Consider the following 115,343-nt stretch of genomic DNA (forward strand, 5'->3'; position numbering starts at 1 on the left):
AAGGGAACATGCTTCGAAAAATATAGAGCTATGATGAAAGGGACCTAATCGGGTTCCTTTTTTAGTTTAGCGATATTATACAAGTAATCAAATTAACGACAAATATAATACGCTTCTTTTTTGCGTTTTTCAATAGTATGAAAAATAATAAAAAAATTTTAAAAAACCCATCGATTTCTAAAGGTTATGTATGTTATTATGACAAAAGACTTTTTGAAAGAGGTGGATACCAATGTTACAAGCGCTACTTATTTTTGTGCTTCAAATTATTTACGTTCCAATTTTAACAATCCGTACGATTTTGCTTGTAAAGAATCAAACAAGATCCGCTGCTGGTGTTGGATTGTTAGAAGGAGCTATTTACATTGTCAGTTTAGGTATTGTGTTTCAAGATTTATCAAATTGGATGAACATCGTTGCCTATGTCATTGGCTTTAGTGCGGGACTGTTATTAGGCGGTTATATAGAGAATAAATTAGCAATTGGTTATATTACGTATCAAGTTAGTTTACTAGACCGTTGTAATGAATTAGTAGATGAGTTACGTCACTCTGGATTTGGCGTTACAGTATTTGAAGGCGAAGGTATTAATTCTATACGTTATCGCTTAGATATCGTCGCAAAGCGATCTAGAGAGAAAGAGCTTTTAGAAATCATTAATGAAATTGCACCGAAAGCGTTTATGTCTTCGTATGAAATTCGTTCGTTTAAAGGTGGATATTTAACGAAGGCGATGAAGAAAAGAGCGTTAATGAAGAAGAAAGATGAACATGCATCGTAAAAAAGAGGAATAGTGCTGCATTAAAAGCGCAGTATAAGTCCAAATGTAAAAGGGAGGAATCTATTTTGATGTAGATTCCTCTCTTTTTTTATGAAAAATATTCATCTATTAATTCAAAAAAACTAAATCGTATAATTATGTTTTTTACTCATTCTCAAATTAATGATTAGCCATATAATTTGAAAAAATACCGGTATGATAAACGTGATTAATAAAACGATAAGTGATATTGATTTAATTTCAGGTGTTTGAATAACACCAGCACCATCAACATTTCGTAGCCAAATAATAGCGGCCCATATTCCAAAAACGATAATCCAAAATATGTTACCAATCCACCAAGAAATCCATCGTTTTTTCATGTTAGCACCCCCTACATTTATCTACTGTTAAAAGTATATTTTCTTTTGTTACATTTATAATGAAACAACTTTAAAATCAGTTTTTAACTGTATATCTAACTTGTTTGAAGGTTACTATTTCTCCATCATCATCATCGTCTTTCGTTTGTAAAAGTTGAACTTTTGGTTTGTAGTCCGTCCTATGAGCGTGTTCGATATCTTTAATGTTAAGTTTGTAGGATTCACCATTTTTTAGTTTTTGTTCCAACACTTTTTTATTAGCAACATAAATAAAAGTTACTTTATTTTCATCAATGCCTTTAGTTTTAATTTCTAATTCATTATCTTTTGCTGTAATCGTTGGTGTTAATAATTCCATACTGCCTTTCCCGCTTTCTAAAGAATTCTCTGTTATAGTTGAACATCCTGATAATATGATTCCAGTGAATAGAAGAACAGCTAATTTCTGTTTCATAACATCCCTCAATTCCATGTGATTTTTGATTTTGGTATTGCTAGATTACTAGTGTGGAGCGTAAATGTTTAGTTAGTACCCTCTTAATTGTACCATAATATGTAAAATGAAACAGGATGTATATCCAATTTAAGGGAGAATGAAAGTTTACTTATTGCCGTAAATTAGTATTTTTACAGTAGGCCTATATCTTCTTTAGGAAATCCTTTTTCATATTTAAAATATGTAATGAAATAAAACCAATAAGTCCTATTCCAGCGAAAATAAGCCATGGTGTATACATTCCGCTTGAGTTGGCTGTAAAAGATGTACCGGTATAATTACCGATGATAAAGCCAAATGCGAGTGATAGTTGATAAAATCCGAAGAAAGTGGCTGTATATGATTCATTACTGTAATTTGCAATAGCGATATCAGCGTTAGGTAATACGAGTGTTTCACCGATTGTAAATAAAATTACACAAATAAAGAGCCAATATGGGTGTTGAAATAAAGGAATGAGTAAAAAGGAAATACTCATTAATAAAACACCGTATTTAATAATCGAAAGTGTGTTGTATTTGTGGAATAATTTTCGGAATAATACCATAAATATGACGCCTGTTATCGCATTTATCGTAATAACGAGTGTAGCAAGTTGATTGCTATTACTAATGTTTTTCATATGAAGTGGAAGTGCGACAGTAAGCTGAGTAAACATAATGTAGAAGAAAATCATGATAAAGGAAAACAGAAGGAAAGACTTGTTTTGTAAGATGGCCTGTATTCCTAATGTAATAGACGTGTTTTCAGTAGTGACTTGGAAGTGATTTTTAAGTAAGTAAAAGATAAAAGCGAATAACAGCATAAGTGATCCTGTTAGAGAGAAGGCATAGATTGGATCAAGTAAGAGTAAGAACCCTCCTGCAATTGGTCCGATTATTGCACCGCAATTAAAGCTAAGGTTTAAATATGTAAATAAATTTTTTCTCAAATGAGCTGGTTGTGAACCGAATATGGCGCGCGTAGCAGGTTCGTAAAATGCAGTTCCGAAGCCAATAAGTGCAGAAGAAATAGAAATTGTATAGAAATCAGAGCATATTCCTAAAGCGATAAATCCGATTCCTCTCAAAAATAAACCGGCTATCATCATAATGATATAGCCTATTTTGTCAGCAATTAACCCTGAGAATAATGGGATAACTCGTGATGTAATTGTCATAACCGTCAACACTGTTCCTACTTGGACAGCAGAAAAATGAAGAAAGGTTAATAGATAAATAGCTAAAAATGCGTATACTGCAAAATACCCAAAAGACATAAAAAATGAAGAAATAAGCATGAAACGTATCGGTGTTGAGAAACTTTTCATAGAAATCCTCCTAATTATGTAACCAGTAAAATTATTTGATGGTTAACTATTTTATACTATAATTATACATAAAGTCAGAAAAAAGTAAATTTTAAGAAGAAGGTGGATCGAATTGAATCAAAACGCTCCAAATGAACTAGAATATATTCGGGAATTTTTAAATACATGGAGAATACCAAACGATACGAGAGAGCCAATTGATTTGCTGCAAACAGAAGAAGACATAAAGCTCTTTATGAAAGAATATTTTGATGAAGAGTTTCCATTTCATACAATAGAGGAATTAAGAGGTTTTCGGGAAGATATTCGGATGACAATTGAAGGCGAAGGATCATTGCAAAAATGGTTAGAGAAATACCCATTTCATGTACATATAAAGGATGATATGAAAGGTATTACATATGAACCGGTATATGAAGAGAATGTGTATACAAAAGTGTTAAGCATTGTGTTAATGTCAATTCAAGAAAATGTGTGGGGAAGGTTAAAAGCATGTCCAGATTGTCGCTGGGTATTTTATGATCATTCGCGAAATGGAAGTAAAAGATGGTGCGGCATGTATGCTGGAGAAGAAGGAGGAAGAGCATGCGGTACGATTGCGAAAGTGAAAAACTACCGGGCGAAGAGAAAAGGGCGATCTGGTTATGATATGTAATTAATATTAGAGAAAGAAAAATGGATGGGGGAATGTAGAATATGAAAGGTACGCAAATGTTAGCTTTAAATAAAAAGTGTTGGGATACAGTTGCACCTTATTTCTTTCAAGTGGATTGTTTACCTAAATATGGTCCGTATACGGCGTCTGAAGATGAGATTCGTTTGTTCGATTCAATCAGAAAGAAAAAGGTTCTTGATATTGGCTGTGGAAGTGGGCATTCGTTGCAATATATGGCGGAACAAGGGGCAGAGGAATTATGGGGGCTTGATCTTTCGAGTACACAAATTGAAATAGCGAATAAGACGTTAAAGGATTGGAATCCAAAGTTAGTATGCGGAGCAATGGAAGAAGAAGGAGATATTCCGAAAGGATATTTTGATATTGTATATTCCATTTATGCATTAGGTTGGACTTCGGATTTAAGAAAAACGTTGGAACTGATTTATTCATATGTAAAGCCAGGGGGAAGTTTTATTTTTAGTTGGGAGCACCCAGTATATTCAAACTTACAGTATGGTACGGAAGAAGTTGCTATAAAGTCTTCTTATCATGAGGAAACGCCCATTACGTTTGAAACATTTAAAGGAGAAAATGTACAAGCGACATTATATAAGAGAAAAATAAGTACATACATAAATGAGTTAAATAGAGCGGGATTTAAAATTGAGAGAATAGAAGAGCCTGAACCATCGAGCTCGTTTGATGAAGAACTAACTGAGCTGTCTACGAAATATTATTCTTTATATAAAGCTAGGATGGTGCCAACTACTTTTATTATGAAAGCTAGAAAGTAAACTGTTTTTATAAAAGAAGCCTATCATTTCAAACAAATGATAGGCTTCTTTATTTTAATAAAATTGAGGTTAAATGTGTACTTTTGTTATAAAAATGCATTTCATATAAAAAGTGTAATTATTTTTGGGGAGGGGGATTGTTGTGCGTCATCATAGAAATTGCAAAAAATTCGGAGTGGCACTGCCTCTTCCACTTATAGGAGCAACTGGTCCGACAGGTAATAGTGGTCCAATCGGTCCAACTGGAGGGCATGAAGGTCCTGTTGGTCCTACAGGGGTGACTGGACCGACGGGAGCAACTGGGCCCCAAGGTCCTCAAGGTATCAGGGGGATACAAGGTCCCCGAGGGACAACAGGAGCACAAGGAATACAAGGAGCTATTGGTGATACAGGAGAGCAAGGTATAACTGGCCCAACTGGTCTCCAAGGTGCTCAAGGATTAATTGGAAACCAAGGTTTAATTGGTGATATTGGAGTACAAGGATTAGAAGGAATACAAGGAGCTACGGGTCCTGCTGGTAGTCAAGGTATACAAGGCACACAAGGAATACAAGGGGAAATAGGTGAGCGAGGACAAACGGGAGCACAAGGAATGCAGGGAGAGAGAGGCATAACTGGAGTCTCGGGTGTAACTGGTCCACAAGGTCCTCAAGGTGTTCAAGGAATACAAGGAGAGCAAGGGGCTATTGGTATACAAGGAGAAGACGGCCTCCAAGGGATACAAGGAATTACTGGAGAGGAAGGGCCACAAGGAGCTCAAGGAATACAAGGTGAAGTGGGTCCAACTGGTTCTACTGGAATACAAGGTGCTCAAGGGATAAGTGGAATAAAGGGGATAACAGGTGCAATAGGTTTACAAGGCCCACAAGGTGTGCAAGGAATACAAGGTATAACGGGAGCAACAGGCTTTCAAGGGATAAAGGGAATAAGAGGTATAACGGGAGCGACGGGTAGTATCGGTATTCAAGGCTTAGAAGGACCACCGGGCGGTCCGACGGGAACAACCGGTCCAATTGGTCCATCTAGTGGAGTGACTGGTCCATCAGGTCCACCAGGTCCACCAGGAGGTCCAACAGGTCCAACGGGAGCGACTGGTTCAACAGGTGTAAGCGGAGAGATAGGTCCAATTGGAGCGCAAGGAGTGCAAGGTATAACCGGTCCAACAGGTCATCAAGGTGTAAGGGGAGCGCAAGGTTCCCAAGGTGTAGTTGGAGCAGTTGGAGTACAAGGTGCACAAGGTCCTCAAGGTAACCAAGGTATAATAGGTCCAACTGGTGCAGAAGGTTCTCAAGGAATACAAGGTCCGCTGGGAGTAACTGGTCCAACTGGTGCAGAAGGTCCTAAAGGTATTCAAGGTATTCAAGGTGTAATAGGTCCAACAGGTGCACAAGGAATGGTGGGAATACAAGGCGTATCCGGTCCAGTTGGTGTTACAGGAGCGGAAGGAACTCAAGGTGCACAAGGAATCCGAGGAGCAACCGGTCCTGCTGGAGCACAAGGAATCCAAGGCGTACAAGGAATTCAAGGGGAAGCAGGAGCAGCTGGAACACAAGGTCCTCAAGGGGTTCAAGGGATACAAGGGACTACCGGATTAACAGGTACACAAGGTGCCCAAGGTTCTCAAGGAGTGCAAGGAATAATAGGACCGACTGGAGCTATTGGTTTGCAAGGTCCTCAAGGAATACAAGGAATAACGGGTCCAGCAGGAGCTCAAGGAGTGCAAGGAATACAAGGTGTGCAAGGAATTATCGGTCCAACAGGAGCACAAGGAATTAGAGGCCCCCAAGGAAATACAGGGGAAATTGGTATAACAGGACTTCAAGGAGTCCAAGGGGCACAAGGTAGTCAAGGGCCCCAAGGTCCACAAGGAAATGTTGGAATTACAGGTGCAACGGGTGAAACTGGGGCTACTGGAGCAACCGGGGCAACTGGACCACAAGGAGTGCAAGGAGAGCAAGGGATTACGGGAATACAAGGAATAACGGGAACGACAGGCAATACAGGTGCAACGGGTCCGCAAGGAATACAAGGTATACAAGGAGTTCAAGGTTTGCAAGGCCCAACTGGAGCAAGTGGAGTGACAGGTGCTAGTGGTAGTATAGGACCAGTTGGAGCGCAAGGTAGTCAGGGGCAAAACGGAGCGGTTGGACCTACAGGTGCAACTGGTAGCGTAGGAGCAATAGGCTTCTCGGGAATAGTAGGAGCGACTGGAGCGACTGGTTTACCTAGTGGGGGCGGTTATTTCTTTTCCACTGCAACGAGTGCAATTGCAGCGAATGCGCTAATACCAATCAATTCTGGTTCTACAATTTTTGGATCAGGAATTAGTTTAACAAGTGCAACAACTGTAACGTTGAGTACGCCGGGAATATATTTAGTAAGTTATTATTTTCAAGGTGATCCAACTAGTGGGAATGAAACGATTTCAGTAAGGCTGACGTTAAACGGAACACAAGTCGCAGGGAGTTTTATTTTTTATGTTACAGCAGGTTTTTTATTGGAACCAGCGATTTCTAATACGATGATAATTCAAGTTACTTCTTCAAATTCCACCTTGTCATTACAAAATGGTCCATTAGCTATTGGGCATGTAACGACATTAGCAGGAGTAATAACAGCTAGCTTAAACATATTACAAATAGTTTGATGCGTTACAAACGGGAGGAGATGCTTGTGAAGAATCAAGATAAGTGTAGTAAGTTTCAAGCACCTATTCCTTTTCCACCGCCAGGTATTACGGGGCCCACTGGACCAACCGGTCCAACCGGTGCTTTAGGTGGACCGACTGGACCACAAGGAATACAAGGCGTACAAGGTCCAATCGGTCCAACTGGTCCTCAAGGAATACAAGGAGTGCAAGGGGTGCAGGGAGAAAATGGTCCAACAGGCCCAACGGGTTTAACTGGACCACAAGGTTCTCAAGGTAATCAAGGACCTATGGGAGAACGAGGGCCACAGGGAATACAAGGTGTTCAAGGAATTCAAGGTGAAAGAGGTCCGACTGGTCCAACTGGTATTCAAGGGATACAAGGAATTCCTGGCCCAATAGGTCCAACAGGCCCAACAGGAATACAAGGTATACAAGGAATGCAAGGTGAAATCGGGTTAACAGGTCCAACAGGAATACAAGGTATACAAGGAGTACAAGGTGAAATCGGTCCAACGGGACCAACTGGAAATACGGGTATACAAGGTGTTCAAGGGAATTTAGGGAGTAGTGGTTTACAAGGGGTAATAGGTATACAAGGTATTCAGGGACCAATTGGCCCGACAGGTCCAACAGGATCTCAAGGAATTCAAGGAGAACAAGGTCCAATGGGACCAACAGGGGTAACTGGGGTCCAAGGTTTACAAGGTCCACAAGGTGAGATGGGGCAGGTCGGTCCAACAGGATCTCAAGGAATTCAAGGAGTGCAAGGTGAAATCGGTCCAACAGGCCCAACTGGTTTACAAGGTGATCCCGGTCCAACAGGCCCGACAGGAGCAACTGGGATAACTGGTCCGACTGGTTCTGCAACAGGTCCGACGGGAGCAACAGGTCCAACGGGGCCACCGGGAGGCCCAACAGGTCCAACAGGTCCAGCAGGATCACCAGGGGGCCCAACAGGTCCGACGGGAGCAACAGGGGCAACAGGGGCGACCGGAGCAACTGGAGCAACTGGAATCCAAGGAGTGCAAGGAGTACAGGGACCAACAGGAGCAACAGGTTTAACAGGAGTGCAAGGAGTACAGGGACCAATGGGGGCAACTGGTCCAACGGGTGATCAAGGTATTCAAGGACCTCAAGGTGTAATGGGAGTAACAGGTCCAACCGGTCTACAAGGTTTACAAGGGATACAGGGGCCGGTAGGAGCAACCGGCCCAATCGGCCCGCAAGGAGTGCAAGGAGCACAGGGACCAATCGGTCCAACCGGCCCTCAAGGGATACAAGGCATACAAGGTGAGCAAGGAGTAAGGGGAGCGACCGGTCCAACTGGTTTACAGGGGCTACAAGGAATCCAAGGTCCGAGTGGTCCAACCGGTCCTCAAGGAGTGCAAGGCGTACAAGGTCCGAGTGGCATAACAGGTCCAACTGGTCCTCAAGGAATACAAGGTATTCAGGGACCACAAGGAAGTATAGGCCCAACCGGTCCTCAAGGCATACAAGGAGTGCAAGGTCCACAAGGCCCAACCGGCCAGACGGGGGCAACGGGGCCTCAAGGAATACAGGGAATCCAAGGTCCAATTGGTCCAACCGGTCCCCAAGGAATACAGGGGATACAAGGCGTGCAAGGTTCCCAAGGCCCAACTGGTCCAACCGGCCCTCAAGGTCTACAAGGAATAACCGGTCAGTCGGGCCCAACCGGTCCAACCGGAGTAACAGGTTCGACTGGAGTAACGGGGCCTCAAGGTCCCCAAGGAATTCAAGGACCACAAGGAGTAACAGGGCAGACGGGAGCAACTGGAGAGACAGGAGCAACGGGCTCACAAGGTCCACAAGGAATCCAAGGACCACAAGGGATAACAGGTCCAACTGGTGCAACCGGCCCGACGGGAGCGACGGGTCCAACCGGTCCACAAGGAATCCAAGGTCCACAGGGTGTGACAGGAGCAACCGGAGCAACCGGCCCGACGGGAGCGACGGGTGCAACTGGACCGACCGGAATACAAGGCATACAAGGAATAACTGGAGCAACAGGGGGAACGGGGGAAACGGGTCCAACAGGTGCCACGGGTCCAACTGGCTTGACAGGAGCAACAGGATCATCTGCTATATCGACAGGTGGCGGATATTTCTTTTCTACATCAACAAGTACAATTGCTGCAAATGCCAACATTCCAATTAATTCAGGGTCCACTGTATATGGCACTGGTGTATCTTTAACTAGTGCTACGACAGTCACAGTAGCGACGCCAGGAATATATTTAGTAAGCTACTATTTTCAAGGGGATGCAAATGGGGGGAATGAGACAGTATCTGTTAGATTGCTATTAAATGGAACGCAACTAACAGGAAGTTTTATACAAAACGTAACGACATCAACTGTCGTAATCGAACCAGCCATTTCAAATACACTTCTTGTGAATGTGACGAGTGCTAATTCAACATTAATATTACAAAATGGCCCGTTAGGTGTAGGGCATGTGACTACTATAGCAGGTGCGATTACAGCAAGTTTAAATGTAGTGAGAATTTTATAAAGAATATAAAAAACACAAGGAATGTCTTTGTAAGACGCACCTTGTGTTTTTTAATATTAAATAAATATTTTCTTTATCTTTTTGGTTGAAAAATATGTTGAAAGAAGTATTTGTGATGTAAGTTATCTACAACTTTATTTGCTTGATATGTGCGGTGTTGTTCTAATCGAAGTCTTTGCTCCATCATTTTTATTGCGTGATCAGATAAACGTAACATAATACATTCTCCTTTTCTATAAATATAGGTTACTATTTGATATCGATCCCATATTTATAATTAAGGAGGCAAAATGTGTAACATAGGCAAAAAACACCTTCCTCTCCCATTACGCTTACGAGGTTAGCTGTCGGACTCGGGAAGTGAGAGTTTCCCTACTTAAAAAAGATTCGCCCCAAGTAGCATAGCTACAAAATTGGTTCCCCCGCTCCAAAATTTGGACTCAGCAAAAGGTTTTATAAAGTAAAAAATAACATAAAGGAGCGAACAAGTCAAATTATTTTGTGTATTCTGTCTTTTTTAATTGCGTAAGAATCATACCGTCAGGAAGTATTGTATCTGATACTGTAATGAATCCGTGTTTTTTATATAAAGTAATAGCAGGGGTATTCGCTTTACCCGTTTGTACAATATATGTCATAGAAGAAGGGAACATGTTAAATATATAAATTAGGAGTTTCGTTGCGATTCCTTTTTGGAAAAAATCGGGCGATACAACTAACCTGTGGATATCGATTAATTTTTCTTCTTGTACAATAGAAATAAAACCGACAAGTTTATTTTCAGAAAAATATCCATAGAATGTTTCAACACAACTTTGAATATCGTTTACAGTATCATATAAACGAGGTATGGCAGTACTATTTAAATAGTCTGCTTCAACTTTATAAGCTGGAATTTGAACCTGTAAAATGGATGTTGCTACTTCAAAAGAAGTGGAATTTAACTTAAGAATCATAGATAATGAAGCCTCCTTTAAATATGGTATATGAATATAATTGCTTTATGGGTGAGTTTGACAATATTTTTCTTTTTTGCATATAATATATGTATCTCCATATGTAAAATAGTAGTAAATATATTTCTATAGTGAAATATGATTAGCAATGATAAATACATATGTTTGTATTAAATCATACAAACTATAATAGAAATGGAGGACTAAAAATGGGATGGATTATCACATTAATAGTTGGTGCTATTATAGGTGCAATTGCTAGTTCTATAACAGGTAAAAATTTCCCAGGTGGTATGTTCGGAAATATTATCGCAGGTTTATTAGGTGCTTCGTTAGGTGGTAGATTATTTGGATCCTTTGGGCCATCATTTGGTGGGATTCATGTCGTGCCAGCATTATTAGGTGCAATCGTGTTAATTTTTATTGTATCATTTGTAGTGAAAGCTGCAAAGAAATAGATATATAGATTATGATGAAGAGCCCTGAATAAGGGCTTTTCATCATTCGAAGAGGTGGTTTCATTGGAGAAAATAAATATAAGAAAAAGAGATAAGTTAAGAAAGTTTTTTAGAGAACAAAATTATTTGGCGGTATTACTTGGATTTGCGTTATTGTTCATTAATATTTTATTGCTAACAAAAATATCATTTGTTTTTACACCGTTTATCGTATTTTTAAAAACAATTTTCTTCCCAGTACTATTAGCAGGCGTGCTATTCTATATTTTACATCCATTCGTTTCGCTTTTAGAAAAGAAAGGTGTTTCAAGAATCGTATCGATAGCTTCCATATATTTAATCGTACTAGGATTATTTGTATTTTTAGTTGTAACGGTTATCCCTATTATTAAAGATCAAATTGATGCATTAATTGATAACTTACCGTATTTTGGCCATGAGATTGAACAAGCAGCACGTAGATTCGGGGAAAGTAATTTACTCGGTAAAATTCAAGAGAATTTAAATATTAATGTTGCGAATATGGTAAAAGAATACACAGTTGATTTTACAAAGTCATTATCATCAGTAACTGGGAATGTAACTGGATTTTTGAGTACTGTTACAGAGGTTGTTTTAACATTTGTAATGGTTCCATTTATATTGTTCTATCTTTTAAAAGATGGTGAGCAATTGCCGAATCACTTTTTAAAGTTTATTTCAGAGCAAAGACAACCAGCAGCAATGAGAATACTAGATGATATGCATTATGCGATTAGTTCGTACATTAGAGGGCAAATTATAGTTAGCTTGTTTATCGGTATTATGCTATTAATCGGTTACCTTATTATCGGTATTAAATATGCAGTACTACTCGCTATTTTAGCGATGATTGTAAATATCGTTCCGTACGTAGGACCAATTATCGCAATTACACCAGCGTTAATTATTGCGTTTATTGATTCGCCAGGGATGGTTTTAAAGGTAATTATTGTAATGATGGTTGTACAATTAGCAGAAGGTAAATTTATTTCTCCGCAAGTTATGGGTAAGAAGTTAGATATTCACCCAATTACAATCATATTTATCATTTTAACTGCCGGAAACTTATTCGGGATTATGGGCATTATTTTAGCCATTCCAGGATATGCGATATTAAAAGTGTTAGTTACACACGGTTATAGATTTGTTAAGTTGAATACATGAAAAAAAGAGCTAAAACAGTGGGAACTGTTTTAGCTCTTTTTTATTAACAATTCATTTGCATATTGGCGTGCCCATTGATCCGCTTCCAATATAGCATCAAGTGAAGGATCTTTTACATTATGATGAGCTTCAACTGTTTTGTAAATTGTTTTTTCAATATCGAAAAAGGCAATTTCATTTTTTAAGTATAGTGCATTCGCAATTTCATTTGCTGCATTTAATACAGCGGGAGTAGTACCACCGATTTTGCCACATTCATATGCGTATTGTAGACAAGGGAACTTCTCTAAATCTGGTTTTTTAAAATGTAAACTACCGATTTCTAATAAATTTAATTTTTCATAGGAAGAAGGTAGCCGAGTAGGATAGTGAAACGCATATTGAATCGGCATTCTCATATCAGGAGCACCGAGCTGTGCCATAACTGATCCATCAATAAATTCTACTAAAGAATGAATGATACTTTCTTTATGAATCATTACATCAATTTTTTCATACGGAATATCAAATAGCCATCTCGCTTCCATTACTTCAAAGCCTTTATTCATTAATGTGGCAGAATCAATCGTTAGTTTTGCACCCATTAACCAGTTTGGATGTTTTAAAGCGTCCTTAGCTTGTAATGTTTGCATTTCTTCACGTGTTTTATCACGAAAAGCACCACCGGAAGCTGTTACAATTAACTTCTCAATCTCTTTATTATTTTCTCCGTTTAAACATTGGAAAATAGCTGAATGCTCACTATCTACTGGAATTAAGCGACATCCGTTTTGTTTCGCTAGTTCAGTTACGATATGTCCAGCTGCAACCAAAGTTTCTTTATTAGCAATAGCGATATCTTTCTTCGCTTTTAATGCTTCAATTGTTGGGAGTAATCCTGAAACACCTACAACAGAGCTTAATACAAGATTTGAATCAGGGTGAGTAGCTACTGCAATTAAGCCATCAGTCCCGTGTGTGATTTTTGTATTTGCTGAAATACGCGTACGAAGCTTGTCTGCTAAGTCTTTTGTCGCAACGCTTACAATACGAGGTTGAAACGTTTTGATTTGTTGCTCAAGAAGATCGATATTATAATTTGCGGTTAAACCAACGATTTTAAAATGTTCAGGATGAGCTGAAACGACATCTAATGCAGATGTGCCGATGGATCCTGTTGAACCTAAAATTGCTATATATTTTACCATGAAAAAACCTCCAAAGTTGTTTCGAATATTTCTGCAAACCTATATAACATTAGACAATTGAAGTGGAAATTCCTGCTATATAAAATAGAAAATTAGGGTTTATTTGGAAGTGAAATGTGATAAACTGTAAAAAATAACGAAAAAGCAATGAAAGAGAAGAGTACATATTCGAAACTTTTTAGAGAGCTGATGTGTGGTGGAAATCAGTAAGGGATGAATATGGAATGGGCTCTGGAGCTTCTAACTGAAATGAGTAGGTAAAGACGGTTACTTCACGTTAAGAAGTTGAAGTGAGCTATAATGATAGCTAATTAAGGTGGTACCGCGGGAGTCTCTCGTCCTTTTTTAAGGATGAGAGGCTCTTTTTATTTTGAGAAAGGAGGAGTTAGTGTGAGTGAGAAAATAATGTTAACAGGAATTAAGCCGACAGGTTATCCGCATTTAGGAAATTATATTGGTGCGATTAAACCTGCATTACAAATGTCAAAGAATAATGAAGGAAAAGCATTGTACTTTATAGCTGATTATCATGCATTAAATGCTGTTCATGATACAGAGAAGTTCAGCAGTTATACGAAAGAGGTAGCAGCTACTTGGTTATCGCTTGGACTTGGAGAAGATGTTATTTTTTATCGGCAAACAGAAGTGCCGGAGATTCTAGAATTAGCTTGGATTTTAGCTTGCCTAACTCCGAAAGGTCTTATGAACCGTGCTCATGCGTATAAAGCGAAGGTGGAGCAAAATAAAGAAGCAGGGTTAGAGGTCGATGCGGGAGTGAATATGGGGTTATACACGTACCCGATTTTAATGGCAGCTGACATATTATTATTTCAAGCTACTCATGTACCAGTTGGAAAAGACCAAATTCAGCATATTGAAATTGCGCGTGATATTGCGACTTATTTTAATCATACATTTGGCACGACATTTACACTTCCAGAGTATGTCATACAAGAAGAAGGAGCTATTTTACCTGGTCTTGACGGAAGGAAGATGAGTAAAAGTTACGGAAATGTGATCCCATTATTTGCAGAGCAAGCAAAACTACGAAAGTTAATATTTAAAATCAAAACAGATTCTTCACTTCCAAATGAACCGAAAGAACTAGAAATCTTATTTACAATTTATAAAGAATTTGCGACAGAGGCTGAAATACAGTCGATGCGTGAAAAATATGAGACTGGAATCGGATGGGGCGATGTGAAAAAAGAGTTGTTTCGCGTTGTAGATCGTGAGTTAGCTGGACCTCGTGAGAAATACACTATGTATATGAATGAACCAAATTTATTATATGAAGCGTTAGAAAAAGGTGCTGAGCGAGCAAGAAAAATCGCGAGGGTAAATTTAGCGGAAATTAAAAAACGGATTGGATTTGAGAGGGGATGCTGAGCGTTCCCTTATTTTTTTATAAAAAAATCGAACGAAATTTTAATTTGTTACCAATATAGATTGAGGGAGGGATAAAAATGGTTACAATTCTCGAATTAAAAATGTTACTCGTTCAAATAGGAACAGAAATTGTACCACCTAGTAATCTAAAAGAAAAAATTTTAATTCAAGTTAATCTAATGGAGGAAATAACATTTAATCATGTTGAGGTGAATAAAGATGAGTGAAATTGTGTTAGCAGTTCAAGGTTTAAGTAAGACATATGAGAGTGTAGATACAAATGTTAGAGCCTTACAAAATGTATCTTTGGAGTTAAATAAAGGAGAACTCATTGCCATAATGGGAACGAGTGGATCTGGAAAGAGTACATTACTGAACACTCTTGGTGCTCTAGATAAGCCTGATGAGGGGGTTATCTATGTAAATGGTGAAGTACCTGAAAATATGTTCATTGAACCGTATGCGACAGAGTACAGAAGGGATAACATAGGATTTATATTCCAGTCATTTCATTTATTAAAGGATTTATCTGTAGAAGAAAATATTGCGTTACCCCTCATATTATCAGCTGATTCAGAAGAGGAGATACGAGAAAAAACAAATAAAATATTAGATGTTCTAGGTTTAGTAAATTGGAAAAATCATCAACCAGTGCAGCTTTCTGGGGGACAACAACAACGTGTTGCAATTGGTAGGGCGTTAATAACATCTCCTCCAATTGTTCTTGCAGATGAACCTACTGGAAATTTAGATTTCAATACGTCTAATGATATTTTACGAGTACTAGTCGATATGAAACAAAAATTTAATCAAAGTATGATTCTTGTTACTCATGATCCCCACATTGCTACGTATGCAGATCGGGTTCTCTTCTTTCATAATGGAGAAGTGGTTGATGATTATACGTGTTCTCATGGAGTAAATGATATGAATATTATTTTAGATAAATTCAGAAAATTAATGGAGAAATCAAAATGATAAAATCAGTACGAGGATTAAGTTTACGCTTTTTTAAGACGAATAAATTCACTGCTATTTCCTCTATCGTTAGCGTTATGTTGGCTGTTTCTCTAATTGTTACGATGATTGTATTTTCGAGTCATGCGAAACAGTCTGTTATAAATGAAGTGAAAAATGTATACGGAGATATGGATTTATCTGTCGGATATAATCCTGATCAAAATAAGTTGATGGATAAATCTTTACTGCAAAATATTAAGGAACAAGAAAATGTTGAATACATGTCAAAAGTATTAGTAAATCATTTGCAAGTAAATAAATTGAATTCAGCTATTTATACAGTAGGTGTTCAAATTGATTCATTATCTAAAAGTCGATATCACTTTTCTAAAAATATATCAAATGAAGAAGTAACATTAAATGATGGATTAGCAGAAACTTTACAAGTAAAAGTTGGGGAAAAGATTGAAATCGAAAATAAATCATATGTAGTAAAAGAAGTGTTGCCTGATATAGAAGCTGGAGGTTTAGCTCCAGATATACTTATTTTATCTGAAGGTGTGGTGAAACAGCACGTATATGAAAAAACGGGTAAACACAATGAAGCTACTTATTTGTTAATAAAAGCAAAAGAGAATGCAGATGTACTAGCATTGTCTAGTGAAATTCATAAAATAGACAAAGAATTAAGAATCGATATTGCGGAGGAAGACGAGTTTTTAAAAAGTAATTTAGCATCATTACATATTTTTATAATCGTTTTATCTACATTAATACTTATTATTACTGCGTTATTGTTGGTGTCTAATTTTGAAGTGTTTTTATATAAATATAAAAGTCAATTTGCTATTATGCGATCAATGGGAGCAACAACGAAACAAATGTTTAAAGTTATATTTATTCAATGTAGTGTAATCAATTTCTTTGGTGGAATATTAGGTTTGTTACTAGCTGTAATAAGTAACCGTTTTTTACAAAGTTGGCTAGAGCGTGTATTTGCTTTTCAAATTAATTCAATGAATTTTGACTATACAATAGCAATTGTAACAGTGATTTTTAGTATCTTTTTTATTGAACTGTTTATGTTATATCCGTCATACAGAAGTTCGAAAATATTGCCAGTAAAGCTTATGCGGGAGAATGAAGAATCCGATTTTTCTAATAAAAAAACACGCAGTATTATGGGGAAATTTCTTTTAATGAGTAGCGTATTTTTAACTGTTTTAGGTGGGTTTGTAGCAAATACGGGAGATACGCAGGCAATAGTGATATTAATAGGAGCTATATTTCTCGTTTTAGGAGTATATATTTTATTTCCGACTTATCTCTCTTCGATATTAATAGCATGTCTACCTATAATGAAAAAAATATTTGGAAGGAATACATTTGTTGCTATTAAAAATGTAATTCCGCAAGTAAGAAAAAATACATTTGTTATCTTAATGATAAGTACAATGATGGTGATAGTTGTCTTCGGTTCCACTATATTTAAAACGATGCAAAAAAATAATGAAAGATATTTAAAAAGAGAATTTCCAACACATATTGTTGTGGAAAATCGTTTGAATAATGATTCAACAATTTCCTCACCTCATATACAAAATATATTTAAAGAAATAAGTAGTGTAAAAGGAACTAGTACGATTAGTACGAACTCACTGGCAGAATTAAAGCAAGGTGAAAAATATATTACTTTTGACTATAATTTAGGTGATGTAAAGGAAATGGAAAAGCAAGGGTTACTGCCAGAAGTACCTGCAAATTTAGAGAATAGTATAATTGTTACAGAAGAGTTAGCGGGGCGATATAAACTTCATGTAGGGGATATCGTTCAATTGGGTCTATTTTCAGAACAGGAACAAAAAGTTAGACCGACTGGTAAGGTAGAAGTTGGATTAATTGTTAACGAGCTACCGAATTCTCCTTCGGTACTTATGGATTGGAGTAATGTAACATATAAACAAGATTATACAGTTTTTGAGCGTGCATTTATTAGTTCAAATAATGAGAGAGAGACGTTGGAGCAATTAAAGAAAGTGAAAGGTCAATATCCACAATTAAAAATAAGTAGTTATACTCAATCGTTAAAGCAATCTAATTTAATGTTCCAGCAAAGGTGGTCTATATTCATCGTTGTTATTGTAGTAATTTTGTTTAGTGTAACATTAGGGGTATGTAATACACTTATAAATAATATTCAATCTAAAAGAAAAGAGTTTGCTATTTTACGAGCGATAACAGTTAAGAAAAAGGGGATTGTACAAGTTATTTTGACGCAAGTTAATTTATATGTACTTATCGGATTAGTACTTGGGGTTGTTATAGGAATATTATTAACCTATATGGTAAGTATAATAGATCGTACACCTTTATTTTTTGATTTCAAACTTATCGTAACGGTAGTAGCGGGGATGTTCGGAATAGTCCTTATTATTTTTATCCCTTTTGCTAATAGAATAGGAAAAAGGGACATTGTAGAAGAGTTAAATAAAGATAATAAATAAAAGAGGTTAACCCAAGTAGCTATTCAGCTACTTTTGGGTCAATCTCTTTTTTATTAACAATTGATTTCCATATTGGTGTGCTCATGAGCGCCTAAAGGAGGGGATTTTATGTAATGATGAGTCTTAACGGTTTTAATGAAAAACAATGTATAGTGCGTGATATAAGTTAAATGCCATCAAGTAATATCATTAGGTGAAGTAAGGAGTTCGCACTTCTTTTCCGAACTTATTAGTTGCATATATGAAAAAATATGCTAATATAGGGTTACTTATTAAACATGTTTAATAAGTAAAATTAAAGTCACTTATTAAAGGTGTTTAATAAGTTGGCCCTATTCAATAAAAAAGGAGATGAATGTATGAAAACGGAGAAAGAAAAGATGGTGGCAGGAGAAATGTATATTGCGGATGACGAAGAATTGGTGGCTGATAGGGTGGAGGCAAAACGTTTAACACGCCTTTATAACGAGGCGATGGAGACAGGAGATGAGAGGCGTTTTACGTTATTAAATCAGCTTTTAGGTTCTTCAACTGATGGGAAAGCACAAATTAATCCTGATTTTCGTTGTGATTACGGCTACAATATTCATGTCGGAAAGAGCTTTTTCGCAAATTTCAATTGTGTGATTTTGGACGTTTGTGAAGTTCGAATCGGTGATAATTGTATGTTTGCACCTGGTGTTCACATTTATACTGCTACTCATCCATTACATCCGGTGGAACGAAACTCTGGCAAAGAATATGGAAAACCGGTAAAGATAGGTAACAATGTCTGGGTTGGCGGAGGCGCTATTATTAACCCTGGTATTTCAATTGGAGATAATGTTGTAATTGCTTCAGGGGCAGTTGTGACAAAAGATGTACCTAATAATGTAGTTGTTGGTGGAAACCCAGCTAAAGTTATTAAAACGATAGACTTATAGAAATCGTTTTTTATGAGTGCATGAATAAACAGATGTCGTATCGTATAGAAAAGGTGAAAGATGTTTCATATAAAGAAAAATAGTACGGAAAATCGTACGAAGACATTACTTACTTCTTGAAACGCTCTTTTTCGTATTTGTTTTGCCGGTTTTCTCGTTTGCTGTAAGTTTCTATCATGCCTTTCGAGAGGACTCCCACCTCTAAACGTAAGTGAAGGTGGTGAGGTGAATCGAAAGAAATATTTTATTTTCAAGAAAACAATAGAAACATACGTTCTGTTTTGCTATAATATCCTTAACAAGGAGGTGAATAAAATGACAAAGGAAAATCCGTCAAACTATAAAACTCTTCAAATTTGGATTAAAAAAGGGCATCGTATGTATTCTTATTTTCAAGAATGTTGTCATAACGCTAAGAACATGTACAACACCACAAACTTTTATATACGCCAGGTGTACACTGGATTAACACAAGAAAAAGAGTTGCAGCCTTTGCAAAAAGAAGTTCTGGATAATATTCATAAAAATATTGATAAGATGAATGACACACAACTTCTTGCCTATCAGAAGAAATTGGAAAAAGAGAAATTAAAGCCTAAAGAAGAACAGAAAGAGATTACATGTAATTTGTTTTCAGAACCTAATTTTGAAAAACCTTATGTAGATTACAACTTTCTAGATGCACTATTTAAGGCTATGATTCAAAATGATTATCGAGCTTTGCCTACGCAATGTAGCCAGTCAATCATGAAGGGTTTGTTCCAAAATTGGAAATCTTTTTTTGCTAGTTTAAAAGACTATAAAAAGAATCCAAACAAATATGCTGGAACGCCTAGGATTCCAAAGTATATTCGTTCTTCTGAAAAAGAGATTCTGTATACAAACCAAGATTGCATCATTAAAAACGGTAGATTTTTAAAGTTTCCAAAGACGAAATTGCAATTAAATATTGGGAAACTAGGTTTCACTGAAGGTAAACTGAAACAAGTTCGTGTGATTCCAAAATACAATGAATATGTAGTGGAATTGGTAATTGATGTTCCTTCTGAACAACAAATGATTGAAGAGAATGCTCGTTATATGAGTATTGATTTAGGGATTGATAACCTTGCAACCATCGTAACAAACACAGGTATGAAACCTGTCCTTGTTAAGGGCAAACATATCAAAAGCATAAATCAATATTACAACAAAATGAAGAGTCATTTTACAAGCATTCTTAGAAATGGAAAACAAACGAATGAAGGACCTTTTACTTCTAAAAGGATAGAAAAACTTCATCAAAAACGTTACTTGAAAATAAAAGACGTCTTCCATAAAGTTAGTCACCATATCGTAAAACTAGCTCAAGAAGAAGTTTGTAAAATCGTTATTGGTCAAAACAAAAGTTGGAAACAAGAAACGAATATGGGAAAAAGAAATAACCAATCGTTTTGTCATATCCCGCATAATTTACTGATTCAAATGATTACATACAAAGCAAATGCTGTAGGCATTCAAGTTGTTGTAACTGAAGAATCATATACATCGAAAGCAAGTTTTCTGGATAACGACTTCATTCCAACGTATGGAGAAAATGACCAAAATACAACTTTTTCAGGAAAACGAATAAAGCGCGGCATATATCGTTCAGCAAATAAAACTTTAATTCATGCAGATGTAAATGCTGCGGCTAACATTTTACGAAAGGTAATCCCAAATGCATGGACAAATGGGATAGAGGGGTTAGGCGTGAAACAGCTCGCTAATGTGTTAACTCCCCTGACGTTAATCGTCCGTTAGGTCGAAACGTTAGAAACCCCCACTTCAAGCTTTGCTAAGTGGGGGAGTGTTCATTGCTTTAGAAAATGATGTATGATATATTGTCAACGCAACTTATTAAAAGTGTTTAATAAGTATGTTGATTAAGGTGGTGAGCGATTTGAGTGAACAATTTGTTACTCAAAAATCGATTAAAGAGACGATCCTTCGCGGCATTCGTACAGCTCTTCTAGAGCGAGGTAGTGCAACGAAAGTTGAACTTAGTAATACATTAGAAATCAGTTTTCCAACGATAAGTAAATTTATAGAAAAAATGAAACAAGACGGTGAAGTCACTTTAGCCGGTTTAGATGATTCAAGTGGTGGAAGAAGAGCAAAACGATATGAATATAATCCAGAATATATGTTAGGTTTAGCGATATTTTTAGAAAAAAATGAGACGAACTATACAATTTTTAACTGTTTAGGGGAAGTAAAAGAACAAGGCAGTACTTCAAGTGCATTAATCGATACGGGTCTAAGTGTATTGACAGAACATATAGAAAGTCTTATAGCTACGTTTCCAAAGATAAGTTCAATCTCAATTGGTGTTCCTGGTGCTGTCGATAATGGGCGTATTTTCTATATTCCTGGATATGAAAAGTTCCAAAATTTTAATTTGAAAAGTCACTTGGAGGAACTGTTTTCTATACCAGTAGTAATAGAAAACGATATGAATGCTGCAGTACTCGGCTATCATAAAAATACTGGAAACAATGAAAATTCCTCTCTTGTATATTTGTATTCAGGTCAAAATGGCCCAGGTGCGGGGATTATGGTAAATGGAGATGTCGTACGCGGAAGCACATTTTTCTCAGGAGAGATATCTTTCGTCCCGCAGTACGATAATAAAAATTTCTTGCAAGCTTTGAGAAGTGAAGATTCGAATAATCCAGAGGAATATAATATAGATGCTATTACTCGTTTAATAGCTACATGTATAGCTATTATTAACCCTCATGGATTCATCTTCTGTGATGATGAAGTGAACCAAATTGTAATAGATCAGATTGTAAAAAGTTGTCCGCAGTACATTCCGGCAGAACATATTCCGAAAATAACAGTGAGCAACTGGAAAGAAGATTATTTATATGGGTTAAAAAGCCTTGGACTTGATCTTATGATTACGAGAACAAATAAAGAAAATTAAATGTACTGGCAATGAAGCATCCAATTGCCAGTTGAATAACATAAAAGAAAAGGTGTCGATTATGAAAATTGAACATGTAGCAATTTGGGTGAATGATTTAGAAAGAATGCGTGATTTTTATAAACAGTACTTCGGTGGTGAAGAAAATAGCTTATATCACAATCCGAAAAAGCAGTTTGAATCTTATTTCATAACTTTTGAAGGCGGTGCGCGTCTAGAACTTATGAAGCAGGTAGGGATAGACGAGAAAGTACAAACACAAACAATAGGATATGCGCATATTGCTTTTTCAGTAGATAGTAAAGAAAAAGTGAACGAATTAACTAATACATTAAGAGAAGCAGGATACTCAGTGTTAAACGGGCCGCGTACTACAGGGGATGGTTATTATGAAAGTGTAGTAAGTGATCCTGAAGGAAATCAGATTGAGATAACAATCTAACATTATATTTACTAATAATTGATAAAAAGTAAAATTTTGCTGTTCCCCAAAATGTGTACGAGAAACCTATTATTTCTGCAGAAAGGGGGACATAATGTTGAGTGAAATCATTTTTATTTTCTGTATATATCCATTGCTTGTTTGTATTGTTTCAATAGCTGGAGCATATAAAGTAGGTACATTTTATGTGATGCCAATAGTAACATTTCTTATTTTTCTTATGTTAAATGTTACAGTGCACGATCCAGCATTTTTCTTTTGGGTGGGCATGTATACTATTCTTTCATTTATTGTTTCTTATATAACTATCCTTTTTATAAAGGGATATAAAGTTGTAAAAAGAGAGCGTTAATATCATTTTGGGAAAATAGGGATTTACGGTGAACGATAACAACCTCATTTCACGTTGTAATGACGGGAAATGAGGTTGTTTGATTTCTATTTTTTATTGGAGTGATGAAAATCGCGAAGAATCTTCTCAATGACTGGATGAAGAGTACTAGGTAACTCATCAAGCGGAAAGAAACGTAATTCTTTTGACTCAGTTTTATCACATACAAGCTCCCCATAAAATTCTCGGCAAATATAAACAACGAGTACACCGTGTACTTGATCGCCATTTGGATAGATTTGAAAGAAATCTGGCCCTGAGTATGTACGGAATAGTTCTGGATTTTTAATAATAAGTCCAGTTTCTTCATATACTTCTCGCTTTAAAGTGTCTTCTAATGTTTCGTTATATTCTAAAGCGCCGCCAATAATGCCCCAGCGGTTAAAGTCTGTACGGAGCTGCAGTAATACTTCACCTTTTTCATTTACTATAATGGCGTGCGAACCTATTAAAATAAGTGGATGATTTCCTACTAAATTTCTCATGTCTTCAATATAACCCATGTTTTGACTCCTTGTTTTTAATAGTAATTAGGAAGTTCTTTTAACATTCTTTCTGTTTTACGTGCTGTAAAGGCTAAGTTATGATCATCTTTCGTTCTGAAAAATAATGTGCGTAAAAAGGTTTTAATGTTGGCACATAAAATACAATACTCATTAAGCGAAAGGCGTTTTCTAATTTGAGGAAGCCTTTTTATTTTTTTATGAATAATAGAAATTAACTCGTTTTGAGGAAAATCATGATACAGCATTGCTAGTAATGGAGTAACAATGCGTTCATCTTCGTTATTATGAAAAAGGTCAGATGGAATAAAGATTTTATTTAATAAACAATGAATTAATTCTTCGTACCACTCAAAGGTCGTATACGTATTATGAACAATTTCGGTAAAAGCATCAGATATGTGAGCAAGACAATGAGCCCATCCTTTATTTTCGATATAGCCCCGAAAATCCGTTTCTAAGTTTGTGTATGTAATGAGTTTATTTTTTATTTCTTCGATATCCTCCTCTGTACAAAAGTAGTGCGAATTAGCGAATTGGAGTATTAACGCAATTAACGAAACAGTGTAAGAACGTGTGAAAACCCCATCTGTATGTGGGGAGTAAATGTCACAATATAAATACTCATCACTTAAACAAGTTTGCAGAAGTAATTTCAGCTGATCGTCCATAAGGAATTCATGATGAATGAAATGCGCAAAACATTTATATATAAGTTGGTAACGAACGTAGCTATCAGTCGTTCCGATATACTGAAGCATGTTCAAAGTTAACTCATTTACGTCTATATGTTGCAGTTGCGTATAGTCATTTTGTTGTATAAGCTCTAACTGTTGTTGCAATGCTGTAATATCCAATGGAGAACCTCCTCCGCACTTTAAAGATGCGATCTTTTCTAGTATTCTATATATTCAAGGACAATCCTGCTCATGCAAGGAGAACGATTAGAAATTCGAGTATGATATAGATGAGGGAAGAATATGACGACGATAGAACAGTTAGAAAAACATTTTAAAATAAGAAGAAGTGCTTCTTCTATTATGATAAAAGAAAATAATGCAGAGGTTTTTACAGAAGAGCAATTAGAAGAGATGTTGCAATATTGCGTTGCTGAAGCTCAAAAAGATGGATTAGAAAAACTACATTTTGAAATCTCTTCAAAAAGTCCAAATTATGATGTGTATAAAAAATGTTTTGAAACGTATTCATTTGAATATATTACTGAAAACATGATTGTATTTAAAGATATATACGAAGTAGAAGATGCAGAAAGTGAAGTTGATTTTAAGTTAATTGAAGAAGTAGGGGAAGAGGCTTTTTATTCACTGTGGAATGAAGCGACGGGAGAACCAGTCGCTCATGATCAATTTGTGCATATGATGCTACAAGAAATTGGTGAGCAATGGAAAGAACATTGCTTAACAGCGAGTGTCGATGAAGAGCCGATAGGAATTGTAATCCCGCATATTGAAAGAGGTACGTTAGAAGAAGGGAAACTTATGTACTTCGCAGTTACTCCAAATATACGTAACAAGGGATATGAAGCTGCACTATTTGCAGGTGCGATGTTTGTCTTAAAGGAAATAGGTGCATCTTATTATATTGGTGAGACAAATATACAAAATGAGTGGATGAAGGATGTTTTTGAAAAGAACGGATGTCAGTTGCTGAGTTGTACTGAGCGGTATGTGAGGGAGTTTTAAGATATACCCTGGGACACATCTAGTGGGAACCCGTGTACAAATTTTGAACAAGTAAAAGAACTTTTCGCCTGTTTGTAAGATAAAAAGAAAAATGAGAACGACAAAGTAGATATTTGTATAATAAAATAGAGTAAGATTTGACTATAAGAGAAAGCGTTGGTGAAAGAATGGAGCAGCAAAGAAATTGGCTACAAGCAACTGTAGAAAGAATTGAAGATAATACGTTACAAATAAAGTGGGAAAATAATATAGAAGAAGTTCGTATTTATTGGAGTACTTCACCAGATCATATTGAAGAAAATGGAGAACTACTTGCAACTGTAAATGGAGGATTATCATATACAATTGAAAACCCGAGTGAAAATGAACGTCCATATTTTAGACTAGTAGGAAGTAATGGACAAGCAGTGACAGTAGCTGAGCGTAGATTGCCATTACAAGGTGCGTTTAACTTCCGTGATATGGGTGGATATGAAACGACAGATGGACGTAAAGTGAAATGGGGCAAATTATACCGTTCTGAAGAATTAGCAGGACTAACAGAGTGGGATATCGACTATTTACAAAAGTCTGGTTTAAAGTTAATTTGTGACTATCGTACAGACTTTGAGGTAAAGCATAAGCCAAATCCTGAGATTACAGGTGCTCGTCAAGTGTGCTTACCAGTTATGCAAGACTTAGCGAAAGACTTAAATATAAATGAGTTTTTCCAAGTTGGTGACCTTTCTATGTTAGGAAAACCAGGTGAGTATCTTGTGAAAATGAATCAAGATTTCGTAAGTGGTAACGAGGCATTCGTGAGCTTCTTAAACTTAGCGCAAAACCCGGAAAACTTACCGTTAGTAAACCATTGTACAGCTGGGAAAGACCGTACTGGATTTGGATCAGCATTATTATTACTTTTACTAGGTGTACCGGAAAAAACAGTAATGGAAGATTACTTATTAAGTAACGGATTCCGTGAAAAGTTAAATGAAAAAATGATGGCCTTTTTAGGTGCGAAATTACAAAACGATGAGAGCAGAGCGATATTAGGTGCAATGTTTGAAGCACGTGCTGAATATTTACAAGCTGCGATTGGTGAAATTCAAAAGCAATACGGATCAGTTGAAGCATACGCTGAAAGGGCTCTTGGCTTTACGAAAGAGTCGTTAGAGGAAATGAAAGAGTTATTACTAGAAGACTAATAAGTAAAAGGAGGCTGAGCGGATTAGCCTCCTTTTACTATTGTTGCTATAATTTTGTTAATGAGGATGTTGTGCACCGAGGAGAAAATGGATGAAAAGAACTTAAGAATCGGGGGATAAAATGATTTATACACGTGTAAAAGCAGAGGGGTTAAGAGAAAGGCTGGCAACAATACTAAGTCAAGAGTATAAGGAACTAGCTATTCAAGATTTAAAGGTGATTGGAACGGGAGTGCAAAATATTGTTTTTCAAGGAGATTCAGAAAAGGGGTCTTTAGCATTTCGAGTACCGTGGGAAAGGGAAGTGGAAAATATAAATGAAGACTTATTTAACAGTCGGATTTCGTTGCAAAAGGAAGCGGAGCTGTCTAAGTATTGTCATTCAAAAGGTATTCCAGTACCAAGGATACACGGATTGCATCTTTCAACCGAACTTGACTTTTTAATTTCGGATTGTGTGTATGCTGATCATATGCCAATTTCCGCATGCAAAATAGGGGAGTTAGTGAGCAAGCTTCATAGTATGCCAATTGATGGTTTGTATTACAAACAAAATATTAGAGAGCCCATTAGTAAGTATATAGCAGAACGAATTGTGAAACGGATAGAAGGGTTTAATACAATCACAAACTGTAAAATTAATCTTCCGGATACAAAAACAATTGAATATATTCTTAGTACAGCAGATCATGTAAAATGTTTATTACATATGGACATTCGACCAGCCAATTTAATTGGGTATAATGGAGAAGTTAAAGCAATAGTTGATTGGGATAACGCTTTAATTGGTCATCCATTGCTGGAGCTTATGAGAATAGCTGAAACAAATGAGGTTAGTTGGGATGAATTTAAAGATGGATATAAGAATGATAGTATCTTTAATGTTACTCCTCATATTGTTAGTTTATTTTATAGACTAGATACAGCGGTCATGCTAGCAAACTTATTTATAGCACATTTGAAAATAAAAGATAAAGGTGTATTCTATAAAGAGCGGGTTAAAGCGCTTCATCACGAAATATATAAAAATTTATAAGCAATGAGAACGAAGCTTTTAAAATAGGAATTGAGGAGAACATCATGAAATACAAAGTTATATTATTCGACGTAGATGATACATTATTAGATTTCCCAAAAACGGAAAGACACGCATTACATAATGCGTTTGTACAGTTTGATATGCCTACAGGGTATAATGATTATCTTGCAAGCTATAAAGAGATTAGTAATGGATTATGGAGAGATTTAGAAAATAAAATGATTACGCTAAGTGAATTAGCAGTAGATCGATTTAGACAATTATTTGCACTTCATAATATAGACGTAGATGCACAGCAATTTAGTGATGTATATCTTGAAAATTTAGGGAAAGAAGTACATCTTATAGAAGGCGCAGTACAATTATGTGAAAATCTACAAGATTGCAAGCTAGGTATTATTACAAATGGATATACGAAGGTGCAACAATCAAGAATCGGAAATTCGCCTTTAAGTAATTTCTTTGATCATATTATTATTTCTGAAGAAGTTGGTCATCAAAAGCCAGCACGTGAGATTTTTGATTATGCATTTGAGAAATTTGGAATTACGGATAAATCAAGTGTACTAATGGTCGGAGATTCGCTAACTTCTGATATGAAAGGCGGAGAAGATTACGGCATTGATACGTGTTGGTATAATCCGAGTTTGAAAGAAAACGGGACAGATGTTAACCCGACTTATGAAGTGGAGAGTCTGCTACAAATTTTAGAAATTGTAGAAGTGGCGGAAGAAAAGGTAGCTTCATTTTAATCATGCTGATATTTGTCGAAAAATCGATATATTGAAAAAATCGTTGATATATTGTAAGTTGTGATAGATATATTTGAAAAATCGTTGATATATTGTAAGTTGCGATAGATATATTTGAAAAATCGCTCATATAAATTCATATACTAAGATATAGAACAAAAAAATAGAGCTACTATACAAGGTCATTCACGTGTTATAATGCGTGAATTAAATATGCGTATATAAATAGTTTCCTAGCGTGATGCGATGTCATGTATGATTAGTGTAACAACTAGAGGTGAATAAAGGATGTTAACGTTTTTATTTGAGTTAGACAAGAATCTCCCGCAGAAGGATGAGCCACGGTATGTTGCTTATACAAATGGTTTTATCGAAGGGGATTTAACAATTTGTATGGGTGACAGAGTATTTTTTCAAAAATCATGTATGAAGGTTGCAGAGCTGGGCATTTATTTAGGTCAGTGGATGGAACAAGTTCAACACGGGCAAAACGTGCCTATGAAATATGAAACGGCTGACCGTGAAGAGGTAATTCTTGGCTTCTTCTATGAAGAGGATCATAACCAATGGAATGTTTCTTCCAGCTGGCAAGAATTTGAACTTCAGGAGAGTATCTCGACTACAACATTAGTAGAGAGCGTTCAACGCTATTTATATGAGTTAAATAAGGAACTGCGCGTGATAGAATATCCTGTGACGTTTGATCAGTACTTAAGAGGAGAGCGAATGATGCAGCTCTCTTACAAACGACCGTGTGATAGCAAAGCAGATACGACGCCGATAGAGTTTTATAATGGAAGTGAGCAAGTAGGCGTAGTACGGGGTTATTATAAAAATACGTTGATGAGAGTGCTGGACTTCATTCCGAAAATTGGTAGTAATATCATTTATGAAATAAAGGATAGTAAGGACAATATTCGCGTCATTGCAAAGGATGTAAGTAGGCAGCGCCAAAGAAAGATTTTAGTAACGTACATCGATAATAATGATGCAGAGCATGAAATACTTGTATGTGACGGAAAGTTATTGGATGCAAATTTTATATTTACCTTTACATATAAGGCAGAAGAATATGTTGTTCATAAAACTTCATTTGGAATGGGAAAATTATTACGAAAAGGCTATTTAATCGCAGATTGGAATATTCGTCTTGAGGAAGATATGTATTACATCGAGATGAATGCATATGATGGAGATTACATGGAGGATCAATACTTACTATTAGGCGTATTTCATGCGGTTTTATATGGATAATCGATGAGAAATACCGTCATTCTTCTTGGAAAGAATGACGGTATTTTTTATTTATCCTCAAAAATAAAAATCTCATCAATCGTACTATGTAATGCCTTCGCTATATCGTGAGCAAGCTGTAAGGAAGGATTATACTTACCTTTTTCAAGGTGGCTAATTGTTTCACGGCGTACACCAACTTGCTTCGCTAAATCTTCTTGTGTCATGTTCAATTTGGCGCGGTATTCTTTTATCCTCGTTACGAACGCCATGGTGCATCTTCCATTTCATCAACAGGTTTATCATAAAAGAACATAGAAAAACCGAACGTAAGAATGAGTGTGCCGAAAATAAGAGCGATATCAATTTCTTGTAGCGCCGGGTTTGGAAATAACATTTCAATAAACATAATGATTGCGGCACGATTTATTGACAATTTGTTCAAACAGTTCATCGTGTTGAACTGTTCTATACGATGTGAAAAAGGAGAAGAAACAGAACATAGTAAACAATCCTTTTTCATAAAAAAATCCGAGGAAACCGAAGAAACCGAGAAATCCTAAATATTTTATCCAAGTTGTTTTCATGATAGGTCCTCCTTACGTTGTTAGAAATAAGTCACGTTATGTTACAAATATATCACAATTGGATAGGAATGGTAATAATAGTTTTCCAGTTTGCTTCATAATAATAGTAAAAAGAGGAAATATGCTGCGAAATAAAGAGGATAATATTGTAAAATGGTTGTAAGGAGGGGGAGGAAGAAATGCTAACTTGGATCATGATCGTTGTATTACTTGTAGTGATTACTGTCATTGCGACGGTGTTAATTGGGCGGAATGGTGATGCAAATTATAGCAAAGCGACAAAGGGGAATATTAAACGATTAACAATGATTTATATTATACTAGCTGTCGTTTTAGTTGTTGGATTAGGGGTGTATATTTATTTTAAAGGTTAAATAAACTGAAAAATGTAAAAATCTTAAAATAGAAGTATGCTATAATATCAATATAGTTATTTGGTAATTAAGGAAAGGATTGGATGGAATGATTGAAATTACGAATGTGTCAAAAAGTTATAATGGGTCTACCTATGCAGTAAAAGATTTAAGTTTATCTGTACCTAGCGGCGAAATCTTTGGATTTTTAGGACCGAATGGTGCGGGTAAATCCACGACAATTAAGATGATTACTGGCATTCACGGGGTGGACAAAGGGACTATTACGATTAACGGAAAAAATATTATGGAAGAGCCGATGGAAGCGAAGAAGACGTTTGGTTATGTGCCGGATAGCCCAGATATGTTTTTACGTTTAAAAGGAATTGAATATTTAAACTTTATGGCTGATATGTATGAAGTGCCGAAAGAAGTAAGACAAGAACGAATAGAGTCTTTAGCGAAGAAGTTTGATCTTTATAATGCATTATCTGATCAAATTCAAAGTTATTCGCACGGTATGAGACAAAAAATCGTTATTATTGGTGTGCTCGTGCATGAGCCAGATGTATGGATTTTAGATGAACCGTTAACAGGGCTTGATCCGAAATCTGCATATATTTTAAAAGAAATGATGAGAGAACATGCGGATAAAGGAAAGATTGTATTTTTCTCTACACACGTACTAGAAGTAGCAGAAAAAATATGTGACCGCGTTGCGATTATTAATAAGGGGAATTTGCAGTTTAAAGGAAATTTAAATGAAATGAGAGATCATTTTAAATCCAATGAATCACTTGAAAAAATGTTCTTGGAGATGACGGGCAATGAGTAAAATTTGGACGTTAACGAAAGTATTATTGAAATTAAATTATGCAGATTTCATAACAGATAAGAAGAAGCGATGGGCGTATGTATTTTCATTTGCAGCTATTTTATTTGTTGGCTTTTTAATGTTTGGTTCTATAACGCACGCAATGTATGAGGGAACGAAACAATTAGGGCAAGACCCAGGAATGATTATCGCAATGGGACTTGCGATTGCGAGTATATGGGTATTTTTAATGAGTATTACGAACATTTTAACTGTATTTTATTACAGTAATGACATTGAAATGTTACTACCATTACCATTAAAACCAGCGCAAATTATTTCGGCAAAATTTTTAACAGTATTAATTACACAATACGTAATGAGTTCATTCATTTTATTACCAATCTTTATTACGTACGGGTTAAAAAGTGGCGCATTTATTACATATTACATATACATGATTTTGATTTACTTACTCTTCCCGATTGTGCCGTTAGTATTAGCTTCGTTACTTATGACAGTAATCATGAGATATACAAATATAGCGAAAAATAAAGATCGAGGCAATATATTTATCGGAATCGTAAGTATACTATTTATTGTAGGAATTAACGTATTTATGCAGTGGAAAAATAAAAGTGCGTTTTCTGAAGATGCAATTGCGAGTTATCTTGCGAATAATCAATCCTCTCTTTTAGTACAAATGACAAATTATTTTCCAACTACATATTTTGGAGCAGTGGCATTAGTAGAAAATGCAAATTGGAAGGGACCTTTATATGTAATAATCTTTGCAGTTATTTCATTTGTCTTCTTTGTGTTGTTTTATTACATAGCAGAGCGTACATATTTAAAAGGGGTTATTGGACTTTCAACGAGTACAGCAAAGAAACAAGTTATTTCGGCGGAAGGTTTAGAGAAATCAACAGTACAAAGTTCGCATTTAAAAGCGTATGTGAAAAAAGAATTTAAAACGTTATTCCGTACACCACAATTTTTCTTAAATTGCATTGTACAAACTTTCGTTATGCCAATTATGTTGTTCTTTATTTTATTTGTGCAAGATGGAAACTTAAAGTTTATTACAGAGTATATTAACAATCCAAAGACAACAGGATTTGCAATTGGTGTTGGTCTTTGTGCATCGTTATTTTTAATGGGTAGTAACGTCATTGCAACAACGTCATTTTCGCGAGATGGAAGCTCTTGGTTTGTGAATCGTTATTTACCAGTAAAGGCTTCGGATATCTTTTTTGCGAAAGCAATCACTGCTTGGTTAATTAATGTAATCATTTTAGCAGTATTCGGTATTACGATGGCAGTTGTAGCTGGGATTTCTCCAGTCTTCATGATACTGTGGTTTTTACTAAGTGCGAACGGGTTACTGTTAATTAATTTAATCGGAACACGCTGGGACGCACAAACTGCAGATATTCATTGGGATACAGAGCAGAAATTATTTAAAAGTCGATATACAACTTTATGGAATTTTTTAGCTAATATTTTAATAGCTTTAATTATTGTGGGGGGAGTAAGTGTATTATACTTCTTCCTTCATGTCGGACTGTGGGTTATGTTTATCGTTTTATTTGTAATGTTTACGATTGTAAATTATATCTTTATTAAAATGTTAAAATTAGGTGCTGAACGTATACTGTCAAATATTCAATAAGAAGATAGATCCTCTGTATTCATGCAGAGGATCTGTGTATAGATGGAGGAGAAAAAGGTGAAGAAAATAGCAATTGTAACAGGGGCAACTCGTCTGAATGGAATTGGTGCAGCTGTATGCAAGGTGCTTGCTCAAAAGGGGATAGACATTTTTTTCACGTACTGGCCAAAGTATGATAAAGCGATGCCATGGGGAATGAGTGATCAAGAACCCTTTTTGCTGAAAAAGGAAATTGAAAGTTACGATGTACGATGTGAAATGGCAGAAATCAATTTATCGCAGTCTTATTCGCCAAATCGTTTGTTTTATATGGTATCAGAACGGTTAGGTGATCCATCTATTCTAGTTAATAATGCAGTATATTCTACTCATACGAGAATTGAGGAATTAGATGTAGAGCAGTTGGATAAACATTATACAGTTAATGTTCGGGCTACTATGCTATTAAGTTCATTGTTTATAAAACATTATTCACTTAAAACGGGCGGGAGTATTATTAATCTTACTTCAGGACAGTCAGTAGGTCCAATGCCAGATGAACTAGCATATGCAGCAACGAAAGGGGCAATTGAAGCATTTACAAAGTCAGTAGCACCAGTTGCGATGGAGAAGGGGATTACAGTGAATGCTGTAGATCCAGGACCGACGAATACAGGATGGATTACAGAGGAGCTGAAGCATCATTTAGTATGGAAGTTCCCGCAAGGTAAAGTAGGAGAACCGGTGGATGCTGCGCGCTTAATTTCTTTTTTAGTAAGTGAAGAAGCGAAATGGGTTACTGGGCAAGTCATTCACTCGAATGGTGGTTATTCATAAAAATATTATGTTAACAAATGTTGAGAAACAAAAAACGAAAGAAAATTTTATTTTTTTGTATAAATAAAATGTCAAGAAAGATAAAAATTTGATAGAAGAGTATATCGTCATATGAAGATAGTAATTCTTAATGTGACAATATACTCTTTTTCTTTTACTTGCGAGTAGAAAAATGAAGTAGAAGAAACTCGAATATTAAAATGAGTTTATCAGTTTTTGTACGTATTATTATGAAGATTACTGTCGGAAAGATGATAATTCGTATGAAAAGGGATTTTTTAAGGGGGAATCGAATCGTAAAGGGGAGGATAAATTATGTAAAACATAGGGGGATTTATATGAAAATGAAAAAGGTCGCTATCGCATCGATAACAATTGGTACAATGCTTACTATGGCAGCTTGTAGTCCTTCAGCAGATAAAGAAACGGAAAAGAAAGAGCAAGTAACTGCGCAAAATGATGGAGAAGCAAAAACGACAAGTGCAGATGAAGCGTCAAAAACAACGAAAGATACTGAAAAAGAAACAAATACTTCTTCAAATGAAAAAACAGATAAGGATGCAAAAAATACGAAAGAATCATCAGGAACAGAAAGTAATGGCAAAACGTCAACTCAAAACGAGAATGTAAAAACAAAAGAAAAAGAGACGACAGGAAAAACGAATGATCAAACGACTAGTGGGAAAACAACAGATCAAAGCACAAGTACAAACAATAACGGAAAGACAACGAAAGATCCGAAGAAAAGTGTTGCTGTGAAAACGAATGTTAAAGAAGTTGTAGCATTAATTGATAGCTTGGACAAGCAGTTAGCTGCTAATCCGAAATTGGAAACAGTGAATAAGCTTGGCAAACAAATTAATGAAAAGTGGGATGTAATTGAAAAAGAGCTAGAGGCATCACATCCGACGGATTCTAAAACAATCGGTCAAAGTATGTATCCGTTAATTGTAGGAGCGGAGAAAGAAAAAATCGATATTAATAAAATGAAATCTTTAACGACGAAAACGAAAAAAGATTTAAATCAGTTATTGACGAAACTTTCGTAGTTTCAAAAGCCTACTCGTGTCAGTAGGCTTTTTTGGTTGTTATACTGTGCACAGTATAACTTATTTATTTTCATTTTCAATTACGATGCGAAAGGAACTAAATGCTTGTTGACTGATATAATCTTCTTCGCTAACTTTATAAGGAAATGGAAAAGCGACGAGTTGAAAATTACTTTCCTGATCCACTGAAGGCAATATGAAATTAAAGATTTGCCTCGTTTCAGGTGCAACTTTAGTATAAACGACTTTTCTATTGTTAAATATTTCAACTTGTTTCCAATCTTTAAAAGCCACGATTGCGTAAGTCATTTCATCATTCGTTTCATTACCGTTTGATAGGGTTAATTGCTTGCCTTCCTTTTCAAAGAAGACAGTTTGTAAGTTCTCTTCACGGTTCGTAACAAATAATGGTTCGTAAAGACCATCTTTTAAAATAGCATCTGGATCTATATGGGAGAGTTTTATTTTTTCGCTTTCTTTCTGAGGAAGACGCATTGAGTATCGCATACTTAGAATATCTTCTAAAATGGCTGCTTTATTTAAGTTATTATCTTTTAATTTGTATTCAGGTTTTTTAATTATTAAAAAGGTTAATTCACTTGCATTAGGAGAAGTGTGTAAAGAGATTTTCGTAGTCATTGAACTGTTTGGCTTCATATCAAAAAAATAGTGTGATATTTCATTAGTAGTATCTTCTATTTTAAAAGGTTTTTGTTCGTAATCTTCTAGAACAATTAATCCATATTTTCGGTTTTCGTTAATAGTATGTACGAATGATAATGATACATTAATTTTATTATCCTCACTAGTAATTGTACTACCGTTGTTAATATGTTGGCCTTGATTATCCTTCAATCCGTAAGAAATAGTATTGGTTTGTTGCCCTCTCTTATTTTCTTTAGAAGGTGGATGAGGTTGTATGATTGAAGTATTGAACAAAATATAAATTGTAAGTAATGAAATGAGTAAAACACCGATAATAATATATATTTGTTTCATAAATAGCACCTCAATATATGTAAAGTATTAGAGAAAAAAGATATGCAAGATGCATATCTTTTTTCTCTTTCTTACCAGAAGGCTTTTGTTTCGTGATTCACATCATTATAACCACTTAATTTATAGGTATGATTACCGATAGCGTAATCATCTCCATAATAAACGCTTGTGTTGGTCGCTGTAGCACTGACAAAGGATGATTTTTTTGCACTATTACTTTTCGTATTTACTAATGAGCCATCGCCATTGAAAGTTCTTGCTTTTGCATAAACATAGTCTTCGGTCGTAGTTGATTTCGATTTAGCAACTGCATATGGGTTACCAAAAAAGGGAGTATATACGCTAATGTTAGAGTCATTCTTAGGTGCAGCTGCAACAGTCAAACTAGGAACACTAGATGTTTTTGTTGATTGAATTGTATCAAAGTCAACTAAAACGGGCTGCCTGTCTACAGTATTGACCTCTGAAGCACTTGCGTTATTAGTAAAACCAAAACCTAAAACCGCTAACCCTAAAGTTGTCACCGATAAAGATTTTTTCATATTCACTAATTTTCCCACCTTTTTAAATTTTTGAGTTCGAACTCAATTCATACAATATATGAAAATTTCGAAACTCTCAATGGTTTATCCCATACTTAACTTTTCTTTTACTTTCGATTCAACATGTCTTCATTTGCAAAAAAAGCGAATATATCTTCTAATGCTTAGCCAGCAAGGGATACAGGTTTAATTTTATGAAATTCATGTAAATTTAAATCTATTCATGTCAGAATCTCTATTATTTTTAAGTTCATATGGGAAACTTATTAAAAAAAGGATGGTGACAAAAATGACAATCGATCGAATTTGTACAATTGGACCCGCAAGTAATAATAAAGAAACATTAGCACAGTTAATAAAGAATGGTATGAAAATTGTTCGACTGAATTTATCGCATGGCACGCATGAAAGTCATAAAGACATCATTCGTTTAGTGAAATCATTAGATGACTCTATTAAATTTTTGGGTGATGTACAAGGACCTAAAATAAGATTAGGTGAAGTGAAGGGAGGGCAAATTACACTTCAGGCAGGAGATTCTTTTATTTTACATACACAACCAGTTACAGGGAGTAATACAGAAGCGAGTGTTGATTATGAAGGAATTGCGAATGATGTGAAAGTAGGCAGTAGAATTTTAATTAATGATGGAGAAGTTGAATTAATTGTTGGAAAGATAAGTACGGACAAAATAGAAACGAAGGTAAAAACAGGTGGCAATATCTCATCTCATAAAGGAGTTAATTTACCAGATGTGGCTGTTCGTTTACCAGCTATTACAGAGAAAGATAAAAAAGATATTCAGTTTCTTTTAGAGGAGAATGTTGATTTTATCGCATGTTCTTTCGTAAGAAAACCTAGTCATATAAAAGAAATACGAGATTTTATACAACAGTATAAAGAAACGTCACCTAATTTAATTGCAAAAATAGAAACGATGGAAGCAATCGAGAATTTTCAAGATATATGTAAAGAAGCAGATGGAATTATGATTGCAAGGGGCGATTTAGGAGTAGAGTTACCGTATCAATTCATTCCGCTTTTACAGAAAATGATGATTCAGGAATGTAATCGAACGAATACATATGTCATTACAGCAACACAAATGCTTCAATCTATGGTAGATCATTCTATTCCAACAAGGGCAGAGGTGACTGATGTGTTTCAAGCTGTACTGGACGGGACGAATGCAGTTATGCTTTCAGCTGAAAGTGCATCAGGAGAACATCCAATCGAAAGTGTGAGAACATTACGTCTCGTTTCAGAATTTGCGGAGCATGTTAAAAAAGATGGACCTTTTGCGATGAAAGATGTACTGGAGTTACTGCATAAATCACTGAATGAGTGATGAGTAAAAAAAAGAGGGTGGATATGCATCCCCCCTCGTGTTTACTCTTGTTCTTGTTCATCTAAAATCTTATCAAAAGCAGCAGATACTTTATCAAACTCTTCATCATTTTCAATGTATGAAAACTCATTATCTTCTTCTACTTTTAAAAAGAAAATATCAATGTCTTCCTCAGTTTCTGTTTGGATATCTTCAACAAAGGCAACTGCAATATATTCTGCACCTTCGACATCCATTGCTCCAAGTACTTCTACTTCCTGATCCTCATTATTCTCATCACTAAGTGTAAACACTTCGCCAACTTCAATATCAGACATATTCATTCTCCTCCTGTTCGACTCTAAAAATAGAGCACTCAAACTGTATACATACTAACATATCTTTCCATGAAAAACCAAATTCATACGTAAGAAAACAATTGATTCTTCTTTAGTATGAGTATACAGCTATTAGGAGCATTATTTGTCTGTGCTATATTACTTAATCCATTCAACAATTGTATCCATAGTCTGTCTTGTTTTATCACGCTTTGGCTCTTCTTTACGGTAACCAAAGGCAACCATAACTGATACTTCAAGATTATCGCCTTGTATAATGCCTTCTTGACGAAGTAAAGAATCTACTTCCTCTTTATCAAATCCTTCTATTGGACAAGAATCAATACCGATTTGAGCTGCACTCGTCATCATATTACCTAAAGCAATATAAGTTTGTTTAGATGCCCAATCAAATACAGCACGATCGGATTGTAATAAGTTAAAATCTGTTTCCTGGAACTTTTTGAAGAATTCATATCTAATTTTTTGAGTGTCTTCAGGCAATCCAATAATATCGTTCATCATATATTTAATATACTCTGCATCATAATGCATATCTTTAATGTTTCTTGAAAGAACAATAATAAAATGACTAGCTGTTGCAAGTTGCCCACCAGCGCCCCATGAATACGGTTGTAGTTTTTCTCTTAATTCTTTATTTTGTACGACAATAAATTTCCAAGGTTCATATCCAAAAGAAGAAGGAGATAATCTGCCTGTTTCTAAAATGAATTTGAAATCCTCTTCTGAAATTTTGTGCATAGGATCGAATTCTTTACATGCATGTCTGAAATGAAAAGCCTCCATAATTTTTTCTTTTGTAATTTCTTTTGTATTTGTCATAAAAGTTCCTCTTTTCATGAATTTATTTTTGTAAGTAAATTATATTTTTAAAGTAACATAGATACAAGTACGCACATTTATGTGGTATAGTATCAAAAAAGATACTAATGTTAAGGGAAGGGATTTATTATGGATTGTCCAAACGAAAATAATATAAATTACCCATTTTTAAATAAATATTCTTGTCCAGTTGAAGCTATGGTTGAGGTGATTGGAGGGAAATGGAAAGGGGTAATTTTGTATCATTTATTAGATGGTACAAAGCGGTTTAATGAATTAAAAAGATTAAAACCAAATATCACACAAAGAATGTTAACACTGCAGCTGAGAGAACTTGAAGCAGATGGCATCATACATCGCGAAGTATACCGTGAAGTGCCGCCAAAAGTAGAATATTCATTAACTGAGCTTGGTGAATCACTACGTCCAATGATTTTATTAATGATGGAGTGGGCAACTCATAATATGGAGAAGGTTTTGGAGAGTAGGAATAAGAAAGATAATAATTAAGAGTTGAAATTGGTATAGATGAGATATGTGAAATAGTTGTAGAAATAAAAGGTGTTTCCATACGTGAAAACACCTTTTATTTCTATATTTTTACTTTTTAACTTCAACTGCTGAAGTTGGAAAGTTATTTAAGTTTGCAATTTGACCATACCAATCAGCATGTTTAAAAACAACACCTTTTCCATATCCTTCAGTTGAAGTACGTTCCCATAGTGTTGTTGAATAGCTAGCGGTAGGGGATGCTGTACGTACAGAAACAATTTGATTTTGCCAACTAGCAGACAAGTTTTTATAACCGCTACTTAGAGAAAAATACTCGCTACCTTGATTTGTGCGTTTATAGAAGTCTGTACTACCAGGTCCGCTTCCTCCAACACCAAGGGGAGTGATTGAATTATTCAACCTTTGTTTATCTTTTTCAATAAAAGCCTCTAAACTTTCTTTGCTCGAAAATCCATAAGATAACCAGTCACCATTTTGATTTTGTTTCGGTAGAACTAACGTTATTTTTACGTCTTCATTTAATGGAGCACTCAATTTGTTAAACGAATCAACAGTCTTTTCATCTACAGTTACATATTCGAAAGAGGAAATCGTATAATCTTTTTCGGTACTAGCTGATACTAATCCCATTCCTCCAGTTAACGACGAAACAGTTAATAATGCACCTGCTACCAACTTTTTAAGCATGGATTCATCTCCTTAAAACTTAGATTTTTTACATAACTAAAATGTATGTTAATTCGAATGTATTATAAATATTTAGAAATTTATAAAAATTAAACAGAATATTCTTTTATTAGTCTTGAGTAAGGAAAGTAATTAAAAATGAAAAAAAGGTTTACTTAAAAAGTAAATCCTTTTTGCCGACCTATCTCAAAACTCTATGGATTAAAGTTTCATTTTATCCATCTATGAATCATACACTTCTTTTGCATTCATAGAAACAGCATCTAATAAAAGAAAAATGGCTGCTATAATATGTAGAAGGATTTCTATATAAGGAAAGAAGGCAACTAGAGTAACGATAATACCTATATAATGAGCGTACGTATTCATCCCTGCTTTTTTAGCTAATAAAATAGTAGTGATATGTAAAGCAATCAATAGTAGTAAAGGTAATCCATCTAGGTTAACAAGACTTGGAAATAAATAATAACAAGGAATTAATAAAAGATGATAGATTCCTGTGATCCACTTTAGTGCTTGTATGTAAGTTTTCAAAGTGAACCCTCCTAAAACAATCCATATCTGTATATTACCAAAAATAATAGGTGATTGGATATTAAATACTTGTGGTTTTTAGTTGAATATAATCTTTTTATGTTAACTAATTGTTTCTTGTTCTATAAAATAGAAAAACCACCCAAACGAGGGTGGTTCGTATTATAAATAACTACTTAAAGAAGAAAGGGAGACCTTCACCTCACTACCTTCCTTCATATTTCGCAGCATAACGGTTTCTGTACTAAGTTCGTCTTCATCAATGATAAGCACATAAGGGATATTCTCTTTATTGGCATAATTAAGGGCACGTTTTAATTTGCGTCCTGCTAGTTCAAGTTCAACTTTTAAGGAAGTGGTAGAACGTAATTGCTGGGCAATTTGTAAGCATTGTAATTCTGTCCCGAGTGGGATGATAAATAGATCCGCTGTAGATGAGATTGTTTCTTTCTGCGATAGTGCTGTATAAATAACGTCTAAACCGAATGAAATACCGACTGTTGGATAGTTCATATTATCACCACGGAATGCTCCGATAATGTTATCGTAACGGCCGCCACTACCTATGCTAGATGTAATTGAGCCATCTTTTAGGAAGATTTCATATACAGTCCCTGTATACATTGTGAGTCCTCTTGCTAAAAACGGATTGAATATCGTATTTTCATTTATTCCGAGAGCGATTAAATATTGCTGTAATTGTTGTAATTCGTTTACGCCATCGGCAACGAGTTGGTTATTGAAAGCTTCTTTAAAGTCAGCAATTGTAAGCTTTAGACAAGATAATACAGTATTACATATTGTATCAGCCATTTCTTCAGAAATTCCGCGCTCTAATACATCTTTTCGTACACCATCAATCCCAATCTTTTCGATTTTGTCTAATGATAAAATGACGTCACTCGTTAGTTCAGTAGGGATGTTAATGGACTCGAGAATACCGTTTAATAATTTTCGGTTATTATATTGAATCGTTACTTCTAAGTTTAACGTTCGGAATAGTTCAAACGCCATGCTCATAAGATCAGCTTCTGCCATGACGGATTCTACACCGACTATATCAACGTCGCATTGTATAAATTCACGGAATCTCCCTTGTTTAATTGGCCCATCTCGAAATACTTTCCCAATTTCATAACGTTTAAAAGGGAGGCGAATATTCGGATTCATCGCCACGACTTTTGCGAATGGAATGGTTAAATCGTATCGTAAGGCAAGGTCGCGTTTTCCTTGATCCTTTAGCGTATATATTTCTTTTAATATTTCATCGCCACCGCCGTACTTGTAAGACATAAGCTCATACATATTTAACGTTGGTGTCTCTAACGGTTTGCATCCGTATCGTTCAAACGTATCTTCACAAGCCCTTTTAATTTTATTTCGCAGCACTTGCTCCTCTGGTAAATAGTCTTTCGTGCCTTTTACATTTTTCATTTCCATTGTAATCACTCCTTTTTTAAATTAAAAAAAGCTATGCAGGTATAAAAATACCCACATAGCTTTATGAACGCTTCGTGGGTCAACAGGAAAAGCCCTGTACCCACGAAGAAAAATTTTTCTTCGGATACACGGCGTTACGTATGATGATGAAGTTGGAAAGAAGTATTAAAATTTCGCATTACAAATCTCTCCTTAACATAAGTTTTTCCAAATTATATCAGATGATTTTTGAATTATCAATATTTTTAGTTTTGAAATATACGTGAAGTTATGTAGGAGAAATGGAAAAGGGTGTATAATAAAACTTAATAATATGAAATAACCTTTTAAGGAGAACGTTATGAAAAAAGATAAAACAAATGCGATGCGAATATTAGATAAAGAAAAAATTGAATATTCGATGATGTCATATGATCCAGACGATGGGAAAATTGATGGCGTATCAGTAGCCGAGAAAATTGGACGAGAAGTGAGAGAAGTATATAAAACGTTAATCGCTCAAGGGAATAGTAAAAATTATCATGTGTTTATTATTCCGGTAGATGAGGAACTAAATTTAAAAGCTGCCGCAAAAGCAGTAAGTGAAAAGAAGATTGAAATGATTGCTGTGAAAGATATTACGAAAGTGTCAGGATATATTCGTGGTGGTTGTTCACCAGTCGGAATGAAGAAGTTATTTTCTACATGTATTGATGAAAGTGCCCAATCACTTGAAACGATGATAGTAAGCGGCGGGAAAATTGGTATACAAATTGAGCTTAAAGTAGATGACTTGGCGAAAGTGACGAGAGCGCAGTTTGGAGAGGTAACGAAGTAAATATACATAGGAAAAGAAGTTCTTGTTTTATTAAATTTAGATAAAGATTTATAGGATAATTAGTCCATTATGAGGACGGATTATCCTTTTTTCTTGCTACTGATCATGAGACGTTATGTTAACCGAGTGTGTATACAATATTCAACCGAAAACAAACAACATATCAACTCTATAAAATGGTAAAATAGGGAAAAGGGCATTCTGAATAATACCTTTAGAAACCACTATTTATCACATAGGGGTTTTCAAAAAAAGTAAAGGGGGGGATAAATGAAATATATTAATGGATTGTACATAGCACTTATATTGATGATGTTCATTAATTTACTTAATTTCACAATTTTTGATAATAAATACTCAGGGATAACAATGTATCTTTCTTCCGTTATATTCATAATTGGGAGCGCATTTTTTGGAAGTGCAAAACGGCTTAAAATGAGTGAGAAAAAATAAACCTTTTAGGAGGTTATAATCATTAATGAAACAACAAGAACAAGTAATCTTTCGTGAGGTTCAGCGATCCCCAATTTGGGTATGGATACTCATATTAGGGATCTCCATGCTGATGTGGTATGGATTTATTCAACAAATTATTCTTGATATCCCGTTTGGAGATAAACCAGCTTCTAATGGTGTCTTAATTGTTATGTGGTTGTTGTTCGGGATTGCCTTTCCTGTATTAATGCTTGGAGTATTGAAACTGATCATTGAGGTCCGTGAAAAAGGTCTTTATGTCCGCTTTGTTCCTTTTCATTTTCAATATAAGCAGTACCTTTTCAAAGATATACACCATTGTGAATGCATTACTTACAGTCCAATAAAACGATTTGGAGGATGGGGAATTCGTTTTAACCTTAAGAATGAAAAAGCCTATAACATGAATGGAAATAAAGGTATAGAGTTAAAGTTGCAATATAACACAGTAGTAATCGGCACTCAAAAATCAGATGAATTAAAAAAAGCACTGGACTCAGTACAAAAAGTATAATGAAAATTAAACTTTAACAAATGGGCACAATTCAACAATTTCTACTAGGTATACCTACTTTAAAAACAACTTAAATTTACTTCCAATATCGAAAATTATGTAAATAAGTTGTTCACTGGATTCCCATAGAAAACTGTGATGAGATGAAATGTTTGATTTTGAAGCACTTCAAAATCTTAGCTAGATGGCTATGTATCGGTACCGACATTAAAAAGGCAGGAACATATCAAATATGTTCCTGCCTTTGATTTTAGACAGATGTTTCCTAACAGTTGATTTTGTAAATGAAAGTCGAATTTAAATCCATATTTTGTGTGAAATATAAAACATATAATAAAAGTATGAGGTGATACAGTGAGAGAGATTCATATTCATAAAATCATTGCGAATAAGAGAAAAGAAAAGGGAATTACGCAGGAAGAGTTAGCGGCGTATATCGGTATTACGAAGGCATCTGTTTCCAAATGGGAGACGGGGCAGAGTTATCCGGATATTACATTTTTACCACTATTAGCATCATACTTTAACATTAGTATAGATGAACTAATTAGTTATACACCACAAATGGAGCAGGAAGATATTAAAAATTTATATCATCGACTAGCCGAAGCTTTTAGTGAAGAACCGTTTGATGAAGTAATGATGGAGTGCAGGGGAATAATCAAAAAATATTATTCTTGTTTTCCATTATTAATTCAAATAGGAATACTTTTTATTAATCATCACATGTTAACAGAGGACACGGATAGAGGAATTGAAATTTTAGAAGAGGCAATGAATCTCTTTAGCAGAGTGCAGGAAGAAAGTGACGATGTTTCTCTTGTGAAAGAGGCGGCATCGTTTCAAGCAACTTGCTATCTTATACTCAATAGACCAAATGAGGTGCTTCAATTACTTGGCGAAACGATACGTCCTAACTTTCCAGAGGAAGATCTAATCGCACAGGCGTATCAAATGCTTGGAAATACTGAGAAGGCAAATGAAGTGATGCAAATTAGTATGTATCAACATTTAATACAACTCGTTGGGACAATACCGAATTATGTAGTAGTAAATGCTTCAAGCGCTGAAAAAGTAGAGGTAATTTTGAATAGAGCTTTTATGTTAATAGATATATATGAATTAGAAACGTTACATCCCAATATGACTTTAAAAGTATACTATGCTGCTGCACAAGTATATTGCATGCAAGGGAATTTTGAAGGTTCATTAGAAATGCTACGGAAATATGCAGCGGTTTGTACGAATAGCTTCACAGTAAATAGCCTGCATTTACACGGCGATTCCTATTTTGATGCGATTGATGGATGGTTTGCAGAATTTCCACTTGGTGCTAAAACAGTTAGAAATGAAGAGATTATAAAGCGAAGCATGCTACAAAGCATTGCAGAGAACCCGGCTTTCGTTCCGATGAAAGATGTAAGAGAGTACAAAAATATAATAGCGAGTTTGAAATTCAAATTAGATATAACGGAATAGAAGGAGGATTAATATAATGATCTTTGATGAATATGAAGTAGCGGTAAAAAGTGAATTAACTTTGCAAGGTACGATTACAAAGCCAAAAGCTGGTGGGAAGCATGCTGCTGTTGTAATTATCGCTGGATCTGGAGAAGTTGATCGTGATGGAACGATAGTACCGCTAAAGCTTGAGTCGAACATATATAAAGATTTAGCACATGTAATGGCGCAACTTGGAGTAGTGACGCTCCGTTTCGATAAGCGCGGAGTAGGAAAGAGTAACGGAGAAATTCTGAAGACTGGAATGTGGGATTTAGTTAGTGATATAGAGGCCATGATAACGTATTTAAAAGAACAACCATTTGTTGATCCAGAAAATATCATTTTAGCTGGTCATAGTGAAGGGTGTATGTTAGCCACTGTAGTAAACGCAAGAACACCAGTTAATGGACTCATACTTATTACAGGAGCTGCAGAATCATTAGAAGAAGCTACAAAAAGACAAAGAGAAATTGCTTATAAAGAACTAAAAGAGCAGAAAGGAATAAAAGGAAAACTAATGCGTCTTCTTAATGTAGAGAAACGCGGAGAAAAACAGATGGAAAAAATAAAAGAGAAAATGATGAACACAGAAAAAGATACGATTAAAGTTGGTTTTAAACCGATGAATGCAAAGTGGTTTAGAGAGCATTTTCAGCATGACATCTATAAAGACTTACAACAAGTAACATGTCCAGTACTAGCTATTGCTGGTGATAAAGATATTCAGGCTGACCCTGAAAGAGCGAAGCGGATCGGTGAGTATGTGAAGGGTGATTCTGAAGTACGTGTAGTAAAAAATATGGATCATAGTTTAAAAAGTTTTGAAGGTGAATTTAAAGCATTAGAGTTTAAAAAGAATTATGAAGAAGGGGCAGGAAAGCCACTTCATCCAGAGTTGGAAGAAATAATTGTGAATTGGATGGAAGCACATTTTATCCAGGGCAGTAAGGCTTTTACATCAAAATTAGGTGAGGAAGTTGGGAAAGAAAGAAACTGCTTGTAAAAGATTGGTTGTTGAGTGGGAATCTAGTTTAGTATATAAAATTTTTAAATGAAAAAAATCTGTTAAGAGATAGGTTTTTTATCCTATTTTCATTTAAAAACGAACATTTTGAGTTATTTAATCGAAAATGTTCACTTTTTTCTTACGCATATACTAGTAGTTTGTTATATTATCCATATAATAATTTTGAATAACATCACTCGTATATACTCGGTAATATGGTCCGAGCGTTTCTACCTAGTTCCCAATGAAAGAACTGGACTACGGGTTAAAGTATTCGGGCGCTCTATGTAATGTGCGCTACCGATTTATAATTTTGCATGTGCTTAATTAACTTTGACTACCGTAGTTCTAGAAAGTAGAGATTCTTCTACAATTTCTAGAACTTTTTTTGTTTGGACCAAATGCATCGAGTATAGAAAACAACAAGAGAAAGAGGAGATTATTTATGAAGAAGAATATGTTGAAAAAATGTGCTGCCCTAGTAACTACTGTTGCATTGTCATTCTCGATACTTGCGGGATGTGATGCGAGTCCGAAACAAGTTGAGGCAAAAAGCAATCAAAAACCAATCTTAATTCAAGGGCCAATGCCGATAGAAGCAGAAAAGTTTGCGAAAAGGCTAAAAAATGTGAAAGAAGAAAAGTCTGGAACTTTTGTATTTTATAAAGGAACTGTCGACAATTATCCTGTAATCGTTGCGAAAACAGGTAAAGGAATGGAGAATACAGCAGCTGCTACAGCGGTGGCTATTGAAAAATATAAACCTACAGCAATTATTAACCAAGGAACATCAGGTGGACATGATCCAAATTTAAATGTATTTGATATTGTGTTAGGAAAACAAGTTGCAAATATAGGTTCATTAAAAACGACCAATATGGATGAGAACAAAGGAATTGAGCCGACAAAATGGATATCTATGGACTTAATGGCTTCTGAAGGAAGTGCAGGAGAAGATCCAAATGCTGAGAAAATCCGATACTACGAAGGAGATAAGGAATTACTTGCAGCGGCTCATGCAGTGAAAGATAAATATACAAAAGGTAAAGTAGTTGAAGGTACGATTGGTTCAGCAGACGTTTGGAATAACGAAGTTGATAGAATTAAGTGGTTCCATACAAAATACGGTACATCTGTAGAAGAAATGGAAGGAGCTGCTGCAGCTCAAATCGCAAAAGCTTATGACGTCCCGTTTTTAGGGATTCGAGTATTATCTAATAATAAAACAAACGGTGGGAAATACAACCCAAATACAGCAGCGGCAAATCAAGAATATGTATATGAAGTAGTTAAAAAATATATAGGTTCAATGCAAAGTAAATAGTAGTAGTTCTGTTCCAGCATAAACGTCAAGTAACTGTAAATGTTTTCGAGACGGATAAACTTGTCTTAGGAATGGTAGTTGAAAAAGAAAAGCTTGTTTCTTATAGAAAATATAAGAAACAAGCTTTTTTATTTAAAATAAATTGGGTAATTAAACTATAACATCAATATATACCGTTGAATATCATAATAATATAATGGAGGTGATGTTATATGGCTCTTACTACAGGACCAATTGAAAACGTAGGAAATCAACCTGCTAATGCAAATAGAGTTAGGGTAAAAATCCTTAACCGTACTGCGGGCCCACTTACTGGAGTAGCTAGAGTTTTTAGACTTGACGGTTCATTAGTATTAATTGAACAGGTAAACTTCAATGTAAATTCTAATGCTTCTACTTTTGCAACTCTAAGTTTAGTTCATCCTGCTCTTGGACAAGCATTTGAATATGAAGTTCAAATTGTTCCTAATCAACCTGGTGGACTATATAGTGTTTATGGACTAACAGCTGACAGTGTTATCATTACTGCACAACGTATTGTGAACTCAGAATTGACACAGTTTCTTTAATTAAAATAGATTGGTGCCTACATGGTATCCAATCTATTTTTGTACGTATTATTCAGAGAAAGAAAGGTTTTACACAAAAATAAAGACAGTTATGGAAAAAGGAAAAGTCGAGCTATCATCTTGATTTTTATCCCGCTATTTGCCGGGCAGTAAGACCACCACCTCAAAATTCAGCGGAAGCAAAGAAGTTAGGTGAGGGAGGAACGAAATCCCACTGATTAAAGTTTCACTTTATCTGTTTTGTGGCACGGTTTTCTTTGAATGCTTTTTATTCAAACTGTTTTTTTAAGTATTTATCAAATATGCATTATTGCATAAATAAATTTAAATTTATAAGTTAATATTAAACTACTTTTTAATTGTAAAGAATATTTTAATAATCTTTACGGGAGAAGGATATTTCTTGTTAAAAGTAAAATTGTTTGGAAAGTAGATAAACAAAAAGTTTGGAAATGATATAAACTCAATAGAGTTTTGTATTAAATAAAAAGAAAAGGGTGGGTATGGGTTTCTAAAAGTTTTGGGGGGAGAAAGCATTTTTTAGTTAGTAGCTTCAAATTATATTTTAAAGGGGAATGGGTATATGAAGTTTCGAAATACAAAGATTGCTATGATTACGCTATCTTCATTTTTTATTTTAGGTTCTGCATCTCTATCATTCACAGATACTATACACGGTGAAGTAGCTTCTGCATCAGCACAAGAGATTATTGTAAAAAGTTATGACGATACATATTATAATAACGCAATAGGAAAAACGGGCTTAGAATTAAAGAAGGAACTGCATAATATTATTGATAATCATACAAAGTTATCATACAGTGCGGTTTGGGAAGCACTAAGAGATACTGATGAAGATCCAAATAATAAAAATAATGTGATACTCTTATATACTGGTCGTTCGCAAGGGAAGCTTACGAATGGATCAGGAGTAAATAACTGGAACCGTGAGCATGTTTGGGCAAAATCTCACGGTGACTTTGGAACGACTGCAGGACCTGGAACAGATCTACATCATTTAAGAGCGACGGATGTATCTGTAAATAGTTCACGAGGGAATTTAGATTTTGATAATGGTGGTGTGAATCATTCTGAAGCGACAGAATGTAAATATGATAGTGATTCTTGGGAACCTCGTGATAGTGTAAAAGGAGATATTGCTAGAATGCTGTTTTATATGGCTGTTCGTTACGAGGGGGACAACGGCGAAATAGATTTAGAACTAAATGAAAAAGTGAATAACAATAAAGATCCATACATGGGGAAACAATCGGTTTTATTAAAATGGAATGAACAAGACCCGGTCGATGATTTAGAGCGAAAGCGTAATGAAGTGATTTTTACAAAATATCAACATAACCGCAATCCTTTTATTGATCATCCTGAATGGGTAAATAAAATTTGGAACTAAGATTTTTAAAGGTATTATATTTTGATAGAAGGGATTGATCATTATGATCAATCCCTTCTTATATTTTTACTAGAATAAATGATTTTTATAGGATTGAAGAGGAGAATAGGATAGATATTTTAACAAGTTAATTATATATGGGTATTTTAGTACGGTCCCCACTCAATATTCACCCCAACAATAAGAAAAACAAGTCCAATGATAAACCAAATGAGTGCAAGTGGAGCCATGAAACGAATCCATTTTCCATAAGAAATCCCGCTCGCTGCGAGAACGCCCATTAAAACACCAGAAGTTGGATTTAAGCAGTTTACTACACCTTCCCCAAGCATAACAGCCTGTACTGTAACTTGGCGTGTAATGTGCATGAAATCAGCTAATGGAGCTAATATCGGAATAAAAATAACCGATTCTCCTGTCCCGGATGAAATAAGGAAATGTAATGCGGCACTACTTACGTACATACCGATAACGCCAAATACAGGGCTTTGTCCTTCAAGAGCTTGTGCGAGTTGGTTAACGATTGTATCAAGTAATTTGCCTTGTTCTAAAATGACTGAAATACAACGAGCCATTCCGACGATTAAAGCACCGTATATGAGATTTTGGCAACCTGCTAGAAAAGTAGAAGCGATATCGTTTGCTTTCATACCACCTATTATTCCGGCTGTAATTGCTATGAAAATAAAAGTAGCGGTCATTTCTGCGTCCGTCCAATGTAGACGAAAAGCGCCTATTAAAAATACAATTAACGATAAAGCTGAAACGAGTAAAATTAATTTATGACGTATCGTCCAAGGAACTTCTTTTTTCTCTGTTTCTTTTTCGCTTGAAAGAGCGTTACTTGGAAACCAGTTGTCGCCAAGAATGCTTCCTTTATTCGATTTTTTCAAGCGCTTTACATACCAATTAATATAAAGGATAGTGGCAAGTAAAAAAGATATATAGATTGCGGTGCGTAAACCAATCCCGGAAAACATCGGAAGTTCTGCGATCTTTTGTGAAATGCCTAAAGGTGAGGGAGATAAAATAGTAGCATTAAAACCAGCATAAGTGCCTAAATAAATAATTGCTACACCGACGATAGCGTCCCATTTTAACGTGCGTGCAACGATGATACCGATGGGGATAAAACCGATAACTGAGTTAACGATAATACCAGTCGTTCCAAGAATAGAAAAGAGCGCAGCAACTATACAAATGAAAAGTAATTGCTGATTCCGAAATTTGTTAATAACATGATAGATTAAACCGTCAAGAGCACCTGTTTTTTCAAGAATTGCAATAGCTCCACCTGTAAATAAAATTAGAAAGATAATAGGAGCAGCAAGTGTCATTCCTTTTTCAATAGCGGTAAAAAAAGAAACAAATCCTACGGGTGATTGCGGAACAGAATGGTAGCTACCTGGTATTGTCGTTGTAACGGTCCCGTTTGTAACCCTTTTAAATTCTCCAGCAGGAACGAAGTACGTAGCAATGGCGCAAAGTAAGGCAATAAAAAATAGTAGTACGTACGCATCAGGCATTTTAAACTTTTGTTTACTAGGTTGTTTTTTTGCCTCAGTTTGTATTTGCATAAAATCCCTCCTTCTTCACTTGATTAATTTTTAATATTCTGAATTTAATCTGTGAAATAGATTATAATAAAGGTAGCTTCTTAAGGCAATAGTTTTTGTATCCTTTTCCCGCACATACAAATTATTGCAATATTAGACAGGGAAACGATAATAAGCCAAGAATATGTTATGTAGAAAGAAAAAGGAAAAGAGGGAACAAGATGTGGAAAACTACTGATTTATGTGATGAATTTGAAAAGGAATTACAAATATGTCGACAGTCTTTTCGGTCTTTTGGGAAGAAAGAACAATTCTACGGAAAAATTGCAACTGTAAAAGTGAAAGATGATAATGTACTAGTGAAGGAAGGATTGCAGACATTACCAGAAGGAACAGTATTAGTTGTTGATGGCGGAGCGTCTACGAATTGTGCGTTACTCGGTGATAATTTGGCAGCTATTGCGGAAGAAAGAAAGCTAGCAGGAATTATTGTGAATGGGTATGTTCGTGATTCTAGTGAACTAAAGAATATTAATATTGGTATTTTAGCATTAGGAACGATGCCAAATAGAAGTGTGAAAGAAGGAAAAGGAGAACGAAATATTTCATTGCACTTTGGACAAGTAGAATGGAATCCAAATGAATATGTCTATGCGGATGAAGATGGCGTCATTATTAGTGAAAAGAGTTTACATAGTTAAGAGTTAATAAGTTATTATTCTTAGAAAATAAATCCGATAAAGCATGGACAAAATTCTTTGTCAATAGTAAAATAATACAGAAATTTAAAATTTACAGAATGTATAGGTTTATCGTTTTACGATAACTTAAATGGAAGTAAGTTGTGCCAAGAAAAGTGAATGTTATCACAATGATACGTTCATAAACAAAATTATTTTTCCTATACAAATATAGCCGCGAATAATGCGGGTAGGAGGTGTTGTACATTTTTGTTCGACACTTACAAAAAGAGAGTGTCAATCGCACGCCTTTGAAGGGCCTTTTTTTGTGTAAATGGTAGTAAGGGAGGAAATTTTGGGATGGCAATGTTGAAAAAATGGCTGCTTACGTCTTTAATGGCAGTGACACTTGTATTTGTTTCTTTTGCGAATACAGTACATATTACGTTTGCTGAAGGAAATACAGCAAAACTTGCAATTATTGGGGAATCACAAAAAGGCATTATGTTATGTCCGAAAGAAGAGCAAATTAAAGATGGGGAAACAGCTTTAAGTTTGCTGCAAAAGGTCATGGGGGACAAAGTAGAATCTGAAACGATGTCGTTTGGAACATATGTAAAAGGCATCGATGGTTTAATGGCCGGAGCTACAAGTGGTTGGACATACGATGTAAATGATACATCTGCACAAGTTGGGGCAGATAGTTATAAATTAGAGTCTGGTGATGTGGTTGTATTCCGTTTTGTTTCAGACTGGAGCAATATGAGCCAGGAAACATTGAAAGAAACGTTAGATAAGTTCGGAACGTGTAAAACAGAAGAACCTAACGGTGGCAAACCAGAAGAACCAAAGACGGATGATCCAAAACAAGAAAAACCAGAAGAACCGAAGACGGATGATCCAAAACAAGAAAAACCAGAAGAACCAAAGACGAATGATCCAAAACAAGAAAAACCAGAAGAACCAAAGACGGATGGTTCAAAACAAGAAAAACCAGATGGTACAAAAACAAATGATGAAAAACCAGAACAACCAAAGCAAGAGAACATTCAAGATCCAAGTGCACAATTAAACGAAGCCATTTCTAAAACATCAGACAAGATGTTACAAGATGGAATTGAAAGTGATTGGGTAGCTGTAGCGCTTTCTCGTTCTGGAAAGAATGTGCCAATTGAGGCAAAATTAAATTATGTTAAGTCAGTAACTGAAAAAGTAGAAAAGCGCATTAATCGTTTTTCAGCGACAGATTTAGCTAGAACAATTATTATGATGAATGCAATGAATGCAGACCCTAAAAATGTAGGTGGACATAATTTAGTTCAAAAATTGTATGAGTCAGATAAAGTGAATTCTGTTACAGGTTATGCATTTGCTTTACTTGCATTTGATACGAAGAAGTATGAGATTCCAGTTGAATCAAAATGGAACAGAGTTGCTCTAGTGGAAGCACTGTTAAATAATCAGCATACAGACGGTGGATGGACTTATAATAGTTCAGGTAGTAAAGATAGTGCTAGTAGCGTTGATGTAACAGGTATGGTTTTATCAGCATTAGCTCCTTATCAAGAGCGATCAGATGTGAAACCAGCTATACAAAAAGCTGTTGCGTATTTATATAACGAACAGCTGCAAAATGGCGGTTTTTCAGCTGATGGACAAGAAAATTCAAATAGTACTGCGCAAGCAATTATTGGATTATCGCTTGTTAAAGATGTAGATCAAGATCGTCTTCATAAGGCAATGCAAAACCTATTATCATATCAACTTTCAAATGGTGAATTTAAATGGTTACCAAGTGATCAAAATGGTAACGGAATGGCTACAGAACAGGCTCTTTTAGCATTACTTCAATTTAAGGAAATGGGAAAATCTATTTATGATTGGTCTAATGTAGACGCTGGTGATGTAATTAAGCCAAAACCGATTGAAGAGCCAGAAAAGGTCGTTGAACCAGAAAATAATGTAGTAGAAAAAGAAGTTACTGAAGAACCGAAAGAACAAAACCAAGTACAACAAGAAACAAAAGATGAAAATCTAAAAGTAGTTGTAGATAACGAACCGGTTAAGAATAAAAAAATCGGAAACGGTAACAGTCTACCAAAAACAGGAGCATCTTCTCATAGTGCAGCAACAGAAGTAGGTATGGGTGTATTATGTATTGCTTCTGCATATGTATTATGGAGACGTAAAGCAGCTTAACAAAAAATTAGGAGCAATTATTTGCTCCTAATTTTCGTATGAAAGGTGAGAGATAGGATGAGTAAGGTGAAATGGTTCATTTTTTTACTGCTTTCGCTTGGGCTACTTGCCGGATGTGAAGAGGCAGCTGTAAAGCCTGAGAAGAAGGTAGAACCGAAGCAAGAAGAGGTAGCGAAACAAGAAGAACAAAAAGATGAAGCGAAGCCGGAAGAAAAAACAGAAGAAAAGCAAGCTGAATCAGAGCAAAAGCAGCAAGAAGAGCAGAAAGAGAAACAAGAACAAAAAGTAGAAGAGAAGCCGAAAGAGGAAAAGCCGCAGGCACAACCAGAGGTAAAGAAAGAAGAGAAACAACAGGAACAACCGAAAGAACAGCCGGCTGTAAATAAGCAACCAGAGCAGCAACAAGCACAAGAAGAGAAACAACAACCGAAAGCACCAGAAGTAAAAGAAGAAGCAAAGGTTGTGAATCAGCCGAAAGAAACACCGAAGCAGGAGCAAAAGAAAAAGTCAGAGGAGAACAATAGTGTACCAGCTCCACCAACACCGGTACCACCACCAAATCCAGTGCCACCACCAGTACCACCAGTACCACCAGTACCTAAAGCAAAACAAGTAACAATCTCGGTAAAAGGAAATAACGGATATATAATGGGTGCGAAAAAGATGGATGTACAAGATGGCGATACTGTGTATAAAGTATTACAACGTACAGGATTAGATGTTGATGCAAGCGGATCTAGAGATAGTATTTATGTAAAAGGTATTAATGATTTATATGAAAAAGATATTGCGGATACTAGTGGATGGAAATATCGTGTGAACGGTGCTTTTCCAAACCATAGTGCTGGTGTAGCTACGGTAAAACCAGGAGATACAATTGAGTGGGTATACGTATTACAATAAGAAAGGCATTCGGTAAAGGGCTATGAAAATAAGTTTTTCTTCTTTACATCCTTTTGTGAATTTTTTCTATTATATCGGGGTGATGATACTATGTATGATGTGTCTTCATCCTCTTTTTTTAATTGGAGCAATAGTATTAATTATTATGTTAAATGTGATGCAAGGAAATAGCGAAAAGATAAGAAAGATGTTACCGAGCACAATTGTTTTCTTTTTTATGGTAATTTTATTTAATTCGTTATTAACGCATAGAGGTCGAACTACGTTGTTTTGGTTAGGTGATAGCCGTATTAAGCTTGAGGCGATTATGTTTGGAATAGTAATGGGGTTATTACTAGTTGCAGTTATGTTTACGTTTGCGTCATACAATGATATTATTTCCAGTCATAAATTTTTATATTTGTTTTCAAGAATTTCACCGAAAGTTGCATTGTTAACGATGATTACAGTGAGATTTGTTCCTTTGTTTATAAGGCGATTAAAGAAAATCACACTTGTTCAAAAGACGAAAGGTGTGCAGGTAGATTCAGGTTCGATAATTGAACGCGTCAAAAATGGTATGCAATTGCTGCAAGTATTATTAATTTGTTCATTGGAAGATGCACTGCAAACGGCAGATTCTATGCAAGCTCGTGGATTTGGTGTAACGAAACGTACGACATATATTCGCTATAGAATGGAAAAACGAGATTGGTATACGCTCAGTTATTTAAGTATTCTATTTATAATTGCTATCATATGTAGTACGTATGGCGGAGGAAAGTTAATCATTTATCCGAAAGTCGAATCTATTTTATTTCAGCAATACGATGGGATGATGTTTATCGTATTTACGATGTTTATTAGTTTACCAATTATAATGGAAGGAAGGGAATGGTTATGGTGGCGCATGCAGAAATAAACAATTTATCATTTGTATATGCTGATGAAAACGAAAAAGCGTTACAGCATATTTCTCTTTCTGTTCAAAAAGGAGAGTTTATTGCACTTGCCGGCGGATCAGGATCCGGGAAGACGACTTTATTAAAACATTTTAAAAAAGAATTACTTCCAATTGGTAAGCGTACTGGGGATACATATTATGATGGTACTTTATTAGAAAATGTACCTGATTTGTTATCTGCTCAAGAAATTGGTATGGTATTTCAAAATCCAGAAAATCAACTCGTAATGGATACAGTTATTCAAGAATTAGCATTTTCTTTAGAAAATATTGGGTTACCATCACATATTATTCAAAAACGAATAGCAGAGCTTATTAGCTTTTTAGGATTTCAAGATTTATTGCATCAATCTGTTCACACGTTATCTGGTGGGCAAAAGCAACTTGTTAATTTAGCTGCGGTATTAGTTATGCAGCCAAAGTTATTATTATTAGATGAACCGACAGCACAATTAGATCCAATTGCTGCAAAAGAGTTTTTAGGATTATTAAAACGGATTAATGAAGAACTTGGAATTACGATTATTTTAAGTGAACATCGTTTAGATGAAGTTATCCCGCTTGCAACACGCGTTGTTTGTATGGATAACGGCTGTATTATGTATGATGGTAGTCCTAAAACTGTTATTACGAATATGTGGGGAGTAGAAACATTCCGTCCATTTATTCCGCAAATTCCAAGGCTATTTTTAGAGTGGAATGTGAGAGATATTCCGTTTACGGTGCGAGAGGCGCAAATGAAAATGAATAATTTTTCAGCGATATCATATGTAAATGAGCCAATAGCACAAAGTGAAAAGCAAGAGGTAATTTTAAGCGCAGAGCATATTTCATTCCAGTACGAAAAAAATAGTCCGCTTATTTTACGTGATTTATCAGTTTCGATTGAAAAAGGAAAATGGGTAGCGCTCGTTGGGAAGAACGGTACAGGTAAGTCTACACTGTTAACAATTTTAGCAGGATTACAAAAAGCGAGAAGAGGGAAAGTAAAGTGGAACGGGAAAGTGATACATAAAATCGATTCGAAAGAACGGTTTAAAAGTATTGGGTATGTATCGCAGCATCCATATTATCATTTTACATTTGATACAGTGTGGGATGAGGTGTATGAACGTGCACGTGAATTATATGGAGAACAAGGAAAAGAAATAGCAGAAGATACGCTAAAACAGTTTTGGTTGTATTCGCTTAAAGAACGCCATCCGCATGATTGTAGCGGAGGAGAGCAACAACTTCTTGCATTATGTACAACGTTATTATCAAAGCCAACGCTATTATTACTTGATGAACCGACAAAGGGGTTAGATCCATGGAAGAAAGAAAGAGTAGGAGAACTATTTAGGGAGCTGCAAAAAGAAGGTACAACAATTGTAATGGCAACGCATGATATTGAGTTTGCAGCGAAATACGTGGATCAATGTATGATGTTATTTGATGGAGCAGTTATTATGAATGATGCACCGAAAGAATTTTTTAGTGGTAACTTCTTTTATACAACATCTATTAATCGATTCATTCGAAAAGAATTGCCATATGCATTAACGTGGGAGGATGTGTACGAAGCGTGTCCAAACGATATGTTGCATTCATAATAGGTATTTTTGCAGTAATAATAGGCACATTACTCTTTACTACATTTATTATGGACGGTTATTACATGTTAAGTAGTTTGTTTTTATTAGTTGTTATTATGTTACCTTTCTATATCCGTTTTGAAAGGAAGGCGTTTGTTTCACGTGAAATTGTTCTCGTTGCTGTATTAGCGGCAATTGCAGCAGTTAGCCGCGTACCATTTTCTATTTTACCGAGTGTACAACCAACTTCTTTTGTTATTATCGTTTCTGCAATTGTGTTTGGAAGTGAAGCGGGTTTTATGATCGGTGCAACAGCAGCGATTGTGTCTAACATCTTTTTAGGGCAAGGTCCGTGGACGCCGTGGCAAATGTTTTCATGGGGTATGATTGGTTTTATAGCTGGATTATTGCGCAATACATTTTTAATGAAAAAGCTATGGGGAAGACTCCTGTACGGATTGTTTGTTGGATTTTTATTTGGCTGGATTATGAATTTCTGGGGACTTCTCGGTTTTATACGAGAGGCAACGTGGGAAACAGTCATTTCGTATTACATCGCAAGTTTTTATTTCGATTTGAGCCATGCAATTTCGAATGTTGTCTTCTTACTATTATTTAGTACTTCTTGGATTACGATTCTCACAAGATTTAAAAAGAAATACGGTATATTAGATAAGCATAACATAGCATAGAAAAGCATACTCATATAAGGTAGGGTCGCGACTTACATATTCGTTTGCCTCTTTCATGCTTCTTACATATTGTAAGGAGCATTTTTTATTGTCAAAAAATAGTCCAATATATATCCGTTACTATATAAAATTATTCGTATAATAATAGGTGAGAACTATTTTCAAAAGGGAGGTGTATAGTTAATGAAGTTAGTTATTCCGAAGCAACATGGTGCATGGGCGATGCTTGCTATACCATTTCTATTAAGTGTCATACTTGGAAAACCTACTATATATCACATTCCATTGTTTATAGCTTGGTTCTTTATCTATTTAGCTACGTATCCATTCCTTATGTACATAAAGCAAAAACGAAAAAAAGAGTATTTACATGCTTCAATTGTATATTTTATTATTGCGTTCGTATTTGGGATGATTTCTCTATTATATGAATGGCGCATTCTTTTATTCGTAATAGTCATGATTCCACTATTTATAGTAAATATGCATTATGCTCGTCAAAAAAATGAAAGGGCACTATTAAATGATATTTGTGCGATCATTGTGTTTTGTGTTGGTGGGTTAATTAGTTATTATTTTTCAATGAAACAAATCGATCATACAGCATTATTCATTGCACTTATTTCATTCTTATACTTTTTAGGTAGTACGTTTTATGTGAAAACGATGATACGTGAGAAAAATAATCCGAAGTATCGTTTTATATCTTGGGGTTATCATATTCTATTAACAATCATTGTATTTGCAATTAATCCGTGGTGCTCCCTTATTTTTATACCAAGTGTCATTCGAGCCATTATATTGTATGGCAAAAAAATTTCTATTATAAAAGTAGGGGTTTTAGAAATTGTGAATTCTGTATATTTTTTAATCATAACGGCAATAATTATGAAGTATGCCATTTGAAAAAACTTCCCACCTTATGATGGGAAGTTTTTTCAATCTTGTTCTAAAATGTGAACGGTGTAATCGCAGCGTTGAATAGCTTGTTCGATCGCATAAAGGGATTGCTCAATACGAGCGCGATTAAAATCTTTTTCAACAGTCTGTAGTGCTTCTTCTAAACAATGTTTTGCTTCTTGTAATGATTGAAAAGAATCTTGTACATATCCGCGAGCATTTTGATGCATTTCATAATCCTCCTTGCATATTCATATATGTATAGTATGAACAGTAAAGAAGAAAATATTATTTGTTATATTTGTTTGACAATTAAAATGAAATTACGTATAGTAAGAATTAAGTGAATATTTTCTTATCCAGAGAGGTGGAGGGACTGGCCCGATGAAACCCAGCAACCGCGATGCAGGTGCTAATTCCAGCAGAACATATTTGTTCTGGGAGATAAGACGAAGATATATACGTAACTTCTTCTTATCGGAGAGGTTTTTTTGTTGCAAAAAAACCGATTACGAAAATTTATATTAAGAAGAAAGGGGTTGCGCATTGCTGTGACACTCGAAAAATACGTAAAACTGCGTAGTACAGTTTATGAATATATGATAGAGCAAGATAAGCCAATATCATTGTTAGATATTCAAGAACATATCGTTTCGCATCATGAAGGAAAATTCACGAAAAAGATGTTACATCAATTTTATTTATCAAGACTATTAGATGAACTGAAACTGGATGGGAAAATTACATTAGCTGATGAATATCTCTATACTGAAAAAGGGGTATTTTATAAGGCGAGAAAAGGGAGCTAAGCTCTCTTTTTTTTTAAAATAACGGAGTATGTAGAGTAAAAGACTGCTTAAGCAGCCTGATACAGGGAATGGTGTTGAGTGTGTAGTGTCAAAAATTGAATGTGCCTGAAAGAGGCAATTCGTATCGGCTGCAAATGAAAAGAGACACCTTCGCCGAATAGGTGTCAGTCGTTTTGCAAAATAGACTTGCTATTTAACAGTTCTTAGAATAACATGCAGGGTTTTGGAAGTCAAAAGGGAATTAAAGGAAGGGATACAATTATGTACGCTTACTTATTAAAAGATATAACGAAATGGATCCCAAAGTACGTTGTAGATAAGGGATATGAATATTATGAAGATGGACATGTAGAAGATGTTGAAATACAAGATAACAAAGTGTTTGCTTTCGTTACTGGAAATGCAGGGAATTATGAAGTAGTTATCGATCTCGAAGATTTTTCAAAAAGTAGTTGCGAATGTCCTTATGAAAATTATTGTAAACATATGGCGGCAGTTGTTTATGATATTCAAGGTGCTGGTGAGAGTGCAGTTAAAGAGAAACTGAAAGATTTAGAAAAAGAAGAGTTACTTACTGTATTAAATCGACTGTTGCAAAGTTCGAAAAACGTACAAATTGTAGAGAAGTTATTAAAGAAGGGGTAATTTTAACGATAGAGGGAGTTGTTTTGTAGTGAACGTACTGATTATATACGCTCATCCTAGTCCTTCAAGTTTTAACGGGGCAATTTTAGAGCATGTGCAAAAAGGGCTACAGGAAACAAATCATTCGGTTACGTTGCTTGATTTATACAAGGAACAATTTGATCCGGTACTTGTATTCAATGAAGAGAAGAAAAGACGTGATTTAATAAATGAAGAAGAGACAGCGCGGTATAGAAAATTAGTGGAAGAAGCAGATACACTTCTCTTTATATATCCGATATGGTGGTGGGGGATGCCAGCTATTTTAAAAGGTTTTATTGACCGTATTTTCGTAGCTGGATTTGCTTATAAATATGAAGGGGCTCTGCCGAAAGGATTATTGCAAGGGAAAAAAGCGTGGGTTATTAATACGTTAGACTCACCTCTATGGTACGTCGCATTGTTATATCGATCAGCAGATTGGATTATGATGAAGAGAGGTGTTTTACGTTTTTGTGGCATTCGTGATATAAAACGGTCAGTGTTTCAATCTGTGAAAACGAGTAAAGTATCAAAGCGTGAAAAATGGTTATTACAAATAGAAGAAAAGGCTCGTACATTATGAATGAAGTCGATCGTATTATAAACTGTTGTCAGTATGATAACGAACTTTTTCGAAAGTATATTACGTGTTTACTTCAATTGAAAAAATGCAGCGATACATTTCAACAAATTCAAATAGAGTTAAGAAATGATTATTTAATAAGAGGGATTTGTGAAAGAGAAGTTGATGAGGTAGTACGGGGAAGTAAAGAATATGAAATGCATTTTCTTCCTAAAGTATTACAGTGGAATTTCTTGAGGGAAAATCCACATTTAATTGAAAGAGTGTGTGAAGATTTTTTTGCGTTTGAGTCATTACATCTTACGGACATAGAGTGGAAGACAGTTATAAAATTCATGGGAAATGAATGATTTATTATGTAAAAAAGCTAGTATAAAACTAGCTTTTCGTTTAAATAAATAAAAAGCATAGACTAATGATGAAACCTGCATATAGTAAGTTAATAACGCAAAATCCCATAATGTCACGAGCACCTAAACCAGCTATCGCTAATGCTGGTAATGCCCAGAAAGGTTGAATTAAATTCGTCCAAGCATCGCCCCACGCAATGGCCATTGCAGTTTTTGCAGCAGGTACACCAAGTTCAGCGCCAGCTGGAATCATAATTGGTGCTTGCACGGCCCATTGACCGCCACCAGATGGAACGAAAATATTAACGATACCAGCACTTAAAAAAGTAAAGAGCGGGAAAGTTGATTCGTTTGAAATGCTAATAAAGAAATTAGAAATAGCTCCTCCAAGTGAAAGTCCTTCACTATTTGCTCCAATCATCATGCCCATAATTCCTGCGTAAAACGGAAATTGAAGTAAAATGCCAGAGGCACTTTTCGTAGAGTCTGAAAAAGCGCGAATATACTGAATCGGAGTGCGGTGGAAAATAAGTCCAGCAATTAATAACATAAAAATCACGATATCGAGAGTAAGATTAAATCCTTTCGTATAAAAGTAATTGAAAATATAAATGAGACCTAACAATCCAACACAAAGTGTAATAATGATGCTATTTTCCATTTTTTCAGCGAATGTATTTTTTTCTACTTCTTGAGCAGCAGCTTCTTCATGGAACACGCTAGGATCTACAGTTATCGTATGTTTTTCATCTGGATGCATCGCTTTATTAATGAGAGGCATCGTAACGAGAAAAATAATAACTGGAACGAGAGCGTATGGTGAGAATAACGTTTCTGTTATCGGAATTGCCTCTTTAATACTTCCAGCAGTCGTTTTAATTAACGTTTCACCGCCTGTTGCTAACGTAAGAGGGATAGAGGCAGAAAGACCGGCATGCCAAATGAGAAATCCAGAGTAAGAAGAGGCAATTGCTAGTCTATAATCTAATCCGTCCAGTTGCCTTGCCACTTCTTTTGCGTATAAAACAGATACAACAATTCCAAAGCCCCAGTTTATGTATGCACCAAGTAAACTTACAATGGAAATGGCAATAATACCTTGTCCATTCGTTTTCGGTAGTCTGGCAGCTTTCGTTAATCCTTTTTTAATAAGAGGAGCATTTGCTAAAGCAGATCCAGTCACGAGTACAAGTGCCATTTGCATAGAAAAGGCGAGGAGTCCCCAAATTCCATTACCCCAGTGATTAATCATTTCTACAGGTGTTTGGTGAGTCGCAAACATACCAAAGAAGATAACGAAAACAGTTAGTAAACATGATAAAATAAACGGTTCTGGCAAGAAGCGCTGCACTAAGGCGACGCAACCATTTGTAAAGGAACGAAACAAAATAGATCAACCTCCTTATGTATATGTATTACAATTATTCGAGGTTGTTTCGTTCATAACCTTTTAGAATCGGAAAATTCTGATATTTTAAAAGGGATTGAAATATTTTCAATAAGAGTAGTACCATCATCACCCTGACAAAAAAATGATGGTAGCGGCATATAAGCAAATATTCTATACCGTAAGTGCTGAGCTACCTAACAATCCATCCAATTTGTTTGATAATAGTGTTTACTTTTGATGAGTTAACTCGTAAAGGAGTAAGTCATTCAGCTCCACCTGTTATGGTTTCAAATGTAGCTTATGGTAGAACGATTTATGTAAAATTAGAAACAACATCTAAGAGCAAAGATGTACAAGCTGTTTTTAAATCCTTACTTAAGGATAACAGCGTTGAAACAAGTGGACAGTATAAAGATATTTTTGAAGAAAGTACCTTTACTGCTGTAGTATTCATATTTCTTATGGCTGTATCAATGTTTTTAATGATTGCATTTCCCATTATTAAATCCCCATAAATATAGTCTATCTTAGGTTGATAGTGATGCATGGTGCCTCCATGTATGTAAATGCATCTTGTCGAAATTATTAAAAAGGGGAATCTTTCTATTTGAAGAACTAATAATTGATTGTCAATATGTATTAGAAATCTCAATCTAAACTAAAGGAGAACAAAATGGGACAAAACAATAAGGGCTTTTCTGAAACAGGATTGCGCAAAATGCGCAATATATTGGCGCGGCATGTCGATTCTGGAAAGATTCCTGGGCTCGTCGCCTTAGTCAGCCGAAAAGGCGAGACGCACGTTGAAGCACTTGGAACAATGAGGCATGATGGTGGTGCACCAATGCGTCGGGACACGATTTTTCGATTGGCGTCCACTAGCAAGCCAATCGCAGTTTCACCAGTAATGGTTTTGCTCGATGAGTGCAAACTGCATTTAGACGACCCAGTAGACAAATGGCTACCGGAACTCGCCGACCGGCAAGTGTTGAAACGACCCGATGGCCCGCTAGAAGAGACCGTCCCAGCACGGCGTCCTATCACTGTACGAGACTTGTTGACCTCCACATTCGGGCTCGGAGTGGATCTCACGTTGATGGGTTCTCCAATCATGAACTCGTTCTTCGAGAGTGGGATATTCGACACGCCAGGGCAGGATATGCCCGATCCAGATGAGTTTATGCGTCGCCTAGGTGCACTTCCGCTAAGCTATCAGCCCGGAGAGCGGTGGCAGTATCATATCAGTATAGAGGTAATCGGCGTTCTTGTTGCCAGGGTCACGGGTCAGACGTTCGAGTCGTTCTTGCACGAACGCATATTCGATCCGCTAGGAATGAAGAACACTGGATTCTACGTACCTCAGCTCAAGATTGATCGGCTTCCACCAGCCTTCACCCCCAATCCGGAGACAGGTGAATTCATCGTGTGGGATGAGGGGGCGGGTGGACGTTACAGCAAACCTCCAGCATTCCAAGCAGGCGGTGGTGGACTGCTTGGAACCGTCGACGATTATCACGCGTATTTGCAGATGCTTTTGAATAAAGGGATGCACGGCAGTAAACGGATCCTGTCTAGGCCCGCAGTACAGCTGATGACCACCAACCGTCTTACTCCGGAACAACAAGTATACCGAGACGATTTGGCCAAAAATAACGTCCATTTGTCGTTCGGACAAGGGATCCAAGGTGGCTGGGGCTTTGGGATGGCGGTGCGTACCTATCTTGGAGACTACGCGTCTATCGGTCAATTCGGCTGGGATGGTGGAACCGGTACTTCAGCTTACGCTGATCCAGATAAACAGTTTATTGGAATTCTGTTCACCCAGGTTGGGATGTCGACTCCGGCCCCATCGCATCTTATCCAAGACTTCTGGACCACGGCCTATCAAGCGATCGAAGACTAGGGTATCGTTTAAAGGAAAACGCCAAAACGGATAGATAATCATAGGCTTGATGGGCATGATCACCACCATGGTTAAAAGTGAAGTACTGCGGTAACAGTTAGGCATTATTAATAATAGCACAACAAAAACTCCTCTTGAATGCAAGAGGAGTTTTTTATTGGGAATAGTAAGGATGAGGGGAGGTGCATTACATATGGGAAAAGGTAGAAGTAATAATGCAGGTAAAAAGCAACCAAATTTCGATGATTCATCTAATTTCGCTAAACAAAGCCAACCGACAGAAAAGAAGAAGAAGTAAAAAAAGGATCTCTCTTTATCAAGAGAGATCCTTTTTTATTATATTGACGTTTTAGCACAACAGATTGAGTGTTCAATTAAATAGCCATAACTGTGCAAGGTTTAAACTCCTGCTTCCACTACCGTGGAAGCTTCTCCAAATGATGTGCAATATCAATATACATATTTGAGTAAACTGAATGTATTTCATTACTTGGCATAGCGTTAGAAGAGAAGTGGACAATTACCATATTTGCTTTCGGATCGATGTAAAGTGTTTGTCCGTAACTACCTAACACTTCAAAAGCACCCTGTTCATTGTGGGGAATCCACCATTGATTATGATAAGAAATGGAAGCTCCAGGGCTAATTGCAAGTTCACCTTCTTGGACATTTTTTATATCTTCAGTAATAGAAGAAGGGAGAATTTGTTTTCCGTTATATTCCCCGTTGTTTAATAGTAATTGCCCGAATCTCGCCATATCTCTAGCAGTTGCATTTAAGCCAGCGCTTGCTTGTTCTATTTTCGTTTCATCTGTAACGTAATACGCGTTTTCTTCCATACCAATTTGAGACCAAATTCGTTCGCTAACATTTTTAGCTAATGATTTGCCAGTGATAGTTCGAATAACCCAAGCGAGCGTTTCTGTTGATCCGTTATTGTAAGAAAAGGCAGAACCAGGCGGTGCAGTTTCTTCGGCTTCTCGTAACATATCATAAATTTTCATCGGACCATCGTAATTTTTGCCGCGGGGTAAAATATTGCTAGCTAAATATAATTGTGCATCTTGATTTTCTAGCCCAGGTTGCTCATATCCATGAGTAGGATATTCAGCTGAAACTTGCATGTCCATTAATTGCTGAAGTGTGGCATTACCGAACGGTGTATTTTTTAATTCTTTTATATATGTGTCAGCTGTTTTTTCTAAGTTAATACGTTTTTCTTCAGCGAGAGATTGTATAATTGCCCCGGTAAAGACTTTTGCTAATGATGCCATACCATGAGGTTCATTCTGTTTATACCCATTGAAATATCGTTCATAAACAAGTTGTCCATTATGTACAACGACAAAAGCATCTGTTTTGTTATCGTCTAAAAGTTTTTTTAGAGGAGTTGTATTTCCGAATCTACGCTCCACAGCAAAATCGTCTAAGTTTTGCAATGCGAAAGGGAAGTGAGCAATTTGGTCAGGCTTGTTTTTTACGTCATTAACTAAAGTGAATTCTTTCATATGGGTATACGACCAACGTAAGTAAGGGTCATTTAACCAGTTTTCTTTTGTCACATTATGTTTTGATGGGGTCGTTTTATTTTGTTTGAAGTAAGTAAACCCAAGCCCTGTAATTACAAATATGAATGTTAGTAAAAGTAAGAGTAGGGGAGATTTTTTTAGTTTCATATATGGCCCTCCTTTTTATTTCTACTATAAGTATACGCTCGTCTTGAAGGAAATACAAAATAAGGAAAGTAAACGGGGAAGTTTACTTTCCTTATTAACGTTAAGCGGAAATTTTTCCGTCTGTAGGTTGTTTTTTGAATTTTTGTTTTCGTCCGTGTAATCCATAATATAAAAGTAAAGTGAAGGCAACGATAATAGCTGCGATAAAATACATATTATGATAACTAGATTTCGCTGCGACAATACCTAAAATGAAAGAACCAAAGCCAATACCACTATCAAAGAATGAGAAATACGTAGCTGTCGCAGAACCACGTCTATGGTTTGGAGCAGCAGAAATCGCAATCGTTTGGAAACTCGGAATTAATGTTCCGTAACCTAAACCGATTAGCATACCTGCGCCAAGGAACCAAAATGAAGTTTGTGCTTGGCTTAATATGAACATTCCGATTGTGAAAATAATGATAGCAGGGTAAACAAGTACATTTTCACCGAAGCGATCAAAAATCTTTCCTGTAAATGGACGAGAAATGACAACGACAAGTGCATATACAATGAAGAAATAACTTGCAATTTCACTTAAACCGAGTTCTTTCGCATAAATAGGAATAAAGGATAAAATACCACTATAAGAAAAGGCTAAAACAAATCCTGTAAGTGCAATCGGAATAGAAGATGGTTCGATTAAGTCTTTCCATTTCATTTTTTCACGTTTTTGTTTGCTCACAGGTGCTTCATGCGGAATATTTACAAGTAGTCCTAATAAAAATGCAAGTAATGAAAATACGGAACAAACGATAAATAACACAGTAAACGAAAAATGAGAAATAATTGTTAAACCTAAAAAAGGACCAATTACCATCGGCAGACTCATAAATACGCCGAAATATGCAAGTGCTTCGCCTCGTCTATGAGCTGGCGCAACATCAGTTACAATCGTACCAGTAGCTGTCGTTGCCATCCCGAACCCAATACCGTGCAAGAAGCGAAGGGCAAGTAATAAGAATAAACTTTGCGCACCGAAATACATAACAGTAGCGGCTAAAAATAATGAAAGTGAAATAAATAATATTTTCTTTCTTCCTAAATCATCGAGCCATTTTCCTGTGAATGGTCTACATAAAACAGAAGAAATAAGAAACACAGTTGCAACTAAACCAATTTCCTCAGGTTTTCCTTTTAGGCCGTCTATTACATAGACAGGCAGAGTAGTCATAAGCATGTAAAATGTTAAGAAGAGAAATAGACTACTAAAACAAGTTCCGAGGAAATCCTTCGTCCAAAGTTTCTCACTTTGCATCGTCATCCCTCCAATTTAATCTAAATTTTTAATAATTTGTTGTAACACTTGAAATGCTTGATGTAAATCATCTTCATTAATACCTTCTAGCGTTTTTTCTTCGAAAGTATCAACTTCTTCTTGCCATACTGGAATCATCTTTATCGCTGTTTCGGATAAAGAAATGAGCTTCTCGCGGCGATCTTTACCTTCTGTACGAATAATCCATCCCATCGTTTCCATACGTGTTAACGTACGAGTCATCGTTGGTGATTCAACATTTAAATATTGGCATAATTCTGTTTGCGTACAAGAACCAGTTTGATTAATGCGGAAAATAACAGCCCACTGCGCACTAAATAACCCAGTTGGAGATACACGTTCATTAAATTTCTTCGTAAACTTTCGAGAAGTCTGGCTGACGATATGAAAAAAATGTTGTTTTTCGTCCATGTATTTTGATCCTTTCAAATTAGTTACCTAGCTAACTATATACTTTTTTATAATAATTGTCTAGTAATAGACATGTTGATTTATGTAAAAAATTCTTATAGGTTTTATGTTGCGAACGTATATTCTACGTGCTATTCTTTAATTAAGTAAAGAATTTTCTTTCTATTAAATAGAATGGGGGAACTTGTGATGATTAAGCCTGCAACAATGGAGTTTGTTTCACTATCGAACGGAGAAACGATTGCATATCAGGAAGTTGGAAGGCGAAATACAGATATTCTTGTACTCATTCACGGGAACATGACATCGTCACAACACTGGGATTTAGTCATTGAAAAGTTGCAAGATCAATATCATATTTACGCTCTTGATTTAAGAGGATTTGGACAATCAACATATAATAAGTCGATAGATTCATTACAAGATTTTGCAGAAGATGTAAAATTATTTATCGACGAGTTAAAGCTAGAGAAATTCTCATTAATGGGCTGGTCAATGGGCGGTGGTGTTGCGATGCAATTTACAGCGAATCACCCAACTTTTGTAGAAAAGTTAATTTTAGTAGAATCAGTAGGAATGAAAGGATACCCAATCTTTAAAAAAGATACGAATGGGCAGCCAATCGTATCAAGTTTAGTAAAGACGAAAGAAGAAATTGCGCAAGATCCAGTACAAATCGCTCCAGTATTAGACGCGATAAAAAATATGAACAAACTATATTACCGTACAGTATGGAATCTATTAATATATACACATAATCAACCTGAACCGGACCGTTATGAAAAGTATTTAGATGATATGTTAACGCAACGTAATTTCGTAGATGTGAATTATGCGCTCATTACATTTAATATTTCAGATGAACATAATGGGGTTGTAGAGGGAAGTAAGCAAATTCATCATATTAAAGCTCCAACGCTTGTCATACAAGGTGATAGAGATTATGTCGTACCGCAAGTAGTCGGTGAGGAATTAGCGAAACATTTGCCAAATGCAGAGTTGAAGGTGTTAGAAGATTGCGGACACTCACCGTTTATTGATTGTTTAGATGTATTTATAAAACATGTAGAAGATTGGCTAGAATAGAAAGAATCCCCAAAATGAAAAGTTTTGCATATACTATAACATTTGTATGTATAAGGGGAGATTATCAATGCATAAACCATCCTTAATCGCTTATTCGCCATATGATCATCATATCTATACAAAAATAATGATAGATCCGATGTATATGCAAGTTTCACCAGCTGTAGTCCCTTTACAAATGCAGCAGCCACTAACAGCTCATATGCAACATTACTTATATGGATCTTCATTTTATGAAAATCCATATTTTAAACACTTTCATTACAATGTGAAAGCGCAAGTTTGGGAAGGGTAGGAAGCTAAAAGGTTCATTCTTTTAGCTTCTTTTTTATTGTGAATATTCGTACACGCATTTGAAAAAACAGTTTATAATGAAAAGTGGAAGCGTGAGAAGGAGAGGGACAAAGGATGTCAATGCGTTTTACATTTTGGATTATGGTTGGGATTGTAGCGATTTCTGGTTTATCACAAGGAATGCTCTTACCTGCCATTGCAATGATTTTTGAACAAGAAGGGGTTAGTTCAAGTATTAACGGTATTCATGCGACGGCATTGTACATCGGGATATTAGTTATTTCGCCGTTTCTTGAAAAACCGATGCAAAGGTTTGGAATGAAGCCAATTATTGTTATAGGTGGGTTTCTCGTTATTATTTCATTATTCTTTTTTACACAAACATTTTCGTTTTGGGTATGGTTTATCCTTAGATTTCTAGTTGGAGTCGGAGATCATATGCTTCATGTCGGAACACAAACGTGGATCACGACAACATCAGACCCAAGTAAAATAGGGAGACAAGTATCGATATACGGTGTATTCTTCGGAATTGGTTTTGCTGTTGGTCCGTATTTAGCAAGCACTGTGCAGTACGGTCTTGCGACACCATTTATTATATCTACTATACTTTGTTTAATAGGTTGGCTTTTACTACTTCCAACAAAAAATGCATTCCCAGCGCAAGATGAAAGAGAAGTGAAGAGTGAATCATCATTTTCTCGTTATAAACAAGTTGTTGGATTAGGGTGGATTGCGTTACTAGGACCACTTGCATACGGTGTACTTGAGGCGATGTTAAATAGTAACTTACCAGTATACGGACTTCGTAAAGGGTGGTCTGTTTCAGATGTATCCTTCTTATTACCAGCATTTGCAGTTGGGGGTATTATTACACAGATTCCGCTCGGTATATTGAGTGATAAATACGGAAGGGATCGTATATTAACGTGGACGTTTAGCATAAGTACGGGCATTTTTCTACTTGCCGCCGTATTTGATCAATATTACTGGATCGTCTTTGCCTGCATGCTTTTAGCAGGTATGGTTATTGGATCGTGTTTCTCTTTAGGGCTTGGATTTATGACTGATTTATTACCGAGACATTTACTACCGGCAGGTAATATATTATCCGGAATCGCTTTTAGTTTAGGAAGTATTATGGGGCCTGTATTAGGCGGCGTATTTATAGAGAAAATACAGTATACAAGCTTTTTTATTGCGGTTATGATTATAATGGGAATTCTAGCAATGTTATATATGGTCTACATGAAGAATCAATTCGCATCAAGAAAAATAGAAAGTAGGTTAGGGCATGACAAAACAACCTAATAAAAAGAAATTTGAAGTACTAGAAAATGAAACAATTACAGACTGCTTAACACGTATGGAGCAAGAAGGCTACGCTCCGTCTCGTCGTATGGAAGAGCCGATCTTTCATGAAGTAAAGAAAGACGGCAAAACAGTAGTTGAGCCGTGCGGTAGGAAGATTGTTTTTGAAGGGAAATTGAAGTAATCCAATAACAAATTCTCTTTATCGTATAGAGCCATCCAATAGCTGGGTGGCTTGTTTTTTTATTAATCAATGAAGGAATTAATTAATTAAAATGAATCTCCCTTTCATTTCTCCTAATTGGCTTCTTTATATGGGTCAAAAGATTGCTACTTTTTTTGTATATTGGTAAAATAAGTTCTTGGGTCTTACTTATTGTTATCGGTATAATGTTTGTCGCTTAACGTAAAGAAATTAGTTACAATGATTCCATAATATTTAAAGGGGGTACAGCAACGATCCCCTCTTTTTGGAGCCACTCACAAACGTAAAGCAAGAGAAGAGGCTATATGAACTATTCTTCTATCTTGTTTAGATTAAACGAGTTACTGCAATTGGAACAGGTATATGAAACTAGTCGACATCCTGATGGATCATGTTTCTCTAGCAATCTATCAATTCTGATGGAATTGATAGATTGCTAGAGAATGGAAAATGATTATCTGTATATTCCGAAGCAGATGTAACAGAGTGTCCTTCCATAATTAAGGGTAAAACCAAAATACGTTGTTTTAAAGAATGATTTGTTAGAACTGGTTATAAGTAATAAAACAGAAAAGAGGATCACATGTTAGATACTTTACAGAGAAGTAAAAAGTTTTTTTTATTATGTCTTATTTTTTTAGTGCTTTTAACTGCTTGTGGTAATACAGATGTTAAGACATCTAAAGCTTCATTACCACCGGCTGAATCTAATATAGATACATCATTAAAAGCACCAAATTGGGTAGAGAAGAGTCCTATCCAACAGTCTCCTAATTTTACGGAAGATAAAAAAGTAAAATCGGTTGTGAATTTACTAGCAACGGGTGATAATTTATATCATGACGCAGTAATTAAAGATGGCAAACAAAAAGACGGTTCATATGATTATAACTATATTTATGAAAATATCAAAAAAGCTGTTAAATCAAGTGATCTTGCTATCGTGAACCAGGAGACTCCAATTGCAGGAAATAATCTAAAAGTACAGGGATATCCGACTTTCAATACACCTGAAGAAGTAGGCCAATCTTTAGTGGACACTGGATTCAATATAGTGACTCAAGCGACAAATCATGCTATGGATATGGGTATTAAAGGTGTTGCGAATACAAGAGAATACTGGAAGAAATATCCGGATGTTATCCCAGTAGGCATTAATGAGAGTCAAAACGAGCGTAATGAAATAAAAACGATTACAAAAAATGGTATTCGCTTTGCGTTACTAAATTATACATATGGTACGAATGGAATTAAAATTCCGGCTGATAAGTCTTGGGCTTTAAATTTAATTGATAAAAAAGCGATACAAAATGATGTGGAAAAGGCAAAGAGTAGCTCTGATATGGTGATTGTTATGGTGCATTGGGGAGTAGAATATACATCTACACCTTCAAAGCAACAAAAAGAAGTTGCTCAATATTTAACAGATTTAGGTGTAGATGTAGTAATTGGAAATCATCCACATGTAATTCAACCAATTGAGTGGAAACAAAATAAAGATGGACATGAAACGCTAATCTATTATTCTCTTGGAAATCTTATTTCTGCGCAAGAAAAATTAGAAACATTGGTTGGAGGATTATCTTATGTACAATTTGTTGAGTATGAAGATAAAACTTTTGGTATACGACAAGCGGCAATCGTACCGACAGTAACCGACTACGCTGATGGTAAGAAACAATTTAAAATTCAATTTTTAAAAGATTATTCGGATGAAGAGTCTAAAAAACATGGAATTAAAAAATTTGTCGGCCCCGTTTCTTTGAAGGATTTCAAGGAGATTCCTAGAGACGTGTTGGGAAATTGGTATAAAGACTAATAAACAAAAAGGGAATGAGATACAATTAAAAAATTTATAATTTTAGCATTGGTATTGGCAATGGGATGGAGTCTTGCTGCTTGTAGTGGAAAGCAAACATCTCAGGAAACTACTAATAATAACGATAAAAATAAAAAAGAGATACATGCGAATAAAAAAGATGTTTTACCTATCTCTGATCCTAATGATTGGAGAATTATTCTTGTAAATAGAGAGCATATGTTATCAAAGGAACTAGGAATTGAATTAACAAGTATTACCCAAAATGCTAAGCCGAATATGAAAATAGATAGTAGAATTGCAACTTCCTATCAGGATATGGTAGCAGCTGCAAAAAAAGAGGGAATCAATCTTTATTTAAGATCAGGTTATCGAGCTATAAAATTACAACAAACGTATTATGATGCTTCAGTTAAAAGCTATAAATCTCAAGGTTTGTCGGACAAAGAAGCTAGTGCTAAAGCATTGGAATATCTTCAGTATCCTGGTGCAAGTGAACATCATACTGGATTAGCGTTAGACATTATTTCAGTTGAATGGCAGAATACTGTAGAAGATTTAAATGCAAAATTTGAAACTACCGATGCATTCAAATGGTTAGATAAGAATGCTGCAGAGTATGGATTTACTCTCCGCTATCCAAAAGATAAAGAGAATATTACTGGCATTAAGTATGAGCCATGGCACTATCGTTATGTAGGAAAAGAAGTTGCTGTTTATCTAAAAGAAAAAGGGTTAACTTTAGAAGAATATAACGAAAAAATTAAGTCTGGTAAGTAAAAATACACTTTGATTCTATTAAAAAGTCAGATTTGGAGGGTGTGTTAATCTTCCTCCTAGAATTGCGAAAACAGTGTATGATAATGTAAGCACGTATGAACCAGTTATCGTGTGAAACGATGTATGTATAAAAAAGTTACATTTATAAAAGAAGCAATGAAAAAGGATCTGATATTCATATCAGATCCTTTTTCATTCACAACATAGAATACTTACTTAACTAAGCCTTAAAGACTGCCTGCTTTTCAGGTACTACAATAGTAACCTCGCTTTTTTATTTTGGATGTTCGTTTTTCTTAGCTTGATAGACATGTGGAAGTAGTTCAAACAATGCGATTAGCATTTTTTTGTTTGCATGATTTGTGCACCGGATATTCACTATTGATTTCAGTTCAGTAATAACGAATTCTACAATAGATGACAGAACGTATATTTGGTATAATGGAAATATACTACTTAAAATAATGTACATGAGTTATAAAATCTATGTAAAGAGGTAAGGACTACATAACAATAACTAAATGTAAAAGTTCTAGTACATATAGGGTTCAGTTCATGTTAAGCAAATTCGTTATGAGAAAGGAAAAGATGTAATGAATCAAATTTCATTTGAAGATTTATTTGAAGACGAAAAAGAAGATAAAAAAGAAAAGGTAGAGGTAGCCGAAATACCTGCACCTTTATCAGCATTGCAAAAAGATATATTGGAATTAATGGATTCTGAAGAAATAAGTGCACTGGAGTTATGCGAACAATTAATACGATCTGGTAAAATATCAGATGAAAGATTTACAACGAATAAGCCAAAAGCATATGGACAAGTATGCTTAGCATTGGAAGGTTTTGTTACAGAAGGAAAGCTTACTTTTGTTAAAAACGATGAGAAAAGAGATAGGGTGTATAAAGTGAAAGAAGAAATTTCTAACATATAAGTTGTAAAGAGGGAAATGAATTATTTTTAGGGAGGTAGTTCATTTTCTACTTCTACATTAAAAAAGGTGCCAATCTTTCTTGATTGACACCTTTTTTAATAATCTAACATCTAACGTATTTACGTTTGAAACCAACTCTTCCTCTATCGACTTCTTTCTGAATACTTTCGGAAGCATTTAACAAACTGCTTTTTTTATTATCACGTTTTACTTCAACTATACCAACTTCTTTTGCAGTCTCGATTGCTTTTTCGTGTAGTGGCACATATGAAATTGCTACAGTATTTATAAAATTATTCATAGCAGATTTTGTTCGTTCTGGCGCAGCATGAATTGTATTTTTTACAATTTCAAGCATATCGGAAATTTTGCTTTCGACAAATTCATTGTCTTTGCGATTTCCTAAAAGCCAGCAGTAGCAACTCCAGCCCGCTGACATTCGTAGCTCATCCCCACTTGCAATCCATTTATCCGCAACGTCTTGGGCGATAGTTGACTCCGATAAAGTTACTGCTACCACATAATCAGATAGCATATAAAAATATGCCCCGTCCATCCAGTGATCAAAATCAGACTCATTCATAGCTTTTGGATCTGCAATAATGCCTGCAAAGTACATAGCATCGTAGTTACCTGTAGCATAAAGTTCCTCAGCTAACTCTTGATTTACTTTTATTTTCTTAGCGATTGGTTTCATAGCACCTGTAGCTACGCCAAAAACTGGCTCGTGTGCACCGTTAGAGATGTATGTTTTTTTCGTTCTTTCCTTACCAAGGGCTTCAAGCTCTTGCATGACTGTTTTAAAATCCATAGCTGTGCACTTCCTTCCTTAATATAAGTAATCATCTAGCTTATATATTTTCAATTCTAATACTAATCGTATGTGAGTAGGATGTCTACTTTCTATAATATTCCCGTATTAATTTTGAAAGCCTAGCTATTCATACTTATGAGGATACTATATTAATGTAAAGGGAGGGACAATACGGATGTAAATAATATTTTATCTTTGGCTCTTTCTCTGTATTATCATGTTATTTTATAATAAGGAAATAAATAGCATTTTAAATTAAGTATGTGAGGTTAGTTATAAATGATAAAGAAATTTACTAGAGTAGTATTAACTATGGTTATGCCAATCAGTCTTATTACAGGTTGTGGAGCTGCTGAAAAAACTGAAGCACAAAAGCCGAAAGGGGTACAAAAGGAGAAAAAGGACTATACGGATTACTCATATGGTAGCAAAGGTATACTAGTAAGCGGAAAAGCGAAAGAACGGCAACAATACGAGATTGGATATATAGATGATAACAAGTTAATTGGGATTGATGAAAATATTGAAGACTGCATTATTTTAGATAATAAAGATGAAGTAGGTCTCATTTGGAAACAAATAGAGCGTGGATCTATTATTGAAGTGCAATACGGTAAGGATCGCAATGATATTGTAGGCGTGCAATTCGTAGGAGATCGTGAGCCATACGAAATTAGTGATAAGTTTGATCGAAATACGATAAACGAAATTGTCGGACAAGTTAAAGGTAATTTGTAATAGTATATAATGTGAAAGAAATAGCATTTACTATAGCTATTAAAGTGTGGATCGTTGAAAATGCTTTTGACGGTATTGGTAATTAGTTGTAAAATAATTTTTGTTGACGGATTTTGTAAAAAGTATGTTAGATGAAATTCATTTGTAGGGATGACATATAAATATTTTCTTAATGGGCATAAAATAATATAATTTAAATATATAAATAAAAAGAAAATATATTAGAAGTACATAGTAGATTCGTATTTTTAAAATTAATATGACAACAAAAGGAGGTTGAGATATATACACGGCGAAAATGTGTGTATATCTATTTATAATAATGAATAAGACAATCAAACAACAAGTAATCGCACTATCAACAAGTCTAGTGATTTTAGGGAGTGTACCTTTATTAGCATCAGCAGAAGAGATAAACAAATCTCAAACTGATCAACTAAATATTGCTGAAGGAGAACATGGAACGAGCGGATTAAATTATTCTAATTTCAAGTTGGAAGTTCCTGATCATGTACAAGTTAACGAAGCAGAAGTATCTGAAAATGAAAAAATGCTTTTAGAAGAATATAAGCATAAACATGATGAAACAGAAGAATTAAACAAAATGAAAGATGCAAAGAAGGGGCAAGTAGCAGAAAAGGAAGCTATTTCAAATATTGAAAAGGCATTTGAATCTGTAGATGGTCGAAATGATGGATCTGATCGTCAAATGAAACCTGTTGCAAAGCCAAGAGGTATTCAATATAGTGCACCGAGTACGAAGAAATATGGAACACTTGCAGGAGTTCCATTTGTAGAGTGGATTGTTCCAGCAGGAAACTCTGATATTCGTCCTGCAAATCCGATGAAAGCACGTTACATTACAATCCATGAGACGGCAAATACGGCCGCTGGTGCTAATGCTGAAAATCATGCGAAATATTTGTATAAACAAGCAACAGAGGGGACGTTCCGAACAGCTTCATGGCATTTTACAGTAGACGATAAACAAATCTATCAGCACTTACCAACAAATGAAAACGGTTGGCATGCAGGAGATGGAGATGGATCAGGAAACAGGGAGTCTATCGGTATCGAGATTGCGGTTAACCAAGACGGTGATTACAATAAAGCTTTAGAAAACGCAAAACGACTTGCAGGTTATTTAATGAACAAAGAAGGAATTGGTGCAGATCATATTTACAAGCATCAACAATGGAGCGGGAAAAAATGTCCTGACATTTTAATTTCACGTGGTAATTGGGCTGGTTTCGTACAAGGAATTCAATGGTATGCAAATATAAATGCGCAGATTGATACGCCTTTACAAGATAAAAATGAATCATTTGATCCAAATGAAAATAATCCAGCTGAACCTAGCATGGAACTAGTGGTAAATGGTAGTGGCATCAATGTACGTAGTGATGCGGGTATTGAACATCGTGTTGTACGTAAAGCTTCAAACGGAGATCGTTACAAAGTATTAGCGGTTAAAAATGGTTGGTATAAAGTAGGTAATGGAGAATGGATTTTCTATGACCCAAGTTGGATTAAAATTAACTACAATGTACCTAAGGAAGAAGTACAAAAGCCTAAGGAAGAAGTACAAAAACCTAAGGAAGAAGTACAAAAACCAAAAGATGATATTACAGGTGGCTGGTTTGAAGGGCATATTCGTAAATTAAACAGTCTAGGTATTATGCAAGGCGAAGGCAATGGTGTATTTGCGCCATATCGAAATGTAACGAGAGCCGAGTTTGCGAAATTAATCTCGAATGCTCTTAAACTACCAGAGGGAAATAAATCATTTGTAGATATTAATGAGGCACATCCATCACTTCATGACGGTATTAAACGTTGTGCAAGTGCAGGAATTATTAATGGTCGTGGTGAAGGGATTTTTGATCCTAACTCACCAATTACTCGTGAAGAAGTATCTATTATGATTGACAAAGCATTACGATACAAAGGAATTACAGGTGAGTTAGTAGCATTACCATTTACAGATAAGCATTTAATAACATACAAAGAATCGGTTCAACGATTATACAGCTTAAAGGTAGTTAATGGTATTGGAAATAATGAGTTTGATCCTCGAGGCACAGCAACTCGTGGTCAGGCGGCTGCCTTTATTGTGAAGATGTTAGATTCAATGCAAAAATAAAATAAAACTTTAATCAGTGGGGCCACTCGCGTTGCAATCGAGCAGTTTATTCACCGAATTTTGAAATGAGAGTTTTACTGCCTGCAAATAGCAGAATAAATTGTATGTAGAAGCTGACATTGGTAGAAGTAAAAAATAAGAAGAATTTGAAAGGAGCTATCCAAAATAATAATTTGGAATAGCTCCTATTTAGTAGGAAGAACAAATTGTATTTCATAGATTGTAATGCAGAATGCCCTTCCAAGCCCCTCATAAGCCCCTACCAAGTAATAAATCACTCAGAAAAAACAAAAACAAACACAAAAACAACTACAAGAACAAAACAAGCACGAAAAAATGAAACCGGCGTTGTAGTAGTAAAAAAAATTGTAATTCGAATGCCAAAACCATTCCCGCATTCCTATTTTTATAATGAAGGATTAAAATCTTCTTATTTACTAGCAAAGAGTGGAGGGAAACATATGGCGGTATACCGTAATGTGCAGGTGAACTTTTGGCAAGATGAATTCATATTAGATTTAACGCCAGAGGAGCGTTATTTTTACATATATTTGTTAACTGGTACGAAAACGAAGCAATGTGGTATTTACATATTACCGAAGCGTGTGGCAGAGCTTGAAACAGGTTATAGTATGGAGACTGTTGAGAAGTTGCTAAACAGGTTTGTTGAGTATGGAAAGATTTTATATGATACGGAAACGAAAGAGGTATTCATAATAAACTGGTTACACTATAACCCTATTTCAAATACGAATGTAGAAAAGTGCGTATTACGTGAGTTAAAGACTGTAAAAAGTAATGAGTTCATACATATTTTTTTACGTAAATGCCTTGAAGAAGAATACACGATTCCATTATTATTGCAGCATTTTGGTATGCCAAAAGAAGAGGATAATAGTAGTTCACAAGTAGTTATTGAAGAGAAAGAAGAAGCGGAAGAGGTAGAACGTATAGAAGAGGACGTTCCAAATAGTGAAGTTTATAAGTTTTATGAACAAAATATTAGTAGTTTATCCCCATATATTGTGAAAGAATTGAAGAATTGGATACAAAGACTTTCTGGAGAGAAAGTGTTAGAGGCACTTAAAATTGCGTTTGAAAATAATAAGAAAACGTTAGCTTATGTGAAGGGGATTTTGAGGAATTGGTGTAGCAAAAAGTTAAAGGATTTTAGTGGGGAGAAGTGTGTAATGGGAAGTTTAGAGAGAAGGAAATGTATGTTGAGTAGTGTATTTTAATTTACATTAATTTAATGTAGAATGTACGTTCGTTTTTTGTGGGTTTTATGCTATACTACCATTAAATAAGGGTATTTTTATAATAGATAAAAAGATGCGGGGGGTACAAAGTTTGACTACTAGTACATCTGAGTTGTTTCAATATATTAATATGACAGAAGAACAGGAACAATTATCACTACGATATTTACAGACAAAAGAAGAAGAGATTTTAAAAGATATTGAACTAACGACGATTCGTGATCAAAAAAGAGGCGATTTTGCGGAGCGATTTATAAACGATTTTAGGAAAGTACATAAGCAAGATCCGGGTTTCTTTCGGTTATTTTATCATATACTCGAGGAGCAATTATTAAATGTTCTTGTAGTCCGTTTTGCGCATGTCAGTTTTTCTAAAATGAAGGTTTATTTAGAAAAAAGTGCACTACCTTTGGACAAACTTGTAGCAATTGCATGTAGGTATTTATCTAGTATTTCAAGTTACGTCAATGAAGCAGATGTTTTTCTTAGAGAGTTAACAAAAGAGAAACCGAACTATATAGAGGAACAATTACATACTTTACCAACTAAACAGCAATTAACATTACTTCTCGTAATGTTTGATGTAGAGTATGAAAAGTTTCGTACATATAGTTCTTTATTGAATGAGAGGTTAGAAGAACATACAGAATTTATATTGAAACTGCTAGGGGAAAAGGAAAAGGTTGAAGCAGTTAAACGGTATTTAAAAGGTGAAGATGATAGTGAAGTATTTATAGGTGGGAATTTACCGGAACATATTTGGCGGCTATTATTTTGTGTTCATAAACATTCGAATGTTGCGAGGCGATATATTGAAATATTGGCGAAGAAAAATGTTTGGGGTTTTATAAACTATGCAACACGTTATATGTGTCACACTCTTGGTCAGTCTCAAAACCACAAAAAAACTGGTAGTGTAAATAGAGAAACGTATGAAGAAATTCAAAGTTTTTGTACACAGTTTTGGATTTCTAAGGAAAGATTTTTTGCGCATCGTCTAAGGCAACATGATTTGAATAGTGAGGATTTTTGTAAGACGTATGAATATGAATTGCTATGCTTTATGTTGGAGGAAAATCCTGAATTTATTCAACAAACTTTGCAATATGTAAGTAAAATGAATTATCTCATCATCGCACGAACGCTAGCCGAAAAAGGATATGAGCTAAATAGAGGGAAAATGCGAGAAGAATTTTTTGTTGCTGCTTTGCAAATTAAATTGTCTACATTGCGGGATACATATTGTGATTATTTACTAGGGAAGTTGTCACTTGAGGATATAAAGCAAATACTTAAAAATCCGAAATATAGAAGTATGTATTGGGGTATGCCGGTGTTAGAGGTTGCGCTTCTTTGGGATATAGATGATGTAGCGAAAAGGGAAGCTGTACTTACACTACAGTTTGGAGATGATGATAGTGTTAATTTATACGAACTTCTTTACGAATGTTCTGTCAGAGGAGTAGAGCCGAAACAAGTATTAGAAGATCTGCTTTCGTATGGGTTAAGTAAGGAAAAACTTATCGCTTATGCAGTTGAAGAAGCTGCATGCTACAGTGAAGAGAGAAATAAGGCGAAGGAAGCGCTTCTTTGTGTAATTGTAAAAGAACAAGCATATATAATTGAACGGTTTGATGAGTATTCTGCTATGGCAAAAGCATATATTTTAGAAGAGTTAGCAAAGGATAACATGGTTAAAATGCGTCCGATTTTAATTAAAAGCTTAGGAGATTCATCTAAAAAAATGCGTGAGTCTGTAGTTAAACTGCTTTCAAAAGATGTAGAAGCTGCAGCAGATGTAGCAGTTGAACTTCATAATAAAAAGAAGATTGTTCGTGAAAATGTGATGAAAATACTAATAGAGTATAAGCTTGAAAAATATACGAAACTTGTACAGGAAGCTTTGCAAGAAAGTAAAAATGAATCTTTCGCAGGAAAATTCTCGTTTTTATTTCAAGCGGAGGAAGAAAAGATCGAAGAACTATGTGCACGTATTTTAACGGAACAAACAAGAAATTCACTTCTGCAATTGATTGGGGATGAGCCACAAATCAGTTTACGTGACTCTAATGAAATTGCTGATGCTACAATTCCGTTAGCCTATTTACAACAGTATATTTCAGATGCTGTTATTGAGAAGAAAGAAACGGCAGAAGTAATTGGTAGAGCTTTAAATGAAGAGGACTTAAAAGAATATGTGCAAACAATATATCAAATATGGATTTCTCAAGACGCAGATGTGAAGAAGCGTGGAATTCTTTCGTTATACGGAATGTATAGTGACGACAAAATGGTCGACATACTTATAAAGCAAATTGATGAATGGGTGCTTCAAATGAGAGGAAAGATAGCAGCGGATGCCGTTCGTGCTTTAGGTTTGTCTTCATCTAAGCTTGCACTTATGTCTATTCATGCAATAGCATTTAAATATAAACATAAGCAAGTACGTAATGCAGCAAAAGAAGCGCTAAGTCTTGCTGCGAAAACACGTGGTATAACAGAGGAAGAGCTGGAAGATCAATTGGTGCCAGACCTTGGCTTTACTATACATGGTGAAAAGATAATTGATTTCGGGAATCGAAGTTTTACTGTCATTTTAACTACAGAGTCAAAAATTGAATTAGAGACAGAGGAAGGAAAACGTATGAAGTCACTTCCAAAGCCGAATGCAAAAGATGATGTAGAAAAGGCTGAAGAGGCTAAAAAAGAATTAGCCTCTTTAAAGAAGGAACTCCGAACTACTCTTTCAATGCAAAAACAACGATTAGAAGCGGCACTTTCGTTAAAGCGTTATTGGTCACATAATGCATGGAAGTCTGTATTTATGGATAATCCAATTATGAAGCAATTTTCTATTTCACTCATTTGGGGTGAGTATAAGGAAGGGAAGTTGCTGAACGCATTCCGTTATGCAGAAGGTGGCGTGTTCTGTACAATTGACGGGAAGAGTTATGAACTTTCATTTGGCACTGTTATTGGTTTCGTTCATCCGTTAGAATTGTCTGGGGCGGAGAAGGAATTATGGAAAGAGCAATTAGAAAGTGCGGGAATTGTTCAGCCGTTCCTACAAATTGAGCGTCCAGTGTTTGTAGTAGAAGAGAATGATGAGAGTGCTATTGAGAGATTTGGTGGTATTTTACTAAATGGTCGTTCGTTATTCGGTAAGATGACGAAGCTTGGATGGATCCGTGGATCTGTTCAAGATGGCGGTGTGTATTATACATTTTACAAAGAAGATACTTGTAACGGATTAGGAGCGCAATTGTCATTTAGCGGAGCGCCGATTGGTTATGAAGATGAAGAAGATGTATGTGTATTTGACATTCAATTTTATAAAGCAGGTACAGTGAAGCGTGGTTCATATGAATACGATGAAATTGATGATGAAAGACGCATTGTACCAAAAGAAGTAGATAAACGCTTCTTTAGTGAAATGTTATATGATGTGCAAGTAGCGACAGGTGCAAATCTTGGGCATAATGAAAGTTGGCGTAGCAAACGATAAGAAAAACCCCCTTCATTGGTAGGAAAATGAAGGGGGTTTTTTTATGTTTTTAAAAGGTTCATTCTCAAAAAGAAGCGAATAGTGTGAGAAAGGGGTGGTTATATGGAGGTAGTTATAAAGAAGAAACGAAAAAGGGGAAGAAGAATTTTTATTTGGGCTAGTAGTATCGTTCTCTTGTTAGTTATTTCCGCTGCGATTTTTTTGAATATTTATACGCTGAAATCTATGCCAAAGATAGATGGAACGATAAAGCTAGAGGATTTACAACACGCTGTTACGGTGAAGCGGGATAGTAAAGGTATCCCGCATATTAAATCGGAAAATGCACATGATTTATATTTTTCACAAGGATATGTACAAGCGCAAGATCGGTTGTTTCAAATGGATTTAAGTAGAAGACAAGCTTCTGGTATGTTAAGTGAAGTTGTTGGGGAAGCAGCTGTTGACCGAGATAAATTGTTTCGAACACTCGGTTTACGGCGAGCTGCAGAAGCTTCAGTTAGTCAATATGATGGAGAAGCAAAATATGCCCTGCAGTCATTTGCTGATGGGGTGAACGCTTTTATACGTGAGGCAAAAGTGGAAAGGAAATTGCCGGTTGAGTTTACTATATTAGGTTATGAGCCTTCTGAATGGTCAATCGTGGATTCTTTAACAATTGGAAAGTATATGGCGTTTGACTTAGGAGGACATTGGCATAGACAGGCGTTTCGATATTGGGCGCTGAAAAACCTTCCGAAAGAGCAAGCAAATGAGCTATTTCCTAAATATCCGAAAGATGCTCCTAGATTGCTAGCTGAACTGAAAAATACAAATGTGGACGTAGCGCAAAGTTTTTCAAAAACGATAATTCCCCCGGAGTTTAACGGTAGTAATAACTGGGTTGTGAGCGGTGAGAAGAGTGCGTCAGGTAAGCCGATTTTAGCAGATGACCCTCATTTATCCCTTGCGACACCTTCTATATGGTATCAAACGAGACTTGAAATGAAAGATTTAAATGTGAGTGGCGTTATTTTCGCTGGAGTACCAGGTGTTATATTAGGCCACAATGACAAAATAGCGTGGGGCGTTACGAATACGGGGCCTGATGTGCAAGATTTATATATTGAGAAGAGAAATCCTAATAATGAAAATGAATTTCTGTATAACGATAAATGGGAGAAAGCTACGGTAGTTGATGAATCGATTAAAGTAAAAGGCGGGAAGACAATTCCTTATAACGTTACGATTACGAGGCATGGGCCAGTAATTTCAGAGTTTGCGGATAAGGGGAAGGAGAAAACGAAAACCGTCTTCTCTTTAAAGTGGACTGCTTTAGAACCGTCAGCTGAGCTAAAAGCTGTATTAAATATGAACAAAGCAAAAGACTGGACGGAGTTTGAAACCGCTCTTCAAGATTTCCATACACCAACGCAAAACTTTGTGTTTGCATCAAACGATGGCACGATTGCTTATAAAGCGAATGGAAATATACCAGTGCGTAAAAAAGGCGAGGGTAGCTTGCCTGTTCCAGGATGGACAGATGAATATGAATGGGAAGGATATATTCCATTTGATCAGCTGCCGAAAGTTATAAATCCGAAAGAAGGTTTTATTTCAACTGCGAATAATAAAATTGTTGATGATGATTATCCGTACCATATTAGCAATACGTGGGCACAGCCATATAGGCAAATGCGTATTCAAGAATTTTTGCAAGAGAAGGAAAAGTATACGGTGAAAGATTTAGAAGAGTTACAGATGGATCAAAAGAATTTATACGGGAAAGAGTTTACTCCTATATTTTTAAAAGAGTTAAATAAAGCATCTTTAAATGAGGTAGAGAAAGAAGGTGTAAACCAATTAACAAAGTGGAATTTTTACGATAGTAAAGATGAAGCGGCACCATTAATATTCCATTTATTAATGAAAGAGATTTCAAATACGTTATTTTCAAAAGAAATACCGAAAGATGTAATGGAGTTATTTAAAGGGAAGTCACAAGTTGTGGATGAATTAATCCGGAAACAAGTAGCAGGAGAAAATAGTGCATGGTTTTCTAAGTACGGAGGTTTCACAAAAGTTGTGCATACATCGTACGAGAATGTAATGAAGAAATTGCAGAAGGAATATGGACCCGATGTTGGGGCCTGGAAGTGGGGCGATTATCATCAACTCGCTTTTACACATCCAATTTCGAAATCATCTAGTATGTTAGCGTTACTCGCTTTTAATCGTGAGAAACCAGTTCCAATTGGCGGAAGTCAAGTTACCGTTCAAGCAGCGAGTTACGGCGATAACGGCATTGTAAATCACGGGGCTTCTTGGCGATTTGTTATTGATACGAAAGATATGTCAAACGGTTATCATATCGTAGGGCCAGGACAGTCGGGACATTTTAGAAGCGATTGGTATCATGATCAAATAGATGATTGGGTAAGTGGAACGTATCATACGACTACATTGAATACGGAGGGAATAGAGGGGAAGGTGCTAAATTTAGAACCGAAGTGATAGGGTGTTTTTGTTTGTGGAGGGACTAGTAATAATCTTTTTGATAATGAAAGCTTATCATTTAGAACATAACCCAGTTCTTAAATAATTTTAACAGCCAGCCTACTATCATTTAATTTGATAGTAGGCTGTTTCCATCTTCGAAATACGCTGTAGCAACTTCTTCAGGATTACGATTATTTCCACATGCTGCAAGTGCTGTAACAAATAAAGCCATTACAACTATTAACATGATTATTTCAGTTTTGAGGGGAATTAGTTAACAAAGACCAGGTATTATTTGCAACAGAACGGTCCCTCTGTACCCCTTGTTTCGTCATTTTTCTAGGCCATCCAACTTGACAAATGTTTTTTTATCAAACTACAATGAAAACCATTATCAATAATATAGGGAGGATACTTTTGTCAATAAATGAAAAACAATATATTTATAGGTTAATAACCAGATCTTGTTAAGTCGTATGTACTATTTTTAGTTTAGCGTTGCCCAGAATGTACACCAATTAATCTCGCGAATTACAAGAAAACTATTATTGAAATGAGGCGTGCATTGTGAAGTTGGACGTGAATGAGTTAGCAGAGTATCTTGCCAATAATCCTTTCCGAGTAGAAGGAGTATATCGTTATGCTAAAAATCCAGGTGTGCCTTGTGCTGAGTCTACAGATTCTTTCCCAGGATTTGTATTTCCACTTACAGGGAAGACGCAATTTAAATTTAATGGTACGCCGTATATCCTTTCCCCAGGAAAAGTTATACATGGGGGTGCAAAAATGACATTAGCCCATAAAATGCTTGGTGAAATAAACTGGGAATATATTCTTGTTTTATATCAGATAAGCAATTCAGAACGAGAAGACTCTTGCTTTACTCATCAGCATTTTGAATTATTAACAGGACAATCTCCTCGTCTTGTCGAATTACTTATGCGTCTTTGGGATGTGTATAATCAGCGTGGAGGCATTTCGATGCTTCAGACCGAAATGCTGTTTCGCGAAGCGTTGAATGAAGCTTTATTAAGTGTTGTCAATAGAGAAAACAACTATGAGTCGCATACTTTATTCGAACGAATATCTAGTTACGTTCGCAAATACTATTATAAAGATATTACAATACATACGCTTACAGAACAAAATAATGTTAATCGAAATCGTCTTTCTTACGTGTTTAGAAAGCATGCAGGTATGGGGCCAGCAGAATATGTATTGAACTATCGTATAAAGATGGCTCAAAAAATGTTATGTACAAGTGATGTGCCTGTACAACAAATTGCGCAGGCTGTTGGAATCGCAGACCCTTTTTATTTTAGTAGAGTTTTCAAGAAGCGAGTTGGCATTTCGCCTACTAAATATCGCGAGAAGTTCATCAATAATCCATACTAATGTCAACAGGGGTCCATTCTTATTTGAAAATCACTGTTCTATACTTATGGAGAGTTAAAGGAAACATTGGATTGAAAGAACTTTTATTGAAATCACTCCTTTGTACTATCTGAATGAAAAGTTCTGGCCGGAGCATTTTCTTTTTAAGCGTAATGACGACTTTTTTACTTAGATTATTGTAATATAGTGGAAGTTAAAAATGAGGAGGGATTATTATCCATTACCAACCTATTAAACTAAATGACGAGTTATCTAAAATTAACGATTATTGGTATCCACGAGTGATTGGTGAAATGAATGATGATCAAATTCAGCTTTTTAAAGCTAATGGAGATTTTATATGGCATGAGCATCCTAATACGGATAAGCTATTTATTGTGCTTGAAGGGGAGATGTTCATCGATTTCCGTGATGGACAGGTGAAAATTTCTAAGGGCGAGATGTTTATTGTCCCGAGAGGCGTTGAGCATAAACCTTTCACTGAAAAGGAATCCCACATCATGTTGGTAGAGCCTAAAAGGGAAATGGATTGATAATCGTAAAAAGATAAAAAAGGAGCGGAAATCCGTTCTTTTTTATTTATCTTACTATTTTTAGGAGCTTAGTATGAGTAAGATGTGAATAAAGGATGAATAGCATTTTTATCAATAAAAATTTATTTGGATTTTTTGTGGAATATATATGAAACGTTGTATAAAATAATCAAGAAAGCCAAAAATTATAGGGGGAAAGTTGTGAAGAAAAATAAGAGTTTAATAAGTTTTTTAGGAGTGTTTATTATGTTGTTTTCTTTTTGTTTTCAAGGAAATGTACAGGCAGATGTAAATACTGTTCAATCTGGAAAAATCAAATCAGGAAACGTAACAGTATGGGAAGTTGGAAATGTAGCGAAAGTATTAGCGGATGTGGAGCGCTTAAATTTAAATACAGTAAATGTACCGATTCAAGTGGATATCCCGAATGTGACTTCTACGAATATGGTAATTAATCAAGCGCAAAAGCAACAAGCTATTATTTTAATTCAAGAATTATTAAAGCGTAATATTCAAGTTATAGTGGAACCGTTCCCGTATATTCAGCAGGGGAATGTTGGAGAGACAGAATGGAACCCAAGTAACATTAATGATTTCTTCTGGAATTGGAAGACGGTTATTCTGCAAGATATTTTTAATTCCATTACAAGTAAATACAATGTGTATGGACTAAAGATTGCTTCTAATTTCGTGAATATGGAGTATGCAGAAGGATACTGGAGCGATACAATTGATTTTGTTCGTAATCAGTATAAAGGAAATGTTTTGTATCAAATGAACTGGTGGTTAACAGCAAGCTGGGACCCTTCTTATGAAGCGAAGTTTGAAGAGAAAATCAATCGCCCGTATTTAAAAAAGGTGGATATTGTTAGCATAGACAGTTGGTTTGAAGTTTCAGGAAAAAGAAATCCAACATATGAAGAAGTGAAGCAAAGTTTATTTGCGACAACAGTATATAATCGTGGGCAAAATGTTGTTCAGCAATTGGAACAATTACATAATGCAACAGGAAAGCCAGTTTACTTCGGTGGATTTAACGTTCCAGCACGTGAACTTGGATTACAAAATCCATGGAATCCAGATGTTTCAAATGTGTTTTCGAAGGATGTGCAATTAAATGGATGGCGTGCTTACCGCGATGTATTAGAACCGAAACCATATTTTAAAGGTTTTTCAATTTGGTTTATTGGCTCAAATGATAGTACACATGCGTATCAAATACATAGTAAAGAAGCAGAGGCAGTTATTAACGGGTGGTACCGAAAATAAATTTTATAAAATAGGTAAGTTTTAAAGTTTACTACATATATTTCTAGTGAAAGGCCTTTCACCATCTTATCACCTAGGGGGCAATCATAATGAAATTTTTGTCTTACCTTACAGTAATTTTGGTGATTCTTGGCGGTTTGAATTGGTTATTTGTAGCGTTAGATTACAATGTAGTTGAGAAATGGTTTGGTTCTATGCCGGCGCTTGTGGACACTATTTATTGGCTCATTGGTCTCTCTGCTATTTATCAAATTTTTGATCGGTTCTTTACGAACGATTAGCTATTATTCTTTCATTATTAGAGTGTTAAGTACGATTATGTACTTAACACTTTTTTATATGTCCATAAAAAAGTCTGCACTTGCAAGCGATTCCATCGCGTCTTGCGCCCTAATAATAGAAAACAAATTGACCGTATATTATATTTTAGGTTATAATTCAGAAAGTTTAAAAAAATAAAATGAGAAATAGGGAGGTTATGAGGGTAATGGAGAGAGTCTATAATTTTTCAGCAGGACCATCAATACTCCCTTTGCCAGTTTTAGAGAAAGTGCAAAAGGAGCTTTTAAATTATAACGGGACAGGCATGTCTATTATGGAAATGAGTCATCGATCTTCTTATTTTCAAAGTATTATAGAGGAAGCGAGTAACTTAATTCGTGAATTAATGAGCATCCCTGATGAGTATGAAGTTTTATTTTTACAAGGCGGTGCGTCATTACAATTCTCTATGATACCACTGAACTTAATGAATACGTATAAAAAAGCTGGATACGTACTAACTGGCTCATGGTCTAAAAAGGCACTACAAGAAGCCGAAAAAGTTGGGGAAGTACAAGTGATTGCTTCTTCCGAGCAAGAGAAGTTTACTACGATTCCTAAACTGGACGGTTTATTAAGTGATGAAAAACTAGATTATGTACATATTACAACGAATAATACAATTGAAGGGACAAAATATGTGGAAATTCCACATGTAGAAAGAGTGCCGCTCGTTGCGGATATGTCCTCAAATATTTTATCAGAGAGATATGATGTTTCGAAGTTTGGTCTTATATATGCGGGGGCGCAAAAGAATTTAGGACCTGCGGGCTTAACGATTGCTATTATAAAAAGAGATTTAATTGGGGGAGCAGATCGCTCTTGTCCGACAATGTTAAATTATGAAACTTACAGTAAAAATAACTCCTTATATAATACACCGCCATCCTTTAGTATTTACGTAACAAAACTTGTACTAGAGTGGTTGAAAGAGCAAGGCGGAGTATCTGCGATTGAAGAACAAAATAGAATGAAATCTTCACTTCTTTATCATTTTTTAGATGAATCTAAATTGTTTACTTCACCAGTTGATCCTGCGTATCGATCACTTATGAACATTCCATTTACAACACCGTCAGAAGAACTTAACAATGAGTTTTTACAAAAGGCGAAGGAACGCGGTTTCGTTACGCTAAAAGGACATCGCTCAGTCGGCGGTATGCGTGCAAGTATTTACAATGCGATGCCAGTGGAAGGTGTAAAACAATTAGTAGATTATATGAAGGAATTTGAGCTTGAGAATAGATAGGGAGATGGGAATATGTTTCGTGTTCAAACGTTAAATCAAATTGCAGAAAAAGGTTTACAAGTTTTTACTGAAGAACGTTATGAAGTAGGGGATAAAATCAATCACCCAGATGGGATTTTGCTTCGTAGCTACTCTTTACATCAAGAAGAGTTTTCAAAAGACTTAAAGGCGATTGCAAGAGCTGGCGCTGGTGTAAATAATATTCCTGTCGAGCGATGTACAGAAAAAGGAATTGTAGTATTTAACACGCCGGGGGCAAATGCAAACGCCGTAAAGGAACTCATTATTGCCAGTCTTATTATGTCTTCACGTAACATTATTAATGGTGTAAGTTGGACGAAAAACTTAGAAGGTGAAGAAGTACCACAGCTTGTTGAATCAGGAAAAAAACAATTTGTTGGATCAGAAATTGCAGGGAAACGTCTAGGTGTTATCGGACTTGGCGCAATCGGTGCTTTAGTTGCGAACGATGCGTTAGCGTTAGGGATGGATGTTATCGGATATGATCCTTATATTTCAGTTGAAACAGCTTGGCGTCTTTCTACACATGTGCAAAGAGCGTTTAGCCTTGATGAAATTTTTGCAACGTGTGATTATATTACACTGCATATTCCTCTTACGAATCAAACGAAGGGGATTATTGGGGAACATGCTGTAGAGAAGATGAAAAGAGGGATGCGTCTATTTAATTTCTCTAGAGGAGAACTTGTAGATGAAAAGGTTCTTCAAAAAGCATTAGAAGAAGATATTATTACACATTACGTAACGGACTTCCCGAATGAAAATGTAATAAAGATGAAAAATGTAACAGCGACGCCTCACCTTGGTGCATCTACGTCTGAATCAGAAGAAAATTGTGCAGTAATGGCAGCACGTCAATTACGTGAATATTTAGAGACAGGAAATATTCGTAATTCAGTAAACTATCCAAACGTCGAGCTTCCGTATATCGGAAAGAAACGTATTACAATTATGCATCAAAACGTTCCAAACATGGTAGGACAAATTACAGGATGTTTAGCAGAACATCATATAAATATTGCTGATATGATTAATCGTAGTAAACATTCTTGGGCATACACAATGATTGATATCGATAACGGAATTGATGATATAATAAAAGAGAATATTGTAGAAAATATAAGCAAAATTACAGGTGTTGTAGCCGTTCGAATGATTGTGTAAAGGAGAGAGGAATGTGGCAAAAATACGACCGTTTCGGGCCATTCGTCCAGTAGAGGAAAAAGCAGCACAAGTTGCAGCTTTACCGTATGACGTATTAAATAGTGAAGAGGCAAGGGAAGTTGTAAAAGGGAATCCATATTCTTTCTTGCATGTTGATAAAGCAGAAATTGATTTAGATCCTGAACTGTCACCGTATGATGATCGGGTGTATGAAAAAGCGGGCGACAATTTAAAGCAATTTATACGAGAAGAAGTGTTCATACAAGATGAAGAGCCAGCGCTATATATTTATGAACTGACGATGCAAGGAAGAACGCAGTCAGGCCTTGTCGTTTGTACATCTATTGATGAATACGAAGATGATACAATTAAAAAACATGAAAGAACACGTCATGAAAAAGAGCTAGATCGTATTCGCCACGTAGATGTGTGTGACGCAAATACAGGTCCGATTTTTTTAACGTACCGTACAAAAGATGAAGTAAAGCATTTAATTAGGAGCTGGAAAGAAGAACATACGCCAATTTATACATTTACAGCAGAAGACGGTGTTAAGCATGTTGTGTGGAAGATTGTAGATGAAGATGTAATTACGACTTTAGTAAACGCATTTGAAGATATTCCTAATCTTTATATTGCAGACGGGCATCACCGTTCTGCATCAGCTGCAAAAGTAGGACTTATGCGAAGAGAACAATATCCAAATTACACAGGAGAAGAGGAATTTAATTTCTTCTTATCGGTTCTATTCCCTCATGATGAATTATCGATTTGGGATTATAACCGAGTTGTGAAAGATTTAAATGGCTTATCAGAGGAACAGTTTTTAAATCAAATTACGCAGTACTTTTATGTAGAAGAAGCAACTGTTTCTCCGTATAAACCAAATGAGCCCAAATCATTTGGTATGTATGTAAATAAGAAGTGGTATAAGCTTACTGTGAAAGAGGAAACGTTTGATGCGAATGATCTTGTTAGAGGTTTAGATGTATCTATCCTGCAAGATCACTTATTAAGCCAAGTGCTTGAAATACATGATCCGCGATCTGATTCACGCATCGACTTTGTCGGAGGAATCCGTGGATTAGAAGAACTAGAACGTCTTGTAAATAGCGGTGAATATAAAGTGGCGTTTTCACTATATCCGACATCAATGGAAGCTTTATTAGCAATCGCAGACGCTGGAGAAGTTATGCCGCCAAAATCAACGTGGTTTGAACCGAAACTGCGTAGTGGGTTGTTTGTTCATTCTTTAAAGTAAATAGACTTCTTTAGTTAGAAAAACCGAAATGATTTTTAGTTTCGGTTTTTCATATTTTACAAGTGTTTTTGAGGAGGGGGATTAATGAAATTGCAAGTAGGCGCAAAAATCACCTTTGAACGAACTTTTACGAAAGAGGATGTTGCGTTATTTACAGAAGTATCGAAAGATGAAGGTGTTCATCATGTTAAACCAGATGAGCAGGGAAGATTTGTTGTACAAGGGCTGTTAACATCAACATTGCCTACAAAAATTGGCGGTGATTATAACGTACTAGCTCGCAAAATGGATTTTGAATTTTTACGTCCTGTTTTTAGCGGTGATACGATTCGTTGTGACGTAACTATTGAACAATTTGAGCCTGATGAAAAAAATCGTACAAAAATTATTGCGACGTTTATATGTAGGAATCAACTTGAAAAGGAAGTTATGAAGGGGAATTTTTCGGGGATTATTCTTTAATTAGTAAGAAAAGAAATGAATAGGTGGGGGCATGATGTCTCTAGGGCGTAGATTTTTAATTCCCCCATGAAGAAAATTTTATGCATTGCTGAATACTGATAATATACTCTGTTCATTTTTAACTTGAATAAACTCGTCAACAAAAAGGACATTCCTAGTATTACAAGAAATGTCCTTTCCACTAAATTATAAGGTATTTTGCTGAAATTCAAACTCTAAAATTAGTTTACTAGTTTGACCTGTAAACTGATAATTATAGGATCCTCTCAGGTTTTCTAAGTTACCGGTAGCTTTAATAATTGTTCCTGGGGAATCTAAATTTCCTTTATCAAATATTCCTTGCTCTAGAGCTGTAAATGTCCCTTGTTGCCCCTTATAAATCCCTTCAAAGTGTAAAAATCCAGAAATTTTAGCAGTAGCTAAGTGACCATCATTTATATTTGAGTCTAAATAATATAATAAGTATTCAACAAAAGCCTTTCCTTTTAATTCCCCATCAATATCATATTCGACATGAGCAATATTAATAGGGAAATCTTTTTTATTATCATCGATTGGTTTTTCATCCCACGTACTTACTGTAAATGTTACTTCCATACACGTAATCTCCCTCCAATTATATACTTTAAAAAGTACCAATTCACAGACATATCTCATAGGAGTGTTTTTATTCATTCCACGCCACTTTCCAAAATAGAGAAAGATCCATTTTCACAATTAATTTCTGCCATTGCACCGTAAGGTAAAATAAACTTCGGTTCAGTATGGCCAAAATTTAAATTATAAAGAATCGGCAAATCTTCTAAGTTATGTTCCTTCATAACCTGTAATATTTCCTGTTTATATTCTTCATAGTATTGTTCATCTTTCGGTTTACCAAAAATGATTCCTTTTGCTTTTTGCAGAATACCTTGTGCTGCATAATTTCGTAACCAATATTTTATATAACTTGGTTCTGGATGATCTTCAGAAGTTTCAAAGAAGAGAATACTATTCTCCCAATGTTTTTTCTCAGGCCAAAGTTCCGTTCCTTTTGCAAATTCCAATACTTCAATACAACCACCAATTAAGCGCCCCTGTACAGTGGTAGAGCCTTGAAGTAGCTCATATCCATTGTTTTGCTGCATCGTACGTCTTGTATCCTTATTTATTTCAATCCATTCTAAATGCTCACTTGTCCATTCATGAGCTGGTTGAATCTCTCCAATCGTTTCATTTGAAAAGAGAGTACGATTTACCATTTCAATTGTATATGGATCCATCTCTACATTTTCGGCAAAGTCGGTCAAAATTGCTGGACCGTATAAAGAGGAAAGCCCTGCTTTATGGCAAAATAAATGTGAAATAGTAACGTCAGAGTACCCCATAAAAATTTTCGGGTTTTCGCGTATCACATTAAAATCTATATAGGGAAGTAACCGGATGCTATCTTCACCGCCAATATTCGCGATAATTGCTTTCACGCGTGTATCTTTAAATGCTGTCATTATATCTTCCGCACGATCCTCTGGATTGTTATAAAGGTATTCGCTACCTTTTAAGCTATTTGGCATTGGGATAACCGTAAGACTAAAAACTTCTTCTAATCTTTTTACTCCTTGTTCATATCGCCATCTTATTTCAGAATCACCTGCACCGCCCCATGAAGGACTTACTGTTGCTACGATATCTCCTGGCTGTAATCTCTTTGGCTTTATTAACATATGAATCCCGCTCCTATATAATTTAATGAACTACGGTTATACAAACCGTAGAGTTGAAGAACATTGTACATGACATTAGTTTCTCCGCCTTCAATAAGTTCACCTGCTGTAATTTGAGAATTTAGTATTAGTGCTGAATATAGGAATAATCTACAAATATTTTTTGCTAAAATTTATATTTGAAAATCACAGTATGCATCATTGCATGAGGAAAACGGTTGTTATTTTTATAACCTGTAACTATAATGATTACAGGTTGGTCGATACCAATCAAAAAAATAAAATCATCATGAATGGAGATGTTACATATGGGTATGAAAAAAATAATTTTAGCAGGTGCTTTAGGGATCGCAGCATTATCAGGAACAAATGTACCAGGATTAGAACTAACAAAAGCGAGTGCAGCTTCTATTGAATCGAATTTCTCGACGTTAGAAGGACGAGTAGTAGAAGTAGATAACGGTGTGATTGTTGTAAAATCTAAGCAATATGAGGAACCTGTTAGTGTGTATATTGATTCACTTTCAAACGTGAAAGTAGGAGATGAAGTAAAAGCTACTGGATCTATGATGCGTAATTTTACAGAATACATGGTTGCAACTGCAGTTGAAAATACAACAAACAAGTTAGGTATGCACATGAAAGAAGATGGCTCACCTAATTATGTAATTGGAGAAGTATCAAAAGTAGGAACGATGGAAGATGAGGGAGACGGTGCTACTAAATATGTTGTAGTTGAGTATCCATCGCTAAATGGGAAGAAAGATATTATTGATGTTTTCTTAACAAAGGGACAAGTATTTAATGTGGGTGAGAAAGTAAAAATTGATATGAAGTATGTAGGCTGGGGCGGTATTTCTATTAACTGGAACACAGTTGATCATATTGAAAAAGTTCATGAAGCAAAGACGAACGCTGAAAATAATGATGATGTATGGATTTGGTCTTAATAAGGCGAGTATAGGTCGTTATTTGCAATTTTCTCCAAACAATACATGTGAAAACTAAATGTATCATGCAGTACCCATCAAATTATTATGTGTATAACAATTTGATGGGTACTTTTTGTTTTGTGTTTTTTTGAGAATAACGGATTTCCAATAAGAATATGATGTTAACACTAGAGCGAAGGTGAAAAAATACAATATTGAAAGAGGTGTTTAAGGGTGGAACAAGAGGAGGTTTATTTACGAGCTAAAAAAAGGGTAGAGAATTTAAAAGCTTTTTACATTCATTTAACGGTTTATATACTAGTGAACTTAATGCTTTTTATTATAAATATAAGTTCTGATTCAAGTAAATTATGGTTTTTATATCCACTTGCAGGCTGGGGGATAGGTATCGTTATACACGGTTTGACAACTTTTCCAGTTGGGATATTCGGGAAAGAGTGGGAAGAACGAAAGATTAAAGAATATATGGAGAAAGATAAGTGAATTTATTTCTGAAACGTATGAATATAAAATCCCATATGAATTTCTATGATCACACGCTTGATGCGAAGTCTATTCTATAGCTTCGCTTATTTGCTTTGTATTTGAAGTTTGTGCGAGTGAGAGTGTTTATATTCATTTTTAGGCTGAATTGCATGTGAAATCAAAACTTTAGTTGTAGTACATAATAAATACAGTTATTTTACTTTCTTAATTACAAGTGGATATAGGATAAAGTTGATTTATCATCCTATATTAAAATAAAAATAAACCACTGTTCGATTTGAATATTCCACGATATAATGGTGAGAGTTTATGACAGAATAAATATTTACATAAGAAGTGAGGTACTGTATGAAAAAAAGAACGACAGACATTATTTTTATTATTATCGGTGCATTTCTTTTTGCATTAGGTGTCAATTTGTTTGTTATCCCGAATGAGTTTGGTGAGGGCGGGGTAACAGGTATCACGATTATTACGTACTATTTATTTGAATGGTCACCGGGTTTAGTTAACTTAATTTTAAATGCGATTTTGTTAATAGCCGGTTATAAATTTTTAAATAAGATCACAACAATTTATACGATTATCGCTGTAGTTACGAACTCACTATTTCTTCATTTAACAGAAGGTTGGACGATCGCTTCGGATGAAATGCTCGTAAATGCCATTTTCGGAGGTATATTTATTGGATGCGGGATTGGTCTTATTATTCGCGTTGGCGGAACAACTGCAGGTACTACCATCTTAGCAAGGATGACACATAAATATTTAGGATGGAGCATTAGCTACGGTCTACTGTTCTTCGATTTAATCGTTGCGTTTTCATCGTATTTCATCATTGGTGCAGAAAAACTGATGATAACAATTATTATGTTATATGTAGCAACGAAAGTGATGGAGTTTGTAATTGAAGGTTTAAATCCGAAGAAAGCCATTACGATTATTTCTGATAATCCCAATGAAATTGCCGGAAAGGTAACTACCTTAATGGGCAGAGGGGTTACTGTGTACTCAGGTCATGGCTATTACACGAAAACTCCGAAGGAAATTCTTTATGTTGTTATTAATAAGCAAGAAGTAGTGAAGCTAAAACGGATTGTTCAAACTACAGATCCGGCGGCGTTCATCGCTATACACGATGTTCGTGATGTGTTCGGAGAAGGATTTGTTGATATTTCGAAGGCTTAGAAATTATTTTTGATTAAAATAATCTTAATACTAAAACGTAAGAATCTATTTTGAATAATCTTTTTTCAAAATAGATTCTTTTTCTTTTTCTTGCAAAAAATTCAATTGTTTCTTAATGTAGTGATGTAGAAGGATGAACGAGAGAGGGTTTAATGAAGATGATACATATTTTATTAGCTGATGACGATAAACATATTAGAGAGTTGTTGCATTATCATTTACAAAAAGAGGGATTTCAAGTTTTTGAGGCGGAAGATGGAAAGGTAGCGCAAGACGTATTAGAGAAGGAAAATATTCATCTTGCGATCGTAGACATTATGATGCCATTTGTTGATGGCTATACGTTATGTGAAGAAATACGGAAGTATCATGATATTCCTGTTATTTTATTAACTGCGAAAGACCAGTTAGTGGATAAAGAAAAAGGCTTCATTTCTGGTACAGACGATTATATTGTGAAACCATTTGAACCAGCTGAAGTGATTTTCCGTATGAAAGCTTTATTACGTCGTTATCAAATGCTGAGTGCAGATATTATTACGTTGCACGGAACGACAATTGATCGAAAAGGTGTGGAAGTAAAGTGTAACGGTCAAACAATTTTGCTTCCTTTAAAGGAATTTGAGCTATTATCACAACTTGCTAGTTATCCTGGAAGAACATTTTCAAGAGAAGAGCTAATTGAATTAGTATGGGGAATGGATTTTGAAGGAGACGAACGAACGGTTGACGTTCATGTGAAGCGGCTGAGAGATCGTTTCTCAAAACGAACGGATGATTTTCAAATTACGACAGTGCGCGGCCTTGGGTATAAGTTGGAGTTGAAATAAGATGAAATCACTATATTCTAGATTTGTATTTATGACGGTCGGCATTATGCTACTTAGTAGTATTATCGGCTTTTTATTAACGAACGTATATTATCAAGTGAAGTTAAAACCGTATAACAGTGAAAAGATTTTAAAGTATGCTGAAGAAGTTAAATCGTTATATGAAAAGCAAAGTGAAGAAAATCAAGAGGCGTACTTACATTCTATCGCAAAGTTAGGGTATGAAATTTATATTGTCGATGATCAAAAGAATGGAAAGCGTATTGGCAATGCGTTTCGTAAGACGTCTATTAGCGATGCTACTGTTCATAAAGTATTGCAAGGAGAAACGTTTAATGGTGTTTCCACCTATCCAACTCGTCTCTTTATTACAGGGTTTTTCGATAATGAATTAATTAATAGCGTCGGTGTACCAGTGCAACACGGTGATAAACAGTACGCTTTATTTATTCGTCCTGACATTCAGAACCAATTTGGCGAAATGCGAATTTTCTTAGCGGTATTACTTGGGTTTATCGTACTAATAAGTATTATTTTTATAGCGATTGCAGCAGGTTATATCGTTCGCCCAATCCGTAAATTTACGAAGGCTACGCAAAAAATTGCGAGTGGGGAATATGAAATTGAATTAGACGTAAAACGAAAAGATGAAATAGGAACGTTATCTACAAGCTTCCAAAAGATGACGAAAAGTATAAAAGAACTAGATGAAATGAGACAAGAATTCGTTTCGAACGTTTCACATGAATTTCAGTCGCCGCTTTCTTCCATACAAGGTTTTTCGAAGACATTGCAAACAGAAAAGATGAGCGTGGAAGAAAGAAACCATTACTTACAAATTATTGAGGGCGAAAGTAAGCGAATGTCTAGTTTATGTAAACAGTTACTTACGCTCGCTTCATTAGATAAGGAGGAAAAGGTTTTACAAATAAAAGACTTTTCCTTACAAAAACAAATTAAAGACGTCATTTTTATGCTTGAATGGAAATGGCGGGAAAAAGATATCGCCGTTGAATTTGATGTGCCAGATATCACTATAAAAGGTGATGAAAACTTACTTCATCAAGTATGGAGTAACATTTTCACGAATAGCATTAAGTTTTCGAACGATGGTGGAACGATTGAGTTTTTCGTGGAAGAGTTAGAGTCTAACGTTATAATTTCTATATCAGACAACGGAATCGGTATGGAGCAAGAAGAAATGGATCGTATTTTTGATCGTTTTTACAAGGTAGATACAGCAAGGGCAAGAAACGTAGAAGGTAGCGGTTTAGGATTGTCGATTGTGCAGAAGATTGTTGAACTGCATAAAGGGACCGTTTTGGTATATAGCACGAAAGGGGAAGGGACGACTGTTCGGGTGGAGCTTCCTAAATAGATGAAAGAGGCTGTTTCGGAACGGCCTCTTTTTTGTTCGTTAGTCTATGTGTAAAGTGAAAAGAGTTGTTTTAAAGATGTGAGTAATCCTAATCCATAATTGGACTTGTTTGTAGAATAAGATTAGGAGGAAGTTTATTTGAAAATGTAGAATCTCTACAGAGTTATAAGGATTTTATTGAAAATTTAGCTATTTAGGGAGGAAATTACTTTGAAACGAATTGACTTGTTATTAAACGTACTAGATTCAACATTCGATAAAGAGAGTTGGTATGCACCGTTTAAACATGCTATAGAAGGACTTACAGCTGAACAGGCTATGTGGAAACCAGCTGGAGAGACAACGAATACCATTTGGGAGAATGTTAATCATCTCACTTATTACAAAGAAAGACTTGCTGCAAACTTGGAAGGCCGTGAATGGACAAATAATCTCGATGGTGGTGAAACCTTCTATCTTACCAATCAATCTAATGATGAGAAAGAATGGAAGAAAGTCGTTGAACGTTCTGAAAATGCTCAACGTAATTTAAGACAGGTATTGAGTGCAATTTCTGAAAAAGAGCTTGAACAAAATTCACTTGAGGGGAAATTACTGGATATCATGCTTCATGATGCCTATCATACGGGCCAAATTATTCAATTAAGGAAAATGCAGGGGGCATGGCCAGCAAAACGTTGATTGAACGTTTTAGATCGTTCTATTAAAGGTGTTATTATTGAATAAAACTTAACATCCAAGCATAACCCCGTTCTAAATTTAGAACGGGGTTATGCTTGTTTCTGCTATAAAGCCGCACCTTTCCCGCGTTCTTCCTTAAACCGAAGCCCAAAAGTATCTGCCGTAATTTCATCAGCTTTCGGCAAAGCCCGTAATTTTGGATGAAGTAGCCATACGAGGGAAATGAATAAAATCCCAATGCTAGCAAGCGCGAAAATGAGTTGGCTACTATATACATTCGCAGTGTATCCGCCAATTAAAGAGCCAAGTGGCATAGCAATTGTGCCCATACTCCGTGTGACTGAATTGATGCGCCCAAGATATTGGTTTGGAATTACAATTTGACCAATAGTTGCAAATAATATGTTGGTCGCACCAATTGGTATCCAAGCTAAGCCGAATAAAAAAATGGATAGCCATTGAAACGGTACAACCGTTGAGAGAAACCAAAAGAAAGCGCCAGTCGCAAAGCTAATAATGGAGACACGGCCAACATTATGTTTACCAACCCATGAACTGAATAGTGCTCCAATTAAACAACCGGCGGATATAGCGGCTAAAAAGAAACCATATAATTTTACACCGCCTAACGAATCAGCGAAAGAAGGGAGTATTGCCATCGTCATACCGATTGAAAAATTAGCGACAACGGAACCAATTAAGAAGACGCCCATTAAGGAACGAAATACGATTGAAAACCCTTCTTTTAAATCAGTAAAATATTGTTTAGTTGAAAGTGTTGTGTCTGCTTCAGTTTGTTTTGGCATTTTTAATGAAAAGAACAAAAGGGCAGTAATCGCGAATGTAAAGGAGTCGATTACATATAAAGTAATGGCGCCAAATAGTGCTACTAATATTCCAGAAAGAGTCGTGCAAATTAAATCAATGCCTTGGTATGCAAATGAGAAAAGTGAATTTCCTTTTAATAATTGTGTTTTATGCAGTAGAAGTGGTAAAGCTTTTGACTGTGCGGGATAGGCGAATTGTTCGATAAAGGCTACGATGGGCATGATGATGAGTAGTAGTTGGACTGTTAATAGGTCGAAGTAGTGTGTAATAGGAATGATTAAAATAAGAATGCATTGCAAAACTTGTGTGATGACGAGGGTGTTTTTAATGGACCATCTATCAACGAATGGACCAGTAAGAAATTGTAGTGCAGAAGGTAATAACGTAAGGGAACCAGCCAATCCAGAATAAAAAGGATTACCACTTAATTTGTATACGAGCCACATCGCGGCTACATAATACAAACTATCTCCTATGTTGGTGAAAATTCTTCCTAAAAATAATAAGAGGAAATTCCGGTTTTTTAATATGTCCACTTTATCTACTCCTTTATAATAAATTTATTCGGTAAAATAAATTTGACCGTTTATGTAAAAAAAATCGTATTACGATTTTTCTTCTTTTTTAATAAATTGCTGCATTGTTCTCTCAGCGATTTGAAGTGCAGTAGTAGAAATATAATAAGGTTTACTATTCGGATCTTTATCTGCACCTTTTGTGATTTCGTTTAATTCAGCCATTAATTCATAAAACTTTTTTATCCACACTTGAAATTGTTCTGGCGTAGCATCAAATTCCCAGCAGGATGAAACGTAATTCCACTTAGCTGGATCTTCACTTGCATTTCGTAATGTAAAAGCTTCTTCTGGTGCAGCGAGAATTTGGCTTTTCGTTCTTTCTATCATTTGTAAAAAGATTTGGCGACCTGATTCGCTTAATATTTCTAAATGAGGTAATAGATCTGTAGCAGGGGTGAAGCCTTTAGCGACAGATTGATAAAACTTTTGAATAATCCCATTCTTTTCTTCTGTATAAACGATCTCTATAAGACCATTCTTTTCTAATTCTTTTAAATGATAATGAATTTTCGCCCTTGAAATGCCGAATTTCTCAGAGAGTAATTGTCCAGTATAAGGACGTTCGCATAGACGTATCATCATTTCGGCACGTAGTGGATCGCTTAATGCTTTTAGTTGGCTATAAGTAGTTAGTGTTAATACGGGCTTCAACATGATCAACTCCTTGAATTAAATTACTCGGTCAATATTATTTGACTGAATTGTATCAAGGATTCTATTTATTTTCAATACTTTCAGAAAATTTCTTTTTTTACTCTGTAATCTTCTGTTCATATTCCGTTCATATTTCTTTTTTATGATTAGTGCATAGAAAGAAAGAGGAAGGAGCGAGCGAAATGTTTTTAGCTCTGCGTGAATTGAAACAATCAAAATTAAGATACGGATTAATCGGACTTATCATGGTTTTATTATCATTTTTAGTCCTTGTTATTTCAGGATTAGCAAATGGATTATCATATGATAATGCTTCATCGATTCAAAATATGGAAGCAAATAAGTTCGTTTTAGCGGATGATGCGGAAAATAAATTACTTCGTTCACAAATTAAGAAAGACGATGTAGATAACGTAGTAAGTCAAGTAGGCGAGAAAGAGGCAGTTCCGTTTCGTGTGAAAGTTTCAACATATGAAAAGAAAGATAGTTCGAAAAAGGTTGATATCGCTATTTTCTCAAGCGAACGAGATTCATTTTTAGAACCGAACATTGTAAAAGGTGAGAAATTAGGTACAGCAAACAACGAGATGGTTGCTGATGAATCGATTAAAGAGAAGGGAATCGATATTGGAGATACAATTATCGATCCTGTTTCAAAGAAAGAATTTACAATCGTCGGATTTACGAAAGATCAAATGTTTAGCCATACACCAGTCGTTTATGTAAATGAAGACGTATGGGGCGCTATTTCACAACCAAACCAAAAAGATTATAGTGCAATCGCACTTAATACAGATAAAGAAGTAAAAAATGCACACGTAATTGACAAAAAAGAAGTGCTGCAAAGTATTCCAGGATTTAAAGAAGAGCAAGGAACGTTAACGATGATTATTGCGTTCTTACTTGTAATCGCTGCATTACTAATTGGTGTATTCTTCTACGTTATTACACTGCAAAAAACACAGCAATTAGGTGTATTAAAAGCAATTGGTACGAAGAACTCGTATTTAGCAAATAGCTTAGTCGTGCAAGCGTTATTCTTATCAGTCGTTGCGATGGTAATCAGTATCGTTCTTGTACAAGGATTAGAACAAATTTTACCAGCAGGTATGCCGTTCTTATTAACAACACCGATGATTGCACAATATGGAGCAATCTTTATCGTAATTAGTATTTTAGGAACACTTATTTCGTTATACCAAGTATTAAAAGTTGATGCGCTAGAAGCAATTGGAGGCGGGATGTAATGACTTCATTATTAAAATTAGACAAAGTAAGTAAAGTGTACGGAGAAGGGAATACGGAAGTAACAGCCCTTCATCCGATGTCGCTTGATGTGAAAGCTGGAGAATTTATCGGAATCGTTGGTCCTTCTGGATCAGGGAAAAGTACGTTATTATCGATCGCGGGTGCTTTATTATCACCGTCAAAAGGAGATATTTACATTCGTGAGCAAAATATTACACAGTTATCGGAAAAGGAAATGACAGACATTCGTTTGAAAAAAATCGGTTTCATCTTCCAGTTTGCAAACCTTGTTCCATATTTAAATGTGAAAGAACAATTGCTTTATATTGCAAAGCTAAAAAAGGAAAGTAAACAAGAATCCGAAAAGCGTGCAGATCATTTATTAGCGGCATTTGGATTAGGAGAAAGAAAAAATCATTATCCAAATCAACTATCTGGTGGGGAAAAACAAAGGGTAGCAATCGCTCGTGCGTTCATGAACAATCCGGATTTAATATTAGCGGATGAGCCAACGGCGAGCTTAGACTCAAAACGTGCACGTAAAGTCGTAGAAATGATGAAACGTGAAGTGAAAGAGAGCCAAAAAGCAGCAATTATGATTACACATGATGAAAGAATGCTTGATGTATGTGATCGTATATTGACGCTTCGAGATGGACAGTTAATATAAAAAAAGGAAAACCGTACATGTATGTGCGGTTTTCCTTTTTTTAATGGATTTATTTAGAGAATAACGTTTTAATTTTATTACGAGTAAGTAATAAAATCCCGCCTAATACAGATAGCATTCCTAGAGCCATATTGTTTGATTGCTCGCTACCAGCGTTAGGAAGTTCTTTAGCGTTATTGTTTTTAGTACCATTATCTGCTTGCGTTTGTTTAGACTGTGATACTTCATTAATCTTGTTATCAACATTTTGCTTCGTTGTATGTAACTCAGCTAATTTGTCGTCAATTTTTTTCTCAGTATGCTTAAAGTCGTTGATTTTAATATCTAAGTCTTGTTTTTTCTTTGATAAATCATCTGAAACAGTTTGTTTCGATTGTTTAATTTCGTTAATTTTATTGATTAAATCTTGTCTAGCTTCTTGTAAAACAGCTAGTTTGTTTTTTACATCTTGTTTAGCTAATTCTAAGTTAGCGGAAAGACTTTCTAAATTGCCTTTAATTTTCTTAAGTTCCTCTAACGTATTACCAGTATTCGGCTTGTTTTCTTTTAGTTCAGCGAGTTTGTCCTCAGCAGTTTGTTTCGCTTTCTTTAACTCAGCTAATTTTTCATCTACTTGTTTTTTAACTTCCTTAAGTTCATTAACCTTTTGATCAATGTTCTCTTTATGTTGCTTCATTTCATTCACTTTTTCATCGACAGTTTGTTTATGTTCTTTAATCTCATTCACTTTGTTATCGATATTTTGCTTATGTTCTTTTACTTCAGCAACTTTATCTTCTACTTGTTTTTTATGCTCTTTAATTTCAGCGATTTTATCTTCGGCGATTTGTTTGTCTTGCTGAAGTTTTGCATCTAGTTCTTGTTTATGCTGTTTAACTTCGTTAATTTTTTCATCAGCAACTTGTTTGCGTTCATGTAGTTCATTCACCTTTGTATCCACATTTTCCTTAACTTTGTTAAGTTCATTTAATGTTTGATCCACGTTTTCTTTGTGTTGCTGTAATTTCGCATCTAACTCTTGTTTATGTTGCTTAATTTCAGCTAATCGATCTCCCGTACTTTGCTGAGGAGTAGCATCATTTACTTCTGCATGAGCAGAGTTTGCGCCAGCAATCATTGCTAAAGCTAGTGTAGACGCAGCGATTGTTTGTTTTGTTTTCATATTTTTGTACCTCTTTTCTTTCATATGCATGAGCTATTTTGTGTAAAAATGAGCATATAGAAGTAGATTCTTCCATCATTATATACCATCTGCACCGTCTAGAGGAAGTATTTGCATAATAATCTATGATTATGTAATTTTTATAATCTCTTATTTCGGATAGGGGAGTACTCTTTAGCGATATGAATAATTTTTAATATAGTAGAGTTTACATCCTTACTGTTACGAATAACAAACAAATAATCAGCTTCATTTTCTATAGGATCTACTACGTCTTCATGTAGTGATTCAACTTGTTGGCGGTGGAGGACTTCTTTGAAACTGGAATAGTTTCCCCTAAAAATATTTGTACTTCGTTTACTAAGGGCCACTCTTTCATAAAGTACATCATCTGGGATGTCAAAGTGAACTAATACGCGTATATATTCCTCCTTCTTAAACAATTCATTTAGCAAATACATTCGTCCGTTTAGGCTTCTATTTGAGTTACAAATAATAAGGTGTAAATTTGTATGTTCTTTCGCATAATCAACAATGAATTTTGAAAGACTGTGCTTTAGTGTATTTGATCCTTCTGTCGGCTGTAATTTTTCATAATGTGTGTTAATAAATTCAGCTTGGTTGTCTTGGTCCATAATAAAAGAATTAGGTAACTCTTTTTCTAGCTCTTTTGCAAATGTAGTTTTTCCACTGTGTGTTTTTCCTAGTGTAATGATGACTAATCTTTTCATGACGCCCTCCATTTGTATTGTTATGAACTGGAATATTCGGTGTAGATCGAAATCTTCCTGCTAGAGATTACACAAATTGTTGGAGCGTAGTAGGCTGAAAACTTGACAAAAAAACTTATTTATGCTATAATTTACCAATATAAAAATAAGGTGTATAATAGGGTTCTCCTGGCCAGGGGAACCCTATTTTTGTTGTGAACATGAAGGAGAGTGTATGTGCGTGAAACAAGGTGAAGCAAGTGTAACGTCGTTAGTATCAGCTTTCGGAAGGGCGTATCATAGTGAATTTGATAATCCTAAAATCTTTGATGATTATGTAGCTAAAGATTTCATTTCACAAAAAGAACGTAACAATATTGAAACGAACATGGTTCAAGGGATTCACTTTTTCAATAAAGAAATTGCAGAGCAGTTTCAAGACAATCCAAAAGAAATATTAAAATGGATTACGCAAGTTCAGTTATCACCAACACCTTTAGCACGTGCTGCATATTGTGAAAGAGTATTACTACATGAAATTACATTAGGAGCGAAACAATACGTCGTACTCGGTGCAGGCTTAGATACGTTCAGTTTTAGACACCGAGAATTAGAAAATAAAATAGAAATATTTGAAGTGGATCATCCTTCTACGCAGGTGTTTAAGAAGGAAAGAATAAAAGAAACAGAACTTGAAGTTCCAAAAAACCTTCATTTTGTTTCAATGGATTTTACGAAAGGATTTTCCTATGAACAGTTACGCAATGAAGGGTTTGAACATAAAAAGACTTTCTTTAGCCTTTTAGGTGTTACGTACTATTTAACGAAAGAGGAACTTGCTAGTTTATTAGAATGTTTATTCGAGATGGTTCCGGCAGGTAGTTCTATCGTTTTTGATTATCCTGATGAAAACTTGTTTACGGAAAAAGGGTTGTCTAACCGAGTTGAAAATATGGTAAAAATGGCAGTGGTAGGCGGAGAACCGATGAAGTCATGTTATTCTTATCGCGAAATGGAAGTATTGTTAGAGAATTCAGGTTTACTCATTTATGAGCACTTATCACCAGAGGATATAAATACATTATATTTTGCCGGAAGAAATGATTATTTGAAAGCTTTCGAGACGGTACATTATGTGCATGCGGTGAAGAGGTAGGAAATTAACAGGCATGGAGAGGAATCTCTGTGTCTTTCTTTATAAAAAAGGAAATGAGCTGTAGTGGTGGAAAATATAATTATAAATATATAATATCTATAAATTAATGTTTTGTAGAAACTAAAGGAAAGGGGAAATAGAAGATGTTGAAATTACAAGGGAAATACAATGAAGCAAAAGTGTTTACTACGAATGTAGAAAAAACTGCAGCAGGTCAAATTATTGATCTTTGTAACCAACAATTCGTAAAGGATAGCAAGATCCGTATTATGCCAGATACACATGCGGGCGCAGGTTGTACAATTGGGACAACAATGACAATTCAAGATAAGATTGTTCCTAATTTAGTCGGGGTTAACTAATCGGCTCAGACTTTAAACTACTCACTCAATTGACTGGAAACCCTAACGATAAAAGGCGAGGGCAATCAGCAGCCAGTGGTTATGGTGACATAATCGAATGGTTCAGAGACTTGTACTATGTTAGCAGACTAAGGTACAGAATTATTCCTCATCCATTTTGAATTGAAGAGGAATAATTAATACGGTGAGTCTACAGTAGAGACTGCATATCTCGATGACTGTAGAGAAGGTATAGTCCACTCTTTCAGGAAACTGAGAGGTAAGTACGATATTGGTTGTGGCATGGAAGTTGTTATGATTAATAAGAAAAAAGAGGAAATCAACTTCGATCACTTAGACGAAACGATACGCAAATTTGTCCCAAGTGGTTTTCGTATTCGAGATAAGGAACATAGATTTTCAAAAATGATTGATTTTGATAGTGTAAGAGCCCCGTTTACATTGCAACGTGCTCAAAAAAGTATTGGTACACTTGGCGGGGGCAATCATTTTGTCGAACTGAATGAGGATGATAAAGGAAATGTATACATTGTCATTCATAGTGGTTCGCGTAATTTAGGGAAACAGGTAGCAGAGTATTATCAAAACTTTGCTTACGAGCAACTTATAAACGTTAAATCTATTAAAGAAGAAATCATTGAACGTTTAACGAAAGAAGGTAGACAACAAGAAATACATGAAGCTTTACGTGAAATTAAGAAACCGGTGATTCGCAAAGAATTAGCTTATTTAGAAGGACAAGGATTTAAAGATTACATGAATGATATGAAAATTGCTCAAAAATATGCGGAGTTAAATCGTAAAGCAATGATTGATGAAATCGTCACTAAAATGGATTGGAAAGTAACAGATCAATTCACTACAATTCATAACTACATCGATATGGACAATATGATTCTAAGAAAAGGTGCTATTTCAGCTCAGAAAGATGAACGAGTAATCATTCCAATTAATATGAGAGACGGTTCTATCATTGCATTTGGTAAAGGAAATCCAGATTGGAACTTTTCTGGCCCTCATGGAGCAGGACGTATTATGAGCCGTAAGAAGGCGAAAGAAGTACTTAACTTAGAGGATTTTCAAAATACAATGACAGAGGTTTGGACTACATCTGTTGCAGAAAGTACTTTAGATGAAGCACCAATGGTATATAAGCCAATGGATGAAATTATTAAGAATACAAAAGAAACAATTGATATTAAACATATTATTAAGCCGATTTATAATTTTAAGGCGAACTAGAAGGGGAGTAACTTTTATTGTAATGAGGTATAGTGCTGGAAAGTATTAAGCATGGTGCTATTGGAAGTAGGGAAATTGTGAAGAATAATTTAAATGTTTATTTAGGTGTAAAAGCAGCTGTACGTATGTTTATCCTTTCAATTATTTTTCTATATTTCAACCCTTATAGCACTCAATTACTTGATAAAGAAGTATATATCACTGTATTGTTTATTTTTGTGCTTCCGTCTTTTATTGCAGGGCTTGTTAGGAAAACTGTGTTGCTGATGCTTTGTGGCGCGTGGTTAGTACCTGGGACTCTGTACTTTAGTATAGCTGCAATGCCAACGTTACGGAATTATTTTTAAGGGTTTATTTTATATCTATTGTTTGGGTGAAAAAGAGAATTGCTTAAAGAGAGTAGTTCTCTTTTTATTTTTTATTAAGCTATTGAAACGGAAATGAAAGGATGAGGGACGTAATGAAGAGGGGATTATCTAAATTAGCAGATATACTAGTCAACCATTCTACTAAAGTGCAACCTGGTGATCATGTGTTAATTCAAAGTGTTACGGAAATAGACCCTATAGTAGTTCGTGAAATTATTAAGTCAGTGGAAAAAGCAGGTGGATATGCACATGTATCAATGCGTGACGTTTCTGTTACGCGGCAATTAATTTTGTCTGGATCTGAAGAACAGTTTAAGTTATTTGCAGATTGGGAGTGTTACCGTTTAAGTAAGATGCAAGTATATATTAATCTCCGTAGTCCTAGAAATGCATACGAACTAGCAGATGTACCAGCAGAAAAAATGAAATTATATCAAAAGGTATTTGGAAAGGCTCATAGTGAAGCAGTGTATAAAACGAGATGGGTGACAACTCGAATTCCGAATGCGGCTTCAGCGCAAGAAGCGAATATGAGTACCGAGGCTTATGAGAAATTTTATTATGATGTTTGTACGTTAGATTACAAAAAAATGTCGAAAGCAATGGATCCGTTAAAAGAATTAATGGAAAAGACAAAACAAGTGAAAATCATTGGGAATGGTACTGATTTGAATTTTTCCATTGAAGGAATCGGTGTTTTAAAGGGAGATGGTACAGATAATATACCTGATGGCGAAATATATACAGCACCTGTCAAAAATTCAGTGAATGGGATAGTAGCGTTCAATACAGTATCTATTCAACAAGGTTATGCGTTTCAAAATATTAAGTTACATATTAAGGATGGGAAAATAATAGAGGCATATGCAAACGATACAGAGCGAATAAATCGAATTCTTGATACGGACGAGGGAGCAAGATATATCGGAGAGTTTGCACTGGCTTTTAACCCTTACATACTACATCCGATGAATAATACGTTATTTGATGAAAAAATAAATGGTAGTTATCATTTAGCAATTGGGGATTCGTTACAAGGTGCAGAAAACGGGAATCAATCAGCGATACATTGGGATTTAGTGAATATTCAAAGATCAGAGTATGGCGGGGGTGAAATTTGGTTTGATGATGTACTGATTAGAAAAGATGGGTGTTTTATTTTACCAGGGCTGTTAGGATTAAATGAAGAGAATTTAAAAAGGTAAAGTGCTTTTTGGAAGTTGTGTAAAGGAGATTAAAACCCTAGGACAGGGCAAGATAGGAGGAAGTTAAAATGAGAAAGAGTGAAATGTTTCAGGATTTTAATTTTAAGTTAGTGGTAATTGAAGCTTTATTAGATAAAGAGCCACTATTTCTAAAAGAATTGAAAGACTTAATAGAAAAGCATACGAATAATTTTGAATGGTATTCAGGAGTTGGGCCAATTGTTGAAATCAAAGCTTTTTTAGAAGCGTTAACTTTGGAAATAAGTGATTTGGAAAAGATTGAGTCCCTTTGCTTTGATGGTGGGAATGAAATTTATCATATTTTAAAGCCTGATTGGGACGGTGAAGACAGTTTATTTGATGTTATATCTGTTGAAGGATTTCAAAATCTAAAAAATTTAAAAACAGTGGAATATATTTCACTGTGTTACCCGAAAGTATTAGAACCATTAAAACAAGCTGGAATAGAAATTGAGGATTAATGAAGAGAATTTAAAATGGTAAAGTACTTTATTGAAATTGTGTAAAGGAAATTAAAACACAACATATTAAACGAAGTGATTTATCGTATAAATTTACATTCAGCTAATATTAGTAGGTTAATAGAAAAATTAGTGTTAATTGTTAAATGGGGCGTGTAAAAACGACAAAATCTCTTAAAAAACACTTAACTTTTAACTCCATCTATCTTTACAATCCCTCCCTATAATGTGAATTGGACAAGCACCTAAGAGAAAGCAGAACATGTCAGTTTGTACATTCTATTATTAGGGGGAGAATTTGTATGAAAAAGACAGTTGCTTCGTTAGCAGTTATGGCGGCATTATTACCGACGTTTTCAGTGCATGCGGAAGGGAAAGAGCAAGCCCGAAAATCAGCTACAACTTTTAATGTTATTAGTGATATTCAAGGTGATTTAGGGGATTTTGATCATGTGCTAAAAGATATGAACAAAGTGACGCCACTTTCTAGAGCGCTTATTATGAATGGGGATATAACGCCGACTGGACAACAGTCACAATATGATGATGTAAAGCGTGTGTTAAATAAAAATAAGCATCCAGAAAATGTATGGTCTACTGTTGGGAATCATGAGTTTTATGCTGGTAAATGGACAGCGGATGGGAAACTCTCTCAAAGTACATGGCCAAATGGTGTAACGGAAGAAACACTATTTGGTCGCTACTTACAATTTAGTGGACAAGAAAAGGTATATCATAAAAAAGAATTAGATGGCTATCCACTTTTATTTTTAGGAACTGAAAAATATATGAAATACCACGATTCAAAAATGTGGGACGAAGTATATATGAGTGATGAGCAATTAGGTTGGTTAAAACAAAATTTAGAAGAGTACAGTCAAAAAGATAAAAATAAGCCAATCTTTATTTTCTCTCATCACGTTTTACCTGATACAGTATCTGGATCAAGACAATCACCATATTTACAAGATTATTTAAACGTGGATAAATTGTATGATATATTAAAAGACTATCCGCAGGTTGTTTTCTTCACGAGTCATACACATTGGGATTTAAACTTACCTGACTGGGCTGGTAAAAAGAAAATTAAAGGCGGAGATGAAAAAGGTTTCACTGTTGTAAATACGGGCGGGATTGAAACAGGCTGGATGTCAGCAGGACCAAATGGAGGAGAGAAAACTGCTCCAGATGGCTATTCATTTAAACAAGGGTTACAAGTGAAAGCATATGGTAACGATGTAATTGTGACAGCTTACGATTACAAACGTGATAAGGATATAAAGAAGTTATTAATTAGTGATTCAAAAATTGCGCAGATGGCACCAAATGTAACGGCAGATGATCGTAAAAATATAATTGTCGGTGCAAATGAATATATGGAGTATTCTATAGAAGGAACGAATGAGTGGCATACGTATAGTCAAGCAAATCCTCCGAAATTTGATGGAGATAAAACTGTATACGTACGTAATAAAGGTGAAATGAATTTAGAGCCGGGATTAACGCAGTTACTTCGTTTTTCGGTAAATAAGTGATTGGAGGGAGTCTGCATTTGAATGTGTGGGCTCTTTTTTTGTTGATGAGAAAGGGGTTGCCTGTCTGTCGTTTTTTGTCGATAGATCGATATATTAAGAAAATCGTTGATATACTGCAAGTTACGATCGATATATTTGAAAAATCGTTGATATATTGTAAGTAATGAACGATATATTTAAAAAATCGTTGATATAAATTTCATGTACCGTAATTAAGTTAAAATCATTAATACGGTTTTACTTATCAAAATGAAATTCTAATACATTTTTAACCGAGAAAGGTGACTTCACCATTTTTACATGTAATAATAGTAACGTTACATATATTGCGAAAGAAGTACAAAAGGAGCGTTACAATGAATTTAGCTAAATTCCCGAGAAAAAAATATACAGAATCATATACACCAATTGAAAAGTTAAACAATTTTTCTGAAGCACTTGGTGGCCCGACTATTTATTTTAAACGAGATGATTTACTTGGTTTAACAGCCGGTGGTAATAAGACGAGAAAGTTAGAATTTTTAGTTGCGGATGCACAGGAAAAGGGTGCAGATACGTTAATTACAGCTGGTGGTATTCAGTCAAATCATTGCCGCCTGACACTTGCTGCTGCGGTAAAAGAAAAAATGAAATGTATTCTTGTATTAGAGGAAGGGCTTGAGCCAGAAGAGAAGAGAGACTTTAACGGAAACTATTTCTTATATCACTTATTAGGTGCTGAAAACGTCATTGTTGTACCGAACGGAGCAGACCTGATGGAAGAGATGAATAAAGTAGCGAAAGAAGTAAGTGAAAAAGGTAGTACACCATATGTAATTCCAGTTGGTGGATCAAACCCTACGGGCGCAATGGGATACGTTGCTTGTGCGCAAGAAATTATGGCGCAATCATTTGAGCAAGGAATTGATTTCAGTTCAGTTGTTTGTGTAAGTGGTAGCGGCGGTATGCATGCTGGTTTAATTACTGGTTTTTCTGGAACACAAAGCCATATTCCTGTAATCGGGATTAATGTAAGTAGAGGAAAAGCTGAGCAAGAAGAGAAAGTAGCAAAACTTGTAGATGAAACTTCAGCACACGTTGGTATTCCAAACTTTATCTCGCGCGACGCTGTTACGTGCTTTGATGAATATGTAGGACCAGGCTATGCGTTACCAACGCCGGAAATGGTAGAGGCAGTTCAGTTACTTGCGAAAACAGAAGGTATTTTACTTGATCCAGTGTATACAGGTAAGGCAGTAGCGGGATTAATCGACTTAATTAGAAAAGGTAAATTTAATAAGGAAGACAATATTTTATTCGTACATTCAGGTGGTTCACCAGCTTTATATGCGAATACTTCTTTATTTGCGTAAGTGTAAAAAGCATTGGGTATCCAATGCTTTTTTTGTTATATACTGGAATTACCGAGAGGTAGGAGGATGATATGAATTCAAATTTAAAATGGATTATATATACGGTACTCGGCATTTCTATTCTATTAATCTTATTTGTGGCTTATGGGGTGTATTCTTATTTTACATTTTAAAAGCGTAATGGAAGTGAACTATTATATACACTAAAGGCGGAGAGCGCTATGCAAATTAGAAATTTGTATTTAGTCTTCAGCGTGATTTGTTTATTTGTAGTAACCAGCTGTTCAAATAATATAGGAAATCATAATCAAACAATCGAAGTGCAAAAACATGCTGGTGATAATCATTATGAGGATTTGAAGGTAATTACAGACAAGAATAAAGTATTGCAAGTAAAGAAAATATTAAATGATACTAACTTTGAAAATAAAAAGGTGGAAATGTCTCGTTCAGCTGATTATCAGTTTGTTTTTCAGTTTAAAAATCCGAAAATAGAAGCGAAAGCTGTTTTATATCAAATGTGGATTAGTCCTAATAAGGATAAAGTAGAAATAATGGCGGGGGATAATCAGTACGCTCAATTAGCAGAGAAAGACGCAGCTGCTTTTATGAAGATTGTTACTGGTGAGAAGTTAGCTGAATAAAAGTATATGGTAGATTTTGCTCTCTAATTCCCCACTTATTTTTCGCTTTGAGGGATAATTAGTGAGAAATATCGAATGAGAAGTAATCGTGAAATAGTAAAGAATATATTCACTGCTAAAAGAAGAGTTGTTTAAAAAACTCTCCGCATCGTTATGTAATGTTAATAAGAAGAAGTAGAAGGTAGAAGTAAATCTAAATAAAACCCAAAAGGGATAAATAGGAAAATGTAGAATCTTTATATATAAGATGTTCTGAATTTTTAGATATAAGGTAGAGTGGAGGAAGAAAGATGATTCAATTTCCTATGGAAGATGCTGAACAATTTTTTAGATCCTATAGTATTGGTAGGTTTACAGTTAGTGAAGATGAAGGGAAATTAATTTTTAGTACAAACTTAAATGGTCATTCTAATTTATGGGCGATGGATTTACCCAATTTATCCCCTTATCCCTTAACATATTGTAATCAATCAAGCAATTTTATTAAAATGGATTCTTTAAATCGATTTATTTTAGCTGGATTTGATAAAGATGGGGATGAAAATTATCATATTTATGCATTAAAACCAGAGGGTGGTGGATTGCTTGAATTGATTCCAGCAGGAGAGACAGAAAAGGATTACTTTGTGCATTTAACAGAGGATGGGGAACGATTATACTATGTCACAAGTAAAGATAACCCAATGATCTTAAACTCTCGTTGTTATAATATACGCACAAAAGAAGATACGCTGTTGTTAACTGGTGTGGAGACACCTACATATGTAGAGGCAGTAAGTCCGAATGAATCAAGTTACATTGTTTTAAAGTCATATAGTAATACATATAATGTAGGATATGTAAAAAAAGGAGAAGAAC

At 35.4% G+C, this 115,343-nt stretch carries 115 protein-coding genes, 3 pseudogenes, 3 riboswitches and 1 other annotated feature (2 of these 122 running past the window's edge); of the genes and pseudogenes, 88 read left to right on the plus strand and 30 right to left on the minus strand.

Features of this window, described 5'->3' with window-relative positions; all coding sequences use genetic code 11:
* On the plus strand, positions 1-34 hold the final stretch of the coding sequence (locus tag MRP26_RS18340; protein WP_000613876.1) for an ATP synthase subunit I. The gene continues 380 nt to the left of window position 1, outside the view; only the last 34 of its 414 coding nucleotides appear in the window; the start codon falls outside the window, past its left edge; its stop codon occupies positions 32-34.
* A 198-nt stretch (positions 35-232) separates the two neighbouring features.
* On the plus strand, positions 233-781 hold the full coding sequence (locus MRP26_RS18345) for a DUF2179 domain-containing protein (protein WP_000938438.1): 549 nt from the start codon (positions 233-235) through the stop codon (positions 779-781).
* Positions 782-903: 122 nt separating this feature from the next.
* On the opposite strand, the gene MRP26_RS18350 is transcribed toward MRP26_RS18345, so the two are convergent.
* The 3 genes from MRP26_RS18350 to MRP26_RS18360 form a co-directional block, all read right to left on the minus strand.
* Positions 904-1,143, minus strand: a complete 240-nt coding sequence (locus tag MRP26_RS18350) for a DUF3923 family protein (RefSeq protein ID WP_000747685.1) — start codon at positions 1,141-1,143, stop codon at positions 904-906.
* A gap of 76 nt (positions 1,144-1,219) precedes the next feature.
* Complete coding sequence (locus MRP26_RS18355; RefSeq protein WP_003271015.1) at positions 1,220-1,615, minus strand: hypothetical protein; 396 nt, start codon at positions 1,613-1,615, stop codon at positions 1,220-1,222.
* 166 nt (positions 1,616-1,781) lie between these two features.
* On the minus strand, positions 1,782-2,948 hold the full coding sequence (locus MRP26_RS18360; protein WP_242806529.1) for an MDR family MFS transporter: 1,167 nt from the start codon (positions 2,946-2,948) through the stop codon (positions 1,782-1,784).
* A 112-nt stretch (positions 2,949-3,060) separates the two neighbouring features.
* On the opposite strand from MRP26_RS18360, the gene MRP26_RS18365 reads away from it, so the two are divergent.
* From MRP26_RS18365 to MRP26_RS18380, 4 genes are all read left to right on the plus strand, one after another.
* Positions 3,061-3,603 (plus strand): CGNR zinc finger domain-containing protein, encoded by a 543-nt coding sequence (locus MRP26_RS18365; protein WP_001072930.1) that lies wholly within the window; start codon positions 3,061-3,063, stop codon positions 3,601-3,603.
* Between the two features lie 41 nt (positions 3,604-3,644).
* Positions 3,645-4,400 carry a class I SAM-dependent methyltransferase gene (locus MRP26_RS18370; RefSeq protein WP_000679197.1) on the plus strand — a complete coding sequence of 252 codons (756 nt, stop codon included), beginning with the start codon at positions 3,645-3,647 and terminating at the stop codon, positions 4,398-4,400.
* Positions 4,401-4,542: 142 nt separating this feature from the next.
* Positions 4,543-7,047 carry a collagen-like protein gene (locus tag MRP26_RS18375; protein WP_242806530.1) on the plus strand — a complete coding sequence of 835 codons (2,505 nt, stop codon included), beginning with the start codon at positions 4,543-4,545 and terminating at the stop codon, positions 7,045-7,047.
* Between the two features lie 20 nt (positions 7,048-7,067).
* Positions 7,068-9,581 (plus strand): BC_3345 family exosporium-associated protein, encoded by a 2,514-nt coding sequence (locus MRP26_RS18380; RefSeq protein WP_242806533.1) that lies wholly within the window; start codon positions 7,068-7,070, stop codon positions 9,579-9,581.
* A 73-nt stretch (positions 9,582-9,654) separates the two neighbouring features.
* On the opposite strand, the gene MRP26_RS18385 is transcribed toward MRP26_RS18380, so the two are convergent.
* Positions 9,655-9,798 carry a hypothetical protein gene (locus MRP26_RS18385; RefSeq protein WP_000945246.1) on the minus strand — a complete coding sequence of 48 codons (144 nt, stop codon included), beginning with the start codon at positions 9,796-9,798 and terminating at the stop codon, positions 9,655-9,657.
* A 96-nt stretch (positions 9,799-9,894) separates the two neighbouring features.
* Positions 9,895-10,037: riboswitch (cyclic di-AMP (ydaO/yuaA leader) on the minus strand.
* Positions 10,038-10,075: 38 nt separating this feature from the next.
* Positions 10,076-10,537 (minus strand): GNAT family N-acetyltransferase, encoded by a 462-nt coding sequence (locus MRP26_RS18390; protein WP_197241904.1) that lies wholly within the window; start codon positions 10,535-10,537, stop codon positions 10,076-10,078.
* A 209-nt stretch (positions 10,538-10,746) separates the two neighbouring features.
* Between MRP26_RS18390 and MRP26_RS18395 the strand changes: the two genes are divergently transcribed.
* Entirely contained in the window at positions 10,747-10,995 is a 249-nt protein-coding gene (locus tag MRP26_RS18395; protein ID WP_000539730.1) for a GlsB/YeaQ/YmgE family stress response membrane protein, read from the plus strand.
* Positions 10,996-11,058: 63 nt separating this feature from the next.
* Positions 11,059-12,180: an AI-2E family transporter gene (locus MRP26_RS18400; protein WP_000411485.1), complete on the plus strand. Its 1,122-nt coding sequence runs from the start codon at positions 11,059-11,061 to the stop codon at positions 12,178-12,180.
* Positions 12,181-12,209: 29 nt separating this feature from the next.
* Here MRP26_RS18400 and MRP26_RS18405 read toward each other — a convergent pair whose 3' ends face one another.
* Positions 12,210-13,367 (minus strand): 1-deoxy-D-xylulose-5-phosphate reductoisomerase, encoded by a 1,158-nt coding sequence (locus MRP26_RS18405; protein WP_071732253.1) that lies wholly within the window; start codon positions 13,365-13,367, stop codon positions 12,210-12,212.
* Between the two features lie 138 nt (positions 13,368-13,505).
* Positions 13,506-13,713, plus strand: a binding site (T-box leader).
* A 44-nt stretch (positions 13,714-13,757) separates the two neighbouring features.
* On the opposite strand from MRP26_RS18405, the gene MRP26_RS18410 reads away from it, so the two are divergent.
* From MRP26_RS18410 to MRP26_RS18450, 9 genes are all read left to right on the plus strand, one after another.
* Positions 13,758-14,756: a tryptophan--tRNA ligase gene (locus tag MRP26_RS18410; protein WP_071732254.1), complete on the plus strand. Its 999-nt coding sequence runs from the start codon at positions 13,758-13,760 to the stop codon at positions 14,754-14,756.
* A 77-nt stretch (positions 14,757-14,833) separates the two neighbouring features.
* Positions 14,834-14,983 (plus strand): hypothetical protein, encoded by a 150-nt coding sequence (locus tag MRP26_RS18415; protein WP_000256358.1) that lies wholly within the window; start codon positions 14,834-14,836, stop codon positions 14,981-14,983.
* Positions 14,976-15,734, plus strand: coding sequence for an ABC transporter ATP-binding protein (locus MRP26_RS18420; RefSeq protein WP_242806535.1), 759 nt, complete (start codon positions 14,976-14,978; stop codon positions 15,732-15,734). Before MRP26_RS18415 ends, MRP26_RS18420 begins: the two co-directional genes overlap by 8 nt.
* Positions 15,731-18,220 (plus strand): FtsX-like permease family protein, encoded by a 2,490-nt coding sequence (locus MRP26_RS18425; RefSeq protein WP_071732256.1) that lies wholly within the window; start codon positions 15,731-15,733, stop codon positions 18,218-18,220. The genes MRP26_RS18420 and MRP26_RS18425 overlap by 4 nt, the downstream gene beginning before the upstream one ends.
* Positions 18,221-18,579: 359 nt before the next feature.
* The gene (locus MRP26_RS18430) at positions 18,580-19,143 is read left to right on the plus strand and encodes a maltose O-acetyltransferase (protein ID WP_000845630.1); all 564 of its coding nucleotides are present in this window, start codon (positions 18,580-18,582) and stop codon (positions 19,141-19,143) included.
* Between the two features lie 315 nt (positions 19,144-19,458).
* Positions 19,459-20,925 carry an RNA-guided endonuclease InsQ/TnpB family protein gene (locus MRP26_RS18435; protein ID WP_242806538.1) on the plus strand — a complete coding sequence of 489 codons (1,467 nt, stop codon included), beginning with the start codon at positions 19,459-19,461 and terminating at the stop codon, positions 20,923-20,925.
* 139 nt (positions 20,926-21,064) lie between these two features.
* Positions 21,065-22,093, plus strand: coding sequence for an ROK family transcriptional regulator (locus tag MRP26_RS18440; protein ID WP_000003038.1), 1,029 nt, complete (start codon positions 21,065-21,067; stop codon positions 22,091-22,093).
* Between the two features lie 61 nt (positions 22,094-22,154).
* A complete protein-coding gene (locus MRP26_RS18445) occupies positions 22,155-22,535 on the plus strand; it encodes a VOC family protein (RefSeq protein WP_000687573.1) in 381 nt (126 codons plus the stop codon).
* Between the two features lie 97 nt (positions 22,536-22,632).
* A complete protein-coding gene (locus MRP26_RS18450; protein ID WP_001289515.1) occupies positions 22,633-22,887 on the plus strand; it encodes a YbeF family protein in 255 nt (84 codons plus the stop codon).
* An 86-nt stretch (positions 22,888-22,973) separates the two neighbouring features.
* Here MRP26_RS18450 and MRP26_RS18455 read toward each other — a convergent pair whose 3' ends face one another.
* Positions 22,974-23,429 carry an NUDIX hydrolase gene (locus MRP26_RS18455; protein WP_242806540.1) on the minus strand — a complete coding sequence of 152 codons (456 nt, stop codon included), beginning with the start codon at positions 23,427-23,429 and terminating at the stop codon, positions 22,974-22,976.
* A gap of 17 nt (positions 23,430-23,446) precedes the next feature.
* Positions 23,447-24,286: a DUF2785 domain-containing protein gene (locus MRP26_RS18460; protein ID WP_000355450.1), complete on the minus strand. Its 840-nt coding sequence runs from the start codon at positions 24,284-24,286 to the stop codon at positions 23,447-23,449.
* A gap of 123 nt (positions 24,287-24,409) precedes the next feature.
* On the opposite strand from MRP26_RS18460, the gene MRP26_RS18465 reads away from it, so the two are divergent.
* From MRP26_RS18465 to MRP26_RS18485, 5 genes are all read left to right on the plus strand, one after another.
* Positions 24,410-25,132, plus strand: a complete 723-nt coding sequence (locus MRP26_RS18465) for a GNAT family N-acetyltransferase (protein ID WP_000207414.1) — start codon at positions 24,410-24,412, stop codon at positions 25,130-25,132.
* A 167-nt stretch (positions 25,133-25,299) separates the two neighbouring features.
* Positions 25,300-26,319, plus strand: a complete 1,020-nt coding sequence (locus MRP26_RS18470) for a tyrosine-protein phosphatase (protein WP_000437806.1) — start codon at positions 25,300-25,302, stop codon at positions 26,317-26,319.
* 121 nt (positions 26,320-26,440) lie between these two features.
* Positions 26,441-27,355 (plus strand): phosphotransferase family protein, encoded by a 915-nt coding sequence (locus tag MRP26_RS18475; RefSeq protein ID WP_000640703.1) that lies wholly within the window; start codon positions 26,441-26,443, stop codon positions 27,353-27,355.
* Between the two features lie 44 nt (positions 27,356-27,399).
* Positions 27,400-28,110 carry a YjjG family noncanonical pyrimidine nucleotidase gene (locus MRP26_RS18480; RefSeq protein ID WP_000875943.1) on the plus strand — a complete coding sequence of 237 codons (711 nt, stop codon included), beginning with the start codon at positions 27,400-27,402 and terminating at the stop codon, positions 28,108-28,110.
* Between the two features lie 288 nt (positions 28,111-28,398).
* Positions 28,399-29,364, plus strand: a complete 966-nt coding sequence (locus MRP26_RS18485; protein ID WP_000955109.1) for a tubby C-terminal domain-like protein — start codon at positions 28,399-28,401, stop codon at positions 29,362-29,364.
* Positions 29,365-29,411: 47 nt separating this feature from the next.
* Here the strand turns inward: MRP26_RS18485 and MRP26_RS18490 are convergent, their stop codons facing one another.
* Complete coding sequence (locus tag MRP26_RS18490; protein WP_000896321.1) at positions 29,412-29,615, minus strand: helix-turn-helix transcriptional regulator; 204 nt, start codon at positions 29,613-29,615, stop codon at positions 29,412-29,414.
* Positions 29,603-29,930: pseudogene (locus tag MRP26_RS18495) on the minus strand (DUF3796 domain-containing protein). The gene MRP26_RS18490 and the pseudogene MRP26_RS18495 overlap by 13 nt, the downstream one beginning before the upstream one ends.
* Before the next feature lie 179 nt (positions 29,931-30,109).
* On the opposite strand from MRP26_RS18495, the gene MRP26_RS18500 reads away from it, so the two are divergent.
* The 5 genes from MRP26_RS18500 (at position 30,110) to MRP26_RS18520 (ending at position 34,634) form a co-directional block, all read left to right on the plus strand.
* Entirely contained in the window at positions 30,110-30,304 is a 195-nt protein-coding gene (locus MRP26_RS18500) for a hypothetical protein (protein WP_000958863.1), read from the plus strand.
* A gap of 88 nt (positions 30,305-30,392) precedes the next feature.
* Positions 30,393-31,118, plus strand: a complete 726-nt coding sequence (locus tag MRP26_RS18505) for an ABC transporter ATP-binding protein (protein WP_000570205.1) — start codon at positions 30,393-30,395, stop codon at positions 31,116-31,118.
* Positions 31,111-32,769, plus strand: a complete 1,659-nt coding sequence (locus MRP26_RS18510; RefSeq protein ID WP_242806542.1) for a putative ABC transporter permease subunit — start codon at positions 31,111-31,113, stop codon at positions 32,767-32,769. Before MRP26_RS18505 ends, MRP26_RS18510 begins: the two co-directional genes overlap by 8 nt.
* Positions 32,770-32,826: 57 nt before the next feature.
* Positions 32,827-33,585, plus strand: coding sequence for an SDR family oxidoreductase (locus MRP26_RS18515; RefSeq protein WP_000716965.1), 759 nt, complete (start codon positions 32,827-32,829; stop codon positions 33,583-33,585).
* Positions 33,586-33,923: 338 nt separating this feature from the next.
* A complete protein-coding gene (locus tag MRP26_RS18520) occupies positions 33,924-34,634 on the plus strand; it encodes a hypothetical protein (protein ID WP_000782542.1) in 711 nt (236 codons plus the stop codon).
* Positions 34,635-34,694: 60 nt separating this feature from the next.
* Here the strand turns inward: MRP26_RS18520 and MRP26_RS18525 are convergent, their stop codons facing one another.
* Positions 34,695-35,633, minus strand: a complete 939-nt coding sequence (locus tag MRP26_RS18525; RefSeq protein ID WP_000810150.1) for a hypothetical protein — start codon at positions 35,631-35,633, stop codon at positions 34,695-34,697.
* A 71-nt stretch (positions 35,634-35,704) separates the two neighbouring features.
* Positions 35,705-36,181: a hypothetical protein gene (locus MRP26_RS18530; RefSeq protein WP_001056364.1), complete on the minus strand. Its 477-nt coding sequence runs from the start codon at positions 36,179-36,181 to the stop codon at positions 35,705-35,707.
* 283 nt (positions 36,182-36,464) lie between these two features.
* Here MRP26_RS18530 and MRP26_RS18535 point away from each other — a divergent pair, with 283 nt between their 5' ends.
* Complete coding sequence (locus MRP26_RS18535) at positions 36,465-37,523, plus strand: pyruvate kinase (protein ID WP_000151087.1); 1,059 nt, start codon at positions 36,465-36,467, stop codon at positions 37,521-37,523.
* A 41-nt stretch (positions 37,524-37,564) separates the two neighbouring features.
* Here the strand turns inward: MRP26_RS18535 and MRP26_RS18540 are convergent, their stop codons facing one another.
* Both MRP26_RS18540 and MRP26_RS18545 read right to left on the minus strand, forming a co-directional pair.
* Positions 37,565-37,846 carry a DUF1292 domain-containing protein gene (locus tag MRP26_RS18540; protein WP_003271045.1) on the minus strand — a complete coding sequence of 94 codons (282 nt, stop codon included), beginning with the start codon at positions 37,844-37,846 and terminating at the stop codon, positions 37,565-37,567.
* A gap of 153 nt (positions 37,847-37,999) precedes the next feature.
* Positions 38,000-38,683 (minus strand): NAD(P)H-dependent oxidoreductase, encoded by a 684-nt coding sequence (locus MRP26_RS18545; protein WP_242806544.1) that lies wholly within the window; start codon positions 38,681-38,683, stop codon positions 38,000-38,002.
* Between the two features lie 129 nt (positions 38,684-38,812).
* Here MRP26_RS18545 and MRP26_RS18550 point away from each other — a divergent pair, with 129 nt between their 5' ends.
* Positions 38,813-39,193 (plus strand): winged helix-turn-helix transcriptional regulator, encoded by a 381-nt coding sequence (locus MRP26_RS18550; protein ID WP_000340578.1) that lies wholly within the window; start codon positions 38,813-38,815, stop codon positions 39,191-39,193.
* 90 nt (positions 39,194-39,283) lie between these two features.
* On the opposite strand, the gene MRP26_RS18555 is transcribed toward MRP26_RS18550, so the two are convergent.
* The 3 genes from MRP26_RS18555 to MRP26_RS18565 form a co-directional block, all read right to left on the minus strand.
* Entirely contained in the window at positions 39,284-39,883 is a 600-nt protein-coding gene (locus MRP26_RS18555) for a hypothetical protein (protein WP_000914424.1), read from the minus strand.
* Positions 39,884-40,105: 222 nt separating this feature from the next.
* On the minus strand, positions 40,106-40,417 hold the full coding sequence (locus MRP26_RS18560; RefSeq protein WP_000860701.1) for a hypothetical protein: 312 nt from the start codon (positions 40,415-40,417) through the stop codon (positions 40,106-40,108).
* 162 nt (positions 40,418-40,579) lie between these two features.
* Positions 40,580-41,857: a histidine--tRNA ligase gene (locus tag MRP26_RS18565; RefSeq protein WP_242806546.1), complete on the minus strand. Its 1,278-nt coding sequence runs from the start codon at positions 41,855-41,857 to the stop codon at positions 40,580-40,582.
* 340 nt (positions 41,858-42,197) lie between these two features.
* On the opposite strand from MRP26_RS18565, the gene ybaK reads away from it, so the two are divergent.
* The 8 genes from ybaK to MRP26_RS18605 all read left to right on the plus strand — a co-directional run bounded on the left by ybaK (position 42,198) and on the right by MRP26_RS18605 (position 49,475).
* On the plus strand, positions 42,198-42,674 hold the full coding sequence (ybaK, locus tag MRP26_RS18570; protein ID WP_000710852.1) for a Cys-tRNA(Pro) deacylase: 477 nt from the start codon (positions 42,198-42,200) through the stop codon (positions 42,672-42,674).
* Between the two features lie 270 nt (positions 42,675-42,944).
* Positions 42,945-43,127, plus strand: a complete 183-nt coding sequence (locus MRP26_RS18575) for a hypothetical protein (protein WP_000875160.1) — start codon at positions 42,945-42,947, stop codon at positions 43,125-43,127.
* 25 nt (positions 43,128-43,152) lie between these two features.
* Positions 43,153-43,662, plus strand: coding sequence for a DUF6141 family protein (locus MRP26_RS18580; RefSeq protein WP_242806548.1), 510 nt, complete (start codon positions 43,153-43,155; stop codon positions 43,660-43,662).
* A gap of 354 nt (positions 43,663-44,016) precedes the next feature.
* Complete coding sequence (locus MRP26_RS18585) at positions 44,017-45,141, plus strand: helix-turn-helix domain-containing protein (RefSeq protein ID WP_001206782.1); 1,125 nt, start codon at positions 44,017-44,019, stop codon at positions 45,139-45,141.
* 16 nt (positions 45,142-45,157) lie between these two features.
* On the plus strand, positions 45,158-46,168 hold the full coding sequence (locus MRP26_RS18590; RefSeq protein WP_000575473.1) for an alpha/beta hydrolase: 1,011 nt from the start codon (positions 45,158-45,160) through the stop codon (positions 46,166-46,168).
* Positions 46,169-46,348: 180 nt separating this feature from the next.
* A riboswitch (purine riboswitch) is annotated at positions 46,349-46,452 on the plus strand.
* A 164-nt stretch (positions 46,453-46,616) separates the two neighbouring features.
* Positions 46,617-47,495, plus strand: a complete 879-nt coding sequence (locus MRP26_RS18595; protein WP_000739930.1) for a 5'-methylthioadenosine/S-adenosylhomocysteine nucleosidase — start codon at positions 46,617-46,619, stop codon at positions 47,493-47,495.
* Positions 47,496-47,707: 212 nt separating this feature from the next.
* The gene (locus MRP26_RS18600; protein ID WP_001229424.1) at positions 47,708-48,064 is read left to right on the plus strand and encodes a hypothetical protein; all 357 of its coding nucleotides are present in this window, start codon (positions 47,708-47,710) and stop codon (positions 48,062-48,064) included.
* A 583-nt stretch (positions 48,065-48,647) separates the two neighbouring features.
* Positions 48,648-49,475 (plus strand): endonuclease I family protein, encoded by an 828-nt coding sequence (locus MRP26_RS18605; RefSeq protein ID WP_000672184.1) that lies wholly within the window; start codon positions 48,648-48,650, stop codon positions 49,473-49,475.
* Positions 49,476-49,621: 146 nt separating this feature from the next.
* On the opposite strand, the gene MRP26_RS18610 is transcribed toward MRP26_RS18605, so the two are convergent.
* On the minus strand, positions 49,622-51,052 hold the full coding sequence (locus MRP26_RS18610) for a YfcC family protein (protein ID WP_001166978.1): 1,431 nt from the start codon (positions 51,050-51,052) through the stop codon (positions 49,622-49,624).
* A 200-nt stretch (positions 51,053-51,252) separates the two neighbouring features.
* Between MRP26_RS18610 and rraA the strand changes: the two genes are divergently transcribed.
* The 7 genes from rraA to MRP26_RS18645 all read left to right on the plus strand — a co-directional run bounded on the left by rraA (position 51,253) and on the right by MRP26_RS18645 (position 58,928).
* The gene (gene rraA, locus MRP26_RS18615) at positions 51,253-51,732 is read left to right on the plus strand and encodes a ribonuclease E activity regulator RraA (RefSeq protein ID WP_000266049.1); all 480 of its coding nucleotides are present in this window, start codon (positions 51,253-51,255) and stop codon (positions 51,730-51,732) included.
* Positions 51,733-52,071: 339 nt separating this feature from the next.
* On the plus strand, positions 52,072-53,910 hold the full coding sequence (locus MRP26_RS18620) for a DUF4430 domain-containing protein (protein ID WP_001241095.1): 1,839 nt from the start codon (positions 52,072-52,074) through the stop codon (positions 53,908-53,910).
* A 57-nt stretch (positions 53,911-53,967) separates the two neighbouring features.
* Complete coding sequence (locus MRP26_RS18625; protein WP_000048876.1) at positions 53,968-54,813, plus strand: DUF4430 domain-containing protein; 846 nt, start codon at positions 53,968-53,970, stop codon at positions 54,811-54,813.
* A gap of 22 nt (positions 54,814-54,835) precedes the next feature.
* Positions 54,836-55,714 (plus strand): energy-coupling factor transporter transmembrane component T, encoded by an 879-nt coding sequence (locus tag MRP26_RS18630; protein WP_015055161.1) that lies wholly within the window; start codon positions 54,836-54,838, stop codon positions 55,712-55,714.
* Complete coding sequence (locus MRP26_RS18635) at positions 55,687-57,348, plus strand: ABC transporter ATP-binding protein (RefSeq protein ID WP_015055160.1); 1,662 nt, start codon at positions 55,687-55,689, stop codon at positions 57,346-57,348. Before MRP26_RS18630 ends, MRP26_RS18635 begins: the two co-directional genes overlap by 28 nt.
* On the plus strand, positions 57,321-58,022 hold the full coding sequence (locus MRP26_RS18640) for an ECF transporter S component (RefSeq protein WP_242806550.1): 702 nt from the start codon (positions 57,321-57,323) through the stop codon (positions 58,020-58,022). Before MRP26_RS18635 ends, MRP26_RS18640 begins: the two co-directional genes overlap by 28 nt.
* A gap of 183 nt (positions 58,023-58,205) precedes the next feature.
* Positions 58,206-58,928, plus strand: a complete 723-nt coding sequence (locus MRP26_RS18645) for a YwiC-like family protein (protein ID WP_000779946.1) — start codon at positions 58,206-58,208, stop codon at positions 58,926-58,928.
* Between the two features lie 32 nt (positions 58,929-58,960).
* Here MRP26_RS18645 and MRP26_RS18650 read toward each other — a convergent pair whose 3' ends face one another.
* A complete protein-coding gene (locus MRP26_RS18650) occupies positions 58,961-59,152 on the minus strand; it encodes a hypothetical protein (protein ID WP_000554029.1) in 192 nt (63 codons plus the stop codon).
* Positions 59,153-59,274: 122 nt separating this feature from the next.
* Positions 59,275-59,373: riboswitch (SAM riboswitch) on the plus strand.
* Between the two features lie 40 nt (positions 59,374-59,413).
* On the opposite strand from MRP26_RS18650, the gene MRP26_RS18655 reads away from it, so the two are divergent.
* From MRP26_RS18655 to MRP26_RS18670, 4 genes are all read left to right on the plus strand, one after another.
* The gene (locus MRP26_RS18655) at positions 59,414-59,731 is read left to right on the plus strand and encodes a hypothetical protein (RefSeq protein ID WP_002094089.1); all 318 of its coding nucleotides are present in this window, start codon (positions 59,414-59,416) and stop codon (positions 59,729-59,731) included.
* Positions 59,732-59,992: 261 nt separating this feature from the next.
* Positions 59,993-60,376 (plus strand): SWIM zinc finger family protein, encoded by a 384-nt coding sequence (locus MRP26_RS18660; protein ID WP_000271534.1) that lies wholly within the window; start codon positions 59,993-59,995, stop codon positions 60,374-60,376.
* A 28-nt stretch (positions 60,377-60,404) separates the two neighbouring features.
* The gene (locus tag MRP26_RS18665) at positions 60,405-60,980 is read left to right on the plus strand and encodes an NAD(P)H-dependent oxidoreductase (protein ID WP_001101585.1); all 576 of its coding nucleotides are present in this window, start codon (positions 60,405-60,407) and stop codon (positions 60,978-60,980) included.
* Entirely contained in the window at positions 60,977-61,330 is a 354-nt protein-coding gene (locus MRP26_RS18670; protein ID WP_001006468.1) for a hypothetical protein, read from the plus strand. The genes MRP26_RS18665 and MRP26_RS18670 overlap by 4 nt, the downstream gene beginning before the upstream one ends.
* A 40-nt stretch (positions 61,331-61,370) precedes the next feature.
* Here the strand turns inward: MRP26_RS18670 and MRP26_RS18675 are convergent, their stop codons facing one another.
* Positions 61,371-62,717, minus strand: coding sequence for a short-chain fatty acid transporter (locus tag MRP26_RS18675; RefSeq protein WP_053563982.1), 1,347 nt, complete (start codon positions 62,715-62,717; stop codon positions 61,371-61,373).
* A gap of 136 nt (positions 62,718-62,853) precedes the next feature.
* Here MRP26_RS18675 and MRP26_RS18680 point away from each other — a divergent pair.
* Together MRP26_RS18680 and MRP26_RS18685 are read left to right on the plus strand one after the other, a co-directional pair.
* Positions 62,854-63,169 (plus strand): annotated as a pseudogene (locus MRP26_RS18680) (thiol-activated cytolysin family protein); the annotation flags it as partial.
* A 224-nt stretch (positions 63,170-63,393) separates the two neighbouring features.
* The gene (locus MRP26_RS18685; RefSeq protein ID WP_242806552.1) at positions 63,394-64,623 is read left to right on the plus strand and encodes a serine hydrolase domain-containing protein; all 1,230 of its coding nucleotides are present in this window, start codon (positions 63,394-63,396) and stop codon (positions 64,621-64,623) included.
* A gap of 416 nt (positions 64,624-65,039) precedes the next feature.
* Here the strand turns inward: MRP26_RS18685 and MRP26_RS18690 are convergent, their stop codons facing one another.
* The 3 genes from MRP26_RS18690 to MRP26_RS18700 all read right to left on the minus strand — a co-directional run bounded on the left by MRP26_RS18690 (position 65,040) and on the right by MRP26_RS18700 (position 68,031).
* Positions 65,040-66,299 (minus strand): serine hydrolase domain-containing protein, encoded by a 1,260-nt coding sequence (locus MRP26_RS18690; protein WP_242806553.1) that lies wholly within the window; start codon positions 66,297-66,299, stop codon positions 65,040-65,042.
* A 100-nt stretch (positions 66,300-66,399) separates the two neighbouring features.
* Positions 66,400-67,599, minus strand: a complete 1,200-nt coding sequence (locus MRP26_RS18695; protein ID WP_001190333.1) for an MFS transporter — start codon at positions 67,597-67,599, stop codon at positions 66,400-66,402.
* A gap of 15 nt (positions 67,600-67,614) precedes the next feature.
* Positions 67,615-68,031 carry a MarR family winged helix-turn-helix transcriptional regulator gene (locus tag MRP26_RS18700; RefSeq protein ID WP_000343680.1) on the minus strand — a complete coding sequence of 139 codons (417 nt, stop codon included), beginning with the start codon at positions 68,029-68,031 and terminating at the stop codon, positions 67,615-67,617.
* 189 nt (positions 68,032-68,220) lie between these two features.
* Between MRP26_RS18700 and phaZ the strand changes: the two genes are divergently transcribed.
* From phaZ to MRP26_RS18735, 7 genes are all read left to right on the plus strand, one after another.
* Positions 68,221-69,117, plus strand: a complete 897-nt coding sequence (gene phaZ, locus MRP26_RS18705) for an intracellular short-chain-length polyhydroxyalkanoate depolymerase (RefSeq protein WP_000594875.1) — start codon at positions 68,221-68,223, stop codon at positions 69,115-69,117.
* A gap of 67 nt (positions 69,118-69,184) precedes the next feature.
* Positions 69,185-69,412, plus strand: a complete 228-nt coding sequence (locus MRP26_RS18710) for a hypothetical protein (RefSeq protein ID WP_000549497.1) — start codon at positions 69,185-69,187, stop codon at positions 69,410-69,412.
* Positions 69,413-69,525: 113 nt separating this feature from the next.
* Complete coding sequence (locus MRP26_RS18715) at positions 69,526-70,722, plus strand: MFS transporter (protein WP_242806555.1); 1,197 nt, start codon at positions 69,526-69,528, stop codon at positions 70,720-70,722.
* Positions 70,706-70,906 carry an NETI motif-containing protein gene (locus MRP26_RS18720; RefSeq protein ID WP_000166307.1) on the plus strand — a complete coding sequence of 67 codons (201 nt, stop codon included), beginning with the start codon at positions 70,706-70,708 and terminating at the stop codon, positions 70,904-70,906. Before MRP26_RS18715 ends, MRP26_RS18720 begins: the two co-directional genes overlap by 17 nt.
* A 604-nt stretch (positions 70,907-71,510) precedes the next feature.
* Positions 71,511-72,746, plus strand: a complete 1,236-nt coding sequence (locus MRP26_RS18725) for a CapA family protein (protein ID WP_000887596.1) — start codon at positions 71,511-71,513, stop codon at positions 72,744-72,746.
* Positions 72,747-72,794: 48 nt separating this feature from the next.
* Positions 72,795-73,526 (plus strand): M15 family metallopeptidase, encoded by a 732-nt coding sequence (locus tag MRP26_RS18730; RefSeq protein ID WP_000241993.1) that lies wholly within the window; start codon positions 72,795-72,797, stop codon positions 73,524-73,526.
* A gap of 593 nt (positions 73,527-74,119) precedes the next feature.
* On the plus strand, positions 74,120-74,458 hold the full coding sequence (locus MRP26_RS18735) for a DUF3895 domain-containing protein (RefSeq protein WP_001071898.1): 339 nt from the start codon (positions 74,120-74,122) through the stop codon (positions 74,456-74,458).
* A gap of 103 nt (positions 74,459-74,561) precedes the next feature.
* On the opposite strand, the gene MRP26_RS18740 is transcribed toward MRP26_RS18735, so the two are convergent.
* Complete coding sequence (locus MRP26_RS18740) at positions 74,562-75,269, minus strand: DNA alkylation repair protein (protein WP_197241123.1); 708 nt, start codon at positions 75,267-75,269, stop codon at positions 74,562-74,564.
* Between the two features lie 282 nt (positions 75,270-75,551).
* On the opposite strand from MRP26_RS18740, the gene MRP26_RS18745 reads away from it, so the two are divergent.
* The 13 genes from MRP26_RS18745 (at position 75,552) to MRP26_RS18805 (ending at position 93,070) form a co-directional block, all read left to right on the plus strand.
* Positions 75,552-76,010 carry a hypothetical protein gene (locus MRP26_RS18745; protein WP_000591650.1) on the plus strand — a complete coding sequence of 153 codons (459 nt, stop codon included), beginning with the start codon at positions 75,552-75,554 and terminating at the stop codon, positions 76,008-76,010.
* Between the two features lie 322 nt (positions 76,011-76,332).
* Entirely contained in the window at positions 76,333-78,153 is a 1,821-nt protein-coding gene (locus tag MRP26_RS18750; protein WP_197241122.1) for an S-layer homology domain-containing protein, read from the plus strand.
* A gap of 461 nt (positions 78,154-78,614) precedes the next feature.
* Complete coding sequence (locus MRP26_RS18755) at positions 78,615-79,391, plus strand: DnaD domain-containing protein (RefSeq protein WP_098126809.1); 777 nt, start codon at positions 78,615-78,617, stop codon at positions 79,389-79,391.
* 112 nt (positions 79,392-79,503) lie between these two features.
* Positions 79,504-82,917 (plus strand): DUF4132 domain-containing protein, encoded by a 3,414-nt coding sequence (locus MRP26_RS18760; protein WP_197241121.1) that lies wholly within the window; start codon positions 79,504-79,506, stop codon positions 82,915-82,917.
* A gap of 102 nt (positions 82,918-83,019) precedes the next feature.
* A complete protein-coding gene (locus tag MRP26_RS18765; RefSeq protein ID WP_197241119.1) occupies positions 83,020-85,410 on the plus strand; it encodes a penicillin acylase family protein in 2,391 nt (796 codons plus the stop codon).
* Positions 85,411-85,962: 552 nt separating this feature from the next.
* Positions 85,963-86,790, plus strand: coding sequence for a helix-turn-helix transcriptional regulator (locus tag MRP26_RS18770; protein ID WP_242806558.1), 828 nt, complete (start codon positions 85,963-85,965; stop codon positions 86,788-86,790).
* A 293-nt stretch (positions 86,791-87,083) separates the two neighbouring features.
* Positions 87,084-87,323: a cupin domain-containing protein gene (locus MRP26_RS18775; protein WP_000997182.1), complete on the plus strand. Its 240-nt coding sequence runs from the start codon at positions 87,084-87,086 to the stop codon at positions 87,321-87,323.
* Between the two features lie 201 nt (positions 87,324-87,524).
* Positions 87,525-88,592 carry a glycoside hydrolase family 113 gene (locus MRP26_RS18780; protein WP_197241649.1) on the plus strand — a complete coding sequence of 356 codons (1,068 nt, stop codon included), beginning with the start codon at positions 87,525-87,527 and terminating at the stop codon, positions 88,590-88,592.
* Positions 88,593-88,681: 89 nt separating this feature from the next.
* Positions 88,682-88,873: a DUF378 domain-containing protein gene (locus MRP26_RS18785; RefSeq protein ID WP_000670804.1), complete on the plus strand. Its 192-nt coding sequence runs from the start codon at positions 88,682-88,684 to the stop codon at positions 88,871-88,873.
* A gap of 206 nt (positions 88,874-89,079) precedes the next feature.
* Positions 89,080-90,162, plus strand: coding sequence for a 3-phosphoserine/phosphohydroxythreonine transaminase (gene serC / locus MRP26_RS18790; RefSeq protein ID WP_098126796.1), 1,083 nt, complete (start codon positions 89,080-89,082; stop codon positions 90,160-90,162).
* Positions 90,163-90,174: 12 nt separating this feature from the next.
* Positions 90,175-91,347, plus strand: a complete 1,173-nt coding sequence (locus tag MRP26_RS18795; protein WP_000490222.1) for a 3-phosphoglycerate dehydrogenase family protein — start codon at positions 90,175-90,177, stop codon at positions 91,345-91,347.
* Positions 91,348-91,360: 13 nt separating this feature from the next.
* Entirely contained in the window at positions 91,361-92,608 is a 1,248-nt protein-coding gene (locus tag MRP26_RS18800) for a DUF1015 domain-containing protein (RefSeq protein ID WP_071731906.1), read from the plus strand.
* Between the two features lie 84 nt (positions 92,609-92,692).
* Positions 92,693-93,070 carry a MaoC family dehydratase gene (locus tag MRP26_RS18805; protein WP_071731907.1) on the plus strand — a complete coding sequence of 126 codons (378 nt, stop codon included), beginning with the start codon at positions 92,693-92,695 and terminating at the stop codon, positions 93,068-93,070.
* A gap of 186 nt (positions 93,071-93,256) precedes the next feature.
* On the opposite strand, the gene MRP26_RS18810 is transcribed toward MRP26_RS18805, so the two are convergent.
* Entirely contained in the window at positions 93,257-93,667 is a 411-nt protein-coding gene (locus MRP26_RS18810) for a DUF3224 domain-containing protein (protein WP_197241650.1), read from the minus strand.
* A 74-nt stretch (positions 93,668-93,741) separates the two neighbouring features.
* On the minus strand, positions 93,742-94,773 hold the full coding sequence (locus tag MRP26_RS18815; RefSeq protein WP_023522478.1) for a S66 family peptidase: 1,032 nt from the start codon (positions 94,771-94,773) through the stop codon (positions 93,742-93,744).
* 308 nt (positions 94,774-95,081) lie between these two features.
* On the opposite strand from MRP26_RS18815, the gene MRP26_RS18820 reads away from it, so the two are divergent.
* The 6 genes from MRP26_RS18820 to MRP26_RS18845 all read left to right on the plus strand — a co-directional run bounded on the left by MRP26_RS18820 (position 95,082) and on the right by MRP26_RS18845 (position 100,289).
* Positions 95,082-95,723, plus strand: a complete 642-nt coding sequence (locus MRP26_RS18820; protein ID WP_000525484.1) for a F0F1 ATP synthase subunit alpha — start codon at positions 95,082-95,084, stop codon at positions 95,721-95,723.
* A gap of 216 nt (positions 95,724-95,939) precedes the next feature.
* The gene (locus MRP26_RS18825; RefSeq protein ID WP_197241651.1) at positions 95,940-96,209 is read left to right on the plus strand and encodes a 2TM domain-containing protein; all 270 of its coding nucleotides are present in this window, start codon (positions 95,940-95,942) and stop codon (positions 96,207-96,209) included.
* 351 nt (positions 96,210-96,560) lie between these two features.
* Complete coding sequence (locus MRP26_RS18830; protein ID WP_000747488.1) at positions 96,561-97,400, plus strand: YitT family protein; 840 nt, start codon at positions 96,561-96,563, stop codon at positions 97,398-97,400.
* Between the two features lie 152 nt (positions 97,401-97,552).
* Positions 97,553-98,230 carry a response regulator transcription factor gene (locus tag MRP26_RS18835; protein WP_000781973.1) on the plus strand — a complete coding sequence of 226 codons (678 nt, stop codon included), beginning with the start codon at positions 97,553-97,555 and terminating at the stop codon, positions 98,228-98,230.
* A 1-nt stretch (position 98,231) separates the two neighbouring features.
* Positions 98,232-99,608 (plus strand): sensor histidine kinase, encoded by a 1,377-nt coding sequence (locus tag MRP26_RS18840; protein ID WP_242806560.1) that lies wholly within the window; start codon positions 98,232-98,234, stop codon positions 99,606-99,608.
* 210 nt (positions 99,609-99,818) lie between these two features.
* The gene (locus MRP26_RS18845; protein WP_023522475.1) at positions 99,819-100,289 is read left to right on the plus strand and encodes a DinB family protein; all 471 of its coding nucleotides are present in this window, start codon (positions 99,819-99,821) and stop codon (positions 100,287-100,289) included.
* A gap of 104 nt (positions 100,290-100,393) precedes the next feature.
* Here the strand turns inward: MRP26_RS18845 and MRP26_RS18850 are convergent, their stop codons facing one another.
* Together MRP26_RS18850 and MRP26_RS18855 are read right to left on the minus strand one after the other, a co-directional pair.
* Positions 100,394-101,653: an MFS transporter gene (locus tag MRP26_RS18850; protein ID WP_242806563.1), complete on the minus strand. Its 1,260-nt coding sequence runs from the start codon at positions 101,651-101,653 to the stop codon at positions 100,394-100,396.
* Between the two features lie 69 nt (positions 101,654-101,722).
* Positions 101,723-102,346, minus strand: coding sequence for an ArsR/SmtB family transcription factor (locus MRP26_RS18855; RefSeq protein ID WP_242806698.1), 624 nt, complete (start codon positions 102,344-102,346; stop codon positions 101,723-101,725).
* A gap of 185 nt (positions 102,347-102,531) precedes the next feature.
* On the opposite strand from MRP26_RS18855, the gene MRP26_RS18860 reads away from it, so the two are divergent.
* Together MRP26_RS18860 and MRP26_RS18865 are read left to right on the plus strand one after the other, a co-directional pair.
* Entirely contained in the window at positions 102,532-103,596 is a 1,065-nt protein-coding gene (locus tag MRP26_RS18860; RefSeq protein ID WP_029442792.1) for an ABC transporter permease, read from the plus strand.
* Positions 103,596-104,267: an ABC transporter ATP-binding protein gene (locus tag MRP26_RS18865; protein WP_242806565.1), complete on the plus strand. Its 672-nt coding sequence runs from the start codon at positions 103,596-103,598 to the stop codon at positions 104,265-104,267. Before MRP26_RS18860 ends, MRP26_RS18865 begins: the two co-directional genes overlap by 1 nt.
* Before the next feature lie 49 nt (positions 104,268-104,316).
* Here the strand turns inward: MRP26_RS18865 and MRP26_RS18870 are convergent, their stop codons facing one another.
* Both MRP26_RS18870 and MRP26_RS18875 read right to left on the minus strand, forming a co-directional pair.
* Positions 104,317-105,429 carry an LPXTG cell wall anchor domain-containing protein gene (locus MRP26_RS18870; protein WP_242806567.1) on the minus strand — a complete coding sequence of 371 codons (1,113 nt, stop codon included), beginning with the start codon at positions 105,427-105,429 and terminating at the stop codon, positions 104,317-104,319.
* A gap of 140 nt (positions 105,430-105,569) precedes the next feature.
* Positions 105,570-106,160, minus strand: coding sequence for an AAA family ATPase (locus tag MRP26_RS18875; RefSeq protein WP_242806569.1), 591 nt, complete (start codon positions 106,158-106,160; stop codon positions 105,570-105,572).
* A 214-nt stretch (positions 106,161-106,374) separates the two neighbouring features.
* On the opposite strand from MRP26_RS18875, the gene MRP26_RS18880 reads away from it, so the two are divergent.
* From MRP26_RS18880 to MRP26_RS18925, 10 genes and pseudogenes are all read left to right on the plus strand, one after another.
* Positions 106,375-107,295 carry a class I SAM-dependent methyltransferase gene (locus MRP26_RS18880; protein WP_242806571.1) on the plus strand — a complete coding sequence of 307 codons (921 nt, stop codon included), beginning with the start codon at positions 106,375-106,377 and terminating at the stop codon, positions 107,293-107,295.
* A gap of 143 nt (positions 107,296-107,438) precedes the next feature.
* Positions 107,439-107,654 (plus strand): annotated as a pseudogene (locus MRP26_RS18885) (RtcB family protein); the annotation flags it as partial.
* Between the two features lie 285 nt (positions 107,655-107,939).
* A complete protein-coding gene (locus MRP26_RS18890) occupies positions 107,940-108,899 on the plus strand; it encodes an RtcB family protein (protein WP_098015218.1) in 960 nt (319 codons plus the stop codon).
* 32 nt (positions 108,900-108,931) lie between these two features.
* Positions 108,932-109,246 (plus strand): hypothetical protein, encoded by a 315-nt coding sequence (locus MRP26_RS18895; protein ID WP_000893997.1) that lies wholly within the window; start codon positions 108,932-108,934, stop codon positions 109,244-109,246.
* A gap of 113 nt (positions 109,247-109,359) precedes the next feature.
* Positions 109,360-110,472, plus strand: a complete 1,113-nt coding sequence (locus tag MRP26_RS18900) for an aminopeptidase (protein ID WP_071731918.1) — start codon at positions 109,360-109,362, stop codon at positions 110,470-110,472.
* 68 nt (positions 110,473-110,540) lie between these two features.
* Complete coding sequence (locus MRP26_RS18905) at positions 110,541-110,954, plus strand: DUF6892 domain-containing protein (protein ID WP_242806573.1); 414 nt, start codon at positions 110,541-110,543, stop codon at positions 110,952-110,954.
* Positions 110,955-111,256: 302 nt separating this feature from the next.
* Positions 111,257-112,489 (plus strand): DUF4073 domain-containing protein, encoded by a 1,233-nt coding sequence (locus MRP26_RS18910; RefSeq protein WP_000754289.1) that lies wholly within the window; start codon positions 111,257-111,259, stop codon positions 112,487-112,489.
* A 356-nt stretch (positions 112,490-112,845) separates the two neighbouring features.
* A complete protein-coding gene (gene cuyA / locus MRP26_RS18915) occupies positions 112,846-113,841 on the plus strand; it encodes a D-cysteate sulfo-lyase (RefSeq protein WP_001046608.1) in 996 nt (331 codons plus the stop codon).
* Between the two features lie 221 nt (positions 113,842-114,062).
* Entirely contained in the window at positions 114,063-114,485 is a 423-nt protein-coding gene (locus MRP26_RS18920) for a YhfM domain-containing protein (protein WP_001167092.1), read from the plus strand.
* Between the two features lie 290 nt (positions 114,486-114,775).
* A protein-coding gene (locus MRP26_RS18925; protein WP_242806576.1) for a S9 family peptidase crosses the window boundary here: on the plus strand, positions 114,776-115,343 show its beginning. 1,223 nt of this gene lie beyond the right edge of the window; only the first 568 of its 1,791 coding nucleotides appear in the window; the start codon lies at positions 114,776-114,778; its stop codon lies beyond the right edge, outside the window.

The organism is Bacillus sp. CCB-MMP212 (assembly GCF_022748145.1).
GTDB lineage: Bacteria > Bacillota > Bacilli > Bacillales > Bacillaceae_G > Bacillus_A > Bacillus_A cereus.

Coding starts and splice junctions, on each gene's coding strand:
- MRP26_RS18345 (WP_000938438.1), top strand. CDS start 233: ATGTTACAAGCGCTACTTATTTTTGTGCTTCAAATTATTTACGTTCCA.
- MRP26_RS18350 (WP_000747685.1), bottom strand. CDS start 1,143: ATGAAAAAACGATGGATTTCTTGGTGGATTGGTAACATATTTTGGATT.
- MRP26_RS18355 (WP_003271015.1), bottom strand. CDS start 1,615: ATGGAATTGAGGGATGTTATGAAACAGAAATTAGCTGTTCTTCTATTC.
- MRP26_RS18360 (WP_242806529.1), bottom strand. CDS start 2,948: ATGAAAAGTTTCTCAACACCGATACGTTTCATGCTTATTTCTTCATTT.
- MRP26_RS18370 (WP_000679197.1), top strand. CDS start 3,645: ATGAAAGGTACGCAAATGTTAGCTTTAAATAAAAAGTGTTGGGATACA.
- MRP26_RS18380 (WP_242806533.1), top strand. CDS start 7,068: ATGCTTGTGAAGAATCAAGATAAGTGTAGTAAGTTTCAAGCACCTATT.
- MRP26_RS18385 (WP_000945246.1), bottom strand. CDS start 9,798: ATGTTACGTTTATCTGATCACGCAATAAAAATGATGGAGCAAAGACTT.
- MRP26_RS18390 (WP_197241904.1), bottom strand. CDS start 10,537: ATGATTCTTAAGTTAAATTCCACTTCTTTTGAAGTAGCAACATCCATT.
- MRP26_RS18395 (WP_000539730.1), top strand. CDS start 10,747: ATGGGATGGATTATCACATTAATAGTTGGTGCTATTATAGGTGCAATT.
- MRP26_RS18405 (WP_071732253.1), bottom strand. CDS start 13,367: ATGGTAAAATATATAGCAATTTTAGGTTCAACAGGATCCATCGGCACA.
- MRP26_RS18415 (WP_000256358.1), top strand. CDS start 14,834: ATGGTTACAATTCTCGAATTAAAAATGTTACTCGTTCAAATAGGAACA.
- MRP26_RS18420 (WP_242806535.1), top strand. CDS start 14,976: ATGAGTGAAATTGTGTTAGCAGTTCAAGGTTTAAGTAAGACATATGAG.
- MRP26_RS18425 (WP_071732256.1), top strand. CDS start 15,731: ATGATAAAATCAGTACGAGGATTAAGTTTACGCTTTTTTAAGACGAAT.
- MRP26_RS18430 (WP_000845630.1), top strand. CDS start 18,580: ATGAAAACGGAGAAAGAAAAGATGGTGGCAGGAGAAATGTATATTGCG.
- MRP26_RS18435 (WP_242806538.1), top strand. CDS start 19,459: ATGACAAAGGAAAATCCGTCAAACTATAAAACTCTTCAAATTTGGATT.
- MRP26_RS18445 (WP_000687573.1), top strand. CDS start 22,155: ATGAAAATTGAACATGTAGCAATTTGGGTGAATGATTTAGAAAGAATG.
- MRP26_RS18455 (WP_242806540.1), bottom strand. CDS start 23,429: ATGGGTTATATTGAAGACATGAGAAATTTAGTAGGAAATCATCCACTT.
- MRP26_RS18465 (WP_000207414.1), top strand. CDS start 24,410: ATGACGACGATAGAACAGTTAGAAAAACATTTTAAAATAAGAAGAAGT.
- MRP26_RS18470 (WP_000437806.1), top strand. CDS start 25,300: ATGGAGCAGCAAAGAAATTGGCTACAAGCAACTGTAGAAAGAATTGAA.
- MRP26_RS18475 (WP_000640703.1), top strand. CDS start 26,441: ATGATTTATACACGTGTAAAAGCAGAGGGGTTAAGAGAAAGGCTGGCA.
- MRP26_RS18480 (WP_000875943.1), top strand. CDS start 27,400: ATGAAATACAAAGTTATATTATTCGACGTAGATGATACATTATTAGAT.
- MRP26_RS18485 (WP_000955109.1), top strand. CDS start 28,399: ATGTTAACGTTTTTATTTGAGTTAGACAAGAATCTCCCGCAGAAGGAT.
- MRP26_RS18490 (WP_000896321.1), bottom strand. CDS start 29,615: ATGGCGTTCGTAACGAGGATAAAAGAATACCGCGCCAAATTGAACATG.
- MRP26_RS18500 (WP_000958863.1), top strand. CDS start 30,110: ATGCTAACTTGGATCATGATCGTTGTATTACTTGTAGTGATTACTGTC.
- MRP26_RS18505 (WP_000570205.1), top strand. CDS start 30,393: ATGATTGAAATTACGAATGTGTCAAAAAGTTATAATGGGTCTACCTAT.
- MRP26_RS18510 (WP_242806542.1), top strand. CDS start 31,111: ATGAGTAAAATTTGGACGTTAACGAAAGTATTATTGAAATTAAATTAT.
- MRP26_RS18520 (WP_000782542.1), top strand. CDS start 33,924: ATGAAAATGAAAAAGGTCGCTATCGCATCGATAACAATTGGTACAATG.
- MRP26_RS18525 (WP_000810150.1), bottom strand. CDS start 35,633: ATGAAACAAATATATATTATTATCGGTGTTTTACTCATTTCATTACTT.
- MRP26_RS18535 (WP_000151087.1), top strand. CDS start 36,465: ATGACAATCGATCGAATTTGTACAATTGGACCCGCAAGTAATAATAAA.
- MRP26_RS18540 (WP_003271045.1), bottom strand. CDS start 37,846: ATGAATATGTCTGATATTGAAGTTGGCGAAGTGTTTACACTTAGTGAT.
- MRP26_RS18545 (WP_242806544.1), bottom strand. CDS start 38,683: ATGACAAATACAAAAGAAATTACAAAAGAAAAAATTATGGAGGCTTTT.
- MRP26_RS18550 (WP_000340578.1), top strand. CDS start 38,813: ATGGATTGTCCAAACGAAAATAATATAAATTACCCATTTTTAAATAAA.
- MRP26_RS18555 (WP_000914424.1), bottom strand. CDS start 39,883: ATGCTTAAAAAGTTGGTAGCAGGTGCATTATTAACTGTTTCGTCGTTA.
- MRP26_RS18565 (WP_242806546.1), bottom strand. CDS start 41,857: ATGGAAATGAAAAATGTAAAAGGCACGAAAGACTATTTACCAGAGGAG.
- ybaK (WP_000710852.1), top strand. CDS start 42,198: ATGAAAAAAGATAAAACAAATGCGATGCGAATATTAGATAAAGAAAAA.
- MRP26_RS18575 (WP_000875160.1), top strand. CDS start 42,945: ATGAAATATATTAATGGATTGTACATAGCACTTATATTGATGATGTTC.
- MRP26_RS18580 (WP_242806548.1), top strand. CDS start 43,153: ATGAAACAACAAGAACAAGTAATCTTTCGTGAGGTTCAGCGATCCCCA.
- MRP26_RS18590 (WP_000575473.1), top strand. CDS start 45,158: ATGATCTTTGATGAATATGAAGTAGCGGTAAAAAGTGAATTAACTTTG.
- MRP26_RS18595 (WP_000739930.1), top strand. CDS start 46,617: ATGAAGAAGAATATGTTGAAAAAATGTGCTGCCCTAGTAACTACTGTT.
- MRP26_RS18600 (WP_001229424.1), top strand. CDS start 47,708: ATGGCTCTTACTACAGGACCAATTGAAAACGTAGGAAATCAACCTGCT.
- MRP26_RS18605 (WP_000672184.1), top strand. CDS start 48,648: ATGAAGTTTCGAAATACAAAGATTGCTATGATTACGCTATCTTCATTT.
- MRP26_RS18610 (WP_001166978.1), bottom strand. CDS start 51,052: ATGCAAATACAAACTGAGGCAAAAAAACAACCTAGTAAACAAAAGTTT.
- rraA (WP_000266049.1), top strand. CDS start 51,253: ATGTGGAAAACTACTGATTTATGTGATGAATTTGAAAAGGAATTACAA.
- MRP26_RS18620 (WP_001241095.1), top strand. CDS start 52,072: ATGGCAATGTTGAAAAAATGGCTGCTTACGTCTTTAATGGCAGTGACA.
- MRP26_RS18625 (WP_000048876.1), top strand. CDS start 53,968: ATGAGTAAGGTGAAATGGTTCATTTTTTTACTGCTTTCGCTTGGGCTA.
- MRP26_RS18630 (WP_015055161.1), top strand. CDS start 54,836: ATGAAAATAAGTTTTTCTTCTTTACATCCTTTTGTGAATTTTTTCTAT.
- MRP26_RS18635 (WP_015055160.1), top strand. CDS start 55,687: ATGGTTATGGTGGCGCATGCAGAAATAAACAATTTATCATTTGTATAT.
- MRP26_RS18645 (WP_000779946.1), top strand. CDS start 58,206: ATGAAGTTAGTTATTCCGAAGCAACATGGTGCATGGGCGATGCTTGCT.
- MRP26_RS18650 (WP_000554029.1), bottom strand. CDS start 59,152: ATGCATCAAAATGCTCGCGGATATGTACAAGATTCTTTTCAATCATTA.
- MRP26_RS18660 (WP_000271534.1), top strand. CDS start 59,993: ATGTACGCTTACTTATTAAAAGATATAACGAAATGGATCCCAAAGTAC.
- MRP26_RS18670 (WP_001006468.1), top strand. CDS start 60,977: ATGAATGAAGTCGATCGTATTATAAACTGTTGTCAGTATGATAACGAA.
- MRP26_RS18685 (WP_242806552.1), top strand. CDS start 63,394: ATGGGACAAAACAATAAGGGCTTTTCTGAAACAGGATTGCGCAAAATG.
- MRP26_RS18690 (WP_242806553.1), bottom strand. CDS start 66,299: ATGAAACTAAAAAAATCTCCCCTACTCTTACTTTTACTAACATTCATA.
- MRP26_RS18695 (WP_001190333.1), bottom strand. CDS start 67,599: ATGCAAAGTGAGAAACTTTGGACGAAGGATTTCCTCGGAACTTGTTTT.
- MRP26_RS18700 (WP_000343680.1), bottom strand. CDS start 68,031: ATGGACGAAAAACAACATTTTTTTCATATCGTCAGCCAGACTTCTCGA.
- phaZ (WP_000594875.1), top strand. CDS start 68,221: ATGATTAAGCCTGCAACAATGGAGTTTGTTTCACTATCGAACGGAGAA.
- MRP26_RS18710 (WP_000549497.1), top strand. CDS start 69,185: ATGCATAAACCATCCTTAATCGCTTATTCGCCATATGATCATCATATC.
- MRP26_RS18715 (WP_242806555.1), top strand. CDS start 69,526: ATGTCAATGCGTTTTACATTTTGGATTATGGTTGGGATTGTAGCGATT.
- MRP26_RS18720 (WP_000166307.1), top strand. CDS start 70,706: ATGACAAAACAACCTAATAAAAAGAAATTTGAAGTACTAGAAAATGAA.
- MRP26_RS18725 (WP_000887596.1), top strand. CDS start 71,511: ATGTTAGATACTTTACAGAGAAGTAAAAAGTTTTTTTTATTATGTCTT.
- MRP26_RS18735 (WP_001071898.1), top strand. CDS start 74,120: ATGAATCAAATTTCATTTGAAGATTTATTTGAAGACGAAAAAGAAGAT.
- MRP26_RS18740 (WP_197241123.1), bottom strand. CDS start 75,269: ATGGATTTTAAAACAGTCATGCAAGAGCTTGAAGCCCTTGGTAAGGAA.
- MRP26_RS18745 (WP_000591650.1), top strand. CDS start 75,552: ATGATAAAGAAATTTACTAGAGTAGTATTAACTATGGTTATGCCAATC.
- MRP26_RS18750 (WP_197241122.1), top strand. CDS start 76,333: ATGAATAAGACAATCAAACAACAAGTAATCGCACTATCAACAAGTCTA.
- MRP26_RS18755 (WP_098126809.1), top strand. CDS start 78,615: ATGGCGGTATACCGTAATGTGCAGGTGAACTTTTGGCAAGATGAATTC.
- MRP26_RS18765 (WP_197241119.1), top strand. CDS start 83,020: ATGGAGGTAGTTATAAAGAAGAAACGAAAAAGGGGAAGAAGAATTTTT.
- MRP26_RS18775 (WP_000997182.1), top strand. CDS start 87,084: ATGAATGATGATCAAATTCAGCTTTTTAAAGCTAATGGAGATTTTATA.
- MRP26_RS18785 (WP_000670804.1), top strand. CDS start 88,682: ATGAAATTTTTGTCTTACCTTACAGTAATTTTGGTGATTCTTGGCGGT.
- serC (WP_098126796.1), top strand. CDS start 89,080: ATGGAGAGAGTCTATAATTTTTCAGCAGGACCATCAATACTCCCTTTG.
- MRP26_RS18795 (WP_000490222.1), top strand. CDS start 90,175: ATGTTTCGTGTTCAAACGTTAAATCAAATTGCAGAAAAAGGTTTACAA.
- MRP26_RS18805 (WP_071731907.1), top strand. CDS start 92,693: ATGAAATTGCAAGTAGGCGCAAAAATCACCTTTGAACGAACTTTTACG.
- MRP26_RS18810 (WP_197241650.1), bottom strand. CDS start 93,667: ATGGAAGTAACATTTACAGTAAGTACGTGGGATGAAAAACCAATCGAT.
- MRP26_RS18815 (WP_023522478.1), bottom strand. CDS start 94,773: ATGTTAATAAAGCCAAAGAGATTACAGCCAGGAGATATCGTAGCAACA.
- MRP26_RS18820 (WP_000525484.1), top strand. CDS start 95,082: ATGGGTATGAAAAAAATAATTTTAGCAGGTGCTTTAGGGATCGCAGCA.
- MRP26_RS18830 (WP_000747488.1), top strand. CDS start 96,561: ATGAAAAAAAGAACGACAGACATTATTTTTATTATTATCGGTGCATTT.
- MRP26_RS18835 (WP_000781973.1), top strand. CDS start 97,553: ATGAAGATGATACATATTTTATTAGCTGATGACGATAAACATATTAGA.
- MRP26_RS18840 (WP_242806560.1), top strand. CDS start 98,232: ATGAAATCACTATATTCTAGATTTGTATTTATGACGGTCGGCATTATG.
- MRP26_RS18860 (WP_029442792.1), top strand. CDS start 102,532: ATGTTTTTAGCTCTGCGTGAATTGAAACAATCAAAATTAAGATACGGA.
- MRP26_RS18865 (WP_242806565.1), top strand. CDS start 103,596: ATGACTTCATTATTAAAATTAGACAAAGTAAGTAAAGTGTACGGAGAA.
- MRP26_RS18870 (WP_242806567.1), bottom strand. CDS start 105,429: ATGAAAACAAAACAAACAATCGCTGCGTCTACACTAGCTTTAGCAATG.
- MRP26_RS18875 (WP_242806569.1), bottom strand. CDS start 106,160: ATGAAAAGATTAGTCATCATTACACTAGGAAAAACACACAGTGGAAAA.
- MRP26_RS18880 (WP_242806571.1), top strand. CDS start 106,375: ATGTGCGTGAAACAAGGTGAAGCAAGTGTAACGTCGTTAGTATCAGCT.
- MRP26_RS18890 (WP_098015218.1), top strand. CDS start 107,940: ATGGAAGTTGTTATGATTAATAAGAAAAAAGAGGAAATCAACTTCGAT.
- MRP26_RS18900 (WP_071731918.1), top strand. CDS start 109,360: ATGAAGAGGGGATTATCTAAATTAGCAGATATACTAGTCAACCATTCT.
- MRP26_RS18905 (WP_242806573.1), top strand. CDS start 110,541: ATGAGAAAGAGTGAAATGTTTCAGGATTTTAATTTTAAGTTAGTGGTA.
- MRP26_RS18910 (WP_000754289.1), top strand. CDS start 111,257: ATGAAAAAGACAGTTGCTTCGTTAGCAGTTATGGCGGCATTATTACCG.
- cuyA (WP_001046608.1), top strand. CDS start 112,846: ATGAATTTAGCTAAATTCCCGAGAAAAAAATATACAGAATCATATACA.
- MRP26_RS18920 (WP_001167092.1), top strand. CDS start 114,063: ATGCAAATTAGAAATTTGTATTTAGTCTTCAGCGTGATTTGTTTATTT.